This window comes from Microbacterium sp. 01T413_2 (genome assembly GCF_056398985.1).
The window spans coordinates 57,672-139,171 of sequence record NZ_JBFTQL010000005.1; the positions used below are offsets into that span (position 1 = coordinate 57,672).

Below are 81,500 nucleotides of genomic sequence, written 5' to 3' on the forward strand. Positions count from 1 at the left end.
GTACGACTGAGCGACCTTCTCCATCATCGCCTTGGACATCCCCATCGCATTCACCGGGTAGACGGCTTTGTCGGTGCTGAGGCAGACAACGGACTTGACGCCATTGCGATCTGCGGCGCGCACGACGTTTTCGCTGCCGTGCACGTTTGTGCGCACAGCTTCCATCGGGAAGAACTCACAGGACGGCACTTGCTTGAGCGCAGCGGCATGGAAGATGAAGTCAACGTCCCGGGTCGCCCGCTCGACACTGTCGAAGTCGCGCACGTCCCCGACGTAGAAGCGAAGCCGGCTGTCGCGGACCTCGTGCCGCATCAGATCCTGCTTGGCTTCATCGCGGCTGAAGATCCGGATCTCAGCAACATCGCTCTCGAGCAGCTTCCGGGCGACTGTGTGCCCGAATGACCCCGTTCCACCCGTCACGAGAATCTTCGCTCCGTCGTACGACCCGGTCATTTCCGCCCGCCCTTTCTTCGTGCTGACTCAAGGAGCACATTTTCGATTCTGTCCATGCCCGATTCCCGAGTGAAGCTCTCGCGGTACGCGCGCACTGCACTCGCTGCCATCTGGCCGCGTTCCTCTGCGGAGCTCGCCGCGACGGCACGCATTGACGACTCGAGCGCGGCGACGTCTTCCGCGTCGGCCGTAAAGCCGAGACCGTGCCTTTCAACGAAGTCCCGGACATCACCCTGCACCGTGGTGAGAACAGGCAGACCCGCCGCGAGCACTCCCTGGAACTTGGAAGGGATCGTGCCACGGAACACGGGCAGGTCCTTGAGGGAAACCAACGCCACATCGGTGCGGTCGTAGATCTCCGACATCCGATCACGCGGTACGGGTTCGTGGAACGAGACGTTGTCCGCGCCCAGTTCCCTCGCCAAAGTATGCAGGTCCTTGCGCGCGACGCCGTCCCCGACGATCTCAAGGTGAACCCCGGCGTCCTTCGCCGCATGCGCGGCCCTGATCGCAGTCCCGAGGTCCTGCATCGCGCCGACGTTGCCCGCATAGACCACTCGAACTGGGGCACCATCCCGAACAGGGCGGGCGACGACGTCGCCGGCGTCACCGGCCCAGTTGTAGATGAGGGTCGTCGTCGCAGCAGGCGACCCTCGTTCAATCAACGTCGACACCATCGTCGGAGCAATCCCGATGACCGCGGCGGCTTTGCGATACATGCTGCGCAGCCAAGGCGAGAGCACTCGACTGATCAGCCGAGCCCCTCTTCCTTCTCCCACCATCGAGGAGCCCAGAACGGAGTCGGGCCACAAGTCCTGAACATGGAGCACAAAGGGCACTCGGAAGGTGAGCCGCCAGACCCATGCGGGGATAGCGGCCGTCATCGGGGTGGCATAGACATAGACGACGTCGGCGTCCTTGGAGAACCGACGGACGCTGAGCGCCGACAACGCGAACGACGCATAGTTGGTCATTCGCTTCAGGACATTCTGCGAATGGTCGATGATCATCGGGACCCGGAGTACCTCGAACGTTCCGTGCTGTTCCCGGTGACCACGCTTCTGGTGGTAGCCCTCGTAGAGGGCTCCGGCCGGATAGTTTGGGAATCCGGTCAGCACGCGCACCGAATGGCCCCTGCTGCTGAGTGACTCAGCGACTTCCGCGGGGATCGGCACCGGCTCCGGAGTGAAGTACTGCGACAGAACGAGCACTCTCACGAGACGCCCTCGCGCTCTACGGGTCGAGCAGGGACTCCCACGACCACGACACCGGCAGGCACGCCCTTCGTCACGCACGCGGCAGCGCCAATGACTGAATCGTCGCCGATAGCGAGCCCTTGGAGCACGACTGCGCCGGCTCCGATCAATACGCGAGCTCCCACCAGAACCTCTCCCGAGACGACCGCGCCCGGGTTGACCGAGACGAACTCGTCGAGCGCGGTGTCATGTCCGATGACCGCCCCTGGATTGACGTGCGCATGACTACCCAAGCGCACATTCGTCGAGATCTGCACACCTCCGCACACCACCGAGCCCGCCGCAATCACGACGCGCGTCCCGACCACCGCGCCCGGGTGCACCAGTGTTGCAGGCTTTGCCCCCCACGCTTCCACCTTCTCCGCGATACGAGCCCGGACGCTGGGTGAACCGATGCCCACGACGTAGTGCGTGCCGTCGAAAAGCTCGCGATTCGCCTCGATCTCTCCGAGGAGACGGATCTCGCGGTCACGCAGCCGCTCGATCTGGATCTCGGCGGGCGCGTCGTCCACCACTCCGATGACATCCCAGACGGAGTCCCGGGTGACGGCGTTGATCGCCTCGATGACGTCAAGCGTCTCTCGACCGAATCCGCCGGCTCCGATGACGATGATGCCGTCAGCCATCCGCTTCCCCGAACTTCGACATCGTCGCCTGCCCTTCCGCCGAGATGCCGTCTCGCGCGATCACGGAGCGGAAGGTCGCGAGGATGATGCGGGCATCCAACTCCAGACTACGGTGATCGACGTACTCGACATCGAGGGCGAACTTGTCCTCCCAGCTGAGAGCGTTGCGGCCGCTGGCCTGGGCCAGACCGGTGATTCCGGGACGGACTTCGTGCCGTCGCGCCTGCTCGGGGGTGTATTTCGGAAGGTACTCGACCAGCAGGGGGCGTGGTCCGACAACGCTCATATCGCCGCGGAGCACGTTCCACAGCGAAGGCAGCTCGTCGAGGCTGGTAGAGCGCAGCTTGCGACCGAAGGCCGTCAGCCGATCCGCGTCACTGACGAGCCCCTTGGATTCGTCGATGTCGCGCATCGACCGGAACTTGCGCAGCCGGAAGATGCGGCCGTCCTTGCCCGGTCTCGGCTGCACGAACAGCACCGGCCTGCCCAGGCGGATAGCCACCATCATGGCGACGATCGCCAGCACGGGAGACAGTAGGACGAGCGCCACGACGGACGCCACGATGTCGAGGAAGCGCTTGAGGACGTCGTAGGTTCGGCTGCCGCGTGCCACGCCTCAGCGCCCTCCGACGAAGGCGTTGATGCCTTCGACCACACGAGCCCGCTGCGGCTCGGTCAACGCGGACCCGCTGGGCAGGGTGAGGCCCGATTCGAACAGCTTCTCCGAGGTGCCGTTGATGCTGCCGCGAAGGTGGGCGAACACCGGCTGCTTGTGCATCGGCTTCCAGAGCGGCCGGCTCTCGATGTCATCCGCTGCGAGCGCCGCAGAGAGGTCAGACGGAGCCCAGCCGGTGCGCTTCTCGTCGACCAGGATCGACGTGAGCCACACGTTGTCGCACTCGTCACCATCCGCGCCGAAGACCTCGACCCCATCGACGGTCGCGAAGAGCTCTTTGTAGAGCTCCCGCATCTCACGACGACGCGCGATCATGGCATCGAGCCGTGAGAGCTGTGCACGGCCCAGCGCCGCGAGCAGGTTGCTCATGCGGTAGTTGTAGCCGACATCGACGTGCTCGTAGTGCACGACGGGCTGTCGCGCCTGCGTCGCGAGATATCGCACGTGGTGCGCGAAGTCAGCGTCGTCAGTGAGCAGCATCCCGCCGCCCGAGGTCGTCATGATCTTGTTCCCGTTGAAGGAGACGATCGACGCTCGCCCGAAACTGCCCGCGGCCTGTCCCGCGTGGGATGCACCCAGTGACTCCGCCGCGTCGGCGAGAACGGGAACGCCGAACTCATCCGCGATCGCCAGGATCGCCGTGTAGTCCACCGCCTTGCCGAGCAGATCGACGGGGACGACCGCCCCGACGTGCTCACCCGCGTCGCGCAGGGTTGTCAGGGCTTCTCGCAACAGCGCGGGATCCATGTTCCCCGTCTGCGGATCAGCATCGACGAAGTAGGGCTCGGCACCCGTGTAGACGATCGCGTTGGTCGTCGCGGCGAACGTCATGGTCGACGTCACGACGATGTCTCCGGGCTTGATTCCCAGGGTCAGCAGCCCCAGGTGCAGCGCAGCGGTTCCCGAGCTCAGGGCGACACCGTGCGCGACATCGAGTCGCGCCGCGAGCTCCGACTCGAACGCATCGACATCAGGGCCGAGAGGAGCGATCCAGCCCGAACGGATCGCGGAGATGATCGACTGCTCCTCCAGTTCCGTGACATCCGGGGAGGACATGTAGATCCGTTCAGCCATTCGAGGAGGCCTCCTGCGCGATGCGCGTCGAGTCGTTGACAGCGTGTTCCACGACGATGCGGTCGACGATCGCCGTGTCGTTGATGCGGGGCACCGCCTTCATCCGCGCTTCCCAGCCTGCCTTGTCGAGCCGCTCAGGGCTGATCGTGTCGGCGTGCGCGTGCGAGATCTGCGGGTGGAAGGGCCGTTCGAGGTTCTCTCGAGCTCCGACCAGTTCCTCATGCAGCTTCTCTCCGTGCCGGAGGCCCGTGAAGACGATGTCGATGTCCTTGCCCGACATCGAGATCATGCGCTTGGCGACCTCGAGGATCGAGACGGGCTCGCCCATGTCGAGGATGAGCACTTCGCCGGCACGGCCGATGCCGCCCGCCTGGATCACGAGCTGACATGCCTCGGGGATCGTCATGAAGTACCGGGTCGCGTCTGGATGCGTGACCGTGATCGGCTTGTCGTCGGCGATCAGACGCTGGAACGTCGGAAGCATGGATCCGCGGCTGCCGATCACGTTGCCGAAGCGCACCGATAGATACTGCATGCCGGTCTGCTCGCCCGCCCAGGCGGTGAGCTTCTCGGCGACCCGCTTGGAGTGCCCGAGCACGCTGGTCGGGTTCGCGGCCTTGTCGGTGGAGATGTTGACGAAGTGGCTCACGCCGACCCGGCGTGCCGCCTGCAGCACGTTCAGAGAACCGATGACATTCGTCTTCCAGGCCTCGTCCGGATACTGCTCGAGCATCGGCAGGTGCTTCAGGGCCGCCGCGTGGAAGACCACCTCGGGCCGACGCTCGTCGAAGATCGCGTTCAGCACCGCCTCGTCGCGGATGTCGGCCAGCACGACGTCCTTGCTGTCGAGCAGGCCGTTGCCGGCCGTGCCGAGCTGAGCCGTCTGCAGGCCCGTCTCGTCCCGGTCGAGCATGATCAGCTCACGGGGACCGAACTTCGCGAGCTGACGGCAAAGTTCGGATCCGATCGATCCGCCCGCGCCCGTCACGAGCACACGCTTGCCGGTGATGTAGCCGGCGATGAGTTCGACGTTGGTGTCGACCGGGTGGCGACCGATGAGGTCTTCGATCTCGATGTCGCGCACGTCGACCGTGGCATGCCCGTCGAGCATGTAGTCGGTGATGGTGGGCGTGACCGACACGCTCATGCCGGCCGCGTCCGCTGCGTCACTGAGCTCGCGCATCAGCACGCTGTCGGCGTTGCCGAGCGCGATCACCAACCTCGTGGCGCCGGTCCGTTCCGCGATCTCGGCGAGCTGGCTGCGGCGACCGAGCACCGGCACCCCGCGCAGCCGCAGGTTCTTCTTGGCAGGGTCATCGTCGAGCAGCCCGACGGGGAGGATCGGCGAACCAGGGTCGGTGGTGATCGTGTGCAACAGGCGGTCTCCGAGATACCCCGCACCGAGCACAAGGGTTCGCTCAGCACTGCTCGAGGGCTTCCTGGAACGCTCGACGGTCAGGCGGGCGAGGTAGCGCACCCCGAACATGAGGAGCAGCACGAACGGCCCGGCCAGCAGGACCGTTGCGCGAGGAAGGCCGACCATGTTCCCGGACGGGATGACGACCGAGGAGAGAATCAGGGTGATCCCGCCCACGATGAGAGCGATCGTCCACACCTCGCTGAAAGAACCATAGGGATAGCGGCCTCGGTACAACGCGAGCGCATAACCGACGATCAGCTGGAGCGCAGCGGCGACGGCGCCCAGCGCAAGCGTGGCGATCCACCCCGACAAGGGCATGCCGAAGTCGAGGCGCAGGCCGACGGCGAGCAACGTTCCGAGCACCCACGCGCAGGCGTCCAGCGCGGCCACCCAGCGTCGGCGCCGCTGCCGGGTCACCATCTCGCGGGTCGCCGTTGCGACAGGTGCCTCTCGGATACCGCTTTGCACCGCAGATCCCCCCTCATCGTCTCTGCGACGCGTCCACGCGCGGACGCTTGTCGTCAGCCATCCCGAGGCGCGGAGCAGGGCCCCGAACCACTCCCCCTGTGTCTCCAGGATCCCATACCTGTGAGAACGCCGAGTGACATTGTCCGGAAAGTGACGCCTCGTGTACTTTTTTCGTTCGCATTTCGTACGATTCACGCGGCTGCCGGCAGGCCCAGCCGGTGCAACGCGGAGTCGTCGCCTGCGCGTGCGACCGTGGCCAAATCGACGCCGCGCGACCATGGCTTGCAGCCCGCCGGGTCCCTAGACTCGCACCGTGCCATCCCGACACGAAGAACGTGGGGCGCGCCCGGCTCCCGAGAACTCTTCACCCGAATCGGACGGTTCGCTCGCACGCCTTCTCGTCGACGCGGACCTCGAGCACGAGAAGTCCAAGAAGCGATACCGTCGCCCTCTGCTGAAGAGCGCCCGGTTTTGGCTGCCGATCGCGATCCTGCTGGTGCTCATCGGGCTCGCCATCGCCGGCGTCGTCGCCGCAAAGGAGCTGTACGGGCACGCGATGGCGGCGAAGGCCGACCTCGAGAAGGCCATCCCGCTCGTCGACACCGTGCAGCAGCAGATGCTCGACGGCAACACGGCCGGCGCCAAGGCCACGATCGCGCAGATCTCCCAGCTGACCGCCGCCGCCGAGAAGGAGACCACCGGTCGGCTGTGGAAGAGCGCGGAGTGGGTGCCGGTGGCCGGGCCGAACCTCGTTGCGGCGCGCGTGGTCGCCGGATCCGTCAACGACCTCGTCACCAACGCGATCACACCGCTCACCGCGATCGACCTGAACGCGCTGATGCCGAAGGACGGCGGCATCGACGTCGCCAACCTCTCCAAGCTCGCCGCCACGATCGAGACGGCGAACAAGAGCGTCACCCGCATCAGGACGGCCCTCGACACGCTCGACCGCTCCGCACTCGTGCCCCAGGTCGCCTCGGGCGTTGCCCAGCTCGACGCCGCAATGGCGAAGATCGAGCCCGCCGTGACCCCGATCCACAACGCGCTCACGATCCTGCCGAAGGCCCTGGGTGCCGACGGCCCGCAGCATTACCTGCTGATCTTCCAGAACAACGCCGAGTCGCGCGGCACCGGCGGCAACCCCGCCGCGATCACGATGCTGACGGCGGAGAACGGCAAGATCTCCGTGACGCAGCAGGCGAACTCCACCGACTTCAGGAACGGCCGTCCGGATCCGGTCATCGCGCTGAGCTCCGAGACCGAGGCCCTTTACGGCAACAAGATCGGCCGCTACATTCAGGACGCTACGCTCTCCCCCGACTTCAGCGAGACCGCGCAGATCGTGCGCGCCTGGTGGGCGGAGACATACGGCACCCCCGTCGATGCCGTCGCGTCGATGGATCCGGTCGCCCTCGGCTACCTGCTGCGCGCCATCGGTCCGGTGACGATGCCCACTCCGTTCGGCGAGACCATCACGGCTGACAACGCCGTGCCGCTATTGCTGAACGAGGTGTACGCGAAGTATCCGGACCCCGCCACGCAGGACGCCTTCTTCGCGGCCGCCGCCAGGAGCGTGTTCGACGCGCTCCTCACCACGCACGCCGACCCCAAGACGCTGCTGACCGCACTGGTGCAGGCCTCGAACGAGGGGCGCCTGATGTACTCCCCCGGCGACGAGGCGCAGGCGAAGATGCTGGCGGGCACCCCGGTGGGCGGCAACATGCCCAGCGACAACACCAAGACCACCGACCTCGGCGTCTACGTCGACGACCTCACGGCGAGCAAACTCGACTACTACATGCAGATGGGCGTCGCCGTGTCGAGCACGCAATGCCAGAAGCCCGATGCACCGACGTTCTCCAGCACGGTCACGCTGCAGAACACGCTCGATCCGGCCGCGGTCCCCGGTCTGCCGGCGTACGTCGACCCCGGCCTCTTCTTCCCCAAGGGGCACGCCTCCACGGACGTGTACCTGTACGGACCGGTCGGATCCACTCTCACGGGCGTCACCGTCGATGGCCAGCCCGTGGGCGTATCCGGGCAGCCGCATCTGGGCCGCACCGTGGCGAAGGTCAACGTGCTCATGGCACCCGGGCAGACCGCGACCGTCGTGGCGACGTTCAGCGCTCCGGCCGGCGCGTACGGCCCGCTCGAGGTGCGCCACACCCCGATGGTGAAGGCCACGCCCGTCACGATCGACACCCCGGGGTGCGTGCCCGCGAAGAAATAGGCCTGCCTCGCGACCCGTCCCTCAGCGCGCCGAGCGGCTGAGGCTCACGGCGTCGGCAGGACGATCGGTGGATCAGCGGGCGGTGTGCTGACCGGAGGCTGCGACGGCTCCGTCGGCGGCGTGGTCGGCTGCGTCGTGGTCCCGCCGTCCGTGCCCGTACCTCCGGTGCCGCCGGATCCGCCCGATCCGCCAGATCCGCCCGATCCGTTCGACTCCGCCTCCGCGACGGCGCGCGCCTGGTCGGCGATGAGGGCGGCGAGCGCGTTGCGCCAGGCCTCCATGGCGGCGAACGGCGTCGGGCCGAACGGATCCGAAGCCGCCGCGGCTGCCGCCGTCTCGGTCACCGCGATGCGGAATGGCTCCGCGGCGTCGGGGTTGTCGGCCACGGCCGTCGCGGCGAACGCCGGGATCGACTGCCGGAACGTGGTGATCGCTCCGCGGAACCCTGCATTCGCGGCGGTGAGGGACGCGTTCGCTGCCGCGACGTCGCGCTCGAGCTGGTCCAGCGACGTGTTGGTCGCGCTCTTGCCGGCCGGCTTCGGCGCCTTCACCGCGGCGATCGCGGCGACATAGGCCTGACGTGCGGCTTCGGCGGCGAGCCGTGCCGACTCGTCACTGGATCCGGCCATGGCCGCCAGCGGCCCCGTGAACGAATCGGCGCGGGTCTGTGCGGCCGCCACCGCTCCAGCCAGCGCGTCGACCGAATCGTTGACCTTCGCCACGCGCTCGGGGTCGACCGTCGCGCTCGGAGACGCCTGCACGGTCACGGGCGAGGACGCGGCCGGAGTCGCGAGGGCCCAGCCGGCGCCGGCGGCCGTGATCACGAGTCCCACCGCCATCGCGATCGCCTGGGGACGGGCGAACCCGTAGGTCTGGGCGTGCTGCGGCTCGGGACGCGCGGGCAGAGGCGCGGGGAACGCGTGCGTGTAAGGATGCGCCTCGATCTCAGCCTCGTCGAAGAGGTGTCCCTCGGCGGTGTCGATGAGAGCGGTCGCGGGCGTCAGGTGCAGGTCGTCGACCTCACTCTGCGGGGCCATCGGACGCGGCTGTGACGGCGTCGGATCCGCGAACAGGATCCCCACGTCGTCGTGATGGCCTTCGCCGGCGGCCCGCTCGTCGTCGTGCTCATGCGAGAAGAGCGCCGAGAGATCGAAGGCACCTCCGTCGCCGGGCTGCAGGCGTTCGCCGTTCGCAGCTCCTGCGGTGCCGACCCCGTTCGGGGGCAGGTCATCGTCGGGCATCTGTCCCCGCCTTTCCCACGTCGACGCGGTACTCGACTCTATCGACAAAGCGGTACTGGCCTCACGAGGCCGCGGTTGCGGCGCGTGCGACAGGTGCGGCGGATCCGGCGGCCCTGCCATCTTCGTTGCGCGCGGGCTACGGGCGCCCCATGCCCAGGTACGTCCACCCCTCGGCGCGCCACGCGGCCGGATCCAGGCAGTTGCGTCCGTCGACGACGATGCGTCCCGGGGTCAGCGACGCGGCGTGCGCGGGGGTCAGCTCGCGGCGGTACAGGTCCCACTCCGTGACGAGCACGAGAGCCTCCGCCTTGCGGATCGCCTCGTCGCGGTCGCGCTTGTACTTCAGCTGCGGATGCAGGCGCTTCGCGTTCGGGATCGCCTCCGGATCCGTCACCGTCACCTTCGCCCCCAGCCCGCGCAACCGCGTGGCGACGTCGAGCGCCGGCGAGTCGCGCACGTCATCGCTGTGCGGTTTGAACGCGGCGCCCAGCATCGTGATGCGCCGCCCCACCACGCTGCCGCCGAACGCGTCGACCACGAGGCGCACGGCGTGCTCTCGGCGACGCAGATTGATCGCGTCGACCTCGCGGAGGAAACCCACCGACGCCCCGCGTCCCAGTTCCTCCGCGCGCGCCGCGAACGCCCGGATGTCCTTCGGCAGGCAGCCGCCGCCGAATCCGATCCCCGCGCCGAGGAAGCGCCGGCCGATCCGCTCATCGTGGCCGATCGCGTCAGCGAGCAGCGTGACGTCGGCGCCGGACGCCTCGGCGATCTCCGCCATCGCGTTGATGAACGAGATCTTCGTGGCCAGGAAGGCGTTGGCCGCGCCCTTCACGAGCTCGGCGGTGGCCAGGTCGGTGGCCAGGAACGGGCTGCCACTCGCGATCGCATCCGCATATGCCTCGCGGAGCATGTCGGTGGCGCGCGCCCCGTCGGCGTCCGCCGCGGCGCCGACCACGAGCCGGTCCGGGCGCAGCGTGTCATGCACCGCCCAGCCCTCGCGCAGGAACTCCGGGTTCCAGACCAGGGTCGCGCCGGTCTCGGCCGCGCGCCCGGCGACCACCGCGGCGGTGCCGACGGGCACCGTGGACTTGCCCGCCACCACGTCTCCGGGCTGGAGGTGCGGAAGCAGCGCATCGAGCGCCGCATGCACGTAGCGCAGGTCGGCGGCCGAGGAGTCCGGCTGCTGCGGGGTGCCCACCGCGAGGAAGTGCACCTGCGCGCCACGCGCATCGGCGATGTCGGCCGAGAACCTCAGCCGCCCGCTCGCCACGCTGCTCGCCAGCAGCTCGTCCAGCCCCGGTTCGAAGAAGGGGGCGCGTCCTGCGGCGAGCGCGGCGATCTTGGTCGGATCCGTGTCGATGCCGATCACCTCATGGCCGATCGACGCCATGGCCGCCGCGTGCACGGCGCCGAGATACCCGCAGCCGATCACAGACATCCGCATGAGGCCACATCACCGGATCCGCCTCTCCGGCACCCTGCATCCGGACGACGCGTCGGCGACGAGCCGGTGAACGGTTGGGTCTGGCCCAGCCGCCCGTGGATCCCCTCACCTTGCGTTCACTGGTCGCAGATTGCGGTCTAGATCGCGTCAATGCCGCAATACGCGACCACTGAACGGGCCCGCGCGCCCGGCGAGGCCCCTACTTCGGGGTCGCCGTCACCAGGATCGGCAGGTGGTCCGACTCCCCCTGCGGCAGCGTGCGCACCGACTCCACGACGAACCCCGACGCCGCGGCGAAGTCGTAGAACCCGCGGAACACCCGGTAGCGCGTGTACGTGTGCTGGTCGCTCATGACCAGCTCGTACCCGACGTCGCGCATGTGCTCGCTGAGCCGCTCCTTGAACACGGGGTAGTTGAAGTCGCCGACGATGAGCTGCGGCAGGCCCCAGCCGAGTTCGGAGAGCTCCGACAGCGCGGCGCGGATCTGGTCCCGTCGCAGCGCGTTTCGCGCGGTGAGCGGGGCGGCGTGCAGCGATGCGACCAGGAAGTCCCGGCCGGCGTCGATGTCACGCAGCCGCACGCCCAGCAGCCGCTCGTGCGCGGGACGGAGCACGTGATCATGCAGCGACTTCTTCACCGAGACCGCCGCCATGTCGACAAGACGGAACGCGCTGGAGCGGTAGTAGATCGCCAGGCCCAGCCGGTTGCGCTGCGTGGTGTGCGCGAGCACCAGCCCCCCGGCCTGCTCCGGCAGCGATGCGGTGTCACCCTCCTGCAGGCACAGCACGTCGGGGTCATGGGCGTCGACGAGGTCGTCGAGCTCATGCGCCGCGCGATGCTTGCGCAGGTTGTAGGAGATGATCCGCACACCTCCACGCTACCCGCGCGTGTTCCCGACTCCCTGGGCGGGCGCGCAGTATTCACGGGGTGTTACGGATCCGGATCCGGTTCAGTCGTCCTGGTCGCGGCGGTTGCGGGTCTGCTCGGCACGGGCGGCGAGCAGTTCGTCGGCGGGGTACCCGACCTCGGTCAGCGTGAGGCCGCGCGCGGCGAGCACCTTGAACGCGCTGGTGCGGGTGAGTTCGTCGCGCAGCCGAGCGAGGTCGGCGACCTCGAGGCGCCCCTCCCCCACGGCCGCGCACGCTCCGACCAGCGCGCGCACCATGCTGTGGCAGAAGGCGTCGGCCTTCACCTCGGCCACGAGCACGCCGGTCGCATCGCGCGTCCAGCGGTAGTCCAGCAGCGTGCGGATCGTGGTGCCCTCCTCGCGCGGCTTGCAGTACGCGGCGAAGTCGTGCAGGCCGATCAGGGTCTGCGCGGCGGCGTCCATGGCGCCCTCGTCGAGGGTGGCCTTGATCGTCGTGGTGTCGTGGCGCAACAGCGGGTCGTAGCCGGCCCGGGCGTCGGCGAGGCGATAGCGGTAGCGGCGCCACACCGCCGAGAAGCGCGCGTCGAAGCCCTCCGGCGCAAGCGCGGTGCGCGACACCGTGACGTCGGGGTAGTGCCCGAGCACCCCGCGGATCCGCGCCGCGAGCGACCCGGCCGGATCCGACGCTCCCCGCCCGTTGCGCGTGGCCACGCGGGCCCACTGCTGCTCGTCGAGGTCGACATGCGCGACCTGCCCCGTGGCGTGCACGCCGGCGTCGGTGCGTCCGGCGACGACGAGCCGCGGGCCGAGGCCCGTCTTCTCCCCCGGCGTCGCCGATCCGCCGCTGGTCGCGGAGTCGGATCCGTTCCCGCGCTCGATGGCCGCCGCGGGCCCGACGATGCGGGCGAGCGCGTCCTCGATCGTGCCCTGCACGGTCCGCAGACCCGGCTGCTTCGCCCAGCCCCGGAAGTGGGTGCCGTCATAGGCGATGTCGAGACGGATGCGCACGGATCAAGGGTACCCAGTGCCGTTCTGCGCACTGGTCGCATAGTGTCGTTCTCACGCCCGCTTGACCGCACTTCGCGACCAGCGAACCAAAGAAGCGGGCCCGCAGGATCGCACCCATGGGAGCGGGCGGGACGGATCCGCCCGGCTTCATCGTCACCCCAAAAGGACCCTGACACTCAGTCCCATATTGTGCGACACTGAATCGCAAGCGATGGCGGCGCCCGACCGCACGCGACCGAGATCGAAGGAGATCCCATGGTCAGCAGCATCCTCCCCGATGTCGAGATCCCCGCGGTCCCGATCCACGAGTATCTCTTCGGCGACATCTCCGAGCACGACCTCGACCGTGTCGCGCTGGTCGACGGCATGTCCGGGGCGGAGACCACCTACCGGCAGCTCATCGGGCAGATCGACCTCTTCGCCGGAGCCCTCGCCGCACGCGGCATCGGCGTGGGCGACGCGGTGGGCCTGCTCTGCCCGAATGTGCCGGCGTTCGCGACCGTGTTCCACGGCATCCTCCGCTCCGGCGCGACGGCCACCACGATCAACGCGCTCTACACGGCCGACGAGATCGCGAACCAGCTGCGCGACGCGTCCGCGTTCTGGCTCATCACGGTCAGCCCGCTGCTGCCGCAGGCCGAGGCCGCCGCCGCCCAGCTCGGTCTGCCCGCCGACCAGCTCATCGTCCTCGACGGCGCCGAGGGCCACCCTTCGCTGCGCGACCTGCTCTCCGAGGGCCATCACGCCCCCGCGATCACGTTCGACCCGGCCACGCACGTCGCCGTGCTGCCGTACTCCTCGGGAACCACCGGGCGCCCCAAGGGCGTGATGCTCACGCACCGCAACCTCGTCGCCAACGTGGCGCAGAGCACGGTCTCGATCGAGCTGAACGACGAGGACCGGATCCTCGCCGTGCTGCCCTTCTTCCACATCTACGGCATGACGGTGCTGCTCAACCTCGCCGTGCGCCTGCGCGCCACGCTCGTCACGATGCCGAAGTTCGACCTGGTCGAGTTCCTGCGCATCATCGCGGAGCAGCGCACCAGCTGGCTGTTCATCGCGCCGCCGATCGCCGTCGCGCTCGCAAAGCATCCGCTCGTCGCGCAGTACGACATGAGCGCGGTCAAGGTCGTGTTCTCGGGTGCCGCCCCGCTGGACGGCGCTCTCGCGCACGCGGTCGCGGAGCGGCTGGACTGCACCGTGCGGCAGGGCTACGGCATGACCGAGACCAGCCCGGTCACGCACACGATCCCGGTGGAGCGCGACGACATCGACCTCTCCTCGGTCGGGCTGCTGATTCCGAACACCGAGGCGCGCCTGCTCGGCGAGGACGGATCCGACGTGGTCGTGCCGGCCGAGGGTTCGAGCGAGCCCGGTGAGCTGCTCATCCGCGGACCGCAGGTCATGAAGGGCTACCTCAACCGCCCCGACGCCACCGCCGACATGCTGGACGCGGACGGCTGGCTGCACACCGGCGACGTCGCCACCGTGACCGCCGGCGGGGTGTTCCGGATCGTGGACCGCCTGAAGGAGCTCATCAAGTACAAGGGCTACCAGGTCGCGCCCGCCGTGCTGGAGGCCGTGCTGCTCGAGCACCCCGCGATCGCCGACGCCGCCGTGATCGGCGTCGCGGACGAGGACGGTCAGGAGGTGCCGAAGGCCTTCGTGGTGCTGCAGCCGGGCGCGGAGCTCGATGAGGAAGGGGTGAAGGCGCACGTCGCCGCGCACGTCGCCCCGCACGAGAAGGTGCGCCTGGTGGAGTTCATCGACGCGATCCCGAAGTCCGCCTCGGGCAAGATCCTGCGCAAGGACCTCCGCGCCCGGGCCTGAGCCTCGGATCCGCGCCCCTACGACGACGGAACCGGATCCCCTCGCTGACTGGTCGCGAATTGTCGTCTTCAGCGCCGCTTGACGGCAATCTGCGACCAGCGAACGCCGGCCTGCTCAGTCGCCCGAGACAGCCCCGGAACGGTCATCGGATCCCGCAGTCTCGGCCGTCGCGTCCTTGGGCGTGTGCCGGAACACGATGTAGTGGTACAGCACGAAGCGCACCAGCACGATCACGGCGATGCTGCCGAGGTTGATCAGGTTCACGATCGGAAGGCTCGGAGCGTGGCCGGTGGCGCCCTGCACCACCTCGGCGCCGAGCCACACGATGCCCGCACCGAGCAGGGTGCAGACGAGGTTGACCGCGAGGAAGAGCACGATCTCGGCGACGCGTCCGCGCCGGTCGCGTCCGCGGAACGCCCACTCGCGATTGCCGATGTACGCGTTGATCAGCGCGACCAGGCTCGCGGCGATCTTGCCGACGACGAGGTCCCACCCGAAGACGAAGACGAAGAGGTTGAACGCTCCGACCTCGATGAGCGTGCTGATGCCGCCGACGATCAGGAAGCGGGTGCCGACTCCCGCCAGACGGCGCAACCGGGAGCGGCGATCCATAGCCCTACTAGAATACCCGGGGGACGGTGCGGCCCAGGACGCCTGGCATCAACGGGGCGGATCCCCGCTCCTCCCTCGCGAAGACTCCGCCGGTGCTGCCGTGGCGCCGACGGGTCCCGCCCCGGCCCACCACGGGCCCTCCAGGAGAAGGCTCGAGGTTCGAGTGCAGTACGCCCACCTGGCCGTCGTGATGCCGGCCTACAACGAGGCCGAGGGCATCGGCGGCTTCATCGACGAGATCCGCACCGCCGTCGCCCCGCTCGCCGAGCGCGTGAGCTTCGTCGTCGCCGACGACCGCTCCACCGATGGCACCGCCACCGCCCTCGCCGGTATCCCCGACGTCGACGTGCAGACCCAGCCGGCCAACCGCGGCCACGGCCCCACCGCCCTCGCCGCGTACCGCGCCGGCCTCGCGCTGTCCCCCGACGCGCTCGTGCACGTCGACGGCGACGGGCAGTTCCTCGGATCCGAGATCGCCTCCGCCGTGCGCGCGCTGAGCAGCACCGGCGCAGATGTCGTGCACGGCGTGCGCCACTCTCGCACCGACGCCTGGTACCGCCGCCTGCTCACCGCCGGTGTGCGGCTGCTCACCGGCGCGATCGTCGGACGCGGCGTGCCCGACGTGAACACCCCCCTGCGCGTGTACCGCCCCGAGGCGCTGCAGATCCTCGTGAACGCCGTACCCTCCGACGCCCTCGTGCCGCACGTGCACTTCTCCCTCGGCGAGGTGCGCGCCGGATTCGCAGTGCGCTACCTGCGCGTGCGCAGCATCCCGCGCCGTGGCAGCTCCAGCACCGGCACGATGTGGGGCAAGGTCGCACGCCCGTCGCTGCCGCCCAAGAAGCTCGTGCTCTTCGCGCTCAGCGCCCTGCGCGAGGCGTGGATGTGGTCACTGCGCCCCGGCGCCCCGCTGCGGGCGCTCGAGCTCGAGGGGCTCCCGGCGCCGCGTGCCCCTCGCACCGCCGCGTCCGACGAGGGATCCGCAGCTCCCGACGAGGCTGGTGCCGACGAGGGATCCGGATCCGCATGACTCGTCGCCTCTCCGGAATCGCATTCTGGATCCTGCTCGGGCTGCTCCTCGTCGCGAACGCGATCGTGATGTGGCACAGCCTGACAGCGCTGCGATTCTGGGAGGACGAGGCCTTCAACCTCACCGTGCCGCGGAACCTGCTGGCCGGCCTCGGCTACACCAGCGACGGCACACTGTCGGGCTCGACCCTGACGCCGTTCGATCCGCGGATCTCCACCGGTCCGGTCGTGCTGCTGCCGGTCGCCGGAGTGCTCGCGTTCGGCGTGGATCCGGTGATCGGCGCACGACTCGTGCCGCTCGCGTACTGGGTGCTCCTGCTCGTCGGGCTCGGCGTGCTGGGACGGCGCATCGCCGGCCGCTTCGGCGCGCTGATCGCCGTGGCGCTGCCGCTCGCGTTCAACACCGCGGACAGCGTCTCCCCGATCCAGGGCCCGGCGGACCTGCTCGGCGAGATCGCCGCGGCCGCGCTCATCGTGTGGGCGCTGATCGTGCTGCCGCGCCGCGCGTGGCTCGCGGGGCTGCTACTGGGGCTCGCCGTGCAGGCGAAGCTCATCGCGCTGCTCGCGCTGCCCGCATTCGCCGTGGCGCTGTTCCTGCTCACGCCCGCCGCGCCGTTCTGGCCGCGCCTGGCCGCGGCCCTGCGCCGCAGCGTGGTGCCGCTGGTCTTCGTGGCCGCGCCCACGGTGCTCATGGAGCTGATCGCGCTCGCCTCGATGGGCTTCACGGGCTACGTGCGGCACGTGCGCGCGCTGGGCGGCTTCCTGCTCAGCGGCGGACAGCACATCGAGCCGACCACGGTGCCGCAGAAGCTCGGGACCTTGGCCGGATCCTGGTTCGTGCCGTGGTGGCTCGTCGCGGTCGCCGTGGTGCTCGCGGCCGTCGCGGTGGTGTGGGCCGCGGCGCCCGCACGGGGCGATGCCGTCGGCATCCGGAACTTGAGCCCGTCGAAGGGCTCGGAACTCGGCCGCGCTTCGTCCGCCCCGGTCGCAGTCGTGTCGGATCCGCAGCGCCCCCGCTGGTGGGGGCGGGATCCGCAGCTTCTCGCGCTCGGGTTCGGATCCGCCGTGGGCCTGCTCGCCTTCGTCGCCTGGTGGGCGCAGGCGGCGCAGCTGCCGCTGTGGGTGCGCCACCCCGCAGTCGGCGTGTTCGCGTTCGCCCCGATCCTGGCCGCGATCGCTGTCCGCGCCGTGGGGGCGCTGTGGCGGCGGCGCGGGAACGTGGTGACCCCAGCCCTCACGCGGGTCGTCGCCGTCGCCGTGGCGGCCGTTCTGGCCGTGGTGGTGACCGGAGGCGCTGCCGGCGACACGGTGCGCACCGCGCAGCCGCCGACCACCCAGACCCTGGCTCAGCAGCGCGCCGAAGTCGCCCCCCTCGCCGCATGGGTGCGCGACAACGACGTGCAATGGCTCGCCGCGAAGCCCTGGGGCTGGCCGGTGTCGTCGGTGGTGCTGACCGGAGCGCACGTCGGCCTGTTCGACGCTCCCGCGATGCAGCAAACCCGCACGCTCACGCCCGAACCCTGCGCCGGTGGATCTCCCCTCGTCGCATCGGCCGGCGCGAACATCTGCCCCGCGCCCTGACCGGATCCGGATCCGCCCCTCGGGAGTTCACTCGCCCACGCCTCCCACACGCGCTCCACTTCCGCTCCCTGGTCGCAGATTGCGGCTTCGCCCTCGTCATGACCGCAATACGCGACCAGCGAGCAGCAGAGGGGGATCCGCCCCTCGACCTTCACTGGTCGCAGATTGCGGCTTCGCCCTCGTCATGACCGCAATACGCGACCAGCGAGCGCCACGGGCAACCACCGAACAGCACGGGCGACCACCGACCAGCACGCCCCAGCGCCACGCCCCACCCCAGACAACGACGAAGCCCGCCGCCCCACACGGGGGCGACGGGCTTCAGAACGCGAGCTGGCTTACTTGCCGGCCTCCACGAAACCGGCGGCCTCAGCAGCCTCGGCGGTGCGGAAGTACACCTCGGCGACGGTGGCGTCGTACCACTGGCCATCGGGGCGGTGGAACTTCATCGAGTCCTTGTTGCCCTTGATGTCGAAGCCTTCGGGGGCGGAGCCGTCCTCGAGCGGAGCAGCGGAGTCCTCACCGAAGCCGCCGTCGACGAGCGCAGCCGGAGCGGCGGTCTCCTCGACCTCGGCCTCGACGACCTCGGCCGGAGCCTCGGCGACGGGCTCAGCAGCCTTCTTGGCGGCAGCCGGCTTCGCAGCGGCCTTCTTCACCTTGGGGGTGACGGGCTCGAGCACGAGCTCGATGACGGCCATGGGCGCGTTGTCACCCTTGCGGTTGCCGACCTTGGTGATGCGGGTGTAGCCGCCCTCACGCTCGGCGACGAGCGGCGCGATCTCGGCGAACAGGATGTGCGTCGCCTCCTTGTTGCTGCGCAGCACCGTCAGCACGCGACGGCGCGCGTGCAGGTCGCCGCGCTTGGCGAAGGTGACGAGACGCTCGGCCAGCGGACGCAGGCGCTTGGCCTTGGTCTCGGTGGTCTTGATCGACTTGTGAAGGAACAGCTGTGCGGCGAGGTTCGCGAGCAGCAGACGCTCGTGGGCCGGGCCGCCTCCGAGGCGGGGACCCTTGGTGGGCTTAGGCATTGTTCTTACTCCTGGATCGGAAAGGTTCGAGTCAGCTGGCCTCTGCCAGATGACAGAACGGGTAGGTCAGAAGGACTCGTCTTCGGAGCCGCCGTAGAAGTGGGCGCCGTCGAAACCGGGCACCGAATCCTTCAGCGACAGGCCGAGCGAGACGAGCTTGTCGCGCACCTCGTCCACCGACTTCTGTCCGAAATTGCGGATGTTCATGAGCTGCGTCTCCGAGAGGGCGACGAGCTCGGACACCGTGTTGATGCCTTCACGCTTGAGGCAGTTGTACGAGCGGACCGACAGATCGAGATCCTCGATCGGCATCGACAGCTCGTTCGAGAGCACGGCCTCGACCGGCGCGGGGCCGATCTCGATGCCCTCGGCCTCGACGTTCAGCTCGCGGGCGAGGCCGAACAGCTCGGTCAGCGTGCGGCCGGCCGAGGCCACGGAGTCGCGCGGGATGATCGAGTTCTTGGTCTCGACGTCCAGCACGAGCTTGTCGAAGTCGGTGCGCTCGCCGGCGCGGGTGGCGTCGACGCGGTAGCTGACCTTGAGCACGGGCGAGTAGATCGAGTCGATCGGGATCTGGCCCGCCTCGGCGTACTCGCTGCGGTTCTGAGCTGCGGAGACGTAGCCACGGCCACGCTCGATGGTCAGCTCGAGCTCGAACTTGGCGGTCTCGTTGAGGGTCGCGATGACCAGCTCGGGGTTGTGCACCTCGACACCGGCCGGGGCGGAGATGTCCGCCGCGGTGACCTCGCCGGCGCCCGTCTTGCGCAGGTAGGCGGTGATGGGCTCGTCGCGCTCCGAGGAGACGACCAGCTGCTTGATGTTGAGGATGATCTCGGTGACATCCTCCTTCACACCGGGGATGGTGCTGAACTCGTGGAGGACGCCGTCGATGCGGACGCTCGTGACGGCCGCGCCGGGGATCGAGGAGAGCAGGCTGCGACGCAGCGCGTTGCCGATCGTGTAACCGAAGCCGGGCTCAAGCGGCTCGATGACGAACCGGCTGCGGTTCTCGGAGATCTTTTCCTCGGTGAGAGTGGGACGCTGTGCGATGAGCACTGTGTGTTCCTTTCGATCACGTGCCCGCTATATGACACGTGTGGGTGAGGTCTTGAGTTGTGGAGGAAACGCGGGTGAGGATCCCCGGTCTCGACAGGATCGAGATCCGAGGATCCTCAGAACGCGTCAGACGCGACGGCGCTTCGGCGGACGGCAGCCGTTGTGCGCCTGAGGCGTCACATCCTGGATCGAACCCACCTCGAGGCCTGCGGCCTGCAGCGAGCGGATCGCGGTCTCGCGGCCGGAGCCCGGACCCTTGACGAGGACGTCGACCTTCTTCACACCGTGCTCGGCAGCCTGACGGGCGGCCGACTCCGCAGCCATGCCGGCGGCGTACGGGGTGGACTTGCGGGAGCCCTTGAAGCCCACGCCACCGGACGAAGCCCAGGCGATGACGGCGCCGGACGGGTCGGTGATCGAGACGATGGTGTTGTTGAACGTCGACTTGATGTGGGCCTGGCCCAGCGCGATGTTCTTCTTTTCCTTGCGGCGCGGCTTGCGCGCGGCGGCCTTGGGTGCAGCCATGAAAGTGTTCTCCTATTCCCTGGCCGCTTAGCGGGCCTTCTTCTTGCCGGCGACGGTGCGCTTGGGGCCCTTGCGGGTACGCGCGTTGGTCTTGGTGCGCTGACCGCGGACCGGCAGGCCGCGACGGTGACGGATACCCTCGTAGGAGCCGATCTCGACCTTGCGGCGGATGTCGGCGGCGACCTCGCGGCGGAGGTCACCCTCCACCTTGTAGGTGCCTTCGATGTGGTCGCGGAGGGCGACGAGCTGGTCGTCGGAGAGGTCCTTGACGCGGATCGACTCGTCGATCTCGGTGGCCTTGAGGATCTCGACCGAGCGGGTACGGCCGATGCCGTAGATGTACGTGAGGGCGATCACCACGCGCTTGTCGCGCGGGATGTCGACGCCGGCAAGACGTGCCATGCGGTAACTCCTGGAGTGTTGTGGAGGTGTGGAGCAGGATCGGTGCCCGGGCCTCCGCCCGAGGTGTCAGCTTCTCGCGGCCGCCGGCCGGTTCCCCGGTCGCTGAGCCTGTCGAAGCGTCTGATCCTGCCTGTTTCAGATATTGAGTTGTGGATTGCGAGAGCGACGGGACGGAGCCCGGCGATTCAACCCTGGCGCTGCTTGTGGCGCGGGTTGCTCTTGCAGATCACCATGACGCGGCCGTGACGACGGATCACCTTGCAGTGGTCGCAGATGGGCTTGACGCTGGGGTTGACCTTCATGTTGTTTCCTTATCGCTGTCTTCACCGGGCAGGCGCGAGCGCCTGGGGTGTTACTTCTCGACCGGTCTAGCGGTAGCGGTAGACGATGCGGCCGCGCGTGAGGTCGTAGGGAGAGAGCTCCACGACGACGCGGTCCTCGGGGATGATGCGGATGTAGTTCTGCCGCATCTTGCCGGAGATCGTGGCGAGGACCTTGTGTCCGTTGCTCAGCTCAACGCGGAACATCGCGTTGGGGAGAGCCTCGGAAATCACGCCCTCGATCTCGATGACACCGTCTTTCTTAGCCATAGCCTCGCTGACGCTTCTGCAGACCGGTCGATCTGCGGTGGGTGGGTGGTGGTGGAACTGTGCGGATCCGGACACGCCGGACCAAGGCGCAAAGCACCAAAGATCTATGGTAGTCCGGATCCGCGGATCCGCAAAATGCGGAGCTGTTACTTCTGGTCGACGATCTTCTGCAGCTTGGCGACGTCGGCCTGCTTGCTCGTGTCGAGACGCTCGCCGTTGATCTCGATCGTCGGCGTCCCCTGTATCTTGTGCGCGGTGGCCTGCGCCGTCGGGAACTTGAAGAACGTGTTCGCCTTGATGACCGCCTCGGCCTTGTCGGCGCCGACCTGCTTCGCGTAGTCGATCAGCTGCTGATCGGTGAGGCCGGGGGTGTTCTCGGTCGGCTGGTTCTCGAACAGGATGTTCAGGTAGTCCAGGAACTTGTCCGGGTTCTCCTGCGCGACGGCGTACGCTGCGGAAGCCGCACGCGAGGAGTAGTTGGTGCCCTGCGAGAAGCGGTCCAGGATCGCGATCGGGTGGTACTCGAGCGTGATCTTGTCCTCCTTCGCGAGCGCCTGCAGCTGCGACCCGTACTGGGTCTCGAACTGCTTGCAGATGGGGCACTGGAAGTCGACGTACAGCGCGACCTTGTCCTTGCCCTTGCCGGTGGTGACGGCGCCGGTGTCGGAGTTGACGATCGCGCTCTTCGGCGCGGCACCCGGGTCCGTGGCCTTGTTGTTCAGGTACACGACGACGCCGACAAGTGCGATGAGCACGGCGACGACCGCCGCGGTGATTCCGATGGCGAACCCGTTGGTCCTGCCCTTGGCAGTGGCCATGTCTGTGTCTCCTTGTCCAGACCCGCCCGGCGGATCCGCTCAGCTATGTCTTCCCATTGTGCCGTGCGAAGCCTTTGAGGTCCGTGGGAGCACTCCGCGGGGCGCGCGGGGCAGGTCGACGCTCGGTGCTACGCGATCGGCGCGGGGGTGATCCCGAAGGCGGCGAGGCCTGCCGCTCCCCCGTCGGCGGCGGTCAGCACCCAGATGCCGTCGTCATGCAGAGCGACGCTGTGCTCCCAGTGCGAGCCGTCGGATCCGTCGGTCGTGGTGACGGTCCAGTCGTCGTCCTCGACGTAGGTCTGCTCGGAACCCGCGGTGACCATGGGCTCGATCGCGAGCACGAGGCCCGGGCGCACCTCGGCGCCGCGGTCGGGCGTGCGGTAGTTGAACAGGCTCGGCGCCTCGTGCATCTTGCGGCCGATGCCGTGTCCGACATACTCGCGCAGGATGCCGTACGGCTTACCCGAGACCGACGAGGGGCCTGCGGTGAGGATGTGGTCCTCGATGGCCGCGGAGATGTCCCCCAGGTGCCTCGCCGACGCCATCGCGGCGATACCGGCCCACATGGATCCCTCGGTCACGTCAGAAAGCGTCTGCCGTGCGCCGAACGACGCCGACGGCGACGGGTCCGGCACGACGACCGTGATCGCGCTGTCGCCGTTCCAGCCGCGGAACTGGGCGCCGCAGTCGATCGAGACGATGTCGCCGGGCTGCAGCACGCGGGATCCGGGGATCCCGTGCACGACCTGGTCATTGACCGAGATGCAGGTGGTGTGCCGGTAGCCGCGCACGAGCTTGAAGTTCGACTCGGCGCCGCGATCCAGGATCACGCGCTCCGCGATCGCGTCGAGCTCGCCCGTCGTGATGCCGGGGCGCACAGCGGCGCGCACCGCGGTGAGCGCCGCACCGGTGATCAGACCGGGCTCGACCATCGCCTCGAGCTGGGCGCGGCTCTTGTAGATGGAGCGGCGGAACGCCACGTCAGACCGCAGCCGTGCGCACGAGCCCGCGGGCGTTCAGCGCCGCGAAGACGCGCTCGGTGATCTCGTCCAGGCTGCCGACGCCGTCGATCCTGTCCACGATGCCACGCGCGCCGTACACGTCGAGGATCGGGGCGGTCTGCGCCTCGTAGATGTCCAGACGCTTCGCGATGGCCTCGGGGGTGTCGTCCCCGCGGCCCTGCTCCACCGCGCGCACGGTGATCCGGGCGATGCTCTCCTCGCGCGGCACGTCGAGCAGGATCACGGCGTCGAGTGCGGCGTCCGACTCGGCCAGGAACGTGTCGAGGTCTTCGACCTGCGCGGCGTTGCGGGGGTAGCCGTCGAGGAGGAAGCCGGCCTCGGCATCGGGCTGGGACAGGCGGTCCCGCACGAGCGCACCCGTCAGCTCATCCGAGACGAGGTCCCCCGCGTCGAGGATCGCGGTGACCTGCTTGCCGAGCGGGGTGCCGTCCTTGATGTTGGCGCGGAAGATGTCGCCGGTGGAGACCACCGGAACACCGTAGGCCTCAGCGATCCGCACTCCCTGCGTGCCCTTGCCGGAGCCCTGCGGGCCCACGATCAGCAGGCGTGCGGTGGAGGTTGCGGATGCCGTCATCGGAGAAGCCCTTCGTAGTGGCGCTGCTGCAGCTGTGCGTCGATTTGCTTCACCGTCTCCAGGCCGACGCCGACGATGATCAGGATCGACGCGCCGCCGAACGGGAAGTTCTGGTTCGCACCGACCGTGGCCAGCGCGATCAGCGGGATCAGCGCGATGATGCCGAGGTAGAGGGATCCGGGCAGCGTGATGCGGGTGAGGACGTAGTCGAGGTACTCGGCCGTGGGGCGACCCGCCCGGATGCCGGGGATGAAGCCACCGTACTTCTTCATGTTGTCCGCGACCTCGGTCGGGTTGAACGTGATCGCGACGTAGAAGTACGTGAAACCGATGATCAGCAGGAAGTACGTGATCATGTAGATCGGGTGGTCGCCCTTGACGAAGTACGTCATGATCCAGGTCGCCCACGCCGGCGGCGTCTTGCCGTCCTGCGGGATGTTGAACTGCGCGACCAGCATCGGGATGTACAGCAGCGACGAGGCGAAGATGACCGGGATCACGCCCGCCATGTTCACCTTGATCGGGATGTAGGTGTTGGTGCCGCCGTAAGTGCGACGACCGACCATGCGCTTGGCGTACTGCACCGGGATGCGTCGCTGCGACTGCTCGATGAAGACGACCAGCGTCATCACGACGATGCCGACGAGCAGCACGAGCAGGAAGACCTCGAAGCCCTTCGTCTGCATGATGGCCCACATGGCGCCGGGGAAGGTCGCGGCGATCGAGGTGAAGATCAGCAGCGACATGCCGTTGCCGATGCCCTTCTCGGTGACGAGCTCGGCGAACCACATGATGAGGCCGGTGCCGGCCGTCAGCGTGATGATGAGCAGCAGCTGCGCCCACCACACGTCGTTGGTGAGCAGCTGGTTGCACGCGGCGACGCCCGTCTGGCCGAACAACTGGCCGGTGCGCGCGACGGTGACGAGAGTCGTGGACTGCAGCAGCGCCAGAGCGATGGTGACGTATCGCGTGTACTGGGTGAGCTTGGCCTGACCGGCCTGGCCCTCCTTGTGCAGCGCCTCGAAGTGCGGGATGACGACGCGCAGCAGCTGGGTGATGATCGAGGCCGTGATGTAGGGCATCACGCCGAGTGCGAAGATCGACAGCTTCAGCAGCGCGCCGCCGGAGAAGAGGTTGACGAGCCCGAGCAGGCCCTCGGTGCCGCTGTTCTGAGCGAGGCACTCGGAGACGTTCGGGAAGCTCACGAACGGAGCGGGCACGGTGGATCCGAGGCGGTAGATCGCGATGATCGCGATCGTGAAGCCGATCTTGCGTCGAAGATCAGGCGTGCGGAAGATCCGCGCGATGGCGCTGAACAAAAGCTTGCCTTCCTGCAAAGGGAATGACGCCCGATGAGGGACAGTCGATTACCCAGGGTAACGCAAGAGGGGCCGGAGAAATCTCCGGCCCCTCTCGACGAGTGTTACTTGACGGATCCGCCGGCGGCGACGATCTTCTGCTCTGCGGAGCTGGAGACCTTGTCGACCGACACGGTCAGAGCCACGGCGATGTCGCCGTTGCCCAGGACCTTGACCTTCTCGTTCTTGCGAACCGCGCCCTTGGCCACGAGGTCGGCGACGGTGACGTCTCCGCCCTTCGGGTAGAGCTCGGCGAGCTTCTCCAGGTTCACGACCTGGTACTCCACGCGGAACGGGTTCTTGAACCCGCGCAGCTTCGGGGTGCGCATGTGCAGCGGCATCTGCCCACCCTCGAAACCGACGCGAACGGTGTTGCGGGCCTTGGTGCCCTTGGTGCCGCGACCGGCGGTCTTGCCCTTGGAGCCCTCACCGCGACCGACACGGGTCTTGGCGGTGTTGGCGCCGGGGACCGGACGCAGGTGGTGCACCTTCAGGACGCCGGGACGGGAGACCGTGGTCTCCTCGGCCTTCTTGGCGGCCGGCTTCTTGGCATTCGCGGCGGTGGTGGTGGCCGCTTCCTTCTTCTCAGCCATTAGTCGATCTCCTCAACCTTGACGAGGTGAGCGACCGTGCGGACGTAACCGCGGGTCTGGGCATCGTCGGGACGGACGACCGAGTCGCCGATCCGCTTGAGGCCGAGCGAACGCAGCGTGTCGCGCTGGTTCTGCTTCTCACTCACCTTGGACTTGACCTGCGTGACCTTGAGGCGCGCAGCCATCAGGCACCTGCCTTCTGCGCAGCGATGGCCTCAGCCTCTGCGCGGACGAGACGCGCCGGGGCGACCTGGTCGAACTCGAGGCCACGACGCGCGGCGACCGCACGGGGCTCCTCGAGCTGCTTCAGGGCGGCCACCGTCGCGTGCACGATGTTGATCGTGTTCGACGAACCGAGCGACTTCGACAGCACGTCGTGGATACCGGCGCACTCGAGCACGGCGCGGACCGGACCACCGGCGATAACACCGGTACCGGCGGCAGCCGGGCGGAGCAGCACGACGCCGGCAGCGGCCTCGCCCTGCACCGGGTGCGGGATGGTCGATGCGGAGCGCGGCACGCGGAAGAAGTTGCGCTTGGCCTCCTCGACACCCTTCGAGATGGCGAGGGGAACCTCGCGGGCCTTGCCGTAGCCGACACCCACGAGACCGTTGCCGTCACCCACCACGACGAGCGCGGTGAAGCTGAAGCGACGGCCGCCCTTGACGACCTTCGACACGCGGTTGATGGTCACGACGCGCTCGAGGAACTGGTTGTCCCCGCGGTCGCGCGAGTTGCGGTCGCGACCGCCCTGACCGCGGTCGCGGCCACCACGGCCGCCGCGGCGCTCATCGCGCTGCGGAGCCTCGGTGCCGGCCGCCGTCTCGGCGGGAGCCGTAGCCGTCTCGGTCACTTCGTTCTCCTTGTTGTCACTCACAGTGCCAGACCCCCTTCGCGGGCGCCGTCGGCGATGGCCGCGACACGACCGGCGTACCGGTTGCCACCGCGGTCGAACACGGCCTCCGAGACACCGGCGGCCTTCGCGCGCTCGGCGACGAGCTCGCCGACCTTGCGGGCCTTGGCGGTCTTGTCACCGTCGAAGCCGCGCAGGTCGGTCTCGAGGGTGGAGGCACTGGCCACGGTGTGGCCCTTGCTGTCGTCGACCAGCTGCACGAAGACGTGGCGGGCCGAACGGGTGACGACCAGGCGCGGACGCGCCTCGGTGCCCTGGATCTTCTTGCGAAGGCGGGCGTGACGACGCGAGCGGGCGTCGGACTTCGTCTTGATAGCCATGGTTACTTACCACTCTTTCCGGCCTTGCGACGCACGACCTCGCCGGCGTAGCGCACACCCTTGCCCTTGTACGGCTCGGGCTTGCGGATCTTGCGGATGTTCGCAGCCGCCTCGCCGACGGCCTGCTTGCTGATGCCGCTGACGGTGAGCTTGTTGTTGCCCTCCACCGTCAGGGTGATGCCGGCGGGCGGGTCGATCAGAACCGGGTGCGAGAAGCCGAGGGCGAACTCGACCGAGTTGCCCTTCTGCTGCACGCGGTAACCGGTGCCGACGACCTCAAGGCCCTTGGAGTAGCCCTGGGTCACGCCGATGATGTCGTTGCTGATGAGCGTGCGGGTCAGACCGTGCAGCGAACGCGAGGCGCGCTCGTCGTCCGGACGGGTGACGAGAACCTGGTTCTCCTCGACCGACACCTCGATGGGGGAGGCCACGGTGAGCGAGAGCTCGCCCTTCGGGCCCTTCACCGACACCGCACGGCCGTCGACCGAAACGGTCACGCCCGCGGGGATCTCGATGGGAAGTCGTCCAATACGCGACATTTCAGATCACCACACGTAGGCGAGAACTTCTCCGCCCACGCCCTTCTGCTCAGCCTGGCGGTCCGTGAGGAGCCCCGAGGAGGTGGACAGGATCGCGACGCCGAGGCCACCGAGCACCTTGGGCAGCTCCGTCGACTTCGCGTACACGCGGAGGCCGGGCTTGGAGACGCGCTTGATGCCGGCGATCGACCGCTCGCGGTTCGGGCCGTACTTCAGCGAGATGGTGAGGTTCTTACCGACGCGGGCGTCGGAGATCTCCCAACCCGAGATGTAGCCCTCCTGCTGGAGGATCTCAGCGATGTGGGTCTTCAGCTTGCTCGACGGCAGGGTCACGGAGTCGTGATGCGCCGAGTTCGCGTTGCGCAGACGGGTCAGCAGATCTGCGACCGGGTCTGTCATCGTCATAGTTGTCTTCTTTCGTTCATGAGGTTCCGGCTGCCGTTACACGGCAGACGGCCTGCGATGAGCACGCAATTTTCAATTGTACGTCACGTGCAACACGCCCGAAGACCGGATCCCGAGGAAGCCCCCGGGATCCGGTCTTCAAGACATGGTCTTACGCCTGCGCGTCGTTCGACTTGAACGGGAAGCCGAGGAGACGCAGCAGCGCCCGGCCCTCGTCGTCGTTCTTCGCCGTGGTGACGACAGTGATGTCGAAACCGCGGACGCGATCGATGCGGTCCTGATCGATCTCGTGGAACACGCTCTGCTCCGTGAGACCGAAGGTGTAGTTGCCGTTGCCGTCGAACTGCTTGTCCGAGAGACCGCGGAAGTCGCGGATACGGGGCAGTGCGAGGTTCACGAGGCGGTCCACGAACTCCCAGGCGCGGTCACCGCGGAGGGTGACGTGCGCGCCGATGGGCTGACCCTCGCGCAGCTTGAACTGCGCGATGGACTTGCGGGCCTTCGTGACGATCGGCTTCTGGCCGGTGATCTTGGTGAGGTCGTCGACCGCACCATCGATCACCTTGGAGTCACGAGCCGCCTCACCGACACCGGTGTTGACGACGACCTTGACCAGGCCGGGGATCTGCATGACGTTCTCGTAGCCGAACTCGTCCTGCAGAGCCTTCTTGATCTCGTTGTTGTACTTCGCCTTCAGGCGGGGCTGCACCTTGACAGCGCCCGCGGCGTCAGCAGCCGCCATCAGAGGTCCTTACCGCTCTTCTTCGCGTAGCGCACGCGGACCGTGCGCTTCACGCCGTCCTTGACCTGCTCCTCGACGCGGTGACCGACCTTGGTCGGCTTCTTCGTCTCGGGGTCGACCAGGGCGACGTTCGAGATGTGAATGGGGGCCTCGATGGTCTCGATGCCGCCCGTCTTCGTGCCGCGCTGCGTCTGTCCGAGGCGGGTGTGCTTGGTGGCGTAGTTCACGCCCTCCACGATCACGCGGTTCTGCTCGACGAGGACCTCGAGGACCTTGCCCTGCTTGCCGCGGTCGCCGCCCTTTTCCTGCTTGCGGCCGGAGATGACCTGAACCAGGTCACCCTTCTTGATGTTCGCCATGAGTTACAGCACCTCCGGGGCGAGCGAGACGATCTTCATGAACTTCTTGTCACGAAGCTCACGACCGACCGGGCCGAAGATACGGGTGCCGCGGGGCTCCCCGTCGTTCTTCAGGATCACGGCGGCGTTCTCGTCGAACTTGATGTACGAGCCGTCGGGACGACGGGTCTGCTTCTTGGTGCGGACGATGACGGCCTTGACCACATCACCCTTCTTCACGTTCCCACCGGGGATCGCGTCCTTGACCGTCGCGACGATGATGTCGCCCAGGCCGGCGTAACGACGGCTGGAACCGCCGAGCACGCGGATGGTGAGCAGCTCCTTGGCGCCGGTGTTGTCGGCGACCTTGAGTCGGGACTCGGTCTGGATCACTTTGCCTTCTCCAGGATCTCCACCAGACGCCAGCGCTTCGTGGCGCTCAGCGGGCGGGTCTCGTTGATGAGAACGAGGTCGCCGATGCCGGCGGTGTTGTTCTCGTCGTGCGCCTTGACCTTCGTCGTACGGCGGATGACCTTGCCGTACAGCGGGTGCTTCACGCGGTCCTCGACCTCGACGACGATGGTCTTGTCCATCTTGTCGCTGACGACGTAGCCGCGGCGCGACTTGCGGTAACCACGAGCATCGGCGTCGCGCACATCGTGCGAGACGACCTCTGCCTCAGCGGCAGCAGCCTTCTTCTCAGCCATTACTCGGCCTCCTCCTTCGGCGCGTCAGCCTCGTCGGCCTTCTTCGCCTTTGCCTTGGACGCCTTCTTGGCCGGAGCCTCGACCGGAGCGGGCGTCGCACGGATGCCCAGCTCGCGCTCGCGGATCACGGTGTACAGGCGCGCGATGTCGCGCTTGACGGCGCGGATGCGGCCGTGGCTCTCCAGCTGGCCGGTGGCCGACTGGAAACGGAGGTTGAACAGCTCCTCCTTGGCCTTGCGCAGCTCCTCGACGAGGCGCTGGTCTTCGAACGTGTCGAGCTCGGTCACACCGAGCTCCTTGGTGCCGATCGCCATTACGCGTCGCCCTCCTCGCGCTTGATGATGCGTGCCTTGAGCGGCAGCTTGTGAATGGCACGGGTCAGGGCCTCGCGAGCAAGTTCCTCGCTGACGCCCGCGACCTCGAAGAGGACGCGACCCGGCTTGACGTTGGCGACCCACCACTCGGGGGAACCCTTACCGGAACCCATGCGGGTCTCGGCAGGCTTCTTCGTGAGCGGACGGTCGGGGTAGATGTTGATCCACACCTTTCCACCACGCTTGATGTGACGGGTCATCGCGATACGAGCGGACTCGATCTGACGGTTGGTCACGTAAGCGGGGGTGAGTGCCTGGATACCGAACTCGCCGAAGGAGACCTTCGTGCCGCCGGTCGCCGCACCATCACGCTTGGGGTGATGCTGCTTGCGGTACTTGACCTTACGAGGGATAAGCATCAGGCAGACGCTCCTTCTGCGACGGGAGCCTCGTTGCGCGGGCCACGGCGGCGGTCGCCACCACGGTCGTCACGACGGGACTTCGGTGCGTTGGCCTGCTCGCGAGCAAGCTCCTTGTTGGTGAGATCGCCCTTGTAGATCCAGACCTTCACGCCGATGCGGCCGAAGGTGGTCTTGGCCTCGTAGAAGCCGTAGTCGATGTTCGCACGCAGCGTGTGCAGCGGCACACGACCCTCGCGGTAGAACTCCGACCGGCTCATCTCCGCGCCGCCGAGGCGGCCCGAGACCTGGATCCGGATGCCCTTGGCACCAGCGCGCTGGGCGCCCTGGAGGCCCTTGCGCATGGCGCGACGGAAGGCGACACGAGCAGAGAGCTGCTCGGCGATGCCCTGCGCGACGAGCTGAGCGTCGGCCTCGGGGTTCTTCACCTCGAGGATGTTCAGCTGGATCTGCTTGCCCGTGAGCTTCTCGAGGTCGCCACGGATGCGCTCCGCCTCGGCGCCGCGGCGGCCGATGACGATGCCCGGGCGAGCGGTGTGGATGTCCACACGCACGCGGTCACGGGTGCGCTCGATCTCGATGTTGCTCACGCCGGCGCGGTCGAGCTGCGTCTGCAGGAGCCGGCGGATCTTGATGTCCTCGGCAACGTAGTCGGCGTAACGCTGACCCGGCTTGGTCGAGTCAGAGAACCACCGGGACACGTGGTCCGTGGTGATGCCGAGGCGGAAGCCGTACGGGTTTACCTTCTGTCCCATTACTTGCTCGCCTTCTCGTTCTTGGCGACCTCAGGGGTGGCCAGCACGACCGTGATGTGGCTCGTGCGCTTCTTGATCTGGAACGCGCGGCCCTGGGCGCGGGGCTGGAAACGCTTCAGCGTCGTCCCCTCGTCCACGAAGGCGTTCTTGATGTAGAGATCCTGCTCATCGAGGAACTCGCCGTCACGATCGGCCTTCACCTGGGCGTTGGCGATCGCGGAGTGCACGAGCTTGTAGATCGGCTCGGAGGCGCTCTGCTGCGCGAACTTCAGGATGGCGAGGGCTTCCTGCGCCTGCTTGCCCTTGATCAGGGCGACGACACGACGAGCCTTCTGCGGGGTCACGCGGATGTGCTTCACGCGTGCGACGGATTCGACCATTAGCGGCGCCGCCCCTTCTTGTCGTCCTTCACGTGGCCGCGGAAGGTGCGGGTGGGCGCGAACTCGCCCAGCTTGTGACCGACCATGCTCTCGGACACGAACACGGGGATGTGCTTGCGTCCGTCGTGCACGGCGATGGTGTGTCCCAGCATGGCGGGGATGATCATCGACCGGCGGGACCAGGTCTTGATGACGTTCTTGCTGCCGGCTTCGTTCTGCACGACCACCTTGCGAAGCAGGTGCTCGTCGACGAAGGGGCCCTTCTTAAGACTGCGAGGCATCTTCTCTTACTCCTACTTGCGCTTCTTGCCGGCGTTGCGACGACGCACGATGTACTTGTCGCTTTCCTTGTTGGCGTGACGGGTGCGTCCCTCAGCCTGGCCCCACGGGGAGACGGGGTGACGTCCACCGGACGTCTTGCCCTCTCCACCACCGTGCGGGTGGTCGACCGGGTTCATGGCGACACCACGGACGGTCGGGCGAACGCCCAACCAGCGCTTGCGGCCGGCCTTGCCCCAGTTGATGTTCGACTGCTCGGCGTTGCCGACCTCGCCGATCGTCGCACGGCAGCGCGCGTCGACGTTGCGGATCTCGCCGGAGGGCAGACGCAGCTGGGCGTAGGGGCCATCCTTCGCGACCAGACGCACGGAGGCGCCGGCGGAGCGGGCCATCTTCGCGCCGCCGCCGGGGCGGAGCTCGATGGCGTGGATGACGGTACCCGTCGGGATGTTCTTCAGCGGAAGGTTGTTGCCCGGCTTGATGTCAGCGCCGGCACCCGACTCGACGATGTCGCCCTGCTTCAGCTTGTTCGGCGCGATGATGTAGCGCTTCTCGCCGTCGAAGTAGTGCAGCAGCGCGATCCGCGCGGTGCGGTTGGGGTCGTACTCGATGTGAGCGACCTTGGCGTCGATGCCGTCCTTGTCATTGCGACGGAAGTCGATGACGCGGTACTGGCGCTTGTGGCCACCACCGATGTGACGGGTCGTGATGCGGCCCTGGTTGTTGCGGCCACCGGTCTTGCTCAGCGGGCGCAGCAGCGACTTCTCGGGCGTCGATCGGGTGATCTCGGCGAAGTCGGCCACCGACGAGCCGCGGCGACCCGGGGTCGTGGGCTTGTACTTGCGAATAGCCATGTTCTGTCCTTATCCCCCGGTCAGTTCACTGCCGTGAAGATGTCAATGGTGCCCGACTTCAGGGCGACGATGGCGCGCTTGGTGTCCTTGCGCTTGCCCGTGCCGAAGCGGGTGCGGCGAGCCTTGCCGACGCGGTTGATCGTGTTGACGCTGGCGACCTTGACGTCGAAGATCTTCTCGATGGCGAGCTTGATCTCGGTCTTGGAGGCGCGGGGGTCCACCAGGAAGGTGTACTTGCCCTCGTCGATCAGGCCGTAGCTCTTCTCGGAGACGACCGGCTTCAGGATGATGTCGCGCGGGTCCTTGTTGGCAGCCGCGGCGAGGATGTTGTCGCTCATGCGGAGACCTCCTCGGTTGCGCCGGACTTCAGCGCGACGAACGCGTCGAAGGCCGCCTTGGTGAAGACGATGTCGTCGGAGTTGACCACGTCGTAGGCGTTCAGCTGGTCGAAGTACAGCACGTGCACAGAGGCCAGGTTGCGGACGCTCAGGGCGGTGAGGTCGTCCTCGCGGTCGATGACCACGAGGAGGTTCTTGCCCGGGAGCGCCTTCAGGAAGGCGGCGGCCGTCTTGGTGGACGGCTTGCCCTCGATGCCGAAGGACTCGACGACGTGCAGGCGCTCACCGCGGAAGCGGTCGCTCAGCGCACCCAGCAGGGCGGCGGCGATCATCTTCTTGGGGGTGCGCTGCGAGTAGTCGCGCGGCTTCGGGCCGTGGACGATGCCACCACCGGTCATGTGCGGCGCACGGATGGACCCCTGACGGGCGTTACCCGTGCCCTTCTGCTTGAAGGGCTTGCGACCGGCACCGGAGACCTCACCACGACGCTTGGTCGAGTGGGTGCCCTGGCGTGCCGCGGCGAGCTGCGCGACGACGACCTGGTGGATGAGCGGAACGTTGGTCTTGGCGTCGAAGATCGCGGCGGGGGCGTCGACCGTACCGGTCTTCTTGCCGCCGGCGAACACGTCGAGCGTCAGAGTGGTGTCAGCCATGGGACTCAGGCACCCTTCACTGCGTTGCGGACGTAGACGATGCGGCCGCGCGCGCCGGGGACGGCGCCCTTGACGAGCAGCAGACCCTTCTCGGCGTCGACGGCGTGCACCGTGAGGTTGAGGACGGTCACGCGCTCGCCACCCATACGACCGGCCATGCGCATGCCCTTGAAGACACGGCTCGGGGTCGAGGAAGCACCGATGGAACCGGGCTTGCGGTGGTTGCGGTGCGAACCGTGCGAGGCGGAAACACCCTTGAAGTTGTGGCGCTTCATGACACCGGCGAAGCCCTTGCCCTTGCTGGTGCCGACGACGTCGACCAGCTGGCCGGCCTCGAAGGTGCCGTCAACCGTGAGCTCCTGGCCCAGGCTGTAGTCGCCGGCGTCCGCGGTGCGGATCTCGGTGACGTGACGGCGCGGGGTGACCCCGGCGGCCTCGAAGTGGGCGGTGAGCGGCTTGTTGACCTTGCGCGGGTCGATCTGACCGGCCGCGATCTGAACGGCGTTGTAGCCGTCCTTCTCGGGGGTGCGGATCTGGGTGACCACGTTCGGGGCCAGCTCGATCACGGTGACCGGGATCAGCTTGCCGTTCTCGTTCCAGACCTGGGTCATGCCGAGCTTGGTGCCGAGCAGTCCCTTGGAAATCTTTGCGTTGATGTCGACCATCGTGATCCCCTTACAGCTTGATCTCGATGTTGACGTCAGCAGGAAGGTCGAGACGCATGAGCGAGTCAACGGCCTTCGGCGTCGGGTCGACGATGTCGATCAGACGCTTGTGGGTGCGCATCTCGAAGTGCTCGCGGCTGTCCTTGTACTTGTGGGGCGACCGGATGACGCACACGACGTTCTTCTCGGTCGGAAGCGGCACCGGGCCGACGACGGTCGCGCCCGCACGGGTCACGGTGTCGACGATCTTGCGGGCCGACGTGTCGATGACCTCGTGGTCATACGACTTCAGGCGAATGCGGATCTTCTGTCCCGCCATTGTCTGCTCTCTCTCATTAAGCGTCGTACCGGCCCGGATCGGATGATCCGGGGGCATTGGACGCGCGACGGCGCGTTCTGCGCCTTCGCACTCCTCCTCCTGGCCCTGACCCTTGCGGATCGGACCTCTTGAAGGGGCGCACCACTGTTCTGCTGTCAGCCCGGGGCCTCACGACCCGCGGAAGCCGACCCCCGCACATGGCAGGGCCTCGGTGAGGAGGTGTCGGTTGTCTGTTCTGCTGCCCGCGGCCCAGATCCCTGCACCCGCTTCCATGGATCTCTCCGTGGAAGGGCGCCGTCTGTGCACTGCCCTGGCAGTGATCCAGCGCGCATCGGGACGCGCACCGGAATGTGGAACCTCAATAGTCTACGTGCAGCCCGGGCGTGTCGCAAACTCGGGCGTGTCGCGACGGCGTGTCCGGCGTGTCTCGCGTGGACGGGGATGGGTGGCAGGCGCTTACTGGTCGCGCGCCGTACGCTCACTCGTCACAGATTGCGGTCATCCACGCCGCATGACCGCAATACCCGACCACCGCACGACCTCCGCTCCGGGGGCGATTCCGGCCCCCGCCTCCCCGAGTCGCTCACTGGTCGCAGATTGCGGTCATCCACGCCGTATGGGCGCATTACGCGACCACTGAACGAGGCTTCGCCTGGGGCGGCTCCGGCCTCCGCGCCATGTGCCGCTCACCGGTCGCAGATTGCGGGGATCTACGCCATTTGACCGCAGTTTGCGACCACTGAACGAGGAGGGAACGCCCTGCACAACCGGGCGCGGGAAGCCGTTGTCCACGACTTCCGCGATGTGCGCCCCATGCGGCGAAGCCGGGCGACATCGTTGTCCGCATGCGACAGCCGACTCCCCTTCCCCCTGCTCTTGGCGACACGTTCACCCGGGCGCAAGGACTTGCCGCGGGCCTCACGCCTTCACGCCTGCGGAGTTCGGATCTGCGTGCGCCGTTCCACGGGGTCCGCATGACGGTTGCGAGCGTAAGCGAACTCGGCGAGGACAAGGATCTGGATCCGCTCTCCGATGCGTTGTCCGATGCCGTGAGACTTCTGTCGGATGCCTACGCCCAGGCCATGCCGGCGGGCGCGCATCTCAGCCACTCCACCGCGGCCGTGCGGCACGGGATCCCGCTGCCGCGACGAGCTTTCCCAAGGAATGGCAATCCTCGGCAACCCGAGGTGGATCGGGTACAGGTGGAGGCCGCAATGCCGGCACCGGGGCGAGCGCCCCGGGGCCCTCGTATACGCGGTCACCAGTCCGCACCGGAACTCGAGGCCGTGACGCTGGTCGATGGGGTGCCGGTGGCCACGCCCGCAGCGACCTGGGCATCGCTTGCCGGCCGCCTCAGCCTCGACGAGCTCGTCGCCGTCGGGGATGCGATCGTGCGGATCCCCCGCATCCCAGGACCGTTCGGTTGGGTGCTGCGCCCGCCTTTGGCCACGTTCGAGGAGTTCGACGCGGTCATCCGGGCAGGACGTCGTCCCGGGATCATCCGGCTTCGCGAGGCGCGTACTTTGATCCGCATCGGATCCGCCTCCCCGAAGGAGACCGAACTGCGACTCGCTCTGACGACAGGGGTCGCGCTGCCCACCCCGGTGCTCGACTTCGACGTCTACGCGGGAGGCGCGTTCCTCGGCTGCAGCGAGATCGCGTACCCGGACTACCAGGTGGCCGTCGAGTATGAAGGCGACTACCACCGCACCGATCGCCTGCGTTGGAGGAAGGACATCGAGAAGTACCAGGCGTACACCGAAGCGGGATGGCGTGTGGTGCAGATCACCGCGGAGCACCTCCGTCAGAGCGGCGAACCCGCTCGTCGCGTCCGCGCCGCGCTGCGGCAGGCGGGTGCGCGACCGCATGGGCGTTGACGCCACTCGCCTGGGCCCGCGTGGATGCCGCAGCAGAATGCTCGTCGCGAGGGAGGAACGCCACGCACCACAGAGGGCGGAGCGCCGCAGCGCTCCGCCCTCTGGAAGTTCTCAGTTCGAGATCACTCGTTGCCGACCTGCTTGTCGAGGTTGTCGCGGACGCCGTCGATCTGCTCGGCAGCCCCGGGGGCGACCTTCTTGGCGAGGTCCGCAGCGCCACCCAGCACGGTGTCGCTGACGCCCTCGGCCTGCTCGCTGTGCAGCAGCTCCTCGACCTTGTCCTTGTTCTCCTCGAAGAACTCCTTGCCCTTGTTCACCGCGTCGTTGATGGCGTCTCCGAGACCCATGGGGTTCCCCTCCCTTGATCGAGCCGGCTGTCGGCTCGCACCTCGCCATTCTGCACGGCGGACCTGGCCTTCGACAAGACCCGGCCCGAAGCCGGAGCACCGCGGGAACGACAAAGGGGCCGAGCCCGAAGGCTCGACCCCTTTGCGCGGAAGCAGATGCTTACTTGACGATCTTCGTGACCGTGCCGGCGCCGACGGTACGGCCACCCTCACGAATCGCGAAGCCGAGGCCCTCCTCCATGGCGATCGGCTGGATCAGCTCGACCGACATGTCGGTGGTGTCACCAGGCATGACCATCTCGGTGCCCTCGGGCAGCGAGATGACGCCGGTGACGTCGGTGGTACGGAAGTAGAACTGCGGGCGGTAGTTCGTGTAGAAGGGGTTGTGGCGGCCACCCTCGTCCTTGGACAGGATGTACGCGGTGCCCTCGAAGTTGGTGTGCGGGGTGATGGAACCCGGCTTCACCACGACCTGGCCGCGCTCGACGTCCTCGCGCTTGGTGCCACGAAGAAGAAGACCGCAGTTCTCGCCGGCCCACGCCTCGTCGAGCTGCTTGTGGAACATCTCGATACCCGTGACCGTGGTCTTCTGCGTCGGGCGGATGCCGACGATCTCGACCTCGGAGTTGATCGCGAGGGTGCCACGCTCGGCGCGGCCCGTGACGACCGTTCCACGACCGGTGATCGTGAACACGTCCTCGATCGGCATCAGGAACGGCTTGTCCTTGTCGCGCACCGGGTCGGGGATCGAGTTGTCGACGGCCTCCATGAGGTCGAGGATGGACTGGGTCCACTTCTCGTCACCCTCGAGCGCCTTCAGGCCCGAGACGCGCACGACGGGCGCGTCCTCGGCGAAGCCCTGGCTGGCGAGCAGCTCGGAGACCTCGAGCTCGACGAGCTCCAGGATCTCCTCGTCGTCGACCATGTCGGCCTTGTTCAGCGCGACGAGCAGGTACGGCACGCCGACCTGCTTGGCGAGCAGCACGTGCTCACGGGTCTGCGCCATCGGGCCGTCGGTGGCGGCGACCACGAGGATCGCGCCGTCCATCTGAGCCGCACCGGTGATCATGTTCTTGATGTAGTCGGCGTGACCGGGGGCGTCGACGTGAGCGTAGTGACGCTTCGGGGTCTCGTACTCGACGTGCGAGATGTTGATCGTGATACCGCGCTGACGCTCCTCGGGCGCGGAGTCGATCGACGCGAAGTCGCGCTGAACGTTGGTGGCCGACGGGAACTTGTCGGCGAGCACCTTCGAGATCGCAGCGGTGAGCGTGGTCTTGCCGTGGTCGACGTGACCGATCGTTCCGATGTTCACGTGCGGCTTGGTCCGCTCGAACTTGGCCTTAGCCACTGGGTCCTCCTCAGGACGTCATGTAGGGGCACCGGGCACTGGATTGTGACCGCTTTCCTACGGGTTTGATTCTCAGTTTAGTAGAGAGACGATGTGAAGTTGTCTGAGTGCCTGTGAGGCCCGGCCCTTCGACAGGCTCCGGGACCGAGCCTCACAGGCTCCTAGGGCTTACTCGCCCTTGGTCTTCTGGACGATCTCGTCGGCGACGGCGCGCGGGACCTCAGCGTAGCTGTCGAACTCCATCGAGTAGACGGCACGGCCGGACGTCTTCGAGCGCAGGTCGCCGATGTAGCCGAACATCTCGGACAGCGGGACCGACGCGCGCACGACCTTGACGCCCTGGGCGTCCTCCATCGACTGGATCTGACCACGACGCGAGTTCAGGTCGCCGATGACGTCGCCCATGTACTCCTCGGGCGTACGCACCTCGACGGCCATGAGCGGCTCGAGCAGCACCGGGTTCGCGCGCTTGATGGCCTCCTTGAAGCCCATCGAGCCCGCGATCTTGAACGCCATCTCCGAGGAGTCGACGTCGTGCGAGGCGCCGTCGAGCAGGGTCGCCTTGACGCCCACCATCGGGAAGCCCGCCAGCGCGCCGGCCGCCATCGCGTCCTGGAAGCCCTGGTTGGTCGGCTCGATGTACTCGCGCGGGATGCGCCCACCGGTCACGCTGTTGACGAACTCGTACGACTTCTCCGAGTCGAGGTCGAGCGGCTCGATCGTGAACTGGATCTTCGCGAACTGACCCGATCCACCCGTCTGCTTCTTGTGCGTGTAGTCGTACTTCTCGACGGCCTTCTTGATCGTCTCGCGGTACGCCACCTGCGGCTTGCCGACGTTGGCCTCGACGTTGAACTCGCGCTTCATGCGGTCCACGAGGATGTCCAGGTGCAGCTCGCCCATGCCCTTGATGGTCGTCTGACCGGTCTCGGGGTTGAGCTCCGTGCGGAAGGTCGGGTCCTCTTCGGCGAGCTTCTGGATGGCGACACCCAGCTTCTCCTGGTCGGCCTTGGTCTTCGGCTCGATCGCGACCTCGATGACCGGCTCCGGGAACGTCATCGACTCGAGGACGACGGGCGACGCCGGGTCGGTCAGGGTGTCACCGGTGGTGGTGTCCTTCAGACCGATGACGGCGTAGATGTTGCCGGCAGTGACCGCGGGAACCGGGATCTCCTTGTTGGCGTGCATCTGGAAGATCTTCCCGATGCGCTCCTTCTTGCCCTTGGTCGAGTTGATGACCTGGGCACCGGACTCGAGCTCGCCCGAGTAGACGCGCACGTAGGTGAGGCGACCGAAGAACGGGTGCACGGCGACCTTGAACGCAAGGGCCGCGAACGGGTCCTTCGCGTCGGGGTGACGCTCGATGATCGTGTCGTAGTCCTTGGGGTCGTGCGCCTCGATCGAGCCCACGTCGAGCGGGTTCGGGAGGTAGTCGATGACGGCGTCGAGCATCGGCTGGACGCCGCGGTTCTTGAACGCCGAGCCGCACAGGACCGGGTAGATCTCGGAGGCGACCGTCATCTTGCGGATCGCGCCCTTGATCTCGGCGACGGTGAGCTCCTCGCCGCCGAAGAACTTCTCGAGCAGGACGTCGTCGCTCTCGGCGACGGTCTCGAGCAGCACCTGGCGGTACTCCTCGGCCTTGTCCTTGAGGTCGGCGGGGATCTCCTGCACCTCGTAGGACGCCCCCATGGTCACGTCACCCTTGGAGTCACCGGCCCAGACGAGCGCGCGCATCTCGATGAGGTCGACGACGCCGACGAAGCTGCTCTCGGAGCCGATCGGCAGCTGCATGACGAGCGGCTTGGCGCCGAGGCGGTTCACGATGGTGTCGACGGTGTAGTAGAAGTCCGCGCCCAGCTTGTCCATCTTGTTGACGAAGCAGATGCGGGGGACGTTGTACTTGTCAGCCTGACGCCACACGGTCTCGGACTGGGGCTCGACGCCCTCCTTGCCGTCGAACACGGCGACCGCACCGTCGAGGACGCGGAGCGAGCGCTCCACCTCGACCGTGAAGTCCACGTGACCGGGGGTGTCGATGATGTTGATCTGGTTCTTGTTCCAGTAGCAGGTCACGGCGGCAGACGTGATCGTGATGCCGCGCTCCTTCTCCTGCTCCATCCAGTCGGTCGTCGAGGCGCCGTCGTGGGTCTCGCCGATCTTGTGGTTCACACCCGTGTAGAACAGGATGCGCTCGGTCGTCGTGGTCTTACCGGCATCGATGTGCGCCATGATGCCGATGTTGCGGACCTTGCTCAGGTCGGTGAGCACTTCTTGTGCCACGGGGGTGTGTCCTTATCTTCTTGCTGTCGTCACGCGACGAAGGAAAAGTGTGGGGTGCCGGGACCGGATCCGATGTCTCGACAAGCGAGGCAGCCGGATCCGATCCCGGCCCGACTGGTGATTACCAGCGGTAGTGCGCGAACGCGCGGTTCGACTCGGCCATCTTGTGAGTGTCCTCGCGGCGCTTGACCGCGGCACCCAGGCCGTTCGAGGCGTCCAGGATCTCGTTCTGGAGACGCTCGGTCATGGTCTTCTCACGGCGGCTCTTGGCGTAGCTGACGAGCCAGCGGAGGGCGAGGGTGTTCGCGCGGTGCGGCTTCACCTCGACCGGGACCTGGTAGGTCGAGCCACCGACGCGGCGGCTGCGGACCTCGAGGGTCGGGCGCACGTTGTCGAGCGCCTTCTTCAGGGTGGCGACAGCGTCCTGACCGTTCTTCGCCTCGACACCCGAGAGGGCGCCGTAGACGATCGACTCGGCGAGGGACTTCTTGCCGTCGACCAGGATCTTGTTCACCAGCGAGGTGACGATCGGAGCACCGTAGACCGGGTCGTTGACAACGGGGCGCTTGGGGGCGGGGCCCTTACGAGGCATCTAACTCAACCCTTCTTCGCGCCGTAGCGGGAACGAGCCTGCTTACGGTTCTTGACGGCCTGGGTGTCCAGGGCGCCACGGACGATCTTGTAGCGGACACCGGGGAGGTCCTTGACACGACCACCGCGCACGAGCACCAGCGAGTGCTCCTGCAGGTTGTGGCCCTCACCGGGGATGTAGGCCGTGACCTCGGTACCGTTGCGGAGCTTCACACGAGCGACCTTGCGCATCGCCGAGTTCGGCTTCTTCGGGGTGGTGGTGTACACGCGGGTGCACACGCCGGCCTGCTGCGGGTTCGACTTCAGAGCGGGAGCCTTGGTCTTGGTGACCTTCGGCGAACGACCCTTGCGAACCAACTGCTGAATAGTTGGCACTGCTTCTCCTTGTTGTGCTGCACGGTGACAGCGTGATGGGTTCACATCAGACCCGCCCGCGCGCCGATAACGACGTGCGTTTGAATGGTGGGTATGCCGTGGGGGCGGAACCGGCGAATGCCGGTGCCCGGTACGCGCGCGTCAAGACACACGCATACCCGCTCTATGGTAATGCGCCGTAACACGCCCGGTCAAATGCGCACGAACGGCGCGCCGGGCGCCGATCCGCGGGGCGGAGGCCCTGATGCGTGACGAGCACCGCCCGGATCTGTGAGCCATCGAACGCCAGTCCGGATCCGGTCTCCCAGGGAATGTTCGGCTGCCCGACGTCAGAGCGTGTCGGGGTCGAAGGGCGAGTCCAGCGCCTCGGTCAGCTCGGCGAGCATCGCCTCGATCTGCGGCTCGACGTATTCGCTGATCGCGGCCTGCACTCGCAGGCGGTGCCGGAGCAGCAGCCCGCAGATCTCGCGACCCACGACGTTCGCGTAGTCGTCGGCGAGGGCGACCTCGTGGCGCAGCGCGGCCTTCGCATCGTCGCTGAGCGGCGGCAGGGGAGGCAGCTCCCCCGCATCATCGTCGGCCATCCCGGCGAGCGTGAACAGGAAAGGGGCGCCGGGAACCGGATCCGGATCCAGCGGCATGCCCTCGTACTCGGGCTCGAGGTCCTCCGTCGGGCGGTAGGCGCGGGCGCGATTGCGGGCGGCCTGCTGGTCGAGCTCGCCCTGCAGCATCGGCAGGTTCCGCGCGGTGTACTCGGCGACGGCATGGTCGACGATGGTCTTGATGCGGGTGGACAGTCCGTGCTGCACGCCGTGCGGCACGTTCCCGCCGATGCCCGCGGCGGAGAGCACGGGAGAGCCCAGGCAGCGGCGGCACGGCGCCACCCGCCCGCGGTGGGTGGCGGGTTCCCAGCGCGGCACCCAGCGCAGCCAGGCCTCCACGGCCAGGTCGACCTGCGTCTCCAGCGAGCGCTCCACGCCTCCAGCGTACGGGGCGGACACGCCCGGGAGGTCGCGGCACGCGAGATCGAGTGCCGCGGTGCCGGCCGAGATCAGTCGATGGACCGAGAACAGGAGGATCCCGATCGGATCCGCCCTGTTCTCGGGCGACTCACCTGATCTCGGCATGCGACGTCAGCCGCCGCGCGGGGCAGGACGATCGCGTCAGGGCTGCTCGTCGTCGTCCTTCTCCCACGGCCAGCGGGGAGGCCGGGCCTCCGTGCGACGCAGTGCGATCGCCACCCACGCCGCGATCAGTGCGGCGATCACGATGACGGCGCTCGCCCCGCCCAGCACGAGCTGCCCGGCGGCGGCCGTGGCGTCGACCGCGCCCGCGCCCTCCGCCACCGCGGCTCCCCACACGCCGCCCAGGTGCACGAGCGCCGCGCCGAGCGCGAGGAAGACCGTCGCGACGAACGACGGATGCGGGTTCGCGAGCACGCCCCGGAGCGACAGCGCGAACACCACCACGGCCAGCACCATGCCGACGATGCCGGGCAACTGGCCGAGCCGGGGCACCGCGATGAGGTCGTGTTCCGTGAGCAGGCTGAGCATTCCGAGCCCCATGATGGCCAGCGCGAAGAACGAAACGACCCCGATCACCCAGGCGAGGACAGGACGAACCCCCGCGGGCCGTGGCTCGCGGGGGTTCGGCGGGAAATCGTTCGTGATGCTCTCCTGCGGTGCAGGCCGGCGCCGCTACGGCAGCTGGGGTCCGGCTTCGAGGACGCGCTCGTACTCGCGCTGCGCCTCGTCGTTCTGCGCGGTGCGGCGGGCGCCGGCGCGGGCGGCCCAGGCGCCGAACCAGATGGTGAGCTCGCGGCCGAAGATGAACGCGGCGATCGCGAGCGGGGCGAGCAGCTGACCGTTCACGTTCTCGGCCAGCTGAGTCGCACCGAGCTTCCAGAACTCGACGGATCCGATCGCGCCGAGCAGGTGGCCGCCGTACGCGAAGCCGCCGACGATGATCCCGAAGACGACCCAGTAGCCCCAGCGCCCGCGGTTGATGATGCCGCCGAGCAGCCAGAATCCGATCGCGAACACGACGACCGGGATCCACAGCCCAAGGCTGCGGAGCTGGTCGAGCAGGTAGGTGCCGATGCTGTCGGTGGTGACCTTGCCGTCGAACGCGGCGATGCCCAGGGCGGTGCCGAGGTAGAGGATCGCGAAGGCGATGGCCGCCAGCAGGCCGATGCCGAAGATCGCACCGCGGTTGCCGCGCTCGCGCGGAGGCTCGGGAGCCTGCACGAAGATGGGTGGCGGCACCTCGGTCACCCCCGGGGTGATGACGGCCGGCGCGAGCACCTGCGTGGGCGCCTCGGCGGCGGTGTCGACGCGCGTGGTCGGGCTCTCGAACATCGAGGTCTCCGTGGCGGCCGCCGCAGCGATGACGGCGGGGGTCTCGGCGGGCGACGGCGGAGTGAAGGTGCCGCCGAACGTGCCGGGGTATGCCGCCTCAGCCGCCTCGAAAGCAGCGAGATCGGCGTCCGCCGCACGCTGGTCCGCGGCACGCGCATCCGCGGCAGTCGCCCCGTCGGCGGCGCGCTCGGCCTCGGCGAGGCTCTCGTTCGCGCTCTGTGCGACGGCGGCATGGTCGGGCTGCACGGCATCGGCGACATCCTCGCCGGTGCGCTCGGCTGCAGTGGCCGGGACATGCGCGTCGGCGCCCTCGGCCGGGGCCGGCTGCACGACTGCGGCCTCGACCGCGGCGCCCTCAGCGGGGACAGCCGCGGTGTCGGCACCCTGGGCGTCCGCCTCGGGCGCGGCGGCCACGGCGTCGTCGACGTCGTGCGCCTGCGCCGGCTTCGAAACCTCGTGGTCACTCATATGAGCTCCTCCATACGGATACGGTGATTCGAGGCTATCTCCGAGGCAGGGCACCGCCGCGCAGACCTGCCGGAAACCGCGGATGCCGGATCCGGATCGGCGTCGTATCCGGATCCATCGCCCGCGTCACGGGTCGGATCCGCGTCACATCCAGATCGGCGTCACCGATGCAGCAGGCCGGAGAAGTAGGTCACCATCACCGGCCCCATGGGTGCGGCGAGGTACACGAGCCCCGCGATGACCCCGGCGCAGACGACGCCCGCGAGCCACGCGATCCCGGTGTTGCGCCCCCCGATCCGTGCCATACCCCGAGGGTACGAGAGCGGAGCGCGCGGGCGCGGGCGGCGCGCGGCGGACGCGTCGCCCGCACCCTCGGCGGACGTCAGGGAGGCCCAGGTGCGGCGCTCAGCCGGCATCCGGCGCGGCCACGCCGGGCAGCGTCCACGCGGCGAACACCGGCCCCTCGGCAGCGAGCGCAACGGCGCCGTCGACGGCGACGGCGAGGGTCGCGTCGCCGAACAGCGCCTCAGCCGCCGCGGCTCCCGCGAGCGCCCCGGCCGGGAGCTCGATGTCGACGTCGCCCCGGGCGGCGAGCACGAGAACGGTCTCCTCGGCCGACTCCCGCACGAACACGAGGCCGTCGTCGTCGACGTGCAGCCACCGCAGCCCGCCGGTGCCGAGCACGGGGTGCGCGCGGCGCAGCCCGACCAGGTCGCGGTACAGCGCGATGCGCTCCGCGGTATCCGGCTGCACCTCGGTCCCCCACGGGATCGGTGTGCGGCTGGCCTCGCCGTCCACGCCGGTGAGGCCGAACTCGTCGCCGGCGAACACGACGGGCAGCCCCGGCAGCGTCATCGACAGGCCGACAGCGACGGGCACCGTCCCCGGGGCGGCGTTGGTGGCGAACCGTGCGGTGTCGTGCGTGTCCAGCGGCTGCATGTTGCCGAGCCGCACCCGCCACGGGATCCCCCCGGTGAATCGGGTGATCGAGTCGACCACGTCGCGCGCGGTGTAGCGCGGGATGCCGCCGGTCTGCATGCCGAAGAACCAGCTCTCGGTGCGTTCCTCCCCTTCCGCGGTGAGGTACGAAGCACCGTTCGGCTCGCTGAGCCAGGCCCATACAGGGCGGGTGAAGGACGGATAGGTCATCGCGCCGTCCCAGCCGTCGCCCTGCAGATCGCTCGTGGCGTCGTTGGTGGACTCGCCGAGCAGGATCGCATCCGGGTTGATCCCCCGCACGGTGTCACGCAGCAGCCGCCGGACATCCGCGTTCAGGTCGATCGCCCCGAGGCGCCCGGTCATGTTCGCGACGTCGACGCGCCAGCCGTCGGCGCCATAGGGCGGCTCGAGCCAGCGGGCGACGGCCGAGTCCTCGCCTGTGATGAACCGCTCGCGCAGCTCCTCACTGGCCCAGTCGAACTTGGGCAGGCTGCGTGCACCCAGCCAGCACTCGTACTCGGTGTTGTCGTCGTTCGTGAAGTAGTAGAACCGCTCCTCGGGCGCTCCGGGGGTACCGAACGCCGCCCGGAACCACTCGTGGCCGTCGCCGGAGTGGTTGCTGGTGAGGTCGCCGATCACCTTGATGCCGCGGGCATGCGCCTCCTCGATGAGGTGCGCGTACGCCTCGTCGCCGCCCAGCAGCGGGTCGACGCGCAGGAAGCTCGAGGCGTCGTAGCGGTGGTTGGACGCGGCCGGGAACACCGGCGTCAGGTAGAGCAGGTTGACCCCGAGCTCGACCAGGTGGTCGAGATGCTCCACGATCCCGGGAATGTCTCCCCCGTAGAACTGATGCGCCCGGCCAGGCATGACCGGATCCACCGGGGTGTCCCAGTCCGCCGGGATCGCCCAGTCGGGCGTCGGGTGCTCTTCGGCCTGGGCCGAACGGGCGAAGCGGTCCGGGAACACCTGGTACATGACCGACTCGTGCAGCCAGGCGGGCGGCGCGGGTTCGGCGACCAGGGCGAAGTCCTCGGCGTCGAGCGTCTCCAGACGGTGGATGCCGGTCTGGTTCAGCCATTCGATCCGGCCGTCCTCGTGCTGCAGCAGGAACCGGTAGCCGTGCCGCGGATTGCGCACGGTGACCGGCGCCTCCCACCACTCCCAGCCATCGGCGCTGCCGATCCGCTCGGCGTCGGTCCACTCCGGCTCGTGGTCGGGGTTGGAGCGCGTGCGCACGGCCGCGAGCGGGCCGTAGCCGGCAGGCACGCGCAGCCGCATTCGGACGACATCGCCCAGAGCGGGGGCGTCGTCGGAGACGTGCAGCGGGGATCCGTCGTGGTGCGGGAGCAGAGCGGTCATGTCGAGGCCTTTCGTGGTGCGGCGGCAGCCCGCCGGAGTCGACGTGGTTGCACGACCGATGCCGTGACAGAGCCCTTGGATTGTGTTTCGAGGATCGTTACTTCACGCTACCGGCGGTGAGGCCGCCGACGATGTACTTCTGCAGCGACAGGAACAGGATCATCGGCAGGATCGCCGCCAGCACGGCCCCGGCCGCGAAGACCGCGTAGTTCTTCGCGTCGGTGGACACGTACTGGTACAGCCCGACAGCGAGCGTCTGCTTCTCCGGAGAGATCAGCACGGTCGACGCGATCAGGAAGTCGCCCGTGATGCCGATGAAGGCGAGGAGCCCCACCACCGCCAGGATCGGCGCGACCAGGCGCAGGATGATGGTGAAGAAGATCCGTGCGTGACCCGCTCCGTCGATCTTCGCGGCCTCGTCGATCGAGGCCGGGATCGTGTTGAAGAACCCGTACATCAGGAACGTGTTCGCCCCCAGTGCGCCACCGAGGTACACGAGGATCAGGCCGATCTGCGAGTTGAGCCCGAGCGCCGGGAAGATGTCCCCGATCGCGGACATCAGCAGGAAGATCGCGACGATCGCCAACAGCTGCGGGAACATCTGCACGAGCAGCAGGGTCATGAGCCCCGTACGGCGTCCTCGGAATCGCATGCGCGAGAAGGCATATGCGGCGAGCGCGCACAGGAACACGCTGCACACGGCGGCGAGCACGCCGATGAAGATCGTATTCAGGAACCAGGCGCCATAGGGCCGGGACGGATCCTGGAACAGCTGCACGTAGTTGTCCACGCTGATCTTCGAGAACAGCCCGTTCGTGCTCAGCAGCGTCCCGCCGGGGTTCAGTGAGGCGGACAGCACGTACACCAGCGGGAAGCCGGCGAACACGAGCATCACGACGCCGATGATGTGCCGCCAGCCGGTCTCCCGGAACCACCGGCCGAACGGTCGGCGGGGGTGGCGCACCGGGGCGGCGAGGAGCGCGGCGGTCGCGGTCGACGCAGGGGCCGAGGTCTTTGCGATGTCGGTCATGTCAGTTCAGATCCTCCAGCACCTTGGTCTGCCGGAATCCGATCAGGGAGATGGCGGCGACCAGCACGAAGATGATGATCGAGAAGGCGCTGGCGAGGCCGTAGTCCCGCTCGGAGCCGACGAAGGCGACCTTGTAGACCATCGAGATGAGCAGATCCGTGGATCCGACGTTGATACTCGCATCGGTGAACTGCGGACCGCCGTTGGTGAGCAGGAAGATGAGCCCGAAGTTGTTGAAGTTGAACGCGAACGACGCGATCAGCAGCGGCGCGACGGCCACGAGCAGCAGCGGGAACTTGATCAGCCGGAACGTCTGCCACACGCTCGCGCCGTCCACGCGCGCCGCCTCGACGACGTCGTCGGGCAGCGATTGCAGGGCGCCGGTCGTGACGAGGAACATATAGGGGAAGCCGAGCCACAGATTCGCGATGAGGATCGCTGCCTTGGCGAGCCACGGATCCGTCAGCCACGGGATCGACGCCCCGCCGAGGACGACCTGGTTGATGAAGCCGAAGTCCTTGTTGAAGAGCCCTGCCCACACCAGCGCCGACAGGAACGCGGGGAACGCGTACGGCAGGATCATGATCAGCCGGTAGTACTTGCGGCTGCGCATCTTCGGATCGTTGAACACGATCGCGAGGAACAGGCCGAGGATGAACGTCGTCGCGACCGAGAGGATCGCGAACGCGAAGGTCCACAGCAGCACCGCGAGGAACGGGCCCCGGATGGACTGGTCCGAGAACGCGCGGACGAAGTTGTCGCCGCCGACCCACACCTGCCAGCCGGGCAGCAGTGCCTTGCCGTCCTTCGCGGTGAACGCGCCGCGGCCGGTGTCGCTGTAGACGACGCCGGTCTTGGTGTCGGTCATCGTGTCGGCCGTCGGATCCCAGGTGAGGGTCGAGGTGAACAGGTACGCCTTGGAACCGTCGGTGGTCTTGAGATAGCCCTTGTTCAGGTCGTGCGAGAGCGGCACGGCCAGGGCGGCGATGTCGTCCTGGTGGGCGATGACGCTCGGGAAGTCGAGGGTGGTGAAGCCGGGGGCGCCATCGGCGCTGATACCGGGTTCGGTGGAGAGCGGGCGGTCGGCGCCGCCGATCAGCGGCTCGTCGCTGCCGGGCTCTGCGGTGAGGAAGAAGAACTTCCCGTCCTTCTCGAGGATCTTGACGGAGAACGTCGGGGAGTCCGCCACGCGGGTCTGCGACTGCAGCAGCAGCGCCTGCACGGCGTCGTCCTTGGTGGAGTTGTGCCCGGATCCGTAGTTCGTGAAGGCGACGTAACCCGAGTACAGCACGACGAAGATCTGGAAGATCAGCAGGAACACGAGGCCCGGCGTCAGATACTTCGCGGGCAGCAGGCCGGGAATGAGGTAGACGGCGTTGATCGCCAGCACGCCCACGGCGACCAGCACGGCCGGCGTCCACTGCGCACCCGCGGCGAGCGCGAGCACGGCGTAGAGCGCGAGGGCGTCGATCACCGCGAGCGCGACGATCTTGACCAGCCACACCTTCCAGCCGGCCGATGCGGCCTCGGCATAGGCGGCAGCTCGCCGCTGGCGGCGGCTGCGCGCCCTGTCCTCGGCGGACATGGCCGAGGACTCCTGCGTCTTCTCCTGCACGGCAGGACCCGTCATCTCGACCCCTTCACAACGTCGTCAGCGGGCGGAGGTGCGGGGAGGCGGCGCGATCGCGCGCCTCCCCGCACCGGGTTCATGAGCGGATCAGCCGATCTTGGTCTGGATCGCCTGGGTCATGCCCGCCCAGGTGCTGGCCGGGTCGCCGCCCTTGATGATCGCGACCTCGGACTTGCCCCAGTCATCCCACACGGAGCCCATCTCGGGCACCGACGGCATCGGCACGGCGTTGGCGCCGACCTTGGCGAAGCCCGCCACCGCGGGGTCGGACTGCGCGGCCTGGAACGACTCCGTCAGTGCCGGCGGGCGGCCGCCCGCCTTGTAGAGCGCGGTCTGCACGGCGGGGGTGGCGAGGTAGTTCACCAGGAACTCGTTCGCGGCGAGGGTGTTCTTCGACTTCGCGTTCACGAAGAACGCCTGCACGCCGGCGAACGGACGGGCCTCCTGGCCGCCGGCGCTCGGGATCGGGTCGACGGAGACCTTGATGCCGGCCTTCTCCGCGTCGGGCAGGTTCCAGGGGCCGCTGATGAAGTACGGAGCCTCGCCCGCGTTGAAGGCGGCCTTGGCGAGATCGCCGGTCAGGCCGGGGTTGAAGATGCCGGCCGCGCCCTGCGCGCCCAGCCAGGTGGCGAACTTCTGCCCGGCCTCGTCGCCGATCGTGAGCTTCTTGGCGTCGTAGCTGCCGTCCGCGTTCTGCGCGAAGACCTGGCTGCCGAACGAGGTCTGGAACGGGTACGTGTGGTAGGCGTCACCGGTGGCCGCGTCGAGTCCGATCAGGAACGGGTACTTAGTGCCCGCGGCCTTGCCCTTGGCGATCATCTCGTCGTAGCTGGCCGGAGTGGAGTCGGCGAGCGCGGTGTTGCGCAGGATCGCGATGTTCTCGATCGCGTAGGGCAGGCCGTAGACCTTGCCGTCGTAGGTGACCGCGGAGACGGCGACCTTCTCGAACTTGGAAGCGGAGTCGCCCAGCTCGATCGGAGCGACGAGGCCGTCCTTCACGAAGGATCCGATCCAGTCGTGCGCGCCGATCGTGATGTCGGGCCCCTTGCCGGTGGGGACCTGGGCGGTGAAGTCGTCGCGGATCTTGCCGAAGTCCTTGACCACCAGGTTGATGGTGATGCCCTTGTCCTTCTTGAAGTCGGCGGCGACCTGCTTCATCGCAGCCGCGCGGTTGGAGTCGACCCAGACTGTGAGCGAGCCCGTGGTCTTGTCGCTTCCGGCGGACGAGCCACCGCCGTTGCTGCTGCCGCCGCAGCCGGTCAGCGCCAGTGCGCCGGCCACGAGGAGTGCGCCGAACGCGACGACGCTCTTCCTGTTCACCTTCATCGGTGTACCTCTCTCGGTCTTCAGGGAGCGCGATCGGCTCCGATCTCGCGCCAGAGGGCGCTCGCTCCGCCTGCGAGGATTGCAAGCGTTTACAGTATGCGGATCCGCGACGCTTCGCGCAACCCCTCGCTAGGAGGGCCTGACTGGGACGCGAGCTGGCTGCAGCCGCACTGCTATTGATAAGCGAGCCTGCCGCATTGAGGGTTGCGTTGTTCGGAAACGTTTACAACAATGAGCCGAACAAACATCGGGGAACGTCACGCATCCGTCGTCCGCCGGTCCGGACCGATACCCTTCCTTGACCCGACTTCCTAGGAGGCCCGTGTGGCTGACATCGCCGATGTGGCGCGTCTCGCCGGCGTGTCCACCGCCACGGTCTCGCGCGCCCTGAACGGGAAGACGGCGTCGCCGGCCACCAGGGAGAAGGTCCTGGCGGCGGCCGCGGAGCTCGGCTACGTGATCTCCTCGAACGCCTCGGGGCTGGCGTCGGGGCGCACCCGGCACATCGGGTTCATGGTGCCGTTCATCGACCGCTGGTTCTTCACGGATCTGCTCACCGGCATCGAGTCCGTGCTGCTCAGTCAGGGCTATGACGTGACCCTGTACGACCTGCAGGGCAACGAGTCCCAGCGCGACCAGGTGTTCGGCAGCTCGCTGCGTCGGGCCAGCATCGACGGCCTGATCGCTGCCAGCATCGAGCTGACACCCGACGAGATCCGCGCGCTGCGCGCGCTCGGCAAGCCCGTGGTCAGCATCGGCGGCTACATCGAGGGCGCCACGGCGGTCGACGTCGACAACGCGCGGATGGCGACTCTCGCCACCGAGCACCTCCTCTCGCTCGGCCACACCCGCATCGCCTACGTCGGCGCAGGCCGGACGATCGCGAGCGCCTTCCAGCTCGGCGATGCCCGCTACGACGGCTGGCTGTCCGCCATGCGCGCGGCGGGGCTCGAAGTCGAGGAGACGGGGTTCTGGGAGGCGGACTTCGACATCCCCTCCGGATACGCGGCCGCGAAGGCGCTGCTCGCGCACGATCGGCCCACCGCGATCTTCGCGGCGAGCGACGAGATCGGGATCGGCTGCATGCTCGCCGCGCGCGATCTGGGCCTGCGCGTCCCCGACGATCTCTCGATCGTCGGCATCGACGACCACAAGCTGTCCGCGTTCTTCGGTCTGACCACGCTGGCGCAGGATCCAGCTGGGCAGGGTCGCCTCGCCGCGCACCTGCTCCTCGCGCAGCTGGACAACCCGGGAGCAGCACCCGAGCACCGCACGCTCACCCCGCGGTTCGTGGTGCGCTCGTCGACGGCGCGTCCGGGCGGCGCCGTGCACGAGACCGCGTGAGCTCGCTGCTCGTTACACTGCCTGTATGGCTGACAGCTCATTCGACATCGTGTCCAAGGTCGATCGCCAGGAGGCGGACAACGCCCTCAACCAGGCCCGAAAGGAGATCGAGCAGCGCTACGACTTCAAGGGGGTCGGCGCCTCGATCGCCTGGAGCGGCGACAAGATCGTGATCCTGGCGAACTCGGACGAGCGCGCCCGTGCGGTGCTGGACGTGTTCCAGACCAAGCTCATCAAGCGCGGCATCTCCCTGAAGAGCCTGGAGTCCGGCGACCCCACGGCCAGCGGCAAGGAGTTCCGTCTCGAGTCGACCCTCAAGGAGGGCATCAGCTCGGAGAACGCGAAGAAGATCGGCAAGATCATCCGCGACGAGGGCCCCAAGTCCGTCAAGTCGCAGATCCAGGGCGATGAACTGCGCGTGCAGTCCAAGAGCCGCGACGACCTGCAGACCGTGATCGCGCTGCTCAAGGGATCCGATCTGGACCTGGATCTCCAGTTCATCAACTTCCGGTAAGCGTCTCGGCGCCCCCGTCGTCTCCGCGCTTGCTCGAGGAAGGAGCCGGCTCGGGGGCGATACTTGGTAGTTTCGGTTTGTGAAGCTCATGCCGACAGCGCGTGTCGAGCTCGGGCCAGGAGCTATCGCTTTTCCGAAGCCGCCGACGGTGTGTCTCCGCGAGGACGGGTCGGCGCTGTGCGTCGCCACTCTGCAGACGGATGCCGACGGGGAGACATCCTTGCTCCACGTGCAGGAGTCCGGTGAACAGGTACGACTGCCCTTGCCTGAGGGATCGTTCGGTGCGCAACCCGTGATCATCGACCGCGGCGGCGCCGGAGTCGCAGTGCTTGTCGACGACCGAACCCTCGTGACCACCGACGAGGCGTTCTCGTCATCACAGGTCGTGGCCATTCCGGACCTGTTCGATGCGGCAGATCACGAACGCCGGCTGACCGCAGGTGGCATCGCTCGTCAGACGTCGCAGGGCGCATGGGCGGTCGTCCTCACCGACCCTGTGACGTTTCAGAATGCCCGCACAATCGCCGAACTCCGTTTCGACGATGCAGCCCCCGTGTGGGAAAGGTCAGCGTTGCTCGATGGCAACGAGTATCCGATGGCGGGTGGGCGCACATCGACCGCCCCGGGTGGTGCCAGAGCACCGACCGTCGCTGACGTGATCGACGTCGCCGGAACCCGTTTCGTGGCAGCGCAGGGCAGCGACACAGCGAGCATGCTCAAGTACGGAGCAGACTTCTTCACGCTGGCGGAGCTCGACTCTGCGGGGCATGTGGCCCGTCGTGTGTACGAAGCGAGCGGGTGGAAGAAACAACCCGGCAAGCACGGTATCCGCGCACGGTTCACCTCGGACGGAGTCTCCGCGATTCTGACGCCCGTGTTCCGCACCGGTGAATGGGCCGGTCGCCAGCGCGTTGTCCGGCTCGTGGATGGGCAGGCGGAAGAGCTCTCCCCGATCCGGGGCGCCGCCGGTTTCGTGGTCGCTGACATGCGCGGCACCCGGGCCGTTCTGGCTTCGGACGACGCATTGCTGTTCGCGGAAACGCCCGATTGAGAATGCCCGATCCTGACCCATCGGGACGTCGTGACAGATCCTGATCCGCCGAGAGCTTGTCGATCGCGCACGACGTCGATCGTCATCTTCCTGGACGGAAGCTCCGCTCCGGAAAGGGACACATCATGGACAGCACCCCCATCACCGGCATCCGCGCGGTGAGCATCCCGGTGAACGATCAGGACGACGCGCTGCGCTTCTACCGGAGCCTCGGGTTCACGCTCCTGCGCGACACACCCACGCCGAACGGCCGCTGGATCGAGCTGACGCCCGGCGGTGACGTGGTCGTCACCCTCGAGCCCGCGGATCCGGCCGTCCACCGCGGATCGATCGGGATCCGGTTCACTTCGGATGACGTCGACGCCGCCCACGCCGCCATGGTGGCCGAGGGCATCGACGTCGACGAGATCCTGCGCTGGCCCGGGACTCCGGCGATGTTCGCGTGGCGGGACCCCGACGGCAACGCCTTCTCCCTCACCGGGACAGTGCCCGAGACGGACGGCGCGGGGTCATGAGCACGGTCAGGCCTCTGGACATCACCTTCACCGCCACGCTCGGCCGCGTGCGCGCGGGTGACACGTGGATCTGCGTGCAGCTGCCGGACTCGGCGACGGTGTTCGGCACGCGCGGGCTGGTCAAGGTGTCCGGAACCGTCGACGGGCATCCTTTCGACGGCGCGTTCATGGCACTGGGCGACGGCACCCACAAGCTGCCGATCGCGAGCACGATCCGCCGGGCGATCGGCAAGAACGAGGGCGAAGACGTCACCGTCCACCTCACCCGCCGGCGCAACTGACGCCTCATCCGGTCCGGGACTCCCCGACCCCCGAAATCACCCCTGACGTCGCAAAAACGCCTCTGAATGTCGCGGGATGCGCGACGCGCGCATCACTTCGATACCGGTATTTGGGTTTGCCCCCGAGCGGTGAGATAGTGCTGTTCTGGGGAAACTACTTGGGGGTAGTGATGGGCGAACGCGGTCCGATGACTGGCGTGGTTCGGTCGCCGCTGGGGGCGACGAAACAACTCCTCGCAGAAGAGGTGTATCAGCAGGTCGGTGCGTCGATCATCGACGGCACATTGCCGCCGGGATCACGGATCCGGGATGCGGATCTTGCAGAGAAGTTCGGCGTGTCACGGATGCCGATCCGTGAGGCGCTGCAGCGGCTCGAGCGGGTCGGCCTGGTCGAGATGTATCCGAGCCGGTACACGCAGGTCACCGAGGTGCCTCCGCAGCTCACGGCGAAGACCCTCGAGTACGCGGGCTATCTCGGCGGCGCGGTCGCCGCGATCGCGGTGCCGCGGCTGAGTGATACGGAGCGGGAGGAGGCCGCTGCTCTCGCTCGCAGCCTGGACGACGGCCTCGACGATCCGGCGGCGCTCTCCGCCGAGCGCTGGGCGCTGCTGCACTACCTCGCCGAGCGCTGCGAGAACGACATCCTCAGCTCGGTGCTCGACGAGACAAGCATGCCGCTGACCCGCAACCTGCGGCCGTGGTCCGTCGACGCCTCTCAACGAGACGCCATGCGCGCGCTGCACGCCGAGCTCGCCGAGGCGATCCTCGCCGGCGACGGGCACTCCGCGGAGCATCTCGTGCGCGCCATGCACCTCGTGGACTGAGGCACGCCCCCGCGTCTCGTGGGAGCCGGCGGCCGGCCCTTCGCCGCGTTCGGGTCAGGCCGGCTGCCGCGGCACCCGCCGTGCGATGCGGTCCGCGGCGGACCAGCCGTCGACCCAGTATCCGAGGCGGGCGTACGCCTCCTCCCGCGCCTCGTGCCGGGACAGGAACACGTCGTGCAGCGCGCCGTCGATGCGCTCGATCGTCACCGAGGGGCCGATCCTCAGCGCGGCGCGGGCGATGTCGTCGACGACCAGCACGCTGTCGGCGCGAGTGAGGTCATCCGACCATGCCGTCGGTACGGCGCTGCGTGCGGACAGCAGCACGCACACGGGAACGTCGATCGCGATCCCCGCGGCGATCGCCGCATGCCCGCCCAGGATCGCGTGCAGCCACCCGGCGTGCACGGCCATCGTCTGCGCCGGCCGCCAGCTGAGATTGACGTCCATCGGATCCGCCGGATCCGCGGCCTCCTGCTGCGCACGCGTGTAGTAGCCCAGGTCGACTTGCGGCGCACGATCGAGCGGGCGGTATTTGGCGCGCAGCCCCACGAGCGGCGTGATCGTCTCCCGCGTGAAGCGCGAGAGCTGGAACTCCAGCCACGGGCTGTTCAGGATCACGGCCGACGCGACGCCGGGATTCCGTGCGGCCCAGAGGCTCAGGATCAGCCCGCCCGTGGAGTGGCCGAGCAAGACCAGCCGGCGCCCGACCGCGCCGGATCCCTCCTGCATCGCGGCGAGCGCGGCGGCGATGTCCTGGTCGTACTCGACGAGATCACCGATGTAGCCCGGGGTCTGGTACTCGCGCAGGCTGCGGCCGTACTTGCGCAGGTCGAGTGCGAAGAAGCGTGCGCCGCGGCCGGTCCAGAACCGTGCGAGCCGCTTCTGGAAGAAGTAGTCCGACCACCCGTGCACGTACAGCACATCGGTGTCGGCGAGCTGCCGGCCATCCCCGAACAGGCGCTGCCAGGCCGTGCGTCGCGGAAGCGCCCGCACCAGGGTCGCGACGATCTCTCCCTCGTCATCGGATCCGAGCGGCAGAGGGAGCTGCTCGAACTCGTCGCCGAGCACGTCGGGCATCCACGTGGCGGAGACGGGGTGGCTCATGGATCCAGAGTATCCGCGCCGTTCAGCGGCGCCTCGGAGCACGCCTCCTCTACGCTGGGCCACATCGACGCGCACTGCTCAGGAGGAATCATGATCCGCACTCGACTGCACCGCTCGATCGCCGGCCTCGTGGCGGTCGCCGCCCTCACCACGGGGGCGTTCGCCCTCGCCGGCTGCTCCGGGGGCGTCGCGCCCGCCACCAGCACGAGCAGCACCCCCGAGACGACCGGCAGCGATATGCTGCCTCCGATCATCGTCGACCTCGGCACGGTCGACGGGACCACGGTGAAGGCGCCCGTCGGCAACACCATCGACCTCACCGGCGACGACAAGGACTTCGCGCACTGGACCGCGGACATCGCGGATGCGAAGGTCGTCGCCTTCGTTCCGGGCAAGGACGACGGATCCGCTCAGTTCAATCCCGGACTCGACGCACTGGCCGAGGGCACCACCAAGGTCACGCTGGACAACAGCGCCTCGGGCGCCCACGTCACCTTCACCGTCGAGGTGACCGCGAAGAAGTAGACCCGGCAGGCGGCCGGGTCACTCCCCGCGGGAGATGCGGACCATGTCCTCGCGCGGCACGACCTTGACGCGCGCGCGCTCCTCCGGGGCGCCGAGCGCGACCTCGTGCTCATCGAGCCGGTGCCACCCGTCGAGGTCGGTCCAGCGCACGCCGCGCTCGGCGAGCAGAGCAGGGATCGCCTCTTCGGACGGATCCTCCGGCTGCCACCAGGAACCCTGGTCGTTGATGACGTGACGGATCGTCTCCATCGCGTCGGACTTCGTGTGGCCGATGAGCCCCACCGGTCCTCGCTTGATCCAGCCGGTGGCGTAGATGCCGGGCACGCGCTGGTTGGAGTCCTTCGCGAGCACCTGGCCCTCGCGGTTCGGGATCACGCCGTGCTTCTTGTCGAAGGGCACGCCGTCCAGCGGCGAGCCGAAGTAGCCGACGGCGCGGTACAGGGCCTGGATCGGCACCTCGCGCATCTCTCCCGTGCCGACGGCGCCGCCGGTGCCGTCCGGCTTGGTGCGCTCGTAGACGAGCGCCGCGACGCGACCGTTCTCGTCGGCCTTGACCTCGACGGGCCGCGCCCAGAAGTGCAGGTGCAGACGGCGCGACGCGGTGCCGCCGGCGTTGTTCACCGAATCGCGCTTGCGCCAGGCCTGCAGCACCCGGTCGATGACCATGACCTGCTTGTTGCTGGCGATCGCGTCGCGGGAGGCGTCGTCGTAGTCGAAGTCCTCGTCGTAGACGACCATGTCGACGTCGCGCAGCTCGCCGAGCTCGCGCAGCTCGAGCGGGGTGAACTTCACCTGCGCCGGGCCACGGCGTCCGAACACGTGCACATCGGTGACGGCGCTCGACTTCATGCCCTCGTAGACGTTCGCCGACACCTCCGTGACCAGCAGGTCCTCGGCGTGCTTGGCGAGCATGCGCGACACGTCGAGCGCCACGTTGCCGTTGCCGATGACGGCGACCGATGCCGCGTCCAGCGGCCACTCCCGCGGCACGTCGGGGTGCCCGTCGAACCAGCTCACGTAGTCGGCGGCGCCGTAGGATCCGACCGCGTCGATCCCGGGGATGTCCATGCCGGTGTCGCGGCGGGCTCCGGTCGCGAAGATCACCGCGTTGTAGTGCCGCTTCAGGTCCTCGAGCGTGATGTCGGTGCCGAAGTTCACGTTGCCGAACAGGCGGATGTCGCCGCGGTCCAGCACGTCGCGCAGGGCCGTGATGATGCCCTTGATGCGCGGATGGTCGGGGGCGACGCCGTAGCGCACCAGGCCGTACGGCGCGGGCAGCTGCTCGAACAGGTCGATCGAGACGTCGAAGCGCCGTTCGGCCTTCAGCAGGAGGTCGGCGGCGTAGATGCCGGCGGGGCCAGCTCCGACGATGGCAAGCCTGAGCTTTGTCATGGTGGTTCCTTTCGGCAGCAGGACGTCAGCTGCTGCGGTCCGCGAGCGACTCCGCGAACCGGGTCAGCGCATCGCGCACGGGGCCCTTGGGCAGCACGGAGAGCTCGTCGATCGCGCCCTGGGTCCAGCTGCGGGCGAGGTCGAGGGTCTTCCGGGTGACGGCGTGGTCGCGCAGGCGCGCGAGGGCGTCATCGAGGATCGCCGGATCCTCGCCCGCGGCGATCCGCTGCACGCCGGCGTCGATCTCCGCGGCGAGCGCTGTGGATTCCGGATCCGTCTCGACGCTCAGCAGCAGAGAGGGCATGGTGGGAACGCCCGCACGCAGATCCGTGCCCGGAACCTTGCCGGTGTCCTCGGGCTTCGCCGACAGGTCGATCACATCGTCGAGCAGCTGGAAGGCAACGCCGACCTTCTCGCCGTAGTTGCGCAGCGGCACCTCGTATTCGGCGGGGGCGCCGGAGAAGATGGCACCGGCCTGCGTGGCTGCGGCGATGAGGGATCCGGTCTTGTCGGCGAGCACCTGGATGTAGAACTCGACAGGGTCGTCACCCTCCTGCGGGCCCACCGTCTCATGCATCTGCCCGAGCACGAGACGCTCGAAGGTGTCGGCCTGCAGACGGATCGCGCGGTCGCCGTGGCGCGACATGAGCTGACTCGCCCGGGAGAACAGCAGGTCTCCGGTGAGGATCGCGATGTTGTTGCCCCACACGGTCTGCGCCGCCGGCACACCGCGGCGGCGGTCCGCGCCGTCCATGACGTCGTCGTGATAGAGCGAGCCGAGGTGCGTCATCTCCAGGGCCTTGGCGATGTCGATGACCGCGGGCACGTTTCCTGCGCCGAGCTGCGCGGTGAGCAGCGACAGCACGGGGCGCACGCGCTTGCCGCCCGCCTCGTAGAGGTAGCGGCTCGGGGCGTCGGCGATCGAGTCGGCGATGCGCAGGTCGACCGCGAGGCCCTCTTCGACGAGCTCGAGACCGGCCTCGACCTCGCGGGCGAGCTTGCGCGCGGCGGGGCCGACGAACACGCGGTCGCTGAAACCGAGACGGCTCGCGAGGCGCGAACCCGTGGCGGCGGGGCTCGAAGTCACGTCGTCCAGCCTACCTGGGCGCGCACCGTACCCGGTTCCCGCGTCACGCCTTCGGCTTGCGGGCGCGGTGCAGCGCCACGATCCCGAAGGACAGGTTGCGCCAAGCCACGTCGATCCAGCCCGCTTCGCGCAGCCAACCGGCGAGCGTGCGCTGATCGGGCCAGGCGCGGATCGACTCGTTGAGGTAGTCGTAGGCCTCGCCGTTGCTGCCGGCGAGGCGGGCCACGCGCGGCAGCACCTGCGCGTTGTAGACCTTGTAGAAGCCGCGCAGCAGCTTCGCCGGCGGCGTGGAGAACTCGTTGATCACGACGCGGCCGCCGGGCTTGGTCACCCGGTACAGCTCAGCGATGGCCTTCTTCGGATCCTGCACGTTGCGCAGGCTGTACGACATCGTGACCGCGTCGAAGGTCTCATCGTCGAACGGGAGGTTCGTCGCGTCCGCCTCGACGAAGCTGAGGTTCGGCAGGTCGCCGTGCCGGCGCTTGCCCTCCGCGAGCATTCCCGGCGAGAAGTCGGCCGCGACCACATCGGCGCCGCTGCGGGCGAGCGAGGCCGAGGAGGAGGCGGTGCCCGCGCCGAGGTCGAGGATGCGCTCGCCCTTCTTCGGCGCGACCGCGCGCGTCGTCGCCGCCCGCCAGAGAGCGTCGTTGCCGACGGTCATCACCGTGTTGGTGCGGTCGTAGCCGGCCGCGACCTGGTCGAACATGCCGCTGACGCGGGAAGGGTCCTTGCCGAGGTCGGCGCGGTTGTGCTCAGACGGGGTCACCCGTCCAGCCTACGCGCGCGGCGGCAGCGCGAGCTCCGCGAGGCGGTCCAGCCAGACGTCGGCCGAGGCGTCGTCGAACGGTGGCAGCTGCGCACGCACCCGCTCTGCGAGGTCGGCCGCGAGCGCCTCCAGGTGCCGCTGCACGTCGGCGGGATAGCCGTACTGCACGCGGTGCTCGTCCCACTCGTCCTCGTCGTCGATCCACGTGCCGCGCTCGCCGTCGACGCGCACGACGTCGAGGTCCATGTCGATACCTGTGAAGAGCACGGGCGCTTCGCCCGCCTGCGGTCCGCCCGCGGGCTCGGCGTGCACGTCCCACGCGAGGTCGATGTAGATGCGCATTCCCTTGGGGTGGTCGCGGTTCACCGTGAGGGCGTAGTCGCCGCTCGGCGGCACGAGCGTCACGTTGGGCGCCGCCGCGGTGAAGGTGCGCCCCGGGCGTTCACTCCCCCAGCCGGCGGGCTGACCGACCCAGTCGCCCCATTCGTCCGCACCCAGGTAGACGCATTCGTGGCGCCAGTGCGGGGAGCCGTCCCACTTGCGCCACTGGAAGACGATCTCGGTTCCGGGTGCAGGACGTTCGGCGATCACGGTGCCACTCTATGTCGCGCCTCGGACGCTGCGCGGGGCGCAGCGACGCTTCCGGCACGCAATAGGCTGGTTCCGTGAGTGCCGGCCTGGTCGTTCAGACGCGAGAGTTCGACCTCGCCGATGACCTGCTCGCCTATGCCGATCCAGTGGATCCGCGCGCGTGGTTGCGCCGCGGCGACGGGATCGTCGCCGTCGGCTCCGAGACCGCGCGCGTCGTGCGCGTCGCCGCCGGTTCCGAGCCGCGCACCGCCGCTCTCAGTCACGCGTGGGACGGCATCCGCTCCTCGGCCCGCATCGACGACGCCGTGCGCCTGCCCGGCACCGGTCTTGTCGCGTTCGCGGCCCTGGTGTTCGACGAGGGCTCCACCGCTGACAGCGTGCTCATCGTGCCGCGCACCGTGATCGGACGACACGGCGGACGCACCTGGATCACCCGCATCCTCGATGCCGGCGATGCCGTGAACGGCAATCCCGACGACAGCGATCGATCCACCGACGGACTGGACGCCGACGCCGCCCCGGGGCCGACGGCCCTCGGCCCGCACTGGGCGGGCACGCTCGGTCCCGGCGCGCAGTCGGCGCAGGGCTACCAGGCCTCGGTGCGACGGGCGCTGGCGGCGATCGCCGACGCCCGCTACGGCAAGGTCGTGCTCGCGCGCGATCTGGTCGGCACGGTGCCGGCCGGATCCGACCTGCGCCGCCTGGTGCGCGCCCTCAGCACCGAGTACCCCGACACATGGGCGTTCGCCGTGGACGGCCTCATCGGCGCGAGCCCGGAGACCCTCGTCACGGCGCAGGACGGCGTGGTGACCGCCCGTGTGCTGGCCGGCACGACCGCGCGCGGCGCCGACGCCGTGACCGATGCGCGCGCCGCCGCCTCCCTGGCGGACAGCCCCAAGGACAACGACGAGCACGCATTCGCGGTGCGCAGCGTCGTCGCCTCGCTCGCGCCGCACACCACGGCGCTCGACGCCGAGGGCGGCCCGTTCATCCTGGAGCTGCCGAACCTGTTCCACCTCGCGACCGATGTGCGCGCGCGGCTCAGCGACGGCGCGTCCGCGCTGGACCTCGCGGCCGCGCTGCACCCGACGGCCGCCGTCGCCGGCACCCCGACCGATGCCGCGATCGCCGCGATCCGCGAGCTCGAGCCCTTCGACCGCGGGCGCTACGCCGGCCCGGTGGGATGGATCGACGCGCACGGCAACGGCGAGTGGGCGATCGCGCTGCGGTGCGCGCAGTTCGACGTGAGCGGATCCGGATCCGATCTCGGGGCGCCGATCCCGCTCACGGCCTATGCCGGAGCGGGGATCGTGGCCGGCAGCGACCCCGAGGCGGAGTTGCTGGAGACCCGGGTGAAGTTCCGCCCGATCGTCGACGCCCTGGCCTGAGCCAGAGCCGGGGTCGGACTTTCAAAGCGCGCGAATTGCGGTTTCCGGCCGCTGATTGCGACCATTTGCGCGCTTCGAAAACAGAGCGAGCGCCGCTCAGCTCGCGGCGAGGCGCTTGCGTTCGGCCTCGACGTCGTAGTCGGCGACGGGCCACTGCGGGTCGATGTCCTCGAGCGCGGCGAGCAGCAGCTCCTGCACGGCGAGGCGCGCGTACCACTTGCGGTTCGCGGGAATCACGTACCAGGGCGCGTCGTCGGTCGAGGTGCGCTCGAAGACGGTGTCGTACGCGGCCATGTAGTCATCCCAGAGCAGGCGCTCGTCGGTGTCGCCCGGGTTGAACTTCCAGTGCTTCTCGGGACGCTCCAGCCGCTCCATGAGGCGCTGCTTCTGCTCATCGCGGGAGATGTGCAGCATGACCTTGATGATGCGCGTTCCGGAGTCGACCACGCGCTTCTCGAAGTCGACGATCGCCCGGTAGCGGCGCTCGATCTCCTCGGCGGGCGCGAGCGAGCGCACCCGTCCGATGAGCACGTCCTCATAATGCGAGCGGTCGAACACGCCGATCTTGCCCTCGGCCGGCAGCCGCTTCTCGATGCGCCAGAGGAAGTCGTGCTGCAACTCCTCGGCGGTCGGCGCCTTGAACGCGGCCAGCTCGATGCCCTGCGGATCCACGCCTCCGACGACATGCCGGACGATCCCGCCCTTGCCCGCCGAGTCCATCGCCTGCAGGACCAGCAGGACGCTGGCCTGCGCCTCGCCCACCGCGGAGCGCGCGAACAGCCGCTCCTGCAGGTCGTCGAGCGCGGCGAGCCCGGTGGCCAGCGACTCGGCGCCGTCCGCCTTGCGACCCTGGTACCCGGGCGTGGACTCGGGATCGACTGCGGCGAGGCCGGCGGACGTGACGCGGAGGACATCGGCGGCCGGGGCGGTCCACCCGGCGGAGTGCTGGCTCATGTCCCCATGATGCCGCATCGGTACGGCGCCGATCGGGCCCGCTCGCTGCGGCGCGCCGGGGGCTCAGCGTGCGAGCGGCACCTCGATCAGCTGCGGACCGGCGATCTCTGCAGCGAGAGCGTGCGCCAGCTCGGCGACGCCGTCGGCGCGCACGTACGTCCAGCCGTAGGCGGCGGCGAGCGGCGCCAGCGCGACGGACTGCGGCGTGTAGAAGGCGCGGTCGAGGTCCTCGGCCGCGGCGGTGCCCGCGACCTCGAGACCGTCGAAGATCGTGCCCCCGCCGTCGTTGCCGACCACGACCTGGATCCGGGGCGCCGGTTCGTCAGCGGGAATCAGCAGGGATCCGACATCGTGGAGGAGCGAGAGGTCGCCGAGGAGGACCCGGGTGACTCCGGTCCGGCCCGCTCCGGCATCGGCGGTCTGCGCGCGGGCCTGTGCGGCGAGGGTGATGCCGATGCCCGTCGCGATCGTGCCGTCGATGCCGGCGAGCCCGCGATTGGCGTGCACGCGCACGTCCTTACCCGCGAGCGCCTGGTCCGCGACGCGCACGATCCGCGAGGAGCCGAACAGCAGACGGTCATCGGATCCGGTGGCGTCCCACACCGCCCGCACGAGCGCGGTGCGGTCCAGCGCCCCGTCGGGGGCGAGGTCCGCGTGAGTCCCCTCCGCTCGGGTCCAGGCGGCCAGCCACGCGGCGTCCTCGTCCGTACGGGCGGCCGGGACCGCCTCGACCTCGATCGCGCGTGCGTCGACCGTCGCTCCGGACAGGTTCAGCGACTCGCCGCCCCGGGCCACGGCGATGACTTCGACGTCGGTGCGGCGCAGCAGGGCCGCGACCTCACGGCTGAGCGTCGGGTGCCCGAACACGATGACGCGCTCGATCCGGCCGGCCAGCGCCGGCTCGCGCAGCCGCTCCCGGTACGCGGGCACGACGTGATCTCCGAAGCGCGAGCCGCTCACGATCTCCGCGATCAGCGGCCAGCCACCGGTGCGGGAGATCCGCTCGGCGTCCGGGCCGGCGTCGGCACCGGCGACGACGACGGTGCGCGGACCACGGACGAGATGCAACGGCGCGGTTGGGCCGAGGCGCGGAACGGATCCGCGGTCGGCGCGGAGCTGATCCGGCAGCGTCCCGGACAACGGCTCGCGCACAGGCAGGTTCAGGTGCACCGGGCCGGCTACACCCGCGAGCCCCTCCCCCGTGGCGCCGACGGCGGCGGCGACCGCGTCGGCGGCGAGGTCTGCGAACACCGTCGGGTCCGCTTCGCCCGGCACGGGAGCATCGATGCTCAGCCGCGCCCAGGGGCGGTACATCCCGGGCTGGATCGTGGCCTGGTTCGCCCCGACGCCGCGCAGCTCGGGTGGCCGGTCCGCGGTGAGCAGGATCAGCGGCACGCCCGCGTGGAAGGCCTCCATCGCCGCGGGCAGGTAGCCGGCCGCCGCGGTGCCCGAGGTGCAGACGACGACAGCGGGCGCCCCCGACTCCCGGCCGAGGCCGAGGGCGGTGAAACCGGCGACGCGCTCATCGATCCGCACGTGCACGCGCACGGATCCCGACCGCGCGAGGGCGACGGCGGCGAGCGCGAGTGACTGCGAGCGTGACCCCGGCGACAGCACGATGTCGCCGACGCCGTGGGCGACGAGGCCCGTCAGCAGGCGCACGGCGGCCTCGGTGGCGGGAGCCCCCTCCTGCCCGGCCGCCGCGGCAGGATCGGGCGCCGCGGAGTGCATGGAGTCGGCGGCAGGACCAGGGTCCGCGGAGGGCACGGGGTCCGCGGAGGGGGTGAAGCCCGCGGAGGGCGAGGCCGTCACGGGCGCGGGCCGGGAGTGTCGGGGTCGCCGCGATCGTCGAGACGCGACAACTCCTCCTGGAGCTCCCGGATCAGACGCTCCTGCTCGGCAGGGCTGATCCGGGTGGCGGGATCGACGTCATCGAGCGGGAGATAGCGCTCCTGATCCGCGGTGTGCCCGCGCCGGGTGCGCCCGATCGTGAACCACAGCAGGCCGCCGATCACGGGGATGACGACGACGATCGCAATCCAGACGGCTTTGGGCACGCCTCGGTGCCTGCTCGCCGGCTGCACGATGCAGTCGACGATGCTGTACACCCAGAAGACCGCGGCCAGGAAACCGCCGATCACGAGGAAACGTGCCACGACTCCAGTCTAGGCGTGCGGGGGGATGCCGGATCCGGCACGGGCGTCGCCGGAGGACGCGATCCCGTGGCACCGTCCTGCGGCCGCGTTCATGCGGCGCACATCTGATCGAGACGGATGCCATACGCCCCTCACAGCGCATGCCGAACGCACCCTCCTAGACTGAACCTGTGAAACTTCCTCCCCTGCTCGTGTACTCGGTGCTGCGCCTGCTGGCGTTCCTCGTGCCGTTGGGGATCCTGTGGTTCTTCTTCCCGATCTTCCGGGAGTTCTGGTGGCTCGCGGCGCTGTTCGCCGCGCTCATCGGCATCAGCATCTCGCTGCTGTTCCTGCGCAACCCGCTGTCGGACGCCTCCCGCGCGATCTATGAGAAGCGCTCGGCGAAGACCGGATCCGCTCCCTCCGACGAAGACATCGAGGACGCGGACGGGTCCGACGACGCGGAAGGCACCCGCCACGCGGCCTGAGCCGTCGGTCTGGACCGCGGCGTCTCTCGCGCGCAGCCTCAGCCGCGTGCGAAGGTCACGTGCACGACGCCGCTCTCGGCGACCTCGCTCGTGACCGCGTAGTCGTTCTCCAGCCCGCGCAGGTCCGCCCACAGGTTCTTGCCGCGGCCGAGCAGGATCGGCGTGATGCCCACATGCAGGCGGTCGATGAGCCCTGCGGCCAGGAACGAGCGCACCGTGTCGACGCCTCCGCCGACGCGCACGTCCGCGCCGCCGGCCGCCTCGGTCGCGAGGTCGAGCGCCTCCTGCGGTGCGGCGTCGAAGAAGCGGAACTCCGTGCCGTTGGCGAACGAGATCGGCGCCCGGCCGGTGCTGTGCGTCAGCACGAACACCGGACAGTGGAACGGCGGCTCCTCGCCCCACCAGCCGCGCCACTCCACGTCATCCGGGAAGTTGTGCAGCCCGAACATCCCGGCGCCCATGATCTCGGCGCCGATGTTCTCGAAGTACTCCGCACCGTAGCGGTCGTCGACCCCCGTGGTGCCGCCGGACGGATCCCCCATGACGCGCTCGCGGAACGTGCGCGTGGCCGTGTACGCGGCCACCAGCCGCCCCCAGTCCTCGCCGAACGGGTTCTCCGCCGTCTGGTCGGTGGTGGTCGCGTATCCGTCGAGGGAGATGTTGAGGTCGGCGCGAACGGCCATGTCGTGTGTCCTTGCTGTCGCGGGTGGGCGGCGCTCAGGCGCCGTGCGGGTTGGAGTCCTTGCCGTCGAGCCAGAGCGTATCGCTCTCGTCGCGGTGCACGCCGTCGGTCCCGACGTGCTTGGTGCTGATCGTGGGGCCCTTGGTGATGACGTGCACGATCGCCATGCCGTGGCCGCGCCCGAGGTCGTACTCGCTCTTCAGCCACTCCAGGATCGGTGTGGCCTTGGTGTCAGGGCCGAAGCCCTGGGCGGCTGCGAGATCGATGATCTGCCGAGGGGTGAGGCCGGTCTTCGTCTCGACGGCGTCGAGATATGCCTGGAAGGACATGTTCTGCTCCTTGCGCGGGATCGCGGTCAGTCGACCACGGTCTGGATGATGACGGCCGAGGCGTGGATGCCGATCAATCGCATTGTGCCGGATCCGACGTTCTCGAAGCGATGCGGCACGAAGGCGGGACCGGTGACCGTGTCTCCCGCGGTCGCGGTGATGATGCGACCGCCGACGGTGAAGGCGACGTCGCCCTCCAGCACGACCCAGGTCTCGGGGTACGGGTGCCAGTGCAGAAGGGAGCCTTGACCCGGCTGGTTGTCGACGTAGAAGTACGAGACGCCGGCGCCGTGGCCGGCGCCTTCGAAACGACGACTGTTGCCGGCGCCGAGGCGGATGTCCGCGGGTGCGACGACCGCGACATCGGGGGCGATGCTGCTCATGATCTGGTCCTCTCGGTGGTGTGATCCCACTCTCGCGAGGTTCGCGTCCGGCCCGTAGAGTTTCGATGTGGATCGAAACATGGAGGGCGTGGAATGGGAGCACCACCACGTCGACTTCCATCTCAGTCCCGGCGACATCCAGGCCGTGCGGTTCGGGATCTCGCCCGGTCATGAGCTCGCGCACGCCGTGCGCGTGCTGCTGCGCCCCGAGCAGTACCCCCTCGCCTGGGGCTGGCTGAAGGACGCCCGCGGTCGGCTGCCGCGCGACGCGTTCGGTGTGCTCGCGCATGTGATCGGCGCCGACGGCTACATGCCCGACTTCGTCACATCGACCGCGCGCTGGGATCTCGGGCCCGACGACGAGCTCGCCGCTCTCCGCGAGGCTCCGCTCACGGGCATGCGCGTCGACCTCGGCAAGATGGTGGTCCGCTCCTCCGGACGGCGTCAGGAGGCGCTGCGCCGCATGCAGGAGCGCCCCGCCCGGGCGCGCTCGATCATCGCCGATGCCTGGGCGGAGGTGTGGGAGAGCGTCATGGCGCCGGTCTGGCCGCAGCTGCAGCGGATCCTGCGAGCGGACATCGCCGTACGGTCCCGCACGATCGCGACCGACGGCCTGGCCGCAATGGCATCCGGTATCCACCCGCAGGTCAGCTGGGGCGACGGCTCCGTGCGGGTGCGACTGCGCCGGCACAGCGAGGACGTGGACTGCCGTGGCGGCGGTCTGGTGCTCGTGCCGTCCGTGATGTCGTCGTGGGGCTGCATGGTGATCACCGAGCCGCCCGCCCAGCCGACGCTGTTCTACCCCGCCCGCGGCGTGACCGCGGGATGGGCCCAGGACGCCGACGATCTCGTCCGAGCGCTCGAGGCGCTCGTCGGCCCGGTGCGCGCCGGGATCCTGTTCACGGCGCACGTGCCGCGCACCACGACGCGTGTGGCGGAGGAGGCGGGGATCGCCGCATCCACCGCCTCCCACCACCTCACGGTGCTGCGCGACGCGGGCCTGATCGTGAGCACGCGCGACGGCGCCCGCATGCTGCACCTGCGCACCCCGCTCGGCGAGGCGCTGGTCGGCGCCGCTCTCTGATGCTCAGCGGAGGATCACCAGCTCCTGCGTGGCGCGGGTCATCGCGACGTAGCGATCCACCGCCCCCTCGATGCCGTCGCCGAAGGAGTCGGGATCCACGAGCACGACGAGGTCGAACTCGAGCCCCTTGGCGGTCGTCGGCGTGCGGAACCGCACCCGCGCGTCCGGGAACGGCCGCTCATCGCCGATCACGCAGACGATGCCCTCCTCGTGCGCGGTGAGCCATTCCGTGAGGATCCCGTCACGGTCGGCGAGCGTCGCCCGGCGCACCGGGATTCCGCTCGCGCGCACCGAGACCGGGACGTTCGCATCGGGCAGCGCCGCGCGGATCACGGGTTCCGCCACGGCCATGACCTCCTCCGGCGTCCGGTAATTGATGCGCAAAGACGCGTGCTCGATGCGACGGAGCCCTGCCCTCCCGAGCCGCTCGGTCCACGACTCGCCGAACCCGTGCCGGGCCTGTGCGCGGTCGCCGACGATGGTCAGGCTCTGCGACGGGACCCGGCGCAGCAGCATCGCCCATTCCGCATCGCTGAGCTCCTGGGCCTCGTCGACGATCACGTGTGCGAACGGCCCCGCGAGGGCATCGGGGTCGAGGCGCGGCAGGGCGGCTTCGTCCTGCAGCATCGCGCGCACGCCGGCGCTGTCGTCGCCGAAGAAGAACCCGGTGATCGCGCTCTCCTTGTCGTCGTCGGCGGCGAGCAGCTCGTCCAGCACGCGCTCGCGCTGCTCGCGCTCCTCGGCGGTCACGGCCTCCTGCCGCCGTCGCTGCCGCGAGCCCTCCGGATCCCCGGTCAGCGCGCGGGCTGCATCGAGCAGCGGCAGGTCCTGCCGCGTCCACGCCCTCGCATCCTCCCGCCGCAGCGCCGCGCGCTCGTCCTCAACGAGCCAGGGAGCGCAGATCCTCAGGTACGCCGGCGTCGACCACAGGTCGGCGACGACCCCGGCCGGATCCAGCACCGGCCAGGCCGCCACGAACGCCCGCTGCAGGGCTTCGCTCTGTCGCAGGGCGCGATCGAGCTGCCGCGGAGGCACGTCCTCGTCGGCGTTGTCCTCGACGAGCGCGCCGATCAGCGCCTCCCACACGTCGTCCCTGGCGTCGTTGTGCGGCGTAGCGGGCTCCGGGGCGTCGAACGCCTCGGTCCACGCCGCCGGTTCCACGATCACCTCGCGCCACGGCGTCTCCACGAGCAGCGGCTCGGTCGGCGCATGCTCGTGGTAGCGGACCGCGGCCGTCACCGCGTCGAGGAGTCGCGCGCCCGACTTCAGCGCTCGCGCGAGCGGATCCTGCTCCTCCGGCATGCGATCGCCGGCTCTGCCCTCGGGTGCCAGATCCGACAGCGTGCACACCCGGACGCTGTCCTCCCCGAGGCTGGGCAGCACGTCCTCGATGTAGGCGAGGTAGGGCTGGTGCGGCCCGACGAACAGGATCCCGCCATGACTGAGACGCTGCTCGGCATGCATCAGATAGGCGGCGCGGTGCAGCGCGACGACGGTCTTCCCGGTGCCGGGGCCGCCGTCCACGACCAGCGGGTGACGTGAGGATGCGCGGATGATCGCATCCTGGTCCGCCTGGATCGTGCTCAGCACGTCCCGCATCCGCGGCGAGCGCGAGGCGCCGAGGCTGGCGATGAACGCGGACTGGTCGTCGAGCGCGGCCGTACCCTCCGGGCCCTCGCCTCGGTAGAACGCGGGGTCGAACACCTCGTCCCAATAGTCGGTGATGCGGCGCGAGGCCCAGCGGTACCGGCGTCGGCTGATCAGGCCCTGCGGATCCGCGTGGGTCGCCGCGAAGAACGGCTCGGCCGCCGGCGCGCGCCAGTCCACGAGCAGCCGTCGTCCTTCGGCATCGGACAGCCCGATGCGCCCGATGTAGACGAACTCGGGCCGGGCGGCACCGGATCCGGGTCCGTCCGCTTCGCTGTCACCGGCGACGGCCATGCGCCCGAGGCAGAGGTCGACCCCGAACCGGCGCAGAAGTTGCAGGCGCGAGCTCGAGCGGTGGATCTCGAGGTCGCGGTCGAGCGCCTCCTGACCGAGCCGGGCGGGGGCAGCGCGCAGTCGCACGAGGCGGTCCTCGAGGGCGGCGACCTCCTCGGCGAGGCGGTCGCGGATGGCGATCAGGTGGGCGTCGTCGGCGGCGATCAGGGCCGGATCCGCCTTGCGGGACAGGGCAGGCGGCAGGGCGAAGATCGTCGGCGACCAGGCTGCGGCCGATGCGGCGGCCGGCGGGGTCGTGGCGAGAGTGGTTTCGTGGGTGGATTCAGGGCGCACGGATCCTCCGATTCCTGGGCGAAACCACACAGTCTGCCCCCGCAGGGGGGCCTTGCCGCAAGCCCCACCCCCTCCGGTATCCTGGAAATGCAGGGAGCGGTCCGCACGGATCCGCTCCCTTCGTCGTCCGCCCTGTTTCATCCCGCACGTTCAGGTCGCACTCCCTCCGCTCAGGTCGCACTTTCGGCGCGAAAACAGCGCCCGGAAGAGCAGAAATCGCGACCTGAGGCTCGGCCCCGTCCGCTTCGAGCACAGCCCGCGCGGTTACGATCGAAGTGCTCTGCGTCGCTTCGGCTGTCGCGCCCGCCTCGGAAGGATCCGCATGTCCCACGCCGCCTCCGCCCGCACGCATGTCGAGGATCTGGCCGACTTCGTCGCCGCTTCGCCGTCCAGCTACCACGCCGCCGAGGAGGTCGCCCGTCGCCTCGAGGAGCAGGGATTCACCCGTCTGGACGAGACCGAGGCGTGGCCCGCGCAGCCCGGCGGCCGCTTCGTGATTGTGCGCGACGGCGCGGCCATCGCGTGGGTAGTGCCCGCCGGGGCCACCGCCACCACGCCGACGCACGTGCTCGGCGCGCACACCGACTCCCCCGGGTTCAAGCTCAAGCCGCGTCCGACCACCGGGACCAAGGGCTGGCTTCAGGCCGCCGTCGAGGTGTACGGCGGACCGCTGCTGAACTCGTGGCTCGACCGCGAACTGCGCCTGGCAGGGCGGCTCGCACTCGCCGATGGCCGGGTCGTGCTCGCCGCGACCGGTGCGCTGCTGCGGCTGCCGCAGCTCGCGATCCACCTCGACCGCGGCGTGAACAACGGTCTCGCGCTCGACAAGCAGAACGAGACCCAGCCGGTGTGGGGGCTGGGCGACCCGCTCGAGGCGGACCTGCTCGCCGAGCTGGCCGACGCCGCGGGGATCGATCCCCGCGAGATCCGCGGCTTCGACGCGGTCGTCGCCGACAGCGCCCGCGGTGCCGTGTTCGGCAAGGACGACGCGTTCTTCGCGAGCGGACGCCTGGACGACCTCGCCTCGGTGCACGCGGGCGTGGTCGCGCTCGGCGAGGTCGCTGCCCACGGCGAGCCTGACGCGATCGCGGTGCTCGCCGCGTTCGACCACGAGGAGCTCGGATCCGGCTCCCGCTCGGGCGCCGCAGGCCCCATCCTCGAGGACGTGCTGGAGCGCATCTACGCCGGTCTCGGCGCCGACGCCGTCGACGTGCACCGCGCCTACGCGGCGTCGTGGTGCCTGTCCAGCGACGTCGGGCACTCGGTGCACCCCAACTACGCCGGCAAGCACGACCCGGTCGTGCAGCCCGTGCTCGGATCCGGTCCGATCCTGAAGATCAATGCGAACCAGCGCTACGCGACCGACGCCGTGGGCGCCGCCGCCTGGCATCGCTGGTGCGACGCCGCCGGCGTCTTGACCCAGGAGTTCGTCTCCAACAACGACGTGCCCTGCGGATCCACGATCGGCCCGATCACGGCGACCCGCCTCGGGATCCGCACGGTCGACGTCGGCATCCCGATCCTGTCGATGCACTCCGCCCGCGAACTCGCGGGCGTGAGTGACCTGCACGACCTCACCGCCGTCGCGAAGGCCTTCTTCGCCGGCTGAGCCCGCTCGCGTGCCCTGCTCTTCGGGGTTGTTGAGCGAGCACCGGCGCAGTCGGAGTGAGACGAAACGCGGTCACCGTCAAGGGCACGGCGTTTCGGCTCGCTCCGCTCGCTCAACGACCCCGAAAGGACCCGATCAGCGCATCGTGTCGAGGATCCCGACGAGGTCCTCGAACGTCGTCAGGGGGTTGAGGATCGCGAAGCGCGTGTTCACCCGGCCGGCGTGCGAACTCGGCACGACGAGCGCACGCTGCGACTGCAGCAGCTCGTCCGACCAGCGGTCGTAGTCGGCGCGCTCCCAGCCCTCGCGTTCGAACACGACCACCGACAGCTCGGGGTCGCGCACCAGGCGCAACTCGGGACGCGAGGAGATCTCGTGCGCGATCCGGCGGGTGAGCGCCAGCGTCTCCGAGACCGCCGTGCGGTACGCGTCCACGCCATAGGTCGCCAGCGAGAACCAGAGCGGCAGTCCGCGCGGACGCCGGGTGAGCTGGATCGAGTAGTCCGAAGGGCTGAACTCATCGGTGTCGGTGAGTGTGTCCAGGTACTCCGCGTGCTGAGTGTGCGCGAGGCGGCCGTCGGTCGGGTCGCGGTACAGCAGCGCGCAGCAGTCGAACGGCGCGTACAGCCACTTGTGCGGATCCACGACGAGCGAGTCGCACCGTTCGACGCCCGCGAACCACGCCCGCGCCTCGGGCGCGAGCATCGCGGTGAGCCCGTAGGCGCCGTCGATGTGCAGCCAGAAGTCGAACTCGTCCTTGAGCGCGGCGATGCCGGCGATGTCGTCGAGGATGCCGAAGTTGGTGGATCCTGCCGTCGCGACGACGGCGAACACGGCCTCGCCGTGCTCTTCCAGCGCGGCGCGCACCTCGTCGGCGTGCAGCTTGCCGTCAGCACCGGCCGGGACCGCGATCACGTCGACGTCCATGATCTTCGCGGCCGACTTGTTCGAGGAGTGCGCCTCCAGGCTGCACACGAGCTTCCACCGCGCGGGCCGCGGCGTGCCTGCGGCGTCAAGGCGCCGGCCCGCCTTGTCACGGGCCGCGGCGAGCGCGGACAGGTTGCCGATCGTGCCGCCCTGCACGAAAACGCCGCCGGCCGTGTCGGGCAGACCGAACTCGGCGGCCAGGAACGACAGCACCTCGTTCTCGGCGTGCACGGCGCCCGCGCCCTCGAGCCAGCTGCCGCCGTAGAGCCCCGATGCGGAGACCACCAGGTCGAACGCCATGGCCGCGACGGTCGGCGCGTTCGGGATGAAGGAGAGGTAGTTGGGGTGGCTCGTGGTCAGACAGGCCGGCGCGAGGATGTGCTCGAACACGCTCAGCGCGCGCTGCCCGCCGAGCCCCGCGTCCGTGATGGTCGTGCCGACCAGGCGACGAAGCTCGGCCTCGGGCTGCGGTTTGTCGAGGGGCACATCGGTGGCGAGCATCCGGCGGCGGGAGTAGTCGAGCACGGCGTCGACGATCGCGGCGGATTCGGGCGAGGCGGCATGCATGCGCGAGGCGTCCATGAGGATCCTTCCGACCCGGAAGCCTACGAGCGCCCGGCGACGAGCAGAATGCCGCGCCGGATCAACGGGTCGGCGATATCGTACCGGCAACGAAGCTTCGAATTCGATGGGCATCCGGCGCGAAGATCCGTTCTCGCTCCGCCCACCCGACCGCGAGACTTCATCTGCGCTCCGAGAATGCAGCTGGCCGCTGCAGTCTCGTGACTCAGATGGAGTCTCGTGTGCACCAGGGGTCCACTCGCGTGCACCAGGGGCCCACCCGGAGTTCCCCCAATCGCCCGGAGTTCCCGTGATCCGCCCCGGATTCCGCCAGTGCCTGCCAGGATGAAGCCATGTCCGCCGATTCACAGCCCGGATCCGCCGCCCTCATCGAGCGGCGGGGCATCGAGATCGTCCCCGAGTCCGAGCGCACCGCGCGCCCCCGCGACCTGTTCTGGCCGTGGTTCGCCGCGAACGTGTCGGTGTTCGGCATGTCCTACGGATCCTTCCTGCTCGGATTCGGGATCTCGCTGTGGCAGGCGACGATCGTGGCGATCATCGGCATCGTGGTGTCGTTCGCGCTGTGCGGACTCATCGCGATCGCCGGCAAGCGCGGATCCGCGCCGACCATGGTCCTGTCCCGCGCGGCGTTCGGCGTGCAGGGGCAGAAGATCCCCGGCATCGTCTCGTGGCTGACCTCGATCGGCTGGGAGACCTCACTCACGATCACGGCCGTGCTCGCCACCACGACAGTGCTGCATGCGCTCGGCTGGGTCGGAGCAGACGGCGACGTCGCCGTGCACCTCATCGCGACCGTGTTGGTCGCGGCGCTCATCGTGGGCGCGTCGGTGCTCGGCTATCACACGATCATGAAGCTGCAGTCGGTGCTCACCTGGCTGACCGGCGCGTTCACGATCCTGTTCCTCATCCTCACCGTGGGCAGCATCAATTGGACCACCGCGTTCTCTCGCCCTGTCGGCACGCTCGCGCAGACGATCGGCGCGCTGGTCATGGTGATGACAGGCTTCGGGCTCGGCTGGATCAACATCGCCGCCGACTGGTCGCGCTATCAGAAGCGCACGGCTTCCGATGCGCAGATCGTCACCTGGAACACGATCGGCGGATCCGTCGCGCCCATCGTGCTGGTGTTCTTCGGCCTGCTGCTGGCCGGGTCGAACGACAAGCTCAGCGCCGCGGTCGCCGCCGATCCGATCGGCGCGCTCGCGACGCTGCTGCCGGCATGGGCGCTGTTCCCGTTCCTCATCGTGGCGATCCTCACGCTGGTCTCCGGCGCGGTGCTGGGCATCTACTCGTCGGGCCTCACACTGCTGAGCCTGGGCATCCGGATCCCTCGTCCCGCGGCCGCGGCGGTCGACGGTGTGATCCTCACCATCGGGACCATCGTGGTGGTGTTCTTCGCGCAGGACTTCATCGGACCGTTCCAGTCGTTCCTCATCACGCTGGGCGTGCCGATGGCGGCCTGGGCGGGGATCCTGATCGCCGACATCCTGCGCCGCAAGAAGGATTACGACGAGGCGGCGCTGTTCGACGCGCGCGGACGTTACGGCGCGTGGGACGGCGTTTCGATCGTCACCCTGATCGTCGCGTCGGTGATCGGCTGGGGCTTCGTGATCAACACCTTCGCCGAGGCCGCGCCGTGGAACAACTGGCAGGGTTACTTCCTCGGCCTCATCGGCGGCAAGGACGGCGAGTGGGCCTACGCGAACCTCGGCGTGTTCTTCGCACTCGTGCTGGGTTTCGTCGTCGGCTGGTTCGCCCGTGCCGGGAGGATCCGCCGCCAGGAGCAGGCATGACGGATGCGGTCGAAGCGGGCCGGTCCCTGACCCCATCGAAGGGTCCCTGGCTGGTCGTGATCGACCCGCAGAACATCTTCGCCGCGCCGGACTCGGCCTGGGGCTCGCCGATGTTCCCCGCGGCGTTCGCGAACATCCGCCGTCTCGCCGACGTCGCGGCCGACCGGGTGCTCGTGACCCGCTGGCTGCCGACCGCGGATCGCCGCACGTCATGGGGCGATTACTTCGCGGCCTGGCCGTTCGCGGACAAGCCTGCCGACGATCCGCTGTACGACCTCGTGCCCGCCGCGCGGACCCTCTCCCCGCATCCGACGCTGGATCTGCCCACGTTCGGCAAGTGGGATGCCATCGATCGGTTCCTGAGCCTGTCGAAGGACATCGGATCCGCCCCCGTCGTGCTCGCCGGCGTCTCCACGGACTGCTGCGTGATCTCGACCGCGCTGGCCGCAGCCGATGCGGGTGCACGTGTCACGATCGCCGCCGACGCCTGCGCCGGCTCGACACCGGAGAATCACGAGGCCGCGATCCAGGTCATGGGGCTGTACCCGCCGCAGCTGACGGTGTCGGACACGACCTCAGCGCTCCGGATCCTCGCCGGCTGATCGAGGCTCCGACGCTCCGGATTCCGCGCCCCGGCCGAGGGCCTCGCCCCCCGTCCGACTGCTCACTGGTCGCGAATTGCGGCTATGAACGCTGCGCGGCTCAGCCCAGAACCGCCGACACCGTGCGCCGGGCGAGCGCACCCCGATCCTCCGGCGCCCATTTCACGAGCGAGTGGGCGCTCATCCCGTCCACGGTCGCGAGCAGCAGCCATGCCGCCCCCTCGGCCTGTGCCGCGGCGATCTCCCCCGCCGCGACACCCTCGGCCAGGACCGCCTCGAGATCCTGCTGCCATCGATCCATCTCGATCCGCACCCGGGCGGCGAGCACGTCGTTGCGCGCGCCGGCCGCCCAGGCCTGCACCCAGACCAGGGTGACGTCGTCGCGGTCGCCGTCGAGCAGGGTCTCCACGATGCGGGTGATCCGCGCCCGGAGGTTCGCGGCTGCACGGCCGTCGGCGACGACCTCCTCGCGCTCGGCGCCGACGATCGTGCCGAACACCTCGGCCACGAAAGCGTCCATGCTGGGCCGGTAGTGCGTGACGAGCGCCGGCGTCACGCCCGCCGCAGCGGCGACCGTGCGCACAGTCAGCGCGGCGATCCCGCCCTGCCGCGCGAGGGCGACGGCGGCGTCGAGGATCGCCTTCTCCCGCTGCTCCGGGGGCATCCTCTTCGGCCGGGGGGTTGACGAGGTGCTCATGGGGCTATACCGTATCGCTAGTTGGCCGCTTGTTCAATAAGCGGGATGAACCCGATCCGAGGAGCACCGATGCCCTGGTTGATGCCCAGCGAGACCGCCCGACACGACCGCGTCTGGATGGCCTTCCCCGCCGAAGGCGAGACCCTCGGCGACACCGACGCACTGCGTGAGGAGGGCTACGCCACGTGGACCGCCGTCGCCCACGCCGTCTCCGCCTTCACCCCGGTGACGATCCTCGTGGATCCGAGTGAGATGGCCCGCGCTCGGCGCATGCTGTCCTCCGACATCACGATCCTCGAAGCCCCGGTGGACGAGTTCTGGATGCGCGACTCCGGCCCCACGTTCGTGGTCGACCCCGAGCGGCCCGGCGTGCTCGGTGCAGTGGACTGGGTGTTCAACGGCTGGGGCGCACCGGAGTGGGCCCGCTGGCACGACGCCGCCCAGCACGCGCGCATCATCGCCGCGGAGACGGGCGCCGAGCTGGTGAGCTCCACGCTCGTGAACGAGGGCGGCGGCATCCACGTCGACGGCGAAGGCACGGTGCTGCTCACGGAGACCGTGCAGCTCGACCCGCGCCGCAACCCCTACCTCGACCGCCAGCGCGTGGAGGCCGAGATGCTCCGCACCATCGGCGCCGCCAAGGCAGTCTGGCTGCCGCGCGGCCTCACCCGCGACTACGACGACTTCGGCACCAACGGCCACGTCGACATCGTCGCGGCGATCACCTCCCCCGGACGGATCCTCCTGCACGCCCAACAGGATCCCGGACACCCCGACTTCGAGGTGTCGGCCGCACTGCGGGAGCACCTGTCGGCGCAGACCGACGCCGCGGGGCGCGCGTTCGAGGTCGTCGACCTGCCGGCTCCGGCGACGCTGCGCGACGAGGAGGGCTTCGTGGACTGGAGCTACGTCAACCACCTCGTCACGAACGACGGGGTGATCGCGTGCGGGTTCGGGGACGACATCGCCGATGCGCGCGCCCGCGACATCCTGTCGGCGGCGTACCCCGGCCGTCGTGTCGTGACCGTCGACGCGCGCCCGCTGTTCGACCGCGGCGGCGGCATCCACTGCATCACCCAGCAGCAGCCCACGCTCTCCGCCTGAGGCCCGCCGCCCCTGACCCCTCCCCGTCTGTCTGCGCCAAACCGTGGCATTGCGCTTCTGGATCCCACGGTTCGGCGCAGACAGACGCACGACCGAAGGATCCGCCCATGTTCGACGTCGTCGAGACCCCCATCGCCCGCCTGCGTGAGGCCCTCGAGGCCGGCGAGACCACGGCTGTCGAACTGGTCGACGCCTATCTCGCCCGCATCGACGCCTACGACGGGCCCGACACGGCGACAGCGCTGAACGCCGTCGTGGTGCGCAACCCGGAGGCGCGCGCCGAGGCCGCGGCCTCCGATGCCCGTCGAGCCCGCGGCGAGATCCTCGGCCCGCTCGACGGCATCCCGTACACGGCGAAGGACAGCTACCTCGTGCGCGGGCTGACGGCGGCAGCGGGCTCCCCAGCCTTCGCCGAGCTCGTCGCCCAGCGCGACGCGTTCACGATCGAGCGCCTCCGTGCCGGCGGTGCGATCTGCCTCGGGCTCACGAACATGCCGCCCATGGCGAACGGCGGCATGCAGCGCGGCGTCTACGGTCGCGCCGAGAGCCCGTACAACGCGGACTGGCTGACCAGCGCCTTCGGATCCGGTTCGTCGAACGGCTCGGGCACGGCGACCGCGGCATCGTTCGCCGCCTTCGGCCTCGGCGAGGAGACCTGGTCGAGCGGTCGGGCGCCGGCGTCCCACAATGCGCTCGTCGCGTACTGCCCCAGCCGCGGCGTCATCTCGGTGCGCGGCAACTGGCCGCTCGTGCCGACGCAGGACATCGTGGTGCCGCACGCGCGCACCGTCTCCGATCTGCTGGAGATCCTCGATGTGGTCGTCGCCGACGATCACACGACGCGCGGGGACTTCTGGCGCGCGCAGCCGTGGGTGCCACTGCCTGCGGCGTCGGAGGTGCGTCCGGAGTCGTACGTCGCCCTGGAGCCCGCGGAACTGGGCGGCAAGCGGTTCGGCGTCCCCCGGATGTTCATCAACGCGGATCCCGAGGCCGGCACGGGGACCGGGATCGGCGGGCCGACGGGACAGCGCATCGAGACCCGCGAATCGGTCATGGAGCTGTGGCGCGCCGCCCGCGCCGCGCTGGAGGCGGCCGGCGCCGAGGTGGTCGAGGTCGACTTCCCTGCCGTCTCCAACTACGAGGGCGATCGTGCCGGGGCACCGACTATCGCGACCCGCGGCATCGTTCCGCCCGAGTTCCTGCGCAGTGAGGTCATCGAGCTGTGCGCATGGGGATGGGACGACTTCCTCGGCGCGAACGGCGATCCTGCGCTCAACACGCTGACGCAGGTCGACGGCGCGAAGATCTTCCCCGCCCCCGCGGGTGCTCTCCCCGATCGCTACACCGGTTTCGACGACGACATCAACGAGCTGCCCGACCTGTTCCGTGCGAACCCGGTCACCGACATGACGGTGATCCCGCACATGGAAGCCGGCCTGAACGGTCTCGAGGAGACGCGCCGCATCGATTTCGAGCAGTGGATGGACCGCCTCGGACTGGACGCCGTGATCCACCCGACGATGGCCGACATCGGGCCGGCGGACATGGACGTGAATCCCGCATCCGCCGACAAGGGCTGGCGCAACGGGGTCTGGGTCGCGAATGGCAACATCGTGCCGCGGCACCTCGGCGTCCCCTCCGTGACGGTGCCGATGGGCACCCTCTCCGATATCGCGATGCCGGTCGGCCTGACCATCTCCGGCCGCGCCTATGACGACACCCGCCTGCTGCAGCTCGCCGCCGCCTTCGAGGCGACCGGCGACCGCCGCACCTCACCTCCGCGTACGCCTCGGCTCTGACCCCTCACGGAAACACGATCGGATCCGGCCCCTCACCGGAACATGATCGGATCCGCGCACAGGCGCAGATTCGATCATGTGTCGGCACATTTCACGGGCGTTACCGTCCGCGACACGCCCGGCCGTAACCTGATCGGACCGATCCTGTGAGGAGACCATCGTGACCACGCCCCGCATCCACCTTTCGCCCCTTCCGGTGCGTGAGGCTGCCCGGTGCATGTGCGACCACGGCGACGTCTGCTCCTCCTACGCTCCCGGCCACGCGCTGCATCTGATCCAGGCGCGCCTCGCCGCCGCGACGACCGCCGGCTGGACCGATGCCCTCGTGTCGGGCGTCGATCGGCAGGCCGGCATCGTGCAGGTCGCCACGCTCGACGGCGAGACGCTCTCACTGTGGAACGCCGGCGGCGCCGCCCTCGAGGTCGAGCCCGGTCAGCCTGTCGCCGTGCACACCCGATGGGACGTGCTCGCGATCGGCGCTCTGCGCTACAACGTCGCCCGCGCCTGACCCGCTTCCGGTCGGTGCCCCTCGCCCCGAAGGACGAAGGGCACCGACCGCTACGCCCCCAGTTCGCGGAGGAAGCCCCGGATGTGCTGCTGCAGACGGAGGATCCGCTGTTCGCGCGCGGCCTCCCGGTCGTATCCCTCGTAGGCCAGCGGCGGCAGGCGCCGCACGTTGCCAGAGCAGCCGAAGTTCGCGCAGATCAGCACGCCGAGAGAGTTGCCGTTGCGCCCCTCGGAGCCGGCCTTGCGCGCGGCGAAGAACTGCACGTCGTTGCGCAGCGTGATGTCCTCACACCACGAGCACTGCGCACGGGCACTCGTGCGCTGCTCGGCCTGCTGCAACAGCACCGCGACCGGTGAGCCGTCATCGCGGTGCGCCGCGATGTAAGCCCGGCGGGGCATCTTCGGATCCGACCACCCGAGGTAGTCGAGCTGGGTGAAGTCGACCGCGCCGAACTCCGGCGGCGGGGTCATGGAGGAGGCCTCTTTGCGGGAGGCGTTGCGGAAGGACGCGCGGATGGCGCGCTCATCGATGGGAAGCATGTCGTGCTCTCTGTGCGAGGTCAGAACGGCTGCCGCTGCGGCAGACGCGAGAAATCGGCTGGTGAAACCAGCCGGAGGATGTCCCGCGGAATGTTCACGCGGGCGCGACGAACGAGCCGGCAGTAGACCGCCGGCAGGGGCGTCAGCCTCTGTCACCGGCGCAGATCGCGCCAGTGACCTCCTTCAGCACCGCACGGGCGCCTCGAACAACGAGCATGCTCCGATCCTAGATCACCCGGCATCAACCGGGACCCGAGACCCCGCCGCTCAGGCTGCCATCATGGAGTCGCGCATCGCCATGCAGGCGTCCATGCAGGCCTTGCACGCGGCCGCGCACATCCGGCAGACCTCGCTGTGGGCCTCGTGCTTCATGCACATGTCCATGCAGAGCTGGCACATCGCCATGCAGGCGTCGAGCATCGACATCATGACCGCCGGGGTCATCCCCTGCATGCGCATCATCGAGCGCATCATGGTGTTGCACATGTCTGCGCAGTTCATACAGGACGGCGAACAGTCCATCATCTGCGTCGCGCACACCGTGCATGCCTGCTCGCAGGCCGAACACGCGTCCATGCACGCCTGCATGAGAGTCATGTCCATCATCTTCATGCCGGGCATCATGTCCATGCTCTTCATCGAGTCCATCATCATCGCGTCCATCGAGAGCTCCTTCGTCCACCGGGAGGCGGGCGAACGGCCCGTCTGACGCCCAGAGTAGCCCCGCGTCGTCGTCGCGTCGATGCCCAAACGGACTCGGGCGAGACCTTCCCCGAACTGCCCCTCGTCGGCGCTCAGGTCGTGTGCGGACCCGCGAATCCCGCCGCGCAGCGGCGGAGGTCGCGGGTCGGCACACGAAAAAAGGCCGCCCGTGAGGGCGGCCTTGAATCTGATCCAGAAATGCAGAAAGGCCACCCTGCGTTGGGTGGCCTTTCTGTTAAAGGAAGTCCGGCGGTGTCCTACTCTCCCAC

The 81,500-nt window shown here is 68.8% G+C and carries 91 protein-coding genes (1 of these 91 only partly in view); 21 read left to right on the plus strand and 70 right to left on the minus strand.

Features of this window, described 5'->3' with window-relative positions; translation table 11 throughout:
* The 6 genes in view from AC1DMN_RS04815 to AC1DMN_RS04840 are tightly spaced (at most 3 nt apart) and all read right to left on the minus strand, a layout consistent with a single transcriptional unit that may run on beyond the window.
* Positions 1-453, minus strand: the beginning of a protein-coding gene (locus AC1DMN_RS04815; protein WP_477229659.1) for a polysaccharide biosynthesis protein. It extends 600 nt beyond the left edge of the window; only the first 453 of its 1,053 coding nucleotides appear in the window; it begins with the start codon at positions 451-453; its stop codon lies beyond the left edge, outside the window.
* Positions 450-1,748 (minus strand): glycosyltransferase family 4 protein, encoded by a 1,299-nt coding sequence (locus AC1DMN_RS04820; protein WP_477229660.1) that lies wholly within the window; start codon positions 1,746-1,748, stop codon positions 450-452. The genes AC1DMN_RS04815 and AC1DMN_RS04820 overlap by 4 nt, the downstream gene beginning before the upstream one ends.
* Positions 1,667-2,335 carry a NeuD/PglB/VioB family sugar acetyltransferase gene (locus AC1DMN_RS04825; RefSeq protein WP_477229661.1) on the minus strand — a complete coding sequence of 223 codons (669 nt, stop codon included), beginning with the start codon at positions 2,333-2,335 and terminating at the stop codon, positions 1,667-1,669. Before AC1DMN_RS04825 ends, AC1DMN_RS04820 begins: the two co-directional genes overlap by 82 nt.
* Complete coding sequence (locus AC1DMN_RS04830) at positions 2,328-2,948, minus strand: sugar transferase (protein WP_477229662.1); 621 nt, start codon at positions 2,946-2,948, stop codon at positions 2,328-2,330. Before AC1DMN_RS04830 ends, AC1DMN_RS04825 begins: the two co-directional genes overlap by 8 nt.
* A gap of 3 nt (positions 2,949-2,951) precedes the next feature.
* Positions 2,952-4,085: a DegT/DnrJ/EryC1/StrS family aminotransferase gene (locus AC1DMN_RS04835; protein WP_477229663.1), complete on the minus strand. Its 1,134-nt coding sequence runs from the start codon at positions 4,083-4,085 to the stop codon at positions 2,952-2,954.
* Positions 4,078-5,925 carry a polysaccharide biosynthesis protein gene (locus tag AC1DMN_RS04840; protein ID WP_477229664.1) on the minus strand — a complete coding sequence of 616 codons (1,848 nt, stop codon included), beginning with the start codon at positions 5,923-5,925 and terminating at the stop codon, positions 4,078-4,080. The genes AC1DMN_RS04835 and AC1DMN_RS04840 overlap by 8 nt, the downstream gene beginning before the upstream one ends.
* Positions 5,926-6,286: 361 nt before the next feature.
* Between AC1DMN_RS04840 and AC1DMN_RS04845 the strand changes: the two genes are divergently transcribed.
* Entirely contained in the window at positions 6,287-8,203 is a 1,917-nt protein-coding gene (locus tag AC1DMN_RS04845; RefSeq protein WP_477229665.1) for a DUF4012 domain-containing protein, read from the plus strand.
* 44 nt (positions 8,204-8,247) lie between these two features.
* Here AC1DMN_RS04845 and AC1DMN_RS04850 read toward each other — a convergent pair whose 3' ends face one another.
* The 4 genes from AC1DMN_RS04850 to truA all read right to left on the minus strand — a co-directional run bounded on the left by AC1DMN_RS04850 (position 8,248) and on the right by truA (position 12,767).
* Positions 8,248-9,444: a hypothetical protein gene (locus AC1DMN_RS04850; RefSeq protein WP_477229666.1), complete on the minus strand. Its 1,197-nt coding sequence runs from the start codon at positions 9,442-9,444 to the stop codon at positions 8,248-8,250.
* A gap of 136 nt (positions 9,445-9,580) precedes the next feature.
* Positions 9,581-10,891 (minus strand): UDP-glucose dehydrogenase family protein, encoded by a 1,311-nt coding sequence (locus AC1DMN_RS04855; RefSeq protein ID WP_477229667.1) that lies wholly within the window; start codon positions 10,889-10,891, stop codon positions 9,581-9,583.
* Between the two features lie 199 nt (positions 10,892-11,090).
* Positions 11,091-11,759: an endonuclease/exonuclease/phosphatase family protein gene (locus AC1DMN_RS04860; protein WP_477229668.1), complete on the minus strand. Its 669-nt coding sequence runs from the start codon at positions 11,757-11,759 to the stop codon at positions 11,091-11,093.
* An 81-nt stretch (positions 11,760-11,840) separates the two neighbouring features.
* Complete coding sequence (truA, locus tag AC1DMN_RS04865; protein ID WP_477229669.1) at positions 11,841-12,767, minus strand: tRNA pseudouridine(38-40) synthase TruA; 927 nt, start codon at positions 12,765-12,767, stop codon at positions 11,841-11,843.
* 255 nt (positions 12,768-13,022) lie between these two features.
* On the opposite strand from truA, the gene AC1DMN_RS04870 reads away from it, so the two are divergent.
* Positions 13,023-14,597 carry an AMP-binding protein gene (locus AC1DMN_RS04870; protein ID WP_477229670.1) on the plus strand — a complete coding sequence of 525 codons (1,575 nt, stop codon included), beginning with the start codon at positions 13,023-13,025 and terminating at the stop codon, positions 14,595-14,597.
* Positions 14,598-14,711: 114 nt separating this feature from the next.
* On the opposite strand, the gene AC1DMN_RS04875 is transcribed toward AC1DMN_RS04870, so the two are convergent.
* On the minus strand, positions 14,712-15,209 hold the full coding sequence (locus tag AC1DMN_RS04875) for a GtrA family protein (protein WP_440734017.1): 498 nt from the start codon (positions 15,207-15,209) through the stop codon (positions 14,712-14,714).
* Positions 15,210-15,372: 163 nt separating this feature from the next.
* Here AC1DMN_RS04875 and AC1DMN_RS04880 point away from each other — a divergent pair, with 163 nt between their 5' ends.
* Both AC1DMN_RS04880 and AC1DMN_RS04885 read left to right on the plus strand, forming a co-directional pair.
* Entirely contained in the window at positions 15,373-16,239 is an 867-nt protein-coding gene (locus AC1DMN_RS04880; protein ID WP_477229671.1) for a glycosyltransferase family 2 protein, read from the plus strand.
* Positions 16,236-17,819 carry a hypothetical protein gene (locus tag AC1DMN_RS04885; RefSeq protein WP_477229672.1) on the plus strand — a complete coding sequence of 528 codons (1,584 nt, stop codon included), beginning with the start codon at positions 16,236-16,238 and terminating at the stop codon, positions 17,817-17,819. Before AC1DMN_RS04880 ends, AC1DMN_RS04885 begins: the two co-directional genes overlap by 4 nt.
* Before the next feature lie 338 nt (positions 17,820-18,157).
* Here the strand turns inward: AC1DMN_RS04885 and rplQ are convergent, their stop codons facing one another.
* From rplQ to rpsJ, 30 genes are all read right to left on the minus strand, one after another.
* Positions 18,158-18,847: a 50S ribosomal protein L17, sunset domain variant gene (rplQ, locus tag AC1DMN_RS04890; RefSeq protein WP_440734020.1), complete on the minus strand. Its 690-nt coding sequence runs from the start codon at positions 18,845-18,847 to the stop codon at positions 18,158-18,160.
* 66 nt (positions 18,848-18,913) lie between these two features.
* Complete coding sequence (locus tag AC1DMN_RS04895) at positions 18,914-19,903, minus strand: DNA-directed RNA polymerase subunit alpha (protein ID WP_233312352.1); 990 nt, start codon at positions 19,901-19,903, stop codon at positions 18,914-18,916.
* 126 nt (positions 19,904-20,029) lie between these two features.
* Positions 20,030-20,428: a 30S ribosomal protein S11 gene (gene rpsK, locus AC1DMN_RS04900; RefSeq protein WP_017829189.1), complete on the minus strand. Its 399-nt coding sequence runs from the start codon at positions 20,426-20,428 to the stop codon at positions 20,030-20,032.
* A gap of 27 nt (positions 20,429-20,455) precedes the next feature.
* Positions 20,456-20,830, minus strand: a complete 375-nt coding sequence (gene rpsM / locus AC1DMN_RS04905; RefSeq protein ID WP_440734021.1) for a 30S ribosomal protein S13 — start codon at positions 20,828-20,830, stop codon at positions 20,456-20,458.
* 185 nt (positions 20,831-21,015) lie between these two features.
* Positions 21,016-21,132, minus strand: coding sequence for a 50S ribosomal protein L36 (rpmJ, locus tag AC1DMN_RS04910; RefSeq protein ID WP_005050492.1), 117 nt, complete (start codon positions 21,130-21,132; stop codon positions 21,016-21,018).
* Between the two features lie 66 nt (positions 21,133-21,198).
* On the minus strand, positions 21,199-21,420 hold the full coding sequence (gene infA, locus AC1DMN_RS04915; protein ID WP_017201569.1) for a translation initiation factor IF-1: 222 nt from the start codon (positions 21,418-21,420) through the stop codon (positions 21,199-21,201).
* Between the two features lie 146 nt (positions 21,421-21,566).
* Positions 21,567-22,238 (minus strand): DsbA family protein, encoded by a 672-nt coding sequence (locus AC1DMN_RS04920; RefSeq protein ID WP_440734022.1) that lies wholly within the window; start codon positions 22,236-22,238, stop codon positions 21,567-21,569.
* A 128-nt stretch (positions 22,239-22,366) separates the two neighbouring features.
* The gene (gene map, locus AC1DMN_RS04925; RefSeq protein WP_477229673.1) at positions 22,367-23,218 is read right to left on the minus strand and encodes a type I methionyl aminopeptidase; all 852 of its coding nucleotides are present in this window, start codon (positions 23,216-23,218) and stop codon (positions 22,367-22,369) included.
* Position 23,219: 1 nt separating this feature from the next.
* Positions 23,220-23,834, minus strand: coding sequence for an adenylate kinase (locus AC1DMN_RS04930; protein ID WP_441977582.1), 615 nt, complete (start codon positions 23,832-23,834; stop codon positions 23,220-23,222).
* On the minus strand, positions 23,831-25,153 hold the full coding sequence (gene secY, locus AC1DMN_RS04935; protein WP_233312356.1) for a preprotein translocase subunit SecY: 1,323 nt from the start codon (positions 25,151-25,153) through the stop codon (positions 23,831-23,833). The genes AC1DMN_RS04930 and secY overlap by 4 nt, the downstream gene beginning before the upstream one ends.
* 104 nt (positions 25,154-25,257) lie before the next feature.
* On the minus strand, positions 25,258-25,785 hold the full coding sequence (rplO, locus tag AC1DMN_RS04940; protein ID WP_440734025.1) for a 50S ribosomal protein L15: 528 nt from the start codon (positions 25,783-25,785) through the stop codon (positions 25,258-25,260).
* Positions 25,785-25,970 carry a 50S ribosomal protein L30 gene (gene rpmD / locus AC1DMN_RS04945; RefSeq protein ID WP_018171461.1) on the minus strand — a complete coding sequence of 62 codons (186 nt, stop codon included), beginning with the start codon at positions 25,968-25,970 and terminating at the stop codon, positions 25,785-25,787. Before rpmD ends, rplO begins: the two co-directional genes overlap by 1 nt.
* The gene (rpsE, locus tag AC1DMN_RS04950) at positions 25,970-26,662 is read right to left on the minus strand and encodes a 30S ribosomal protein S5 (RefSeq protein ID WP_440734026.1); all 693 of its coding nucleotides are present in this window, start codon (positions 26,660-26,662) and stop codon (positions 25,970-25,972) included. Before rpsE ends, rpmD begins: the two co-directional genes overlap by 1 nt.
* A complete protein-coding gene (rplR, locus tag AC1DMN_RS04955) occupies positions 26,659-27,018 on the minus strand; it encodes a 50S ribosomal protein L18 (protein WP_267920971.1) in 360 nt (119 codons plus the stop codon). Before rplR ends, rpsE begins: the two co-directional genes overlap by 4 nt.
* A gap of 2 nt (positions 27,019-27,020) precedes the next feature.
* Positions 27,021-27,557, minus strand: coding sequence for a 50S ribosomal protein L6 (rplF, locus tag AC1DMN_RS04960; RefSeq protein WP_440734027.1), 537 nt, complete (start codon positions 27,555-27,557; stop codon positions 27,021-27,023).
* 6 nt (positions 27,558-27,563) lie between these two features.
* Positions 27,564-27,962: a 30S ribosomal protein S8 gene (gene rpsH, locus AC1DMN_RS04965; protein WP_233312358.1), complete on the minus strand. Its 399-nt coding sequence runs from the start codon at positions 27,960-27,962 to the stop codon at positions 27,564-27,566.
* 151 nt (positions 27,963-28,113) lie between these two features.
* Positions 28,114-28,704 carry a 50S ribosomal protein L5 gene (rplE, locus tag AC1DMN_RS04970; protein ID WP_440734028.1) on the minus strand — a complete coding sequence of 197 codons (591 nt, stop codon included), beginning with the start codon at positions 28,702-28,704 and terminating at the stop codon, positions 28,114-28,116.
* On the minus strand, positions 28,704-29,063 hold the full coding sequence (gene rplX, locus AC1DMN_RS04975; RefSeq protein WP_477229675.1) for a 50S ribosomal protein L24: 360 nt from the start codon (positions 29,061-29,063) through the stop codon (positions 28,704-28,706). The genes rplE and rplX overlap by 1 nt, the downstream gene beginning before the upstream one ends.
* Positions 29,064-29,066: 3 nt before the next feature.
* On the minus strand, positions 29,067-29,435 hold the full coding sequence (gene rplN / locus AC1DMN_RS04980; RefSeq protein WP_045271048.1) for a 50S ribosomal protein L14: 369 nt from the start codon (positions 29,433-29,435) through the stop codon (positions 29,067-29,069).
* Positions 29,432-29,749 carry a 30S ribosomal protein S17 gene (gene rpsQ, locus AC1DMN_RS04985; RefSeq protein ID WP_052674221.1) on the minus strand — a complete coding sequence of 106 codons (318 nt, stop codon included), beginning with the start codon at positions 29,747-29,749 and terminating at the stop codon, positions 29,432-29,434. The genes rplN and rpsQ overlap by 4 nt, the downstream gene beginning before the upstream one ends.
* On the minus strand, positions 29,749-30,063 hold the full coding sequence (gene rpmC / locus AC1DMN_RS04990; RefSeq protein WP_045271047.1) for a 50S ribosomal protein L29: 315 nt from the start codon (positions 30,061-30,063) through the stop codon (positions 29,749-29,751). Before rpmC ends, rpsQ begins: the two co-directional genes overlap by 1 nt.
* On the minus strand, positions 30,063-30,482 hold the full coding sequence (rplP, locus tag AC1DMN_RS04995; protein ID WP_045271046.1) for a 50S ribosomal protein L16: 420 nt from the start codon (positions 30,480-30,482) through the stop codon (positions 30,063-30,065). The genes rpmC and rplP overlap by 1 nt, the downstream gene beginning before the upstream one ends.
* Positions 30,482-31,237, minus strand: a complete 756-nt coding sequence (gene rpsC, locus AC1DMN_RS05000; protein ID WP_440734029.1) for a 30S ribosomal protein S3 — start codon at positions 31,235-31,237, stop codon at positions 30,482-30,484. Before rpsC ends, rplP begins: the two co-directional genes overlap by 1 nt.
* Entirely contained in the window at positions 31,237-31,617 is a 381-nt protein-coding gene (rplV, locus tag AC1DMN_RS05005) for a 50S ribosomal protein L22 (protein ID WP_375903449.1), read from the minus strand. The genes rpsC and rplV overlap by 1 nt, the downstream gene beginning before the upstream one ends.
* Entirely contained in the window at positions 31,617-31,898 is a 282-nt protein-coding gene (gene rpsS, locus AC1DMN_RS05010) for a 30S ribosomal protein S19 (protein ID WP_233312364.1), read from the minus strand. The genes rplV and rpsS overlap by 1 nt, the downstream gene beginning before the upstream one ends.
* A gap of 12 nt (positions 31,899-31,910) precedes the next feature.
* Positions 31,911-32,750, minus strand: coding sequence for a 50S ribosomal protein L2 (rplB, locus tag AC1DMN_RS05015; protein ID WP_233312365.1), 840 nt, complete (start codon positions 32,748-32,750; stop codon positions 31,911-31,913).
* 20 nt (positions 32,751-32,770) lie between these two features.
* Positions 32,771-33,088 (minus strand): 50S ribosomal protein L23, encoded by a 318-nt coding sequence (gene rplW / locus AC1DMN_RS05020; protein WP_045249924.1) that lies wholly within the window; start codon positions 33,086-33,088, stop codon positions 32,771-32,773.
* Complete coding sequence (gene rplD / locus AC1DMN_RS05025; protein WP_440734030.1) at positions 33,085-33,741, minus strand: 50S ribosomal protein L4; 657 nt, start codon at positions 33,739-33,741, stop codon at positions 33,085-33,087. Before rplD ends, rplW begins: the two co-directional genes overlap by 4 nt.
* Before the next feature lie 5 nt (positions 33,742-33,746).
* Positions 33,747-34,406 carry a 50S ribosomal protein L3 gene (gene rplC / locus AC1DMN_RS05030; protein ID WP_233312367.1) on the minus strand — a complete coding sequence of 220 codons (660 nt, stop codon included), beginning with the start codon at positions 34,404-34,406 and terminating at the stop codon, positions 33,747-33,749.
* A gap of 10 nt (positions 34,407-34,416) precedes the next feature.
* Positions 34,417-34,725, minus strand: a complete 309-nt coding sequence (gene rpsJ, locus AC1DMN_RS05035) for a 30S ribosomal protein S10 (RefSeq protein ID WP_017201594.1) — start codon at positions 34,723-34,725, stop codon at positions 34,417-34,419.
* Between the two features lie 974 nt (positions 34,726-35,699).
* On the opposite strand from rpsJ, the gene AC1DMN_RS05040 reads away from it, so the two are divergent.
* Positions 35,700-36,602, plus strand: a complete 903-nt coding sequence (locus tag AC1DMN_RS05040; RefSeq protein ID WP_477229676.1) for a hypothetical protein — start codon at positions 35,700-35,702, stop codon at positions 36,600-36,602.
* Positions 36,603-36,724: 122 nt separating this feature from the next.
* On the opposite strand, the gene AC1DMN_RS05045 is transcribed toward AC1DMN_RS05040, so the two are convergent.
* From AC1DMN_RS05045 to AC1DMN_RS05105, 13 genes are all read right to left on the minus strand, one after another.
* Positions 36,725-36,949, minus strand: coding sequence for a hypothetical protein (locus AC1DMN_RS05045; RefSeq protein WP_440734035.1), 225 nt, complete (start codon positions 36,947-36,949; stop codon positions 36,725-36,727).
* A gap of 160 nt (positions 36,950-37,109) precedes the next feature.
* On the minus strand, positions 37,110-38,300 hold the full coding sequence (gene tuf / locus AC1DMN_RS05050; protein WP_105686027.1) for an elongation factor Tu: 1,191 nt from the start codon (positions 38,298-38,300) through the stop codon (positions 37,110-37,112).
* 168 nt (positions 38,301-38,468) lie between these two features.
* Positions 38,469-40,583 (minus strand): elongation factor G, encoded by a 2,115-nt coding sequence (fusA, locus tag AC1DMN_RS05055; protein WP_440734036.1) that lies wholly within the window; start codon positions 40,581-40,583, stop codon positions 38,469-38,471.
* Positions 40,584-40,704: 121 nt separating this feature from the next.
* Positions 40,705-41,175, minus strand: a complete 471-nt coding sequence (rpsG, locus tag AC1DMN_RS05060; RefSeq protein WP_045271034.1) for a 30S ribosomal protein S7 — start codon at positions 41,173-41,175, stop codon at positions 40,705-40,707.
* 5 nt (positions 41,176-41,180) lie between these two features.
* Positions 41,181-41,549 carry a 30S ribosomal protein S12 gene (gene rpsL, locus AC1DMN_RS05065; RefSeq protein ID WP_017201609.1) on the minus strand — a complete coding sequence of 123 codons (369 nt, stop codon included), beginning with the start codon at positions 41,547-41,549 and terminating at the stop codon, positions 41,181-41,183.
* A gap of 329 nt (positions 41,550-41,878) precedes the next feature.
* Complete coding sequence (locus AC1DMN_RS05070; RefSeq protein ID WP_477229716.1) at positions 41,879-42,526, minus strand: spermidine/putrescine ABC transporter substrate-binding protein; 648 nt, start codon at positions 42,524-42,526, stop codon at positions 41,879-41,881.
* A gap of 186 nt (positions 42,527-42,712) precedes the next feature.
* Positions 42,713-43,150: a hypothetical protein gene (locus AC1DMN_RS05075; protein WP_440734038.1), complete on the minus strand. Its 438-nt coding sequence runs from the start codon at positions 43,148-43,150 to the stop codon at positions 42,713-42,715.
* A gap of 96 nt (positions 43,151-43,246) precedes the next feature.
* On the minus strand, positions 43,247-44,374 hold the full coding sequence (locus AC1DMN_RS05080; protein WP_477229677.1) for an ABC transporter: 1,128 nt from the start codon (positions 44,372-44,374) through the stop codon (positions 43,247-43,249).
* Positions 44,375-44,535: 161 nt separating this feature from the next.
* Complete coding sequence (locus tag AC1DMN_RS05085; protein ID WP_440734040.1) at positions 44,536-44,679, minus strand: hypothetical protein; 144 nt, start codon at positions 44,677-44,679, stop codon at positions 44,536-44,538.
* A 100-nt stretch (positions 44,680-44,779) separates the two neighbouring features.
* A complete protein-coding gene (locus AC1DMN_RS05090) occupies positions 44,780-46,672 on the minus strand; it encodes a glycoside hydrolase family 13 protein (RefSeq protein WP_477229678.1) in 1,893 nt (630 codons plus the stop codon).
* Between the two features lie 97 nt (positions 46,673-46,769).
* Entirely contained in the window at positions 46,770-47,702 is a 933-nt protein-coding gene (locus tag AC1DMN_RS05095) for a sugar ABC transporter permease (RefSeq protein WP_477229679.1), read from the minus strand.
* Between the two features lies 1 nt (position 47,703).
* On the minus strand, positions 47,704-49,332 hold the full coding sequence (locus tag AC1DMN_RS05100; RefSeq protein WP_477229680.1) for an ABC transporter permease subunit: 1,629 nt from the start codon (positions 49,330-49,332) through the stop codon (positions 47,704-47,706).
* Positions 49,333-49,419: 87 nt separating this feature from the next.
* Positions 49,420-50,658 carry a sugar ABC transporter substrate-binding protein gene (locus AC1DMN_RS05105; RefSeq protein WP_477229681.1) on the minus strand — a complete coding sequence of 413 codons (1,239 nt, stop codon included), beginning with the start codon at positions 50,656-50,658 and terminating at the stop codon, positions 49,420-49,422.
* 324 nt (positions 50,659-50,982) lie between these two features.
* Between AC1DMN_RS05105 and AC1DMN_RS05110 the strand changes: the two genes are divergently transcribed.
* The 6 genes from AC1DMN_RS05110 (at position 50,983) to AC1DMN_RS05135 (ending at position 55,187) form a co-directional block, all read left to right on the plus strand.
* Positions 50,983-52,002, plus strand: coding sequence for a LacI family DNA-binding transcriptional regulator (locus AC1DMN_RS05110; protein WP_441977568.1), 1,020 nt, complete (start codon positions 50,983-50,985; stop codon positions 52,000-52,002).
* 25 nt (positions 52,003-52,027) lie between these two features.
* Positions 52,028-52,516, plus strand: a complete 489-nt coding sequence (locus AC1DMN_RS05115) for a YajQ family cyclic di-GMP-binding protein (RefSeq protein ID WP_477229682.1) — start codon at positions 52,028-52,030, stop codon at positions 52,514-52,516.
* Positions 52,517-52,595: 79 nt separating this feature from the next.
* Complete coding sequence (locus AC1DMN_RS05120) at positions 52,596-53,567, plus strand: hypothetical protein (protein WP_477229683.1); 972 nt, start codon at positions 52,596-52,598, stop codon at positions 53,565-53,567.
* Positions 53,568-53,692: 125 nt separating this feature from the next.
* Entirely contained in the window at positions 53,693-54,082 is a 390-nt protein-coding gene (locus AC1DMN_RS05125; protein WP_441977566.1) for a VOC family protein, read from the plus strand.
* On the plus strand, positions 54,079-54,363 hold the full coding sequence (locus AC1DMN_RS05130; RefSeq protein ID WP_477229684.1) for a DUF1905 domain-containing protein: 285 nt from the start codon (positions 54,079-54,081) through the stop codon (positions 54,361-54,363). Before AC1DMN_RS05125 ends, AC1DMN_RS05130 begins: the two co-directional genes overlap by 4 nt.
* A gap of 188 nt (positions 54,364-54,551) precedes the next feature.
* The gene (locus tag AC1DMN_RS05135) at positions 54,552-55,187 is read left to right on the plus strand and encodes a GntR family transcriptional regulator (RefSeq protein ID WP_477229685.1); all 636 of its coding nucleotides are present in this window, start codon (positions 54,552-54,554) and stop codon (positions 55,185-55,187) included.
* A gap of 54 nt (positions 55,188-55,241) precedes the next feature.
* Here the strand turns inward: AC1DMN_RS05135 and AC1DMN_RS05140 are convergent, their stop codons facing one another.
* Complete coding sequence (locus AC1DMN_RS05140) at positions 55,242-56,291, minus strand: alpha/beta hydrolase (protein WP_477229686.1); 1,050 nt, start codon at positions 56,289-56,291, stop codon at positions 55,242-55,244.
* Positions 56,292-56,381: 90 nt separating this feature from the next.
* On the opposite strand from AC1DMN_RS05140, the gene AC1DMN_RS05145 reads away from it, so the two are divergent.
* A complete protein-coding gene (locus AC1DMN_RS05145) occupies positions 56,382-56,816 on the plus strand; it encodes a hypothetical protein (protein ID WP_441977564.1) in 435 nt (144 codons plus the stop codon).
* A gap of 18 nt (positions 56,817-56,834) precedes the next feature.
* Here AC1DMN_RS05145 and AC1DMN_RS05150 read toward each other — a convergent pair whose 3' ends face one another.
* From AC1DMN_RS05150 to AC1DMN_RS05165, 4 genes are read right to left on the minus strand one after another with little or no spacing between them, the layout of a single operon-like run.
* Entirely contained in the window at positions 56,835-58,208 is a 1,374-nt protein-coding gene (locus tag AC1DMN_RS05150; protein ID WP_477229687.1) for an FAD-dependent oxidoreductase, read from the minus strand.
* A gap of 25 nt (positions 58,209-58,233) precedes the next feature.
* A complete protein-coding gene (locus tag AC1DMN_RS05155) occupies positions 58,234-59,295 on the minus strand; it encodes a polyprenyl synthetase family protein (RefSeq protein WP_477229688.1) in 1,062 nt (353 codons plus the stop codon).
* 43 nt (positions 59,296-59,338) lie between these two features.
* Positions 59,339-60,061 (minus strand): class I SAM-dependent methyltransferase, encoded by a 723-nt coding sequence (locus tag AC1DMN_RS05160; protein WP_441977562.1) that lies wholly within the window; start codon positions 60,059-60,061, stop codon positions 59,339-59,341.
* Positions 60,062-60,070: 9 nt separating this feature from the next.
* The gene (locus AC1DMN_RS05165) at positions 60,071-60,652 is read right to left on the minus strand and encodes a DUF402 domain-containing protein (protein ID WP_441977561.1); all 582 of its coding nucleotides are present in this window, start codon (positions 60,650-60,652) and stop codon (positions 60,071-60,073) included.
* A gap of 74 nt (positions 60,653-60,726) precedes the next feature.
* Here AC1DMN_RS05165 and AC1DMN_RS05170 point away from each other — a divergent pair, with 74 nt between their 5' ends.
* On the plus strand, positions 60,727-62,040 hold the full coding sequence (locus AC1DMN_RS05170) for an isochorismate synthase (protein ID WP_477229689.1): 1,314 nt from the start codon (positions 60,727-60,729) through the stop codon (positions 62,038-62,040).
* 96 nt (positions 62,041-62,136) lie between these two features.
* On the opposite strand, the gene AC1DMN_RS05175 is transcribed toward AC1DMN_RS05170, so the two are convergent.
* From AC1DMN_RS05175 to AC1DMN_RS05185, 3 genes are all read right to left on the minus strand, one after another.
* The gene (locus AC1DMN_RS05175; protein WP_441977559.1) at positions 62,137-62,994 is read right to left on the minus strand and encodes a polyphosphate kinase 2 family protein; all 858 of its coding nucleotides are present in this window, start codon (positions 62,992-62,994) and stop codon (positions 62,137-62,139) included.
* Positions 62,995-63,057: 63 nt separating this feature from the next.
* Positions 63,058-64,725 carry a 2-succinyl-5-enolpyruvyl-6-hydroxy-3-cyclohexene-1-carboxylic-acid synthase gene (gene menD, locus AC1DMN_RS05180; RefSeq protein WP_477229717.1) on the minus strand — a complete coding sequence of 556 codons (1,668 nt, stop codon included), beginning with the start codon at positions 64,723-64,725 and terminating at the stop codon, positions 63,058-63,060.
* A 77-nt stretch (positions 64,726-64,802) separates the two neighbouring features.
* On the minus strand, positions 64,803-65,150 hold the full coding sequence (locus AC1DMN_RS05185; RefSeq protein WP_440734071.1) for a PLDc N-terminal domain-containing protein: 348 nt from the start codon (positions 65,148-65,150) through the stop codon (positions 64,803-64,805).
* A 170-nt stretch (positions 65,151-65,320) separates the two neighbouring features.
* Here AC1DMN_RS05185 and AC1DMN_RS05190 point away from each other — a divergent pair, with 170 nt between their 5' ends.
* Entirely contained in the window at positions 65,321-65,617 is a 297-nt protein-coding gene (locus AC1DMN_RS05190) for a DUF4229 domain-containing protein (protein WP_440734072.1), read from the plus strand.
* 38 nt (positions 65,618-65,655) lie between these two features.
* Here the strand turns inward: AC1DMN_RS05190 and AC1DMN_RS05195 are convergent, their stop codons facing one another.
* The 3 genes from AC1DMN_RS05195 to AC1DMN_RS05205 are packed head-to-tail and all read right to left on the minus strand — an operon-like array spanning position 65,656 to position 67,011.
* Positions 65,656-66,300 (minus strand): dihydrofolate reductase family protein, encoded by a 645-nt coding sequence (locus AC1DMN_RS05195; protein ID WP_477229690.1) that lies wholly within the window; start codon positions 66,298-66,300, stop codon positions 65,656-65,658.
* A gap of 34 nt (positions 66,301-66,334) precedes the next feature.
* Positions 66,335-66,628, minus strand: a complete 294-nt coding sequence (locus tag AC1DMN_RS05200; RefSeq protein WP_441977556.1) for a DUF4287 domain-containing protein — start codon at positions 66,626-66,628, stop codon at positions 66,335-66,337.
* Between the two features lie 26 nt (positions 66,629-66,654).
* Positions 66,655-67,011, minus strand: a complete 357-nt coding sequence (locus tag AC1DMN_RS05205; protein ID WP_477229691.1) for a cupin domain-containing protein — start codon at positions 67,009-67,011, stop codon at positions 66,655-66,657.
* Between the two features lie 67 nt (positions 67,012-67,078).
* Here AC1DMN_RS05205 and AC1DMN_RS05210 point away from each other — a divergent pair, with 67 nt between their 5' ends.
* Complete coding sequence (locus AC1DMN_RS05210) at positions 67,079-68,095, plus strand: ArsR/SmtB family transcription factor (RefSeq protein ID WP_477229692.1); 1,017 nt, start codon at positions 67,079-67,081, stop codon at positions 68,093-68,095.
* 3 nt (positions 68,096-68,098) lie between these two features.
* Here AC1DMN_RS05210 and helR read toward each other — a convergent pair whose 3' ends face one another.
* A complete protein-coding gene (gene helR, locus AC1DMN_RS05215; protein WP_477229718.1) occupies positions 68,099-70,288 on the minus strand; it encodes an RNA polymerase recycling motor ATPase HelR in 2,190 nt (729 codons plus the stop codon).
* A gap of 403 nt (positions 70,289-70,691) precedes the next feature.
* On the opposite strand from helR, the gene AC1DMN_RS05220 reads away from it, so the two are divergent.
* Complete coding sequence (locus AC1DMN_RS05220; RefSeq protein ID WP_477229693.1) at positions 70,692-71,978, plus strand: M18 family aminopeptidase; 1,287 nt, start codon at positions 70,692-70,694, stop codon at positions 71,976-71,978.
* Between the two features lie 135 nt (positions 71,979-72,113).
* On the opposite strand, the gene AC1DMN_RS05225 is transcribed toward AC1DMN_RS05220, so the two are convergent.
* Complete coding sequence (locus AC1DMN_RS05225) at positions 72,114-73,487, minus strand: pyridoxal phosphate-dependent decarboxylase family protein (RefSeq protein WP_477229694.1); 1,374 nt, start codon at positions 73,485-73,487, stop codon at positions 72,114-72,116.
* 332 nt (positions 73,488-73,819) lie between these two features.
* Here AC1DMN_RS05225 and AC1DMN_RS05230 point away from each other — a divergent pair, with 332 nt between their 5' ends.
* Both AC1DMN_RS05230 and AC1DMN_RS05235 read left to right on the plus strand, forming a co-directional pair.
* Positions 73,820-75,280 carry a purine-cytosine permease family protein gene (locus AC1DMN_RS05230; RefSeq protein ID WP_477229695.1) on the plus strand — a complete coding sequence of 487 codons (1,461 nt, stop codon included), beginning with the start codon at positions 73,820-73,822 and terminating at the stop codon, positions 75,278-75,280.
* The gene (locus tag AC1DMN_RS05235; protein ID WP_477229696.1) at positions 75,277-75,882 is read left to right on the plus strand and encodes a cysteine hydrolase family protein; all 606 of its coding nucleotides are present in this window, start codon (positions 75,277-75,279) and stop codon (positions 75,880-75,882) included. The genes AC1DMN_RS05230 and AC1DMN_RS05235 overlap by 4 nt, the downstream gene beginning before the upstream one ends.
* A gap of 100 nt (positions 75,883-75,982) precedes the next feature.
* Here AC1DMN_RS05235 and AC1DMN_RS05240 read toward each other — a convergent pair whose 3' ends face one another.
* Positions 75,983-76,579 carry a TetR/AcrR family transcriptional regulator gene (locus AC1DMN_RS05240; RefSeq protein ID WP_440734081.1) on the minus strand — a complete coding sequence of 199 codons (597 nt, stop codon included), beginning with the start codon at positions 76,577-76,579 and terminating at the stop codon, positions 75,983-75,985.
* 69 nt (positions 76,580-76,648) lie between these two features.
* Between AC1DMN_RS05240 and AC1DMN_RS05245 the strand changes: the two genes are divergently transcribed.
* From AC1DMN_RS05245 to AC1DMN_RS05255, 3 genes are all read left to right on the plus strand, one after another.
* Positions 76,649-77,683, plus strand: coding sequence for an agmatine deiminase family protein (locus AC1DMN_RS05245; protein WP_441977549.1), 1,035 nt, complete (start codon positions 76,649-76,651; stop codon positions 77,681-77,683).
* Between the two features lie 107 nt (positions 77,684-77,790).
* Positions 77,791-79,482 carry an amidase gene (locus AC1DMN_RS05250; RefSeq protein ID WP_477229698.1) on the plus strand — a complete coding sequence of 564 codons (1,692 nt, stop codon included), beginning with the start codon at positions 77,791-77,793 and terminating at the stop codon, positions 79,480-79,482.
* Positions 79,483-79,642: 160 nt separating this feature from the next.
* Positions 79,643-79,990, plus strand: a complete 348-nt coding sequence (locus AC1DMN_RS05255; RefSeq protein WP_440734084.1) for a hypothetical protein — start codon at positions 79,643-79,645, stop codon at positions 79,988-79,990.
* Positions 79,991-80,040: 50 nt separating this feature from the next.
* Here AC1DMN_RS05255 and AC1DMN_RS05260 read toward each other — a convergent pair whose 3' ends face one another.
* Together AC1DMN_RS05260 and AC1DMN_RS05265 are read right to left on the minus strand one after the other, a co-directional pair.
* Complete coding sequence (locus tag AC1DMN_RS05260; protein ID WP_477229699.1) at positions 80,041-80,529, minus strand: FBP domain-containing protein; 489 nt, start codon at positions 80,527-80,529, stop codon at positions 80,041-80,043.
* 267 nt (positions 80,530-80,796) lie between these two features.
* Positions 80,797-81,192: a four-helix bundle copper-binding protein gene (locus AC1DMN_RS05265; protein ID WP_477229719.1), complete on the minus strand. Its 396-nt coding sequence runs from the start codon at positions 81,190-81,192 to the stop codon at positions 80,797-80,799.
* Between the last annotated feature and the right edge of the window lie 308 nt (positions 81,193-81,500).

Bases quoted from the DNA above. Each gene is read 5' to 3' on its own strand.
- AC1DMN_RS05105 (WP_477229681.1), bottom strand. From the start codon at position 50,658: ATGAAGGTGAACAGGAAGAGCGTCGTCGCGTTCGGCGCACTCCTCGTG.
- AC1DMN_RS05200 (WP_441977556.1), bottom strand. From the start codon at position 66,628: ATGTCCTTCCAGGCATATCTCGACGCCGTCGAGACGAAGACCGGCCTC.
- AC1DMN_RS04850 (WP_477229666.1), bottom strand. From the start codon at position 9,444: ATGCCCGACGATGACCTGCCCCCGAACGGGGTCGGCACCGCAGGAGCT.
- AC1DMN_RS05040 (WP_477229676.1), top strand. From the start codon at position 35,700: ATGACGGTTGCGAGCGTAAGCGAACTCGGCGAGGACAAGGATCTGGAT.
- AC1DMN_RS05100 (WP_477229680.1), bottom strand. From the start codon at position 49,332: ATGACGGGTCCTGCCGTGCAGGAGAAGACGCAGGAGTCCTCGGCCATG.
- AC1DMN_RS05085 (WP_440734040.1), bottom strand. From the start codon at position 44,679: ATGGCACGGATCGGGGGGCGCAACACCGGGATCGCGTGGCTCGCGGGC.
- AC1DMN_RS04855 (WP_477229667.1), bottom strand. From the start codon at position 10,891: ATGCGGATGTCTGTGATCGGCTGCGGGTATCTCGGCGCCGTGCACGCG.
- AC1DMN_RS04920 (WP_440734022.1), bottom strand. From the start codon at position 22,238: ATGGCCACTGCCAAGGGCAGGACCAACGGGTTCGCCATCGGAATCACC.
- AC1DMN_RS05080 (WP_477229677.1), bottom strand. From the start codon at position 44,374: ATGAGTGACCACGAGGTTTCGAAGCCGGCGCAGGCGCACGACGTCGAC.
- AC1DMN_RS05125 (WP_441977566.1), top strand. From the start codon at position 53,693: ATGGACAGCACCCCCATCACCGGCATCCGCGCGGTGAGCATCCCGGTG.
- AC1DMN_RS05130 (WP_477229684.1), top strand. From the start codon at position 54,079: ATGAGCACGGTCAGGCCTCTGGACATCACCTTCACCGCCACGCTCGGC.
- AC1DMN_RS04870 (WP_477229670.1), top strand. From the start codon at position 13,023: ATGGTCAGCAGCATCCTCCCCGATGTCGAGATCCCCGCGGTCCCGATC.
- AC1DMN_RS05145 (WP_441977564.1), top strand. From the start codon at position 56,382: ATGATCCGCACTCGACTGCACCGCTCGATCGCCGGCCTCGTGGCGGTC.
- rplE (WP_440734028.1), bottom strand. From the start codon at position 28,704: ATGGCGGCTGCTGACGCCGCGGGCGCTGTCAAGGTGCAGCCCCGCCTG.
- AC1DMN_RS05235 (WP_477229696.1), top strand. From the start codon at position 75,277: ATGACGGATGCGGTCGAAGCGGGCCGGTCCCTGACCCCATCGAAGGGT.
- AC1DMN_RS05245 (WP_441977549.1), top strand. From the start codon at position 76,649: ATGCCCTGGTTGATGCCCAGCGAGACCGCCCGACACGACCGCGTCTGG.
- AC1DMN_RS04825 (WP_477229661.1), bottom strand. From the start codon at position 2,335: ATGGCTGACGGCATCATCGTCATCGGAGCCGGCGGATTCGGTCGAGAG.
- AC1DMN_RS05140 (WP_477229686.1), bottom strand. From the start codon at position 56,291: ATGAGCCACCCCGTCTCCGCCACGTGGATGCCCGACGTGCTCGGCGAC.
- AC1DMN_RS05240 (WP_440734081.1), bottom strand. From the start codon at position 76,579: ATGAGCACCTCGTCAACCCCCCGGCCGAAGAGGATGCCCCCGGAGCAG.
- AC1DMN_RS04930 (WP_441977582.1), bottom strand. From the start codon at position 23,834: ATGACGGCATCCGCAACCTCCACCGCACGCCTGCTGATCGTGGGCCCG.
- AC1DMN_RS04835 (WP_477229663.1), bottom strand. From the start codon at position 4,085: ATGGCTGAACGGATCTACATGTCCTCCCCGGATGTCACGGAACTGGAG.
- infA (WP_017201569.1), bottom strand. From the start codon at position 21,420: ATGGCTAAGAAAGACGGTGTCATCGAGATCGAGGGCGTGATTTCCGAG.
- rpsG (WP_045271034.1), bottom strand. From the start codon at position 41,175: ATGCCTCGTAAGGGCCCCGCCCCCAAGCGCCCCGTTGTCAACGACCCG.
- AC1DMN_RS05230 (WP_477229695.1), top strand. From the start codon at position 73,820: ATGTCCGCCGATTCACAGCCCGGATCCGCCGCCCTCATCGAGCGGCGG.
- AC1DMN_RS05220 (WP_477229693.1), top strand. From the start codon at position 70,692: ATGTCCCACGCCGCCTCCGCCCGCACGCATGTCGAGGATCTGGCCGAC.
- AC1DMN_RS05090 (WP_477229678.1), bottom strand. From the start codon at position 46,672: ATGACCGCTCTGCTCCCGCACCACGACGGATCCCCGCTGCACGTCTCC.
- AC1DMN_RS05045 (WP_440734035.1), bottom strand. From the start codon at position 36,949: ATGGGTCTCGGAGACGCCATCAACGACGCGGTGAACAAGGGCAAGGAG.
- AC1DMN_RS05260 (WP_477229699.1), bottom strand. From the start codon at position 80,529: ATGCTTCCCATCGATGAGCGCGCCATCCGCGCGTCCTTCCGCAACGCC.
- AC1DMN_RS05250 (WP_477229698.1), top strand. From the start codon at position 77,791: ATGTTCGACGTCGTCGAGACCCCCATCGCCCGCCTGCGTGAGGCCCTC.
- rplC (WP_233312367.1), bottom strand. From the start codon at position 34,406: ATGGTCGACATCAACGCAAAGATTTCCAAGGGACTGCTCGGCACCAAG.
- rplB (WP_233312365.1), bottom strand. From the start codon at position 32,750: ATGGCTATTCGCAAGTACAAGCCCACGACCCCGGGTCGCCGCGGCTCG.
- rplW (WP_045249924.1), bottom strand. From the start codon at position 33,088: ATGAGCGACAACATCCTCGCCGCGGCTGCCAACAAGGACCCGCGCGAC.
- AC1DMN_RS05095 (WP_477229679.1), bottom strand. From the start codon at position 47,702: ATGACCGACATCGCAAAGACCTCGGCCCCTGCGTCGACCGCGACCGCC.
- rplO (WP_440734025.1), bottom strand. From the start codon at position 25,785: ATGGCTGAGAAGAAGGAAGCGGCCACCACCACCGCCGCGAATGCCAAG.
- rpsQ (WP_052674221.1), bottom strand. From the start codon at position 29,749: ATGGCTGAGAAGAAGGCTGCTGCCGCTGAGGCAGAGGTCGTCTCGCAC.
- rplF (WP_440734027.1), bottom strand. From the start codon at position 27,557: ATGTCGCGTATTGGACGACTTCCCATCGAGATCCCCGCGGGCGTGACC.
- rpsM (WP_440734021.1), bottom strand. From the start codon at position 20,830: ATGGCACGTCTTGCCGGCGTCGACATCCCGCGCGACAAGCGCGTGGTG.
- rplX (WP_477229675.1), bottom strand. From the start codon at position 29,063: ATGGCGAACATCAAGAAGGGTGACCTGGTTCAGGTCATCTCCGGCCGC.
- AC1DMN_RS05150 (WP_477229687.1), bottom strand. From the start codon at position 58,208: ATGACAAAGCTCAGGCTTGCCATCGTCGGAGCTGGCCCCGCCGGCATC.
- rpmC (WP_045271047.1), bottom strand. From the start codon at position 30,063: ATGGCGATCGGCACCAAGGAGCTCGGTGTGACCGAGCTCGACACGTTC.
- rpmD (WP_018171461.1), bottom strand. From the start codon at position 25,970: ATGGCTGCGCGCCTCAAGGTCACGCAGGTCAAGTCCAAGGTGAGTGAG.
- rplD (WP_440734030.1), bottom strand. From the start codon at position 33,741: ATGGCTGACACCACTCTGACGCTCGACGTGTTCGCCGGCGGCAAGAAG.
- rplV (WP_375903449.1), bottom strand. From the start codon at position 31,617: ATGGTCGAATCCGTCGCACGCGTGAAGCACATCCGCGTGACCCCGCAG.
- AC1DMN_RS05195 (WP_477229690.1), bottom strand. From the start codon at position 66,300: ATGGCCGTTCGCGCCGACCTCAACATCTCCCTCGACGGATACGCGACC.
- rplP (WP_045271046.1), bottom strand. From the start codon at position 30,482: ATGCTTATCCCTCGTAAGGTCAAGTACCGCAAGCAGCATCACCCCAAG.
- AC1DMN_RS05135 (WP_477229685.1), top strand. From the start codon at position 54,552: ATGACTGGCGTGGTTCGGTCGCCGCTGGGGGCGACGAAACAACTCCTC.
- rpsS (WP_233312364.1), bottom strand. From the start codon at position 31,898: ATGCCTCGCAGTCTTAAGAAGGGCCCCTTCGTCGACGAGCACCTGCTT.
- AC1DMN_RS05205 (WP_477229691.1), bottom strand. From the start codon at position 67,011: ATGAGCAGCATCGCCCCCGATGTCGCGGTCGTCGCACCCGCGGACATC.
- AC1DMN_RS05225 (WP_477229694.1), bottom strand. From the start codon at position 73,487: ATGGACGCCTCGCGCATGCATGCCGCCTCGCCCGAATCCGCCGCGATC.
- rpsJ (WP_017201594.1), bottom strand. From the start codon at position 34,725: ATGGCGGGACAGAAGATCCGCATTCGCCTGAAGTCGTATGACCACGAG.
- rpmJ (WP_005050492.1), bottom strand. From the start codon at position 21,132: ATGAAGGTCAACCCCAGCGTCAAGCCCATCTGCGACCACTGCAAGGTG.
- rpsH (WP_233312358.1), bottom strand. From the start codon at position 27,962: ATGACGATGACAGACCCGGTCGCAGATCTGCTGACCCGTCTGCGCAAC.
- rpsK (WP_017829189.1), bottom strand. From the start codon at position 20,428: ATGGCTGCACCCAAGGCCGCCGCGCGCAAGCCGCGCCGCAAGGAAAAG.
- rpsC (WP_440734029.1), bottom strand. From the start codon at position 31,237: ATGGGACAGAAGGTAAACCCGTACGGCTTCCGCCTCGGCATCACCACG.
- AC1DMN_RS04840 (WP_477229664.1), bottom strand. From the start codon at position 5,925: ATGGTGACCCGGCAGCGGCGCCGACGCTGGGTGGCCGCGCTGGACGCC.
- AC1DMN_RS04875 (WP_440734017.1), bottom strand. From the start codon at position 15,209: ATGGATCGCCGCTCCCGGTTGCGCCGTCTGGCGGGAGTCGGCACCCGC.
- AC1DMN_RS05115 (WP_477229682.1), top strand. From the start codon at position 52,028: ATGGCTGACAGCTCATTCGACATCGTGTCCAAGGTCGATCGCCAGGAG.
- AC1DMN_RS05265 (WP_477229719.1), bottom strand. From the start codon at position 81,192: ATGGACGCGATGATGATGGACTCGATGAAGAGCATGGACATGATGCCC.
- menD (WP_477229717.1), bottom strand. From the start codon at position 64,725: ATGCACTCCGCGGCGCCCGATCCTGCCGCGGCGGCCGGGCAGGAGGGG.
- AC1DMN_RS04885 (WP_477229672.1), top strand. From the start codon at position 16,236: ATGACTCGTCGCCTCTCCGGAATCGCATTCTGGATCCTGCTCGGGCTG.
- AC1DMN_RS05175 (WP_441977559.1), bottom strand. From the start codon at position 62,994: ATGAGCCAGCACTCCGCCGGGTGGACCGCCCCGGCCGCCGATGTCCTC.
- rplQ (WP_440734020.1), bottom strand. From the start codon at position 18,847: ATGCCTAAGCCCACCAAGGGTCCCCGCCTCGGAGGCGGCCCGGCCCAC.
- rplR (WP_267920971.1), bottom strand. From the start codon at position 27,018: ATGGCTATCAAGACGAAGTCCGACGCCCGCTCGCGTCGTCACGCCCGC.